Raw genomic sequence first — 111,330 nt, forward strand, 5'->3', positions numbered from 1 at the left:
GGCCGTCGACGACGTTCAATTCACACTGCTGTTGACCATCGCGCTGGTGGTCATGGTGATCTTCGTCTTCCTGCGCCGGGTGACGGCGACCATCATCCCGGCCGTGGCGGTGCCGATCTCACTGATCGCCACGCTCGGCGCGATGTTCCTGTTCGGCTTTTCCATCGACAACATCTCGCTGATGGGACTGACGCTGGCCGTCGGCCTCGTCGTCGACGATGCCATCGTCATGCTGGAAAACATCTTCCGCCATATGGAGGAGGATGGGCTGTCGGCCTTCGATGCGTCGCTCAAGGGTGCGCGCGAAATCGGCTTCACCATCATCTCGATCTCGATCTCGCTGGTGGCGGTGTTCATCCCCGTGCTTTTGATGGGCGGCGTCATCGGACGCATCTTCAACGAGTTCGCCGTCGTGGTCACGGTCGCCATCCTGGCGTCGATGTTCGTCTCGCTGACGCTGACCCCGATGCTGTGCTCGCGTTTGCTGTCGGTCACGAAGGCCGATCGCGACAAGCATGGCCCTGGCCATAAGCAGGACCTCGTCACACGCGGCTATGACCGAATCTTGAGCTTCTGCCTGCGGCATACCTTCCTGGTGTTCCTCGTGTTTGTCGGCACCGCGGCAGCGTCGGTGTGGCTGATCGAGGTCTCGCCGAAGGGTTTCTTCCCGCAGGAGGATATCGGTCAGATATCGGTGACCACCATCGCGCGCCAGGACATCTCGTTCGATGCCATGGCCAAGCTGCAAGGGCAGGTGGCCAGCGTCTTCTCGCATTCGCCCTATGTCGACCATGTGGCTTGGTCGGCGGGCAGCGGCAACAATGCGCTCAACCAGGGGCAGCTCTTCGTCCAGCTCAAGGGCAAGGACCAGCGTCCCGATATCGAGAAGGTGCTTTCGGATCTGCGCAAGCAACTGGCTGGCGTGGCGGGCATCGAGACCTACATGCAGCCGGTGCAGAACCTGAGGCTGGGTTCGCGCTCGTCGGCCAGCGCCTACCAGCTCGTGGTTCAGGGCCTCGATACCGGCCTGACCGATACATGGGCGCAAAAACTGAATGACGCGATGGCGGCAGACCATGCGACCTTCACCGACGTCACCAGTGACCTGCAGAACAACGCCCTGCAGGCATCGCTGGTCATTGATCGCGACAAGGCCGCCCAGCTCGGCATCGACACCGACACGCTGCGCTCCGCCCTCTATGGCGGGTTCGGCACCGACCAGGTTTCGACAATCTTCGGTTCGGCCGACAGCTACGAAGTCATCACCGAACTCGATCCCAAGATCGAGTGGTCGCCCGAGCGGATGCTCGCCATCCAGATGAGGACGGCGAGCGGCAGTCTGGTCCCACTTGGTGCCTTCGCCCGGGTCGATCGCACGGCAGGCGCCCTGACCGTCAACCAGCTCGGCCAGCTTCCGGCCGTGACCATCTCCTACAACCTGCCGCAGGGCGTGGCGCTGGGTGACAGCGTAACGCGCATCGACGCGCTCAAAGAGCAGATCGGCATGCCGACGGCGATCTCGACCACCTTTGCCGGCACCGCCAAGACCTTCCAGGACTCACTGGCCAACCAGGGCCTGCTGGTCGGCGGCGCGATCCTGACGATCTATATCGTGCTCGGCATTCTGTACGAGAGCTTCATCCATCCGCTCACAATCCTCACCGGCTTGCCGTCGGCTGTGCTAGGGGCGGTTGTTGCCTTGCGCTTCGCCGGGATGGACCTATCGGTGATCGCTGTGATCGGCATCCTGATGCTGATCGGCATCGTCAAGAAGAACGGCATCATGATGGTCGATGTCGCGCTCGAACTGCGACGAGAGGGCATGTCGGCCACCGAATCGATCCACAAGGCCTGCCTGATGCGTTTCAGGCCGATCATGATGACAACGCTGGCGGCGCTGATGGGCACATTCCCGATCGCGCTCGGCACCGGCGCCAGCGCCGAACTGCGCCAGCCGCTGGGCGTTGCCGTTGTCGGTGGTCTGCTGGCCTCGCAGGCGCTGACCCTGTTCGTCACGCCGGTGATCTATGTCTACATGGAGAATTTCTCGGGCTGGCTGGTCGGGCTCATGCCGAAGCGCAAGCCCGAGTTGCACGTGGTCGAAACGGTGGACCAGCCGTCGCTGTTCGACGCCAGCGACGACATGCAGGGCGAGCCGCAAAAGGCGGCCGCCGAATAGAAGTCGAGGTCGCGATAGGTCTGGCCCAAGCCGTCGTGCTTGCGGCGGCATGATCGGGAACGTATTTTGCGGTCATGTCACACGATCATGACCACGACAACGACCTCGATCCGTTTGCCGCACGTGTCCGCGCGCTGGAAACCATCCTGACGCGCAAGGGGCTGATCGATCCGGCCGCGATCGATGTCATCGTCGACACCTACGAGACCAGGATCGGCCCACGCAACGGTGCCAGGGTGGTGGCCAAGGCCTGGGCCGATCCGGCATTTGCCGACTGGCTGAAACGCGACGCGACGGCGGCGATCGAATCGCTGAGCTACACCGGCCGTCAGGGCGAGCACATGCAGGCGGTGTTCAACACCGAGGACACGCACAACCTCGTCGTCTGCACGCTGTGCTCCTGCTATCCGTGGTCGGTGCTCGGCCTGCCTCCGGTGTGGTACAAGGCGCCTCCTTATCGTTCGCGCGCGGTCATCGATCCGCGCGGTGTGCTGGAGGAGTTCGGGCTGACGCTGCCGGCGACCAAGAAAATCCGCGTCTGGGATTCGACCGCGGAACTGCGCTATCTCGTGGTGCCGATGCGGCCCGACGGCACCGAGGGCTGGAGCGAGGAGCGGCTGGCCGATCTGGTGAGCCGCGACGCGATGATCGGCACCGGACTGGCGAGGCTGCCGGCATGAACGGGCCGCAGGACCTCGGCGGGCAGATGGGGTTCGGACCGGTCGCACCCGAAAAGGACGAGCCGTATTTCCATGCCGCTTGGGAAAGGCGGGCGCTCGGTGTGACGCTGTGCGCCGGCGCCATGGGTGCCTGGAACATCGATGAAAGCCGGCATGCGCGGGAATCGCTGCATCCCGCCGACTACTATGCCTCCAGCTACTATCAGATCTGGATCAAGGCGCTGGAAGTGCTGCTCAAGCGCCACGGGTTCGTCACCGAGCGCGATCTCAAGGCAGGTACGGCAGTCGATCCGGCAGCGGCACCCAAGCGGGTGCTGAAGGCCGAAAACGTGCCTGGTGTGCTGGCCAAGGGCGGTCCTTGCGACCGGCCGATGGCGCAACCGGCTCGGTTCAAGGCCGGCGATCCCGTGCGGACCAAAAATTTCAGCCCGACCGGACACACGCGGCTGCCGCGTTATGCACGTGGCAAGCATGGAACGATCGAGGCCGTGCGCGATGGGTTCGTGTTCCCCGACAGCAACGCACATGGCCGGGGCGAGAATCCGCAATGGGTCTACACCGTTGTTTTCGACGGGGCGGAAATCTGGGGCGAGGGCGCCGACCCGACGCTGAGCGTGTCGATCGATGCCTGGGAGAGCTATCTTGAGCCGGCGTGAGGCAAACGAACTCGCCGCCGATTTGCCACCGGGCGTCGATGCGCCGGTCTTTGCCGAGCCATGGCAGGCCGAAGCGTTCGCCATGACGGTGGCGCTGCATGGCAAGGGCCTGTTTTCGTGGAGCGAATGGGCGCAGGCGCTATCGACCGAGGTGAAGAAGCCAGGTGCCGCGGCTGACGGCCACGACTATTACGAACATTGGCTGGCGGCACTCGAAGGCCTGCTTGCCTCCAAAGGTCTGGCAGCCAAGGCCGATGTCGACGCGATGGCCGAAGCCTGGGAGCGCGCAGCACATGCTACCCCGCACGGCAAGCCGATCCTTCTGGAGAACGACCCCAGCCCGACCATAGGTCGTGGCGGCCCGACCGGATAGGTTGTGGTGGCGCGGTATCTGTTCCCTTTACGTTCTTGTTCGCGCCTGATAGCCTGATGCGTCGGCGGCACTGGCGCGCCATCGACCCGTCGATGGTGGTGGCAGCTATCTTGTCTTTCCCTTGCGAATCCGGTCTCTCGCGCTGATGGAATTCTCTCCCCAACAGGACGAGGCGCTGCAAGCGGTTGCCCGCTGGCTGAAGACCGGAAAGCCGCAGCTGTTCCGGCTGTTCGGTTATGCCGGCACCGGCAAGACGACGCTGGCGCGCTATTTCGCCGAACATGTCGAGGGCCAGGTGCAGTTCGCCGCCTTCACCGGCAAGGCGGCGCAAGTGCTGCGCTCCAAGGGCGCGGTCAATGCCCGCACCATCCATTCGCTGATCTATCGACCGAAGGGCGAGGAATCGGTATCGGACGAGGTCACCGGCAAGACCTCGATGTCGCCGACCTTTTCGCTCAACCGGCAGAGCCCGATCTCGCGGGCGAAACTGGTCGTCATCGACGAATGCTCGATGGTCGACGAGCAGCTTGGCCGCGACCTGATGAGCTTCGGCACGCCGATCCTGGTGCTCGGCGACCCCGGCCAGCTGCCGCCGATCTCGGGTGGCGGCTTCTTCACCGACCACGAGCCGGATTTCCTGCTCACTGAAATCCACAGGCAGGCGCGCGACAACCCGATCCTGCGGCTGGCGCTCGATGTGCGCGAGGGCCGCGAATTCATGCGCGGCGACTACGGCACGGCGCAGGTGATCGGCAAGGAAGACGTCACCCAGGATCTGGTGCTGAAGGCCGACCAGGTGCTGGTCGGCACCAACCGCACGCGCCGGCGCTACAATCAGCGGCTGCGCGAGCTCAAAGGCTTCAATGCCGACTATCCGCAGGCCGGCGACAAGCTGGTCTGCCTGCGCAACGATCCGGCCAAGGGCCTGCTCAACGGCTCGCTGTGGAAGGTGATGACCTCGTCGCGCGAGACAGTGAAGCCCGGCATCAATTTGCTGGTTTCTCCCGAAGAAGACGATCCAGATCGCGGCGTCGCCAAGATCAAGCTGCTCAAGGCGGCCTTCGAGGATCCGGATGCCGACATCCCCTGGCAGCAGAAGAAGCGCTTCGACGATTTCGACTATGGCTACGCGCTGACCGTGCACAAGGCACAGGGCTCGCAATGGAACGAGATCGTGCTTTTCGATGAAAGCTGGGCCTTCAAGGAAACCCGCCAGCGCTGGCTCTATACTGCGATCACGCGGGCGGCCGAGCGGCTGACGATCGTCAGGTAGCAAGCACTCGCGCGGAAATGTCGTGTTTTAGCCACGACCCTGTTGCTGCCCGGTCGGCTGGACGCCGAGCCATTGCCAGGCCGCGGCTTCGTCCTCGGTCTCGAAATGCTTGAATTCGATTGACGGCGAATCGCGCAGGGCGTGTCGCGCGTCCGCGGTCCAGTCCGGCTCGCCGATTGCCGCGCAACGGCCAACATGTTCCATCGCATGGGCGGTGCCCTGCTTCAGGGTTTCTTCCGCGATATTGGCCCAGTCTACGCCATCGTGGTCGACAAGGCGCACCAGAACATCGATGCGTGGGTGAAGGGCATAGGCTGCCTCCATCAAGCCGAAAAGGTTTTCGCCATCGGCCGCCGAGATGTGCCCGACAACATCGATGGCGAGCAGGTCGTCACGGCTGGTCTCGATACGACGGATCGCCGGCACGGAATCGAGAAAATTCATGGCGCTTCCTTTCACGGACATCGTTCATCAGGCTTGGAACACTCGAAACCCCCTGTCTGTTCCCGCCAAAGGCATTATAGGTGGCGCGTCGAACGATTTCCGAGGCCGCCCTCCATGCCTGCAAAGCTCTCCGTCAACCTCAATGCCATCGCCATGCTGCGCAACCGGCGTGACCTGCCGTGGCCCAGCGTGACCGGGCTCGGCCGAATTGCACTCGCAGCCGGGGCGCATGGGCTGACGGTGCATCCGCGCCCAGACGAGCGGCACACAAGACACTCCGATCTGCCTGAGATCAGGTCGCTGATCGACGATGAGTTCCCGCACGCGGAATTCAACATCGAGGGCTATCCGACTGAGGATTTCCTTGTGCTTGTGGAAAATCATCAGCCGGAGCAAGTGACGCTGGTGCCGGACGATCCGGCGCAGGCGACATCGGACCACGGCTGGAATTTTGCCGCCGATGCCGCGTTCCTGACACCGATCGTCAAGCGTCTGAAGAAGGGGGGCTTCCGTGTGTCGCTGTTTTCCGACGCGGATTCCGTAGGCGTGACGGCGGCGCGTGACACCGGCGCCGACCGCATAGAGCTCTATACGGGTCCGTACGGCAGCTATCATTCCGATCCCGCCAGAGCGGCCAAGGAGCTGGAAAGACTGGGAAAAACCGCCGATGCCGCGCTTGCCGCCGGCCTTCAGGTCAATGCCGGGCATGATCTGGTGATCAGCAATCTGCCGGCACTGGCAAGGCGCATTCCCGCCTTGGCGGAGGTCTCGATCGGACATGGGTTGACAGCCGACGCGTTGGAGTATGGCATGGCCGGCACGGTGGGGCGATTTCTCAAGGCCTGCGGGTGGTAGCGATGGCAGCCTCGCAGGGCAAGCATGGCAGCCATCACGCGACGGCACTTGATATTGCATTGCAGCAAGCGTAGAGCACCGCGCGCTTATCGGAGTGTCGCCCATGGCCCTTGCCAATGCTGGTAGTGAGGCAGAACCCGTCGAACAATCGAGCCATTCAGAAGTCGAACAGCACAGCACCAAGGTTCTGATGCTGGGCGCGCTCGGCGTTGTCTATGGGGATATCGGCACCAGCCCGATCTACGCCTTTCGCGAGGCGCTGGTGGCGTCGTCGGGCGGAAATGTCGCCCAGCGTGGCGATATTCTCGGCGTTCTGTCGCTGATCATCTGGTCGCTGACGATCATCGTCACCATCAAATACATCATGTTCGTGCTGCGCGCCGACAACCGCGGCGAGGGCGGCGTGCTGTCGCTGATGGCTTTGGCGCGCGGCAGTTTCCCGAAGCGCTCGGCGCTGATGCTTGCCATCGGCATCGTCGGCGCCTCGCTGTTTTTCGGTGACGCTGTCATCACGCCTGCGATTTCGGTGCTGTCGGCGGTCGAGGGCATGAATGTCGTCACCCCCACCTTCCAGCCTTATGTGGTGCCGCTAACTCTGGTCATCCTCGCCATGGTGTTCGCGGTGCAGCGCTTTGGCACGGGCGGGGTGGGATTGGTGTTCGGCCCGGTGACCGCAGTATGGTTCCTGGCCATTGGCCTTTCCGGTCTCAACCACATCATCGCCGACCCGGAAATCCTGTGGGCTGTGAGCCCGCACTACATCGTCGCCTTTCTGATCAATTCGCCCGACGTCGCTTTCGTCACCATCGGCGCGATCTTCCTCGCCGTCACCGGCGCCGAAGCGCTCTATGCCGATCTCGGCCATTTCGGCCGCAAGCCGATTGTGCTCGCCTGGCTGGCGATCGTGTTTCCCTGCCTGTTGCTCAATTATGCCGGACAGGGCGCATTCGTGCTGGCGCAAAATGGCGTGGTCGGTCACCCGTTCTTTGAGATGAACGAGGGCTGGACGCTGATCCCGATGGTCGTGCTGGCAACGGCTGCGACGGTGATCGCCAGCCAGGCGGTCATCTCCGGCGCCTTTTCGCTGACCAGGCAGGCAGTGCAGCTCAACATGCTGCCGCGCCTGGAAATCCTGCACACATCGGAAAAGCAGTCCGGCCAGATCTACATGCCGCGCGTCAACCTCTTGCTGGCGTTGGTGGTGATGATGCTGGTGGTCGGCTTCGGCGAGTCCAGCAAGCTGGCGTCGGCCTATGGTATTTCGGTGACCGGCAACATGCTGGTGACGACGGTGCTGCTCTATGTCGTCATGACGCGGATCTGGAAATGGCAGCTGTGGCTGGCAGTCTCGCTGACGGCGCTGTTTGCCTTTATCGACGTCGGTTTCTTTGCCTCCAACATCGTCAAGGTGTTCGAGGGCGGCTGGGCTTCGCTGGCCGTGGCCTTCACAATCGTGCTGGCAATGTGGACCTGGGTCCGGGGCAGCCGCTATCTGTTCGACAAGACCCGCCGCAACGAGATCCCGCTCGATTTTCTCGCCGGCAACCTGTTGAAGAAGAAGCCGCAGCTGGTATCCGGCACCGCCGTGTTCCTGACCAGCGATCCCTTGAGTGCGCCGACCGCGCTGATGCACAGTCTGAAGCACTACAAGGTGCTGCACGAGCAGAACGTCATCCTTTCGGTGGTGACGGCGCCGCAGCCGGTGGTGCCCGACAGCGACCGGGTCAAGATGGAGACGGTCAACGAGCTGTTCATGCGGGTGACGCTGACCTTCGGCTATATGGAGCAGCCCAACATCCCGCGCGCGCTGGCGATCTGCCGCAAACAGGGCTGGAAGTTCGACATCATGACGACCTCGTTCTTCCTGTCGCGGCGTTCGCTCAAGGCGTCGCCCAATTCCGGCATGCCGGTGTGGCAGGATCGGTTGTTCATCGGCCTGGCGCGCACGGCGGCCGACGCGACCGAGTATTTCCAGATCCCGACCGGACGCGTGGTCGAGATCGGTACGCAGGTAGCCATTTGACGGTCTCTTGCCGATGACTGGCTGAGGAGGCGCAATGAGCGGCGAATGGGTGCTTGTTACCGGCGGCTCCGGCTTCCTCGGCGCGCATTGTATTCTCGAACTGCTGAAGGCCGGCTACCGCGTGCGCACCACCGTGCGCTCGGCCAAGCGCGAGGCCGACGTGCTCGCCATGCTCAAGGCTGGCGGCGCCGAGCCTGGCGGCACGCTCTCCTTCGCCGTGGCAGATCTCATGGCCGATGCCGGCTGGCCGGATGCGGTGGCCGGTTGCAATTATGTGCTTCATGTCGCCTCGCCATTTCCGCCCGGCGAGCCGAAACATGAAGACGACCTGATCATCCCGGCCCGCGAGGGTGCGCTACGGGTGTTGCGGGCGGCGCGGGATGCGAGCGTGAAGCGCGTCGTGCTGACCTCGTCCTTCGCGGCGATCGGCTATGGCAAGCCGCCGCCCGGCGGCCAGCCTTTCACCGAGGAGAACTGGACCGATCCGGCGGGCAAGGTCAGCGCCTATGTGAAATCGAAGACCCTGGCCGAACGTGCTGCCTGGGATTTCATTGCCGCGGAGGGTGGCAAACTGGAACTCGCCGTCGTCAATCCGGTCGGCATCTTCGGACCGGTTCTCGGGCCCGACCACTCGACTTCCACCGAATTTGTCCAGCGTATGCTGAACGGTGCCATGCCGGGGCTGCCGCGCCTGTCTTTCGGCGTTGTCGACGTGCGCGACGTGGCGGATCTGCATGTGCGTGCCATGACCAATCCTGCCGCCAGGGGCAAGCGATTCCTGGCGGTTGCCGGCGATTTCATGACCGTGCGGGAGATCGCGCAGACTTTGAAAATGCGGCTGGGCGATGCCGGGGCGCGCGTCTCGACGCGGGAGCTTCCCGATTGGCTGGTGCGGATCGTGGGCCTGTTCAACCCGGAAGCCGCACAGCTGGTGCCGGAACTGGGCAAGGTCAAGAATGCAACCAAGGCGAGGGCCGTGCGCCTGCTCGGCTGGGCACCGCGGTCGCGGGAAGATGCGCTGGTGGCCACCGGCGAAAGCCTGATCCGGCTCGGGCTGCTCAAAAAAGCGAAGTAGCAGCGCCGAAAGCCGGGAGTCCGGCTCTCGGCACCACTGACCGTCAGCCCGCCAGGGCAGCCTTGTTGGTCTCGAGGAACTGCTTGAGCGACACCGACTTGCGGCCGGAGAGTTTTTCCACGGCGTCCGTCACCATGCCAAGACCGCCGCCCCGCGTGGTGGCGTCGAAGGACACCAGAAGTTTGGCGAAGGGCTCAGGCAGGCCGGCTGCCTTCATGCCCTTGGTCAGAGCGTCGTCGGAAAGCTGCACGACCTGGATGGGCTTGCCGGTGACTTCGGTGACGAGCGCCGCGACCTCCGCGGTCGTATAGGCTTTGGGGCCGGTCAGGGTGTAGGTCGTGCTCTCGTTGGTGCCGGAGGCGAGCCCCGCGGCGATCGCCGCGGCGAGATCGTCGCGCGTACCATAGGAAATGCCGCCGTCGCCTGCCGACGTATACCATTGGCCCGATGCCAGGACTTGCGGCAACGCCATGAACAGGTTCTCGTCATACCAGTTGTTGCGGAAGATCGTATAGGGAATGCCACTCGCCTTGATCGCCTGTTCTGTGTCGTAGTGGTCGGGGGCGAAATGGACCGGTGACCCTGGTTCGGGATTGGGCATCGAGGTGTAGAGCAGGTGGACGACGCCTGCTTGCGTGGCCGCGGCGACGGCTGCGATCTGCTGCTCACGGCGCTTTCCCTGCACCTCGAGTTCGTTTGTCGAGATGATGAGCGCCCGGCCGGCGCCCGCGAAGGCCTTGGCAAGCGATGCCGGATCGTTGAAGTCGGCGGCCCTGACGACAACGCCGCGCGCCGCCAGGTCGGCAAGGTTGTCCGGCGTGCGGGTGGTGGCAATGATCTGCGCCGCTGGGACCTTGAAGGTGTCCAGCAGGTGGTTGATGACGCCGCGGCCGAGCTGGCCGGAAGCGCCGGTGACGAGAAGAGTTTTGCTCATGGTAATCCTGGCAAGGGTCAGAGGAGAGGGCATAGGTGGTCTCAAAAAGAGACCAGCACTAAAATAGGAATTGACCACTAGCCGTAAAGAAGGCAGTTTTTCGGGAGGTAGGCACAGCCAGGGAACCAGCCGTGGACAGCGCGATCGTCAATCTGAAATCCAAGCTCGAGATCTATAAATCCATGAGCAATGGCGGCAACATTGCCGATTGCCCGGTCCGCGACGTGATTCAGGGTCTCAGCGGCAAATGGAGTTCGCTGTTGATGGGAGCCCTTGCCGAGCAGCCGTACCGCTTCAGCGAGCTGCGGCGGCTGGTGCCCGACATTTCGCAGCGCATGCTGACCCAGACGCTCTACGAACTGCAGCGCGACGGCTATGTGCATCGCGAAGTGTTCCCGACCAAGCCGCCGAGCGTCGAATACAGCCTGACCGACCTCGGACGGTCGATGTTCGGCGCCTTGCACCAGCTGATCCTGTGGGCCGAGCTCAACCATGATGCGGTGCGCGACGCGCGCGCCGGTTTTGATGCCGCCCAAGGGTGAGCAGGACAAAGACCGTGGCTGCGGCTTGATTTAGTCCCCCCGCTGAAGGATTGTCCCGGCCAGTTCGGCTTTGAGGGCTTTGGCATTTCCTACGATATCGCGATTGCCGGGGCCGGCCCGGCCGGGCTGGCCATGGCGCTCTATCTCAAGCGCGCCGGGCATAGGGTCACCGTGTTCGAGCGCTTCGAGGAGCCGAAGCCGGTCGGTTCCGGGCTGATCCTGCAGCCAACCGGGCTGACTGTATTGGCTGATCTTGGTCTGCTCGACGGCATGCTGTCGCTGGGCAGCCGCATCGACCGCCTGCATGGCGCCGATGCCAGCACCGGCCGCACCGTGCTCGACGTTCGCTATGATGCCCAGCGCGGCCATCGTTTCGGGCTGGCGGTGCACCGGGCGGCCTTGTTCGGCGTGCTCTTTCGCGCTGTGCAGCGCGAGTCGATCGCCATCGAGACAGGTGTCGAGATCTCGACTCTGGAGGCCGGCGAACGGGCAACGCTGATCTGCGGCAGCGGGCGAAGGGCAGGGCCGTTCGATCTGGTCGTGGACGCCAGCGGCTCACGCTCGAAACTGCGGCAGTGCACGGGCGATGCAAGCGCGCCACGCCCGCTCACCTATGGCGCGTTCTGGGCGTCGCTGCGCTGGCGCGGCGACGGTTTCGACGAGCACGCGCTGCTGCAACGCTACGACAAGGCCAGCGTGATGATCGGCGTGCTGCCGATCGGCCGGCCGGAGCCGGGCGCTGAACAGATGGCCGCCTTCTTCTGGAGCCTGAAGCCGGCCGATGTCGAGCGCGTGCGGGCGGTGGGCCTCGATGCCTGGAAGGAGAGGGTGGTTCGGCTGTGGCCCGAATGCGAGGCATTCACCAGCCAGATCGGGGATTTCGACCAGCTCTCGCTGGCACGTTATGGCCACCACACGATGAAGCTGCCAGCCGGCCGGCGGCTGGCCATCATCGGCGACGCGGCGCATTCGACCAGCCCGCAGCTCGGGCAAGGGGCCAACATGGCGCTGCTCGATGCGGCGGCGCTCAGCCATGCGCTTGGGCGGACGCGGAGTGTCGAGGCGGCACTTGAGACCTATGCCAAGGCGCGGCGCTGGCATGTGCGGGTCTTCCAGGCGCTGTCGCTGGCATTCACACCGTTCTACCAGTCGGATTCCGTGGCGCTGCCCTTCATCCGCGACAGGCTGGTGGCGACAGTGGCAAAAATCCCGCCGGCGCCGCAGTTCCTTGCCTCGATGGTGGCCGGCACGGTGATCGATCCGTTCAGGCGGATCGGACTGACCGAAGCGCTGTGGCCGGATCGTTTCGGTGGATGAAGCTGGAAAGGTAGGATCCCTTCGCTTCCAGGAAAGCGTGCAGGCGCTGCGGGTAGTCCGGGGCGACGGCTTGGCTGATCGATGGGCGTGCATTCAGCGCCCTGCGCCAGGCGCGGACAAGCGGCTTGTCGTCAAGGATGCCGAAATCGCCGATCCGGTCGAATGTGTCCAGGTAGCGGAAGATCGGGCCGTAAACGGCATCGACAAGCGAGAAGCGTTCGCCGGTGAACCAGGGTCCGTTCCGTTCGGTGTCCGCCAGCTCCGCCTCGAGACGATCGAACATCGCCGACAGTGCGCCGGATTCGGCGAGGAAGCCGGCCTCAGTCTGGGCCGAATAGAACCGGCCGATGGCATTGAGTGTGGCCGAGCCGAACTCGATCCAGGCGCGATGCCGGGCGCGGGCATATGGGTCGATGGGGTGGAGGGGATTGGCTTGTGTCTCCTCGAGGAATTCGAGGATGACAGCGGATTCGAAGATCACCGTTTCCTCGCCGTGTCGCTGCACGCGCAGCAGCGGCACCTTGCCGAGCGGCGAGATCGCCTTGAACCAGTCCGGCTTGTCGGCGAAGTCGATGTCGACGCGCTCGAACGGCACGCCCTTTTCGGCCAGTGATATCGCGGCGCGCTGCACATAGGGGCAGAGAGGATGGCTGACGAGAATGAGCTTGTCGGTCATCTCACTCTCCCCCGACAAAGTTCAACGGGCCGTCCTCGACGCGCGTCGCAGATTTCGTGTTTCATGGGATCCGTCTTTCGAAGTTAATGCAGTTGCATCCATATAGATGCATATGCATCGATCGTCAAGCTTGATGCAACTGCATCTATTGCCTATGCTGGACCATGATTGAGAAAGCCATGCCTTCGCCCGAAGCCATCAAGGCCTGGGCCCGCCTGATGCGCGTTTCGCGCCAGCTGATCGATAGTGCCGAAGAGACGTTGAAGGCCGGTGGCCTGCCGCCTCTCGCCTGGTATGACGTGCTGCATGAACTCGCCGAGGCCGGTGAGGGCGGGCTGCGGCCGTTCCAGTTGATCGAGCGCACCCTGTTTGCGCAATACAACATCTCGCGGCTGCTGGCGCGGCTTGAGGCTGACGGGCTGGTGGAGAAGCTGCCGGTGGCCGATGACGGCCGCGGCCAGACCATCCGCATCACGGCCAGGGGCCGCGAGACGCGCCGCGACATGTGGGCTGTCTACGGACGGTCGATCACCGAACTGGTCGGCGACAAACTCTCTGCGGAGGAACTGACCATGGTGTCGGCACTGCTTGGCCGGCTGCGCCATCCGCCCATTGCGGACTGATGCCATTTGTGCCGAGAGCACGGCCTGGCAAGATCCGGCCAATGTCAGCCCAGATGGCTTCCCCAGAGAAAGGCCAGCGTCGCCAGCACGCCAAGGGCTACGCGAACGAGGTGCAGATTGCCCCATTTGACGATCAGGGACCTGGCTTGTGGATTGCCGGCGCCCGCGTCCATCGCCTCCAGCACCCTGTTGGTCGGCAACATGGCGATCAGTGTCCACGGCCAGGGCAGGATGATCAGCACCGCGCCAACCAGAAAGGCGAAACCACCAGTCTGCCACCAGGCAACGAGACCGAGAACGCAGGCGACAATGGCAATCGACGCCTGCATGGCGGCGCCGCGCTTGTAGGAAGGCTGCCATTCCTGCAGCAGCGCCTCGTCGTCGAGACCGAGCCGCGCCGGTTGCTCGGCGACACTGACGTAAACCGCGGCACCGGAGAATGCGGCGGCAACCGTCAAGGCAAGCAATCCGATCAGCATCTGTTTCCCCGCGCAAGCCGTCCCACACCGACGCCGTGCAGTAGAAATAGGGCTTGCAAGGCTCAGAACAATGCGCCATAAAAGCGGAGAACCGTAACGTACGGTACGGCTTGCCGGAATGACCGGCCGACCTTGCCTGCCGAGAGAAGAGCGTGTTGCACATCGTGCCAGAGATCGACACCAGCGAAGCGCTGACGGAGCGGCAGAAAGCCGTGCTCGACGCAGCGTTGCGGCTGCTGGTCGAGGAGGGCGATCAGCTAACCATGACCGCCGTCGCGCGCCGGGCGAGCTGTTCCAAGGAGACGCTCTACAAATGGTTCGGCGACCGCGACGGGCTGCTGACGGCAACGGTGCAGTGGCAGGCATCCAAGGTGCGGGTGGCGCAGGTCGATGGCAAGGGGCTCGATCTTGCCTCGCTGACCATAAGCCTCGAACGCTTCGCCTCGGACTGGCTGAAGGTGATTTCCAGCGACACTTCGATCGCGCTCAACCGCGTCGCGGTCGGCCATGCCGGTTCGGGCAAGGATGACCTTGGCGCCGTGGTGCTGGAGAACGGCCGCTTCGCCCTGGCCAAGCGGCTGAAGCCGGTGCTTGAGGCCGGCTTGCACGCCGGACTGCTCGATTTTTCGGACGCCGAAACGGCGTTCCGCACCTTTTTCGGGCTAGTCGCCCGCGACGTGCAGATTCGTCTGCTGCTTGGCGACCGGCTGGAATTGACTGATGCGGTGATCGGCGGCGATGCCGCGCGGGCGACGCAGCAGTTTCTCGCTCTTTTCGGAGCAACAACCGGCCGCAAGGCCTCTGATTCATAAAACGGGAAGGAAGACAAAATGCGTGTCTATTACGATCGCGATGCCGATCTCAACCTGATCAAGGGCAAGAAGGTCGCCATCATCGGCTATGGCAGCCAGGGCAGGGCGCATGCGCTCAACCTCAAGGATTCCGGCGTCAAGGACCTCGCCATCGGCCTCAAGGCCGGCTCGGCGACCGCCAAGAAGGTCGAGGCCGATGGGCTCAAGGTGATGAGCGTGGCGGACGCCGCCAAATGGGCCGACCTGATGATGATGGCGACGCCTGACGAACTGCAGGCCGACATCTACAAAAACGAGATCGCGCCGAACATCCGCGACGGTGCTGCAATCGCCTTCGCGCACGGCCTCAACGTGCATTTCGGCCTCATCGAGCCGAAGGCGTCGGTCGATGTCGTCATGATCGCGCCGAAGGGCCCCGGCCATACGGTGCGCGGCGAATACCAGAAGGGCGGCGGCGTGCCGTGCCTGGTCGCCGTCAACCAGGATGCGTCGGGCAATGCGCTCGACCTGGCGCTGTCCTACGCCTGCGGCGTCGGCGGCGGCCGTTCGGGCATCATCGAGACCAATTTCCGCGAGGAATGCGAGACCGACCTGTTCGGCGAGCAGGTCGTGCTGTGCGGCGGTCTGGTCGAACTGATCCGGGCTGGCTTCGAGACGCTGGTGGAAGCCGGTTACGCGCCTGAGATGGCCTATTTCGAGTGCCTGCACGAGGTCAAGCTGATCGTCGACCTGATCTATGAGGGCGGCATCGCCAACATGAACTACTCGATCTCGAACACCGCCGAATGGGGCGAATATGTCTCCGGCCCGCGCATCATCACCGCCGAGACCAAGGCCGAGATGAAGCGCGTTCTGAAAGACATCCAGACGGGCAAGTTCACCTCGGAGTGGATGCAGGAGTACCGCGCCGGCATGTCGCGCTTCAAGGGCATCCGCCGCAACAATGACAGCCACCAGATCGAGGAAGTCGGCGCCAAGCTGCGCGCGATGATGCCGTGGATTTCCAAGAACAAGCTGGTCGACAAGGCCAAGAACTGAACGAAAATCCACGTTCTTGCCTTTTGCGCGTCCTCGGGCTTCGCCCCGCGGGCGCGCAAAGGAATCTCCAGGAACAAGCTGGTCGACGAGGCCAAGAACTGGGGTCCGGACTCAGTCGTACTTCAATCTGGCTCACTGCGAGTTGGTGCAGTGAGCTTGTCGTGGCGATTCACCAGCACTGCTTGGGGCCGCCTCGGATAGAGACCTACGCGGGCACGAGCCCGTGGCGCAGCATGACCTCATTCGCTTTGGCCAGGTCCGGCCTGCCGGGGACATTGACCACCTCGGCAATCTCCTCGAAGTAGCGGCGCCCGATGGACCCCGGCGTCAGCACGGCCAAGGTCCGCGACACCCCGTCGTGCAGGTTCTCATGGTGGTGGACACTTCCGCGCGGAATGAAGATGGCATCGCCGGCACCGAGTTCCTGCTTTCGGCCATCAACGGTGATCGTCAAAATGCCCTCCAGCCCATACAGCGTTTCGTCCGCCTCCTGATGGTAGTGGGGCGCCGGTACGCGGGCGCGGGACGGGACAACGAATTCAAACACGGTTGCACCCTTGTCGGTGACCAGGAAGCGCAATTCCAGCTCACCGATCGTCAAGACGCTCTGAGTACCCGCTTCCATAGACATTCTCCTTGTTGTAAAGTGGTTTTACAGAATTTGTAAAAGGACTTTACAACGATGTCAACAGCCAGTCAGACGGCAGAGTTGCCGGAGCCCGACGGAGAGCTGCGCCCACCCTTCTTCGGGGCTCTCCTGCGCATCACCTGGCAGCACGTTCGCAACCAGATGCACGAGGCCATTCGTGACGCTGGCTTCACCGACTTTCAGGACGCTCACTTCGCGGTGTTCTCCTATCCCCTTCCGGATGGCGTAAGGCCGTCGGAACTGGCTCGCCAGAAACGCATGTCGAGGCAGGCGATCAACTACCTCCTCATCCAGCTCGAGGAGCTCGGCTATATCGAGCGGCGTGCTCCCGAGGGCAGCGACCGGCGCCTCATCTACGTGAGCGCGCGCGGGCGGCAGCTTGTCGAGACGATTTTCACCTGCCTGCGGCGATTGCATGCGGAATGGGCGGAGGAGATTGGTGAGGAGCGATTCAACAACTTCCTTGACGTGTTGAAGCAGCTGTCAGCGAGGGCGCAGCAGGATCACTCCAAAGATCCAGGCTAGGAGTCAGCCGAACGATCGCGGCGGCGTACTGACGACACTGTGCTCGCGGTTCCCGTGGACAAAAACGGCGCCGCGATGAGCGGCGCCGCATGGGTATTCGTTGATCAGCGCTGCTCATCAATAGGGCGAGTAGCACTGCTGACGCGGGCCGTTGTAGGGCTGGAACGTGTTGTCCCAGGCGCGATACGACCGGTACCTGTCATAGCACCACTGGACATGGGCGCTCGAAACCCGCTGCGTCCTGTAGGTGCGATAGTAGCGGCGCGGCGGCGCGTCGTAGTAATTGTAGTTGTTGTACATGCTGCCAATGCCAAGCCCAAGGCCGAGCCCCAGAAGGGCAGCCGCGCCATCATCGTAATAACGGCCGCCACGATAGTGATGGCGACCATGGCGCCAACGCCAGTTGTCTCCATCGTTCCAGTTTCCGCCGCCACCGTTCCAGTGTCCGTGGCCTCCGTTCCAGTTTCCGGACCGGCGCCATCTCCAGTTTCCGCCGTTGTTATTGCCGCCCGCCCAGCCGTCGCGGACCGCGGTCGGCGCTGCCGTGCTTGCGGGAATCGACAGGTCCGGCTGCATGATCGGGCCGGCGGTGGACGGCGCCGTGACGCCCGAGAGGATACCGAGCGCTATCAGCCCGGATTTGACCGTGGAAGAAAAGAGCGAGTTCATTGCACTCTCCAAGAGACACAGGCCCCACGCCTACTCCAGGGGCCTACTGTGGATGTTTGCATCTGAACGGCGGATGAACGGAAAGGTTCCGTCAACCATGGCGCGAGCGGCATCAGGACCCATCGGTCTCCGCTGGTGGTCCCACGACCTTGTTTTCTGCCGCGCTTGCGGGCAAAGGTCATGGCATGTCGCTGCGCCTCGCCACCTTCAATGTCGAGAACCTGATGAACAGGTTCGATTTTTCCGGCTATCGCAACCAGCTCAACGAGGATCGCACGCTGGCGCTGTTCGATATCCAGAGCGAAGCGGAATACAAGATGCTGGAGCAGGCCCGTGCCATCGCCCAGTCCGACGACACGCGCCAGCTGACGGCGCTGGCGATCGCCGCCACCCGCGCCGACATCATCTGCATGCAGGAGGTCGACAATATCGAAGCGCTGAAGGCCTTCGAATACGGCTATCTGTTCAAGATGGTGGGGCAGGGCTACCGGCAGAAATACACCACATCGGGCAATGATTCGCGCGGCATCGACGTCGCCGTGATGATGCGCAACGAAACCGCGCAGGGCCAGCCGATCGAATTCGTGCGCATGACCAGCCATGCCTACGTCACCTATGAACAGTTCGGGCTGCAGACGCCCGAACTGGCGGCGCTCGGCAACCAGGCCAATGAGCGCATCTTCCGGCGCGACTGCCTGGAAGTCGACATCACCGTGGGCGGCGTGCCGCTGACGCTTTATCTCGTGCACTTCAAGTCGATGGGCCCGCCGCGCAACGGGCTCGACGGGCGCGAAGCGACGATGCCGGTGCGCATCGCCGAGGCTCAAGCCGTGCGGCGGATCATCGAGGAGCGCTTCGGCAAGAACCACGCCGCCGACAAGCGCTGGGCGATCTGTGGTGACATGAATGATTACCGGCAGCGCGTGAAGATCGCCGGCGACGGGATCGACGGCTACCGCTTCGAAGTGGTCAACGAGAACCAGTCCTGCATCAACGTGCTGACAGAAGGCGGCTTCTGCGAAAACGTCGTCGAGCGGCGGCCGGAGATGAACCGCTGGAGTTTTTACCACACGCGTGGACCGGAAGAGCGGCATCTGTGCCAGCTCGACTACATCCTGTTGTCGAAGGGCCTCGCCGCCAGCAACGCGACGGCTGTTCCCGACATCATCCGCAACGGCCAGCCCTGGCGCACGATTTTTCCGCCCGGCCAGGAGGTCGACCGGTTTCCGCGCGCCGGCTGGGACCGGCCGAAGGCATCCGACCACTGCCCGGTGGCGATCACCCTGGACATGACCTGATACGCTATGAGTTTCGACCTGCCGCGCAATGTCATCCTGCCGGTCGATGCTATCGACGTTCGGCTCGATCCCGGTCCGCACCCCTTCGCGGTGGATAATGCGGAGGCGATCGCCGAGAACTGGCAGCGGGAGATAGCAGCCAAGCCGGCGCTGTTCGACGGCACGGTGGTGCTGCTGTCGCAACTCGCGTACCGTGACAGCCGTCTGGTCGGCCGCTGCCATGCGGTCAACTATTCCACCTTCATGCTCTGGCGTAAGCGGCGCGAGAATTCGGGCGCCGAGCATGCCTATGCCCATGCCATACTGGTGGCCGGCGACAATGCGCTGGTGGCGATCCGCATGGGTTCGCACACGGTCAATGCCGGGCGCGTCTATTTCGCTGCCGGCTCGTTCGAGCCCATTGATTTTCGCGACGGCCAGGTCGACGTCGATTTCAACATGATCCGCGAGGTGCGCGAGGAGACCGGTATAGATCTGTCGGACGCGCCACGCGGCAAGCGCTACCACGTCCTGTCGACGGCCAGTGGTACGGTGATGTTTCGGCGTTTTCACGAGACGGCGCCGGCCGACGAGATTGCCCGTCGGATCTCAGCGTTCGTTGCCACCGAGACCGACCCGGAGATCGAGGGGCCGGTCATCATCCGCCACGCCACGGACCTTCCGGACGGGCTGGCGTCGCACATGAAGCCGCTGGTCGAATGGCATTTTGCCGGGGTGCTTTAGAGCAATTCCAGGAAAAGGTTTACCGGGAAGGCGGGCAGCGCTTTCCCTGGGGAATTGCGTCAAAACAAAGAGATAGCGCGGTTCTGCGTTTCCGTGAAACGATGAACTAGCGGCGCGTCTTGTTCTGCGCCGCCTTGCGATCGTTGCTGGCGGCGACGAAGAACAAGATAAAGCCGAGACCCAGCAGGCCGCCCATCGCCATTCCCATGGTCTGGCCGACGACCGACTGGAAGTCGGCGGTGACGCGATCGGGATTGGCCATGCCGTAGCTGGCGAGATACCACCAGATGCCTGCAAGGACGGCCTCGATGATCACCATCGCCAGGATCAGTCGTGTCTTCTTGCTCATGCGTTATTCCCCCCGACCAGAGATATCTTGCCTTAGGGCCTGAGGATCGCCGAGTCGATCGAATCCGCATCGAAATGATGCCGATTTGGGTGTGAAGGCGGCCGGCAACGCAGCGCGCTCGGCCTTTTCTTGCATGCCGCCAATTCGTGTGTTAGATACTGAACCACATGGTTCAATATGCTCGAACCCGCTTGGATGCCTCGTTCGCCGCGCTCTCGGACGCCACCCGACGCGGCGTTCTGGAGCAGCTCGGACGTGCAGACGCTTCGATCACGGAGCTTGCCGAGAAGTTCCACATGACCCTTACGGGCATGAAGAAGCATGTCGGCGTCTTGGAGCAGGCGGGGCTCGTCACGACGGAGAAGGTCGGGCGCGTGCGGACCTGCAAGCTCGGCTTACGCGAACTGGAGGAAGAGGCGGCTTGGATCGAGAAGTACCGCCAGCTGTGGGACGCACGCTTCAACGAGTTGGACAAGATTGTCGAGGAACTGAAACGGAAGGAGTAAGCCGATGGACGAAAGAAGACATAGTGAGCCCACCCCCATGAACAACCGCACGACGATCGAACGGCAGTCCGAACGTGAGCTCGTCATTACGCGTACGTTCAATGGCCCGGCGCGCATCGTGTACGAGGCGTGGACCAAGCCCGAGCTGTTCATGCGGTGGTGGGCACCGAAATCGATGGGCGTTCCTCTGCTTTCCTGCGAGATGGATGTTCGTGTCGGAGGCGGGTACCGCGTTGCGTTTGGCCACGATGCCTCGAGCGCTATGGCATTCTTCGGCAAGTACATCGACGTGATACCTAACTCTCGCCTCGTCTGGACGAATGAGGAAAGTGAGGACGCCGCCGTGACCACGGTGACCTTCGAGGAAAAAGACGGCAAGACGCTGCTGGTGCTGCACGAACTCTATCCCTCGAAGGAAGCGCTCGACGAGGCCATCGCCGGGATGGAGGATGGGATGCCCGAGCAGTTCGAACAGCTGGACGAGCTTCTCGTCACCCTGGGCACGAACTTGGGAGGGTCATGAAGCCGTCGATCTCGCGGTTGGCCGCCTGAAATCTTCACGACGCGGAAGAAAACCCCCGGCGAGATCGCCGTGGGAAGCTGACCTGGGCTTACTCGTGCCGCAGCGCGTCGATCGGGTCGAGCCTGGCGCCGCGCAGCGCCGGGAAGAAGCCGAACACCATGCCGATCAGCGCCGAGAAACCGACGGCGAGCAGGATGACCGCCGGGCTTGGCGCGAACGGGATGGTCAGCGCCGCCGCGGCAAGGCCGGCCAGCGCCAGGCCAATCAGGATGCCGATGATGCCGCCAAGCAGCGACAGCACCGTCGCCTCGACCAGGAACTGGATGAGGATGTGCTTTTCATGCGCGCCGATGGCAAGCCGGATGCCGATCTCGCGCGTGCGCTCGGTGACCGAGACCAGCATGATGTTCATGATGCCGATGCCGCCGACCAGCAGGCTGACGCCTGCGACCGCGCCCAGCATGCCGGTCATGGTGGTGGTGGCGCTGGCCATGGCGTCGGCGATCTGGGTCATGTCGCGGATGGCGAAATCGCTCTCGCGGTCGGGGGTGATGCGGCGGGCATCGCGCAAGATGTCCTCGACGCGCGGCTGCAGTTCGCTGGTCGGCGTGGTGTCGTCGGCGGCGATGTAGATGTTGTCGATGTCGCGGTTGCCGGCGATGCGGCGCTGATAGGCATGCAGCGGCATCAACACGACATTGTCCTGGTCCTGGCCGAAGCCGGTATAGCCCTTGGGTTCGAGCAGGCCGATGATCTTGCAGGAGGTGCGGTTGACGCGGATGATCTCGCCCTCGGGGTCGCCGGCGCCGAAGAATTGCTGGCGCACCGTCTCACCGATCAGGCAGACGCCGGTGCCGGAGCGGGTCTCGGAATCGCTGAACGGGCGGCCGGACACCAGCTTCCAGTCGCGCGCATCGAGATAGGCGCTGTCGGTACCGGTGACCCCCGAGGTCAGGCTCTCGGTGCCGAAGATGACACGGACCTGTTTTTGCGAGGCCGGCGAAATGGCCCGCGCGCCGGTCAGGTGCGCGACCAGCGCCGCCAGGTCCTTTTCTGCGAGCGGGCGGACCACCTGGTCGAGACCGCCCGGGCCGCCGGGACCGGCCGGCCGGCCGGAACGGACGACCAGCAGGTTGCTGCCGAGCTTGGAGATGTCGGCCTTGACCTTTTCGGTGGTGCCGGAGCCGATGGTGAGCATGGCAATGACCGCGGCAACGCCGATGACGATGCCGAGCAATGTCAGGAACGAACGCAGCACGTTGCGGCGGATCGAGCGGAGCGAGAGGCGGACGGTTTCCCAGATCATGGTTAGGCCACCTCGAGATTCTTGGAATCGGAGGCGACGTGGCCGTCGAGGAAGCGAATGGTGCGCTCGGCATAGCCGGCGACGTCGACCTCATGGGTGACCATGGCGATGGTCAGGCCAAGCTCGGTGTTGAGCTGTGTCAGCAACTCCATGATCTCATGCGTGCGCGCGGTGTCGAGATTGCCCGTCGGCTCGTCGGCGACGAGCAGCGTCGGGCGGGTGACGATGGCGCGCGCGATCGCCACGCGCTGCTGCTGGCCGCCGGACAGCTCGGCCGGCGTGTGGTGCTCGCGGCCGACCAGGCCGACCTGGGACAACGCCTGCATGGCAAGGTCGCGTCGTTCGCGGGCGGCGACGCCGCGATAGATCAGCGGCAGTTCGACATTTTCCGCTGCCGTGGTGCGGGCCAAGAGATTGTAGCCCTGGAAAACGAAACCGACATAGAGGTTGCGCAGCATGGCGCGGCGGTTGCGGTCGAGCCGGCCGGCGTCGATGCCCATGAACGAATAGGTGCCGGCGGTCGGCGTGTCGAGGCAGCCGATGATGTTCATCGCCGTCGACTTGCCGGAGCCGGAAGGGCCCATGATGGCGACGAATTCGCCGCGCCGGATGGCAAGGTCGACGCCGGCCAGCGCGTGGACCCTGGCTTCGCCCTGGCCATAGCTCTTCCAGACCTTGTCGAAGGTGATGAGGTCAGCACCGGTAGCCACGGCCTCAGCTCCGCTGCTGCGACGCGGTGATGACCTCAGTGCCTTCCTTGAGGCCCGAGGTGATCTCGGTCAGCTCGCCATCGGTGGAGCCGATCCTGACATTGACCGGATGCGGCCGCCCATTCTCCAGCACATAGAGCGTGCGCGAGCCGTCGGTTGGCGCTGTCACGGCCTGGCGCTGGCGGTTGCCGCCGGGGCGACCCATGCGGCCGGTGAACAGATCGCTGAGGCTCCAGCCACGCGCTGCCTGCTGTGCCGGGCGATAACGGAAGGCGGTGGCAGGCACGGTGAGGACGTCCTTTGCCTGCCGGGTGACGACCGAAACGGTTGCGGTCATGCCGGGCCGCAGCAACAGCTCGTTGTTGTCGACCTCAAGCCGCGCATTGTAGGTGACGACGCCGTCGGTGGTGACCGAAGCATAGGAAATGTCGCGAATCGCGGCATCGAACGGCCGGTCGGGGAAGGCATCGACGGTGAAACGGGCATGCTGGCCGGTCTTGACCGCGCCGATGTCGGCCTCGTCGACCGCCGCCACCAGTTCCATGTTTCTGAGATCGGCGGCGATGATGAACAGCACCGGCGCCTGCAGCGAGGAGGCGACCGTCTGGCCGGGGTCGACCGAGCGCGTCAGCACGATGCCGTCGATCGGCGCATAGATGGTGCTGTTGGCAAGGTCGGTCTGCTGCGATTTCAGATCGGCATTGGCGATGGCGAGATTGGCCTCCGCGCTATCGAGTGCCGCCTTGGAGCGGTCGCGCGTCGCGGCTGCCGCCTCCAGCGACTGGTCGGTCGCCATGCCGCGCTTGGTCAGCGCGGCCGCGCGGACAAGCGCTTTTTCGTTCTCGGCGAGCGTTACCGTGGCGTCTTCGACATTGGCAGCCGCGCCCTTGGCGGACGCCTCGGCCCGTTCGATCTGCACCTGCAGCTTCGCGGTGTCGAGCGCTGCCAGCACGTCGCCCTTCTTGACCTGCTGGTTTTCCTCGACGGATACCGAACGGATGATGCCGGAGAGCTGGCTGGAAATGTCGACCTGCGTGAGCGGCTGCAGTGTGCCGGTCGCCGACACCTCGACGGTGAGATCGGCCTTGGCGGCCGGCACGGTGGTATAGTCAATCTTGGCGGGCGAGCCGGCGTACCACTGATAGGCGCCAAGCCCGGCGGCGAGCACGATCAATGTCAGCAGCGCATAGAGCCAGCCACGCCGGCGCGTCTTGTGCAGACCTTGCCTGTCGAGACCGAGCGCCGTCTCGATGGCGGAATCCGATTCCGTCTTTGGCAGATTGACAATCTGGTCCACGTCGGACCCCTATGATGCGCAATGTCCCTATCTGTGCACAGATCAGGCTTACTGGTTCAAATATCAAATTAAATTTCGCCCATGTTGGGATTGAGGCAGGAATGCAAACCCGGAATTACTTGCTTTACGACGTGTTCACGACCGAGCGACTGGCCGGCAACCAGCTGGCCGTGGTGTTGGATTGCAAAGGTCTGGACACGGCCGCGATGCAGGCCATCGCGCGTGAGTTCAACCTGTCGGAATCGGTCTTTGTGCTGCCGCCGGCCAATCCCAAGCACCGAAACCGCATTCGCATCTTTACGCCCGACTACGAAATGCCGTTCGCCGGCCACCCGACCGTCGGCTCGGCGATCGCGCTGGCTGAACTGGCGGGAGAGGGCGGCGCCGGCATCTTCGTGCTGGAAGAAAACATCGGTCCGGTGCGTTGCGCCGTCAGCAAGCACGATGGCAACACCTTCGCCGAGTTCGACCTGGCGAAGCTGCCGGAGCCGCTGAAGCTCGAGGCCGATCCGGAGGCGATCGGTGCGGCCCTTGGGCTGGCGCCGCATGAGATCGGCTTCGAGAATCACCGCGTCGCGTTCTGGTCGGCGGGTGTGCCCTATGTGACCATCCCGGTTGCCAATCTCGAAGCTGCGGGCCGAATCCGGTTGGACAACCAGGCTTGGTCCGAATTGGCGCCGCGCAAGAGCGAGTGGGCCTTTGCCAGCCCCTATGTCTACTGCCGCGAGACGGTGAACCACGAAAGTGCGTTCCATGTGCGCATGATCGTGCCGGGCACGCCGTCCTATGAAGACCCGGCGACCGGCTCAGCGGCGGCCGCCTTCGCCGGCGCCATCATGCATTTCGATGGCCCGACAGACGGTGTTTCGCAGCTGTGGATCGAGCAGGGGCTGGAGATGGGCCGGCCATCGCGCATCCGCCTCGAACTGACCGTGCAAGGCGGAAAACTGGCCTCGGCGCGCATCGGCGGCAACGCGGTCAAGGTGGCGGAAGGCAGACTGTTCGTCTGATCATCTGCGGCACTTCGAGCCTGTTCCATCTCGATAAAATCGGGATGGGGCTCTGTCTTTTTGTATGAGCATGATCTCTTCCGAAAACCGGATTCCACTTTTCGGGATCATGCTCCAGGCGATTTGTCGGGAAATGATTCCGGCAGGGCTGGACAGGACCGATGGTGGCGGCTATATGCCCGCCAACGCCGGTTTTTGCCGGCCGAGTGGGTGCGTAGCTCAGTTGGTAGAGCAGCTGACTCTTAATCAGCGGGTCCACAGTTCAATCCTGTGCGCACCCACCAAAATCTTCAAAGACTTGGTGGAAAGACCCTGAAAGTGGGATGTTTCGCTGCCGTTCGGTGGCGGCATTCAGTGGACGCTATTGGATAGTTGGTCGCAGATAGCTGAGGATCGCTCGCGTTATAGCGAGGACGCCGTCGACGTCTTCGAAGTTTGTCTTGCTTTTGCCAACGATCCATTCGAGTTCCGGGGCTTCCGGCAACCGAAGGGTACGATTTAGCGCCCAACCTGAGAGGAGACCAAGCCCAAAATATGTCGGCTCGTTTTCTCCATAATAAGGAAAGCGAAAATCTAACCAAATTGGCCCTCCATATCCAAGCTTGAAGGTCATTCTGATAGAAACCCTGTGGCCGAAACGATCTTCAATTACTCCATGAAAGCTGAGATCTCTGAGTGCGTAACCATGTGATGGCGTCGCCAATCCCATGGAGCTCCAGACCTTCCAAGTATGCGATTTCAATTCTTTGTAGTTCGGAAATTTGGTCTTTTCAGGCGTTAGACGGATCGGCGGATCATTGTAGCTGGTTTCTGCTCTCCACTCTTCTGCGGCGCGACGAAGATCTTCAAAAGTCCGGAGGATCGCCGGATTGATGGGATCGCCAGAGCGGACTGAGCTCCGCCACTCGGAAATCATGTCGCGCAGTTCTTCGATGGTATGGCCCGAGCGATCTGCCCAGTCCTGCGTCGCCAACATCCATGGTGAGTTGTATTTCAGTCCGGCAAAAGCTCCGATCCTGCGATCGAAATCTCTGATAATCAGCGCGAAAGTATCGCGAAGACCCTGTTTGGGATCGCCGAAAATTTGGGAGGGCTCGTTCATCGCGCGATCCGGGCGTTGCTAGCCTACTTCTCCGAAACGCCCGCCTCGGCAAAACTTGCCATGCGGGTGTGGCACTCCAGCGCGGAACGGACGATGTTGACGGCGAGGCAGGCGCCGGAACCTTCGCCAAGCCGCATGCCAAGATCGAGCAGCGGCGGCAGGCCGAGCGCTTCGAGCAAGCCACGATGGCCGGATTCGGCCGAGACATGGGCGGCGATGGTGTGGGCGAGGCCGGCCGGATGCAGCCTTGCCAGCGGTGCGGCGGCGGCGGTGCAGACGAAGCCGTCGAGCAGTACGGGTATGCCCAGATGGCGGGCGGCGAGCGTGGCGCCGAAGATGGCGGCGAGTTCGCGCCCACCGAGCGCGGCGGCAACTCCCAGCGGATCGCTAAGGGCGGCGGCGTGGCGCTTCAGGCCGGCCTCGATGGCGACCACCTTGCGCTTCAGGCCGGCGTCATCGACGCCGGTGCCCCGCCCGGTCCATTTTTCCGCACCGCCGCCGAACAGCGCTGCCGAAATGGCGGCTGCCGGCGTGGTGTTGCCGATGCCCATTTCGCCGAAACAGACCAGATCTAGGTCCTTCGTCACCGCGTCATAGCCGGCCGACACGGCAGCGAGAAACGCCTTGTCATCCATCGCCGGCCCTTGCGTGAAGTCGCCCGTGGGATGATCGAGATCGAGCGGGATGACATCGAGTTCGGCGCCGGCGATGCGGGCGAGCTGGTTGATGGCCGCGCCACCGCCGGCGAAATTCGCCACCATCTGTACCGTGACTTCCGAAGGATAGGCCGACACGCCTTGCGCGGTGACACCATGGTTGCCGGCGAAGACGAAGACCTTCACCCGATCAAGCCTTGGCATGTCTCGACCTTGCCAGCGCGCCAGCCATGCTGCGATTGTTTCCAACCGGCCGAGGCTGCCTTGCGGCTTGGTCAGCGTGTCCTGGCGGCGGGCGACCGCCTTTGCGGCGGCATCGCTGCCGGTGGGCAGGTCGACACAGGCGGCGCGCAGTTCATCTAGTGATTTGAAGGGCATGGGGGCAAAGTCTCCAAAGGGAATCAGGCCAAAGGGGAATCAGGAGAAAGCTACGGAAGCGACGAGCAGCACGGCGATTTCGCTCAGCTGCTGCAAGGCGCCGATCGTGTCGCCGGTCTGGCCATCGATCTGGTTGAGGCAAAGGGCGCGGAACGCCGCAAACAGGAGGCCAAGCAGGATGAGCGCGAAAACGGCGCCGCCGAGCCCGAGCAAGAGCAGCGCTATCGCGCCGAGCACGGCGCCGGCGATAGCCGTCTCGAACGAAACTGTGCCGGCGTCGACCGAGAGGCCGTCGGACCGGGCCGCGGGCAGCAGGTGCATGAAGGTGCCCAACACGCCGCGCGAGGCAGCGTGCGCGGCGATCAGGGCGAAGAGGGCCCGCGTGGGTTCGACGAATTCCGACAGCGCGCTCCAGCGGATCAGCAGCGACAGAGCCAGTGCCGCGGCACCGTAGGCGCCGATGCGGCTGTCGCGCATGATGTCGAGTTTGCGGCCGCGCGATTTGCCGCCGCCAAAGCCGTCGGCGACATCGGAAAGCCCGTCCTCATGCAGGCAGCCGGTCGTGAGCACGGTTGAAACAAGGGCAAGGGCTGCCGCCGGGCCCATGCCAAGGCCAAATCGTTCCGCCGTGGCAAAGACGATGGCGCCGATCAGGCCGACGACAAGACCGGCAACGGGTGCTGCCCAGATCGCTGCGGCCAGGCTGCGCCCGCGAAAATCGAAGACGGGCAGCGGCAGCCGGGTGAAGAAGACCAGGCAGAGCGCGATGTCGTCGAGGACCTGCCGGGGGGAAAGGGTCAAGTTCCGAAACTTCATGTCCTAGCCCCTCGCAATGGCGTGGAAGAAGGTGCCGCTGACATGGCCGCGCCGGTAACCCGAGGCGCCGATGGGATTGCCCTGGCCGTCGGCGAGGTCGGCCAGCGGCTCGTCATTGCCGGTCGCGATCATCTGCGCATAGTGGAATTCGTGGCCGCGGATCAGCGCGCCTTGCGCGCCCAATGGGCAATCGGCGCGCAGCCGCGCCTCGCGATAACCGAGATTCATCTTGCGTTTGGCAAAGCTGGTGGAATGGCCGAGCAGGCCGAGCATTCCGTGCGTTTCGCCCGACGCGTCCTCCAGCGCTTCGCCAAGCACCATGAAGCCACCGCACTCGCCATGGATGGGCTTCGTCGCGGCGAATCTTGCCATTCCCTCACGGAAATCTGCGGCGGCGGCAAGCCGGCCGGCGTGAAGCTCGGGATAGCCGCCGGGCAGCCAGCAGACGTCGCAGTCCTCGTCGGGTGCTTCGTCGGCGAGCGGCGAGAACGGGACGATCTCGGCGCCGGCCTTGCGCCAATAGGCCGCCACATGCGGATAGAGGAAGGTGAAAGCGGCATCTTCAGCCAGTGCAATGCGCTGGCCAGGTGGCGATAGCGCTTCGTCAAAGCCGCCGGGCGCCGGGGTGAGGGGGGTCGCCAAGGCCATGATGGCATCGAGATCGAGTGACTTTTCGGCCATGTCGGCCATCCGGTCGAGATGCGCCATCAGGTCGTCATATTCGCCGGCCTGGACGAGGCCGAGATGGCGCTCGGGTAGGTTCAGCGTCGGATCGCGCAGGATGGCGCCGACAACGGGCAGGCCGATCGCCTCGATGGCGTCGCCGGAGAGACGGCGGTGGCGCTCGCTGCCCAGCCGGTTGAGCACGACGCCGGCCATGCGCACATCCGGATCGTAGGTGGCAAACCCTTTGGCGACAGCGGCCGCCGTGGTCGACTGGCCGGAAACGTCAAGCACCAGCAGCACCGGCAAGCCGTAGAGGCGGGCGAGATCGGCCGCGGAGCCGGTGCGGCCGGGGGCCGCGGGAATACCGTCGAACAGCCCCATGGCGCTTTCGAGGATGACGAAATCGGTATCGTCGGCCGCTTGTCTGGCGAGCGCATTGAGCAGCGATGGTGGCATGGCCCAACTGTCGAGGTTGACGCCGGACAGGCCGGTGGCTGCGGTGTGGAAGCCGGGATCGATATAGTCGGGGCCGGATTTGGCGCCGCGCACTTTCAAGCCCCGCCGGGTGAGCGCTCGCAGGATACCGATGGTGACGCTGGTCTTGCCCGAGCCTGAGCGCGGCGCGCCGATGATGATCGCGCGGGCGCTCACAGTGCACCCGCCAGTGCCGCGCGCATGGCGACGATGCCGCCGACGACGATCAGCGCCGGCGCGGTCAGCCCGGCGGCGACCGCTTCCTCGGCAATGGTGGCGAGCGTGGCAACGACGATCTGCTCCTGCGGTGTCGTCGCGGCGACGATCACGGCCGCTGGTGTCGACGGCGCCAGGCCGCCGTCGAGCAGCGCGGCGGCGATGAGGGGCAAATTGGCCATGCCCATATAGACCACGACAGGCTGGCCGGTGCGCGCGATTGCTGCCCAGTCGATGTCGTCATCGGTGCCGGCGGCATGGCCGGTCGCCAGGATCACAGCCTTGTTGATGCCGCGCATGGTGGCCGGGATGCCGGTGGCTGCCAGCGCACTGAGCCCCGACGTCAGGCCGGGCAGGACGCGGAACGGGATGTTTTCCCGCGCCAGCGCCAAAGCTTCTTCGCCGCCACGGCCAAAGATATAGGGATCACCGCCCTTCAGCCTGACGACGCGGCGGCCTGCGCGCGCCAGTCGAACCAGCAGCGCGGTGATGTCGTCCTGCTTCATCGACGGTTTTCCGCCGCGCTTGCCGGCAAAGAACAGTTCGGCGCTTGCGGCGACGGCGACGACATCGGGGGAGACCAGCGCGTCGTAGACAACGGCATCCGCCTGGGCCAAAGCCGCCAGCACTTCCAGCGTCAGGCACCCAGGGTCGCCGGGGCCGGCGCCGGCCAGCCAGACGTGGCCCGGTGCAAGTGGGCGCGGCTTGAAGTTGAGCCGCGCAAGAGCTTGTTCGAGCGTGGCGTTCTCGCCCTTGTTCCTGGTGCTGCCGCTCACAATCCGTCCCGTCCGCGAAAACGCCGCTGGTAGTGGGCGTCGTACAATGAACTCTCGCCAAAATCTTCCGCCGCCAACGAACGGCCGACGAAGATGATCGCCGTGCGCTCCATCGGATCGGCCGCGAGCAACATTTCGATCGTTTCCAGCGTGCCGGTCAGCACGCGCTCGTCCGGCCATGAGGCGCGGAAGACGATCGCCACCGGGCAATCCCCGCCATAATGCGGCGTCAGCTCGGCAACGACGCGATCGATGGCGTGGATGGCAAGGTGAATGGCAAGCGTGGCGCCGGTGCGGCCGAAACCAGCCAGCGTTTCACCGGGCGGCATCTTGGACGCACGGCCGGAGACGCGGGTCAGCACCAGGCTTTGCGCGACTTCGGGAATGGTCAGCTCGCGGCGAAGTGCTGCGGCAGCCGCGGCGAAGGAGGGAACGCCCGGTGTCAGCGTGTAGGGAATGCCGTGCTTTTCCAGCCGCCGGATCTGTTCCGCAACGGCGCTCCATACCGACAGGTCGCCGGAATGCAGCCTGGCGACATCATGGCCGGCTTTGTGGGCATCGAGATATGCGGCCTCGATCTCGTCGAGCGACATCGGTGCAGTGTCGATCAGTTTTGTCCCCGGCGCGCAGTGCTGCAGCAATTCGGGCGCGACGATCGAACCGGCATGCAGGCAGACCGGGCAGCTTGCCAGTAGCCTGGCGCCACGCAGCGTGATGAGATCGGCGGCACCAGGACCTGCGCCGATGAAATGCACGGTCATGGCGCATCTCCGCTGATGGCGATGGCGCAGGTGACCGGGCCGAGTACCGTACGGGGGCCAAGCAGCCTGGCGCCCTTGCCGGCAACGGCAACGGCGGATGCTTCGGACACCGAAGGCGTGCCGGCCAGATCCTGCGAACGGCTGGAGAGGCTGATCGTGGCTGATGAGGCGGCCTCGACAGCTGCCGCATCGGCGACGATGACCGGAAGATTGAGCTGATGTCCGGCGGCGAAGATGGCCCTTTCGTCCCGCTTCAAGGGGGCGGTGGCCAACGCTGAAAGCGCCGTCATGGCCAGCCCATGCGTCTCCAGGGCGGTTTCTATCGCCGCGAGCACGTCTTCAACGCTCACGCCCTTTCGGCTGCCAATGCCCGCGACCATCATGGCTTCACCCAGCTCCATTGGGTGACCGGCATGGCCGGCCGCCAGGCCTGCATCGAGCCGACCGGCGATGCGCGGGATATGTTTATGCGGGTCAGGTCGCCGCCAAGCGAGATATGGCGGGCAAGAAGCAGGCCTTCCATCTCCAGCGTCACCGCATTGGCCACAAGACGACCGCCGGGGCGCAGGGCCTTGATGGCAGCGTTCAGCACGCCGGCATCGCTGCCGCCACCGCCGATGAAGATCGCATCCGGCGTGTCCAGCCCGGCAAGCGCCTTGGGCGCGCTGCCTTCCACCACGACAAGGCCGGGAACACCGCAGGCAGCGGCGTTGCGGCCAATGCGGGCGGCGCGGATCGGGTTGGTCTCGATGGCGATGGCACGCAGCGAGGAATGGGCGCGCATCCATTCGATGCTGACGGAGCCGGAGCCCGCGCCGATGTCCCACAGCAATTCGCCGCGCCTGGGCGCCAGCGCTGACAGGGTGATGGCGCGAATCTCGCGCTTGGTGATCTGGCCGTCATGGTCGAACAGATGATCGGCAAGCCCAACGGTGAGCGGCAGGACGCGCGCATCCGCACCGGGTTCAACTTCGATCGCCAGCACGTTGAGCGGATTGATGTTTTCGAGGCCGAAGGCATCGGCGCAGGCCGAGCGCAAAGTCTCCTTCGGCCCGCCCAAAGCTTCCAGAACCGTCAGCCGTGAGGCGCCGAAGTCGAGTTCGACGAGCAGGCGCGCGATTGCAGCGGGTGCCTCCGCGTCGGATGTCAGCGCCAGGATGCGTGCGTTCGGCTGCAGCAGCGGCCGGATCAGATCGAGCGGCCGGCCATGCAGTGACACGGTCTCGATATCCTGCAAAGCCCAGCCAAGGCGAGCGGCCGCCAGTGAAACGGCCGACGGTGCGGGAATGACATGCATCTCCGGCGCCTTCACCTTGCGGGCGAGGGTGGCGCCGACCCCGTGGAAGAACGGATCGCCGGAGGCGAGCACGCAGACGTTTCTACCGGCAAGTGCCAGCACATCGGTCATCTCGGCATCGAAGGGAACTGGCCAGGGACGTGGTTCACCCTTGGCGAAGGAGGCGACAAGCGCCAGATGCCGCTTGCCGCCGAATATGACTTCCGCCCTAGCGATCAGTCGCTTGGCCTCGTCGCCGAGACCCGCTAAACCGTCCTCGCCGATGCCGACGATGGAGAGCCATCTTGCGTTGAGCTTGGCGCCGCGCGGACCCTCAGCAGGCATGATGACCCACCGCATTCTGATCCTCGGCGGAACCACGCAAGCCCGGCAGCTGGCCGGAAAACTGGCGGCGCACGCTTCGGTCACGCTGTCGCTGGCCGGCCGTACCGAAAGCCCGGCTGCGCAAGGGGTGCCTGTGCGAACCGGAGGGTTTGGCGGCGCCGATGGACTGGCTGCCTATCTCCGGGAGACACGCATCGACCTTCTGATCGACGCCACGCATCCCTATGCTGCGCGGATCTCGGCCAATGCAGCGCAAGGCGCGCGCCTGGCCGGCGTGCCGATCATCGCCTTGCGACGCCCCGGCTGGGAGCCTGTCGAAGGCGACCGCTGGACGCAGGTCGATACGGTCGGCGACGCCGTGCACGCGCTCGGTCCCGCGCCGCGGCGCGTTTTCCTGGCGCTCGGCCGGCAAGAGATCGCCGCCTTCGAGGCGGCGCCCCAGCATCATTATCTCATTCGCAGCGTCGATCGGGTTGAGCCCAGACTGATGGTCCCGGATGCGAGCTATCTGCTGGCAAGGGGGCCATTCCCCGAGGCGGAAGAACGCGCGCTGCTCGAAAAGCATCGCATCGAAATCGTCGTGTCCAAGAACAGCGGCGGCGAGGCAACCTATGGCAAGATCGCGGCGGCACGGGCGCTTGGCATCGAGGTGGTCATGGTCCGCAGGCCCGCGCTGCCGGACGTCCCTTCGGCTGAAACCGTCGAAGCGCTGGCCGCCATTGTCAACCAATTTGGGGTCGATCATTTTCTCTGACCCGTGGACGAACGCGGTGTGTAGACCAGCGACTGCTTTTCGCCGCGCTTGATGATCCTGGTTTCCGGCGAGCCGATGATGATGCAGGTCGCCATGTCGGCCTTTTGCGCGTCGACATCGGCCAGCAGGAAGACTTCGATGCGCTCGTCCGGACGGCCGGCGGCGCGGCCGAAAATCACCGGCGTGGTGCCCGGCAGGATCGCGGTCAGGCATTCGAAAGCGCGGCCAAGCTGCCAGGGGCGCGCCTTGCTGATCGGATTGTAGAGCGCGATGACGAAGCCGGCACCGGCCGCCGCCAGCAGGCGCAACTCGATCAGTTCCCAAGGCTTCAGATTGTCGGACAGCGAGATGGCGCAGAAATCATGGCCGAGCGGCGCGCCGATGCGGGCTGCAACCGCGAGCATGGCGGTGATGCCGGGCACGACCGCGACATCGACCGCACGCCATTCAGCCGGGCCGGCCTCGATCGCCTCGCAGACGGCAGCCGCCATGGCGAAGACGCCGGGATCGCCACCCGAAACGACGGCCACGTCATGGCCTTCGGCGGCTTTGGTCAGGGCGTCCGTGGAGCGGGCGAGCTCCTCGCGGTTGTCGGAAGCAACGCGGGTCTGGTCCGGGCGCAACTCCAGCCGGTCGAGATAGGGCTTATAGCCGTAGAAAAACGCGGCCTGCGCCACGGCGCGGCTCGCCTCAGGCGTCACCTGATCGGCATTGCCGGGTCCGAGCCCGATGACGGTGAGGCGGCCGCTCATGCCTGTGCTCCCGAAACGCCGGGCCGGGCGGACCAGCCGGCGACCAGCACGATGGCGAAGTAGGGAGCCTTGTCGTCCTGTTTGTCAGCAAGCTTCATCGAGACGCTGCCGGCCATGGTGCCACGCTCAACATAGACGGCGCGCGCAAGCTTGCCGGTCGCCTCCAGCGCCCGCCTGATCTTGGGCAGGTTGCGGCCGACCTTCATGATGACGGCGGCGTCGGTATCCGCCAGCCGTCGGGTGAGCTCGAACTCGCTCATCGTGCCCGGCAACACCGTCAGCACATCGTCGCCCTGGACGATCGGCAGGCCAGTCGCCGACCAGCAGCCGGACATGGCGGTGACGCCGGGAATGACCTCGGTGGGGAAACGATGGGCGAGGCGCACATGCAGGTGCATGTAGGAGCCGTAGAACAGCGGGTCGCCCTCGGACAGCACGGCGACCATTTTGCCGGCCTGAAGATGCTCGGCGACTTTCTCGGCGGACTCCTCGTAAAAGCCGGTGATCTGCGACCGGTAGTCGTCGTGATCCTTGTCGATTTCCGTGGTGACGGGGTAGAGCAGCGGCAATTCCGTCATTCCCGGGCGGAACTGCGCTTCGACGATGGCGCGTGCATTGCTGTTGTTGCCGCGCTTGGCGAAATACGCCACGACATCGGCTTCAGCCAGGACGCGTGCAGCCTTCAGCGTCAACAGTTCGGGGTCGCCGGGACCGGTGCCGACGCCAACCAGACGACCTTTGGCCAGCGCGTTCACAGGCCCGGCCTCGCCAGGGCATTGAGTGCCGCGGCAGTCATGGCGCTGCCGCCAAGCCGGCCGCGCACGATGGCATAGGGCACGCCATAGGAATTCTCGGCCAGCGCATCCTTGGATTCTGCCGCACCGACGAAGCCAACCGGCATGCCGATGATGGCTGCCGGCTTAGGCCCGCCGTCACGCAGCTTTTCCAGCAAATAGAAGAGCGCGGTCGGCGCATTGCCGATGGCGACCACCGAACCGGCCAGGCGGTCGCCCCACAGGTCGATTGCGGCCGCCGAGCGGGTGTTGCCGATGTCCTTGGCGATGTCGTGTGTGCGCGGATCGCGAAGCGTGCAGATCACCTCATTGCTGGCCGGCAATCTGGCGCGGGTGACGCCATGCGAGACCATTTCCGCGTCGCAGAAGATCGGCGCACCCGCCGAAAGTGCGGTGCGCGCGGCGGCAACGAAATCCGTCGAGAAAACAAAATGGCTGGCAGCTTCGACCTGGCCGCAGGCATGGATCATGCGGATGGCGACATCGGCCTCGGCTTCGGAGAAGCGCGTGAGATCCGCCTCGGCGCGAATGATGGCGAAGGAGCGTTCGTAGATCGCCGTGCCGTCGTGGATGTAGTCGTAGGCGGCCATGCTCATTCCTGTCGGTAAGCTTCGGCGATGCCGGCCGCGCCAAGCCTTGTCAGGCAAGCTGCGGCGGTTTCGCCGGGAAGTCGTGCGCTGCGGATCACTGCCGCGACGCGGCTGATGCCGCGCGCGGCGTCATAGCCCGGCCTGTAGCCGGCAGGAAGGCCCTTTGCCGTCGCGTTCACGACAAGTCCGGCTCCGTTTTCGCCGCCGACCAGGGTAAGCGCTGCTTTGCCCGGATGGGCACAGCCTTTGGCGCAGCCGGAAACGTGCAGCGTGAAGTCGAGGATGTCGGCATTTTCAGCGGCAATCGTCTCGGCAATGTCGCGCGTGGCGATCCGGCCGGAAGCGCAAGCCGGCGTGCCGGGGCAAGCTGCGATACGCGTGCGAGGATCGGCTGGATCGGTGACGAAGCCAAGGGTGGCTGCGGCGTCTTGAAGGGGCCGGTTGGCGGTCGCCGGCTGGCCGAGGAAAAGCAAGGCACGGCCCGGCGTGAGGCGGATTTCGGTTGTGCCGAGGGCGAGGGCGCTCTGGGCGAGGCCGATGATCTTGTCCGCAGGCATGCTGCCATAGGGCAGGCCGATGCCGACGGCGATGGCGTCGCGGGTCAAAGGGAAAAGACCGATGGGTCGGCGATCCTTCGCGCCCCGCTCTGTCCCTCCGGCAACGACAGAGGGGGGCGCGAAGGAATGCCAACCGGCGAGAGATGTCAGCTGCCTCTCCGACAAATCCCTTGCATGAGCGTCACGGCCTTTTTCGGCAACCATCCTGAGCACGGCAACAGCAACATCGCGCGCCGCATCGTCGTCCGCCGTGGCGAGTGGCCTTGCATTCTGCCCATCACCCGCGACGGACACGCGCCACCGATTTCCCGTATCGGTGCGCGTTGCAACAAGCCGCACATCGGCCGTCACCGAATCCAGTCCAAGTTGTCCACCGCCGTCGACAATGACCGAAACCTTCGGCCCCAGCCGTTGCGTCAGTCCAGTCTCTTCAACCGCTGCCCTGATCCGCTCGGCCAGCGGCCGGGGATCGGCAATCTCTTGCGGATCGATGCCGGCCAGCGGTCCGGTCTCGACCGGCACGCCGGTGCGCACGGCGATGCCCAGCGCATCAACCTCCGTCGCCAGAAGAGCCGCGCTTTCGGGCGTCAGGCCGCGTATCTGCAAACTGCCGCGCGCTGTGACTTCCATGATGCCATTGCCGTACCGCAAGGCGGATTCGGCGAGTGCGATCAAAAGTTTCGGCGACAATCCTCCAGCCACCGGGTTGAGCCGCACCAGCAGGCCGTCTCCGGTCTGCATGGGGGCTGCCAGAGCGGGGCAGGCACCGCGACGCGAGAAGGCGTTCATGCCGCAACCCCAAGCGCTTCTGCCTCGGCAATCAGTGCGGCGAGATCGTCGTCGATTGAATTGCGCAGGGGATGCCAGAGCCCACGCAGGCGCGCCGACAGGAAGCGCTCGGCAATGACTTTGGCGGCGGCAGGGTTCTCGCGCAAGATGAAGGCGCGCACCAGGGGATCGCCGAGATAGGCATCATGTACCGCCTCGATCAGCGTGCCCGATATGGCGTGGGTGGTCTCGGCGAAGCCGACCAGCCGGTCGACCGTTTCGGCGAATTCGGAGGCGCCACGCGGGCCGTGGCGCATCTGGCCTGATATGAAGCGGGCATTGACGGCGCGGGCACGCACGACGCGGGCTACCGCCTCACCGATCGAACGCGGCTTTGGTTTCTGCGGATCTGTGGTGTCGAGCACGATGACATCGGCGTTCCGACCGAGCGCCGCAAGCGCGGCTGAAAAGCCGCCGATGAAGGCGACGTCGGCGGACCCTTCGAGAATGTCGCGGCCGGGGTCGTCACCGGTGTGGACGAGAAGATCGGCTTCGGCGATGCGGCCCTCGAAGGCGCCGGGCGCGGAGACACCTTCGCCCTCGACGCCGCCATAGGCATGCGAGGTGGCGTCGAGATAGGCGCGGCCGATCTCCTCGCGCGCCGCCCAATCACCGCTCGACAGCAAATCTTCAACGCCGGCGCCGTAGGTGCCGGGAGAGGTGCCGAAGATGCGTGGGCTGATCTTGCCATCCGCGCGGCTCCGAGCTGCGAGCGGGTTTTCCGAATCCTCCTCGTCGCGGGTGGCAACCGCGTTGGCGGCGGCATCGATCAGTGCGATCTGGGTCGGGAACATGTCGCGGAACAGGCCCGATATGCGCCAGGTAACATCGACGCGTGGCCGTCCGAGCGCGGCAGGCGGCATCACTTCTATGCCGGTGATGCGGCCGGTCGAGGTATCCCATTGCGGCCGGCAGCCCATCAGCGCCAGGCCCTGCGCGATTTCTTCGCCGCCGGTGCGCAGCGAAGCCGACCCCCAGAGATCGATAACCAGCGAACGCGGCCAGTCGCCATGCGACTGCATGTAGCCGCGCACGACTTCTTCCGCTGCAGCCCTGCCGAGATCATAGGCCGTCGGCGTCGGCATGGTGCGCGGATCCGACGTGAACAGGTTGCGGCCGGTGGGCAGAACATCGGAACGGCCACGTGCCGGCGCGCCGGCCGGGCCGGCCTTGACGTGACGGCCATCCAGTACCGCGAGCAGAGCCGTCTTCTCTGCGTCCGCGCTTTGACGGCGCATGGCGTCAGGCTCGTCCACGGGCGCGCGGCCATAGATGTGCAGCCCGTCCTTGATGGCGAAATCCTTGAGGTCGCAGAGCCAGGCGTCGATGCGGCGCAGCGCTTCGTCGGGCGCGTCGGTCCTGGCGACGCCGGCTTCAGAGGCGAGGCCGGTTTTCTGCGCGGTGTCGACGATCAGCTTGGCCAGACGATCGCGGCGGCGGTGGTCGAGCCCGTCGGCCTGGGCGTATTCGTCGACCAGCCGCTCGAGCCTGTGCTGGTCCTCGTCCAGACCGGCGCCGGCCAATGGCGGCGGCAAATGGCCAAGAGTCACGGCGGCGATGCGCCGTTTGGCTTGTGCCGCCTCGCCGGGATTAGAGACGATGAAGGGATAGATGACGGGCAGGGGACCGGTGACGATCTCGGGAAAGCAGTTTTCCGAGAGCGCAACCGTCTTGCCGGGCAGCCATTCCAGCGTGCCATGGGCGCCGACATGGATGAGAGCGTGGACGCCGAGTGACTTGCGCACCCACAGGCCGAAGGCGATCAGGGCATGGCGCGGCGGTAGTGTCGGGTCGTGATAGTCGGCGCGACGGTCCGCCGAGCGGCCGCGATCGGGGGCGAGCGCCACGGTGACGTTGCCGAAGGTGGCGGCGCGGAAGGGGAATTTTGCGGAGCTGGGTGCCTCGCGCAATCCGGTTTCGTCTTCCGCCTTCCCCCAAGCCGCTTCTACCGCAGCCATTGCAGCCCTTGGCAGTTCGGTCGAAAAGGAGAGATAGTCGCCAAGCTTCAGCACGTGGTTTGAACTTTCCAGCAAATCCAGCAGCTCACGAGGCGTTTGCGGAATCCCGTCAACCGCATACCCCTGTTCCTTGAGGTCGTGCAGCATGGCCAGCACGCTGGACGGCACGTCGAGGCCGACGGCATAGCCTGTGCGGCCGGGCGCACTGGGATAATCCGGGATCAGGATCGCCAGCTTGCGCTCGGCGCGGGGCGTTTCCTGCAGCTTGATGAAGGTCGCGACGCGGTCCGCGACTTGCGCGACGCGGTCGGGCTCCGGCCGGTTGGCGAAGGCGCGGTGACCAAGTGCGGGATCGACCTCGGTCTCGCCCTTGAAGGAAATCGCGCCGGCCAGGATGCGGCCGTCGAGCTCCGGCAGCACGACATGCATGGCGAGGTCGGCGGGCGCCAGCCCGCGCTGGTTGTTTTCCCAGATATCGTGGCGGGTGGTGGCGACGATGACCTGGAAGACAGGCACGCCGGCGCGGTCGAACAGGGTCTCAACACCGGGTTCGGCGCCGGACGCGAAGGCGGTCGCGGTGATGATGGCGGCAGGTTTGAGCGTGGTCAGTGCGGTTTCCACGAACGTCAGGGATGCCGGGTCCTTGAGGCTGGAGACGAAGATGGGGACCGGGTTGATGCCGCGCTGCCTGAGCGCTTCAAAAAGGGCGTCGATGGGCGCGACATCGGCGGCGAGCAGCATCGAGCGGTAGAACAGGATGGGGGTGACGGGGGCGTAGACGTGGGAAGGATCGCTACCGTTCCTGGACATCCGGACGACATCCAGGTCATCAACGACACCGCGCCCCGGCTCATAAAATCCCGCCTTCGGTACAGCCACCGGTGCTGTGACGGTGCTCTTGGCGCCAGCCAACCGCGCCAGCTTCTGCACCAGTGCGCTCATATTGGCCGGGCCGCCCTCGCGGAAATAGTCGAGCAGGCCGTCCAATTCCTCACGCGACAGCGTCGAGGCTTCGATCAGGCGCAGATCCTCGTCGCGGCATTCGCCGGGCAGCAGCGCCAGTTTTATGCCGCGTGCGCGGGCGGTCGAGGCAAGCTGGTCGCAGCCGTAGCGCCACCAGTCGTAGCCGCCGAGGATGCGCACGAGGATGATTTTGGCGTGGCGGGCGACGCTGTCGATCCAGAGATCGACGGACATGGGATGGCGCAGGTCGCGCAAGGCAGCCAGCCGCATCGAGGGCAAGCGGTCGGCATCGGTCTTCCATGCTGCCGCCAGCCCGGCGAGATCGCTGTCGGTGAAGGACAGGGCCACGATATCCGCCGGCGTCTGCCGCAGATCGACCGGCTCGGCGAGGTCGTCGAGCGAGGCGGAGGTCGTGGTGAGGATGTGCATCGCGGTCCGTGGTGTGCGTCAGCCGGCGAGTATACGCTCGATCGCCGGGCGGTTCAGCCCCTTCAGGCCGATGACGACGAGGCGCGAGCGGCGGTCGTCCTGCGCCGTCCAGGCGCGGTCGTAGTAATGATTGACGCGCGGTCCGACAGCCTGCAGCAAGAGCCGCATCGGCTTGCCGCCGACCTCGACAAAGCCTTTCACGCGCAGCACGTTTTCTTCCTCGGCGGCGGTAGCGACGCGTTTTGCCAGCTCATCTGGGTTGGCGATCGAGGCTATGTCGACAATAAAACTGTCGAAGTCGTCATGCTCGTGGTCGAGCTCGTCGTCGTGATGGGTCTTACGGTTTTCGATGTCATCCTCGACGGCAAGGCCAAGGCCGAGCAACACCGACGGATCGACCTTGCCCTGCGACGTCGGCACGATCTTCACGGCGCGAGCGATGTGCTCGTTGATGATGGCGTTGGCGCGGGCCGAGCCGGCGGCATCCATCAGGTCGCTCTTCGACAGGATGATCAGGTCGGCACAAGCGATCTGATCCTCGAACACTTCCTCGACCGGATCGTCGTGATCGAGTGTCGTGTCCTGCGCGCGCTGCGCCTGAAGTGCGTCCATGTCGTTGGCGACACGGCCTTCGGCCAGCGCCGGTCCATCGACGACGGCGATGACGCCATCGACCGTCACGCGGCTCTTCACCGTCGGCCACTGGAAAGCCTGGACCAGCGGTTTGGGCAGAGCGAGGCCGGAGGTCTCGATCAGGATGTGGTCGACCTTCGGCGTCAGCGACAGGATCTGGTCGAGCGCCGGCACGAAATCGTCGGCAACGGTGCAGCAGATGCAGCCATTGGCCAGTTCGACGATGTTTTCCTCGGGGCATGTGTCGATGCCGCAGCCCTTCAGGATCTCGCCGTCGATGCCGATGTCGCCGAACTCATTGACGATGATGGCGATCCGCTTGCCGCCGGCGTTTTCCAGGAGATGGCGGATCAGCGTCGTCTTGCCGGCGCCGAGGAAGCCGGTGACGACGGTGCAGGGAACGCGGGAGACGGAAGCGGTCATGATCAGTCCTTCAACAGGTCGAGGGGAGGGATGCGGGCGACGAGGCCACGCTTCAGGCTATCGGGGCGGCCACGCCAGGGAATGAGGCCGTCGGTCGAGGTGGCGAAGAGTTTTGCGCCAGAGACGAGGTCGGCGCCGCTGGTCGCGGTCAGGTCGCCGAAGACATAGCTCCAGCAGCCATCGCGCAGGATGGCGGCACTAAGGCGGCGCTTGCAATTGCCGAGACATTCGACTGTTCGGATGCGGATGTTTTCGTCCGATGCGGCGCGGCGCGTGTCCTCAGCCAGCAGTTCGCCGGCGCGGGGGTGGGCGTCGGAGCCGGTCTCGTCACGGCAGGAGGCGCAGACGATGACGGTGACGCCGGTCAAGGCATCATCGTTGCCGGACAAAATATCCGCTGTCTCAGCCGAAAAACTGCTGTCGCGTTCCAAATCAGGCTCCTTGCCCGGAAAACCCGCCAGGCGATCGGATACTTTGTGTCCTAGACGGCAGGTCTCCTGGCTCGCGGGTCATCGCCTTGGGTGCCGCCTTCCCGGGGTTATCCCAGTGGTTTTCGGCCCAGGCTCTTCGCTTACAGTTGCGGGGACAGCCGCGGATTTGAGATTTTTCATCCCGCACCGCATTCCCTCTTGGCTCCTCCCTTTGAAGAGAGGAGACCGTCTGGACCGGATTTAGGCTTGTGTATGCAGGCGTGTCAACGCGGGAGGGCGAGATCGCCAACCGCTGTGCTCAGAGCCGCAGGATTTTCTTACCCAGCTGCGCCCAACGGCTCAGCGTAACCGGTCTGTCTTCCGGTAACGCAAGGATGACCTGGCGCAGTGCCTGGTATCCATCGCCGTGGTGCCAATCCTGAGCAACGAGAAGCTCCTGGCCTTCCAGCCATGTTTCATTGTCCAGGAGAACTTCCTTGCCCATAAGTTCTCCGCCGTAGCTCGCCACGAAAATCCGGACGAAATGACTGCCGGGAGGAACACTAGCCGTGAACAGTTTTTCCAGCTGGGCATAGAATGCCGGATATGTCCGGTTAAGCGTACATTCCACCGCAGCCTGGTTGATGACAGGTCCGCCGTACACCTTCCAACTGGCATCATTGCGCTGCCAGAACTCGATTTCGGCTTGCATGTTCTCGCAAACATGGCCCGCAAGGCCCTCGATCAGAACGTGAAATACACCGATCAGGAACTTTCCGAACGCCTGGCCTATCGCTTGTTGTCGTGTGTCGCCCATTCCAACGAATGATTCGATGACTTGCTGAGTGTCCAGCAACGGCGAGAAGACGTAGATTTCGAGGACAAGCCTGTGAGACGTGTCTCCTTGCTCCCTGTCGAAAATCTCGGCCTCAAAGCGCAGGTCCTCCAGTTCAAGCCTGACATCGTGCTGCCCGCGGATGGCGCTGATACCATGCGCAATCAACGCTTCGTGAATCAGGTCGAGAACCTCTTGCGATGCCATTGCCAAACCTCGACCGACAAATCTACTCAAACGTCTGCGGCCGACGGCTGATGTCAAGAGCGCCCTTTGTTGTTGACTGATTCAGCAGCGCCAGGCCCAAATCGCCGGCCGGCGTCACTTCGATGCGCTCCAGGCCGAGCCACCCCTGCATCTGCTTCAGTTCCTCGAAGAGCTCGGCGGCGGTTTCTGGCGGCGCGCCGGGTTCGGCATAGGCGGCATGGACGCGCAGGACACTGGCGGGACGGTCGGCCTTGAGATCGACGCGCGCCACGATGCGGTCGCCGAGCAGGAACGGCAGCACGTAATAGCCGTATTGTCGCTTTTCGGCGGGGGTGTAGATCTCGATGCGGTAGCGGAAATTGAACAGGTTTTCGGTGCGCGTCCGCTCGAAGACGACCGGGTCGAAGGGCGCCAGCAAGGCACGAGCCTCGATCCGGCGTGGCAAACGGGCGTCCTTATGGAGGTAAGCCGGCTTGTCCCAACCTTCGACGCGCATGGGCAAAAGTTCGCCGGTCTCGACCAGTTCCTCGAGGCGGCCCTTCATATCGGCTGGAGAAAGGCGGAAATAGTCCCGCAGATCGCCTGATGTCGCGATGCCATGGGCGCGGGCTGAGATGCGCAGCAATTCACGATGCGCATCTTCTGGGGCAGGTGTGGGCAGAGCCAGAATCGCCTGCGGCAGCACGCGCTCCGGCAGATCGTAAAACCGTTCGAAACCGCGGCGGTGCGCGGTGGTGATGCGGCCGGCCCAGAACAGCCATTCGAAGGCATGCTTGGCATGGCTCCAGCCCCACCAGCCGCCCGAGCCTTTCTGGCCTTCCAGCGCCGAGGCGGCGATCGGACCCTGGTCGACGACGTGGCGATAGATCTCTTCGACATAGGCGGCGTGTTCACGGCCCCACTTGGCCAGCCCGCCATACATCTCGTCGCCGCGCTCGGCCCGCTGCATGCGCCAGCGCATCAGCGGGTATGTCTCGACCGGGAGATAAGAGGCTTCGTGGGCCCAGTATTCGAACACCGTGCGCTTGCGCGTCACGGCGGCGTTGTCGAGCAAAGCGAGCGGGTAGGGGCCGAGGCGCGAATAGAGCGGCATATAGTGAGCCCGCACCACGGCGCTGACGGAATCGATCTGCAAGAGGCCGGTGCGGGCGAGCACGCGGGCGAAGTGACGGCGGTCAGGCGTGCCGGTGGGGCGGGTGTCATTGAACCCCTGAGCCGCTAGCGCGATGCGGCGAGCCATGGCGAGCGAGATTTTTTCCTTCATGGGAGACGGGACTCTGATGATTTTCGAGCAAAAGGAGCCAGTGATTCCGCGTCATGCTAGCAGGGTTTTGGCGGGATCCATGTCAGGAGAGAAAAGTGGAGTAAAAAGTGAAGGAAATCAAACAGGAGCGGAACGGACCAGTTTCTCCCGATGTGCCGTCCAGCACCGTCTTTTGAACAAGGTTTGACTTGCTTCGCCGAAAGCGCTGCGCTAACCCTCGCCGCGTTGCAGCATAGGCACTTAAAACGGTTCAGCGGTTAAACTGTCACGCTTCCGCATTAGGGTTCGTTGCTGTAATCAGAGTGGATTGGCCGCCAACGGAAAGCTGCTGCATGACCGCACTTTTGAGTTCGTATCTGCCCATCGTCCTGTTCATCGGCGTGGCGCTGGTCGTCGGCCTGGCGTTGCTTGTGGCGCCGTTCCTGGTGGCCTACCGCAACCCCGACCCGGAAAAGCTTTCCGCCTACGAGTGCGGTTTCAACTCGTTCGACGACGCCCGCATGAAGTTCGACATCCGTTTCTACCTGGTGTCGATCCTGTTCATCATCTTCGATCTGGAAGTGGCCTTCCTGTTTCCGTGGGCTGTATCGTTCTCGAAGATCGGCATGCTCGGCTTCTGGTCGATGATGGTCTTCTTGGCGGTGCTGACCATCGGCTTTGCCTATGAATGGAAAAAAGGAGCGCTGGAATGGGATTGAACGACAGTTCCGGAACGCTCGTCGCGCCGAAGCCCAAGGGCCTGATCGATCCCAACACCGGCAGGCCGGTCGGGGCGGATGATCCTTTCTTCCTCGAGATCAACAACGAACTGGCGGACAAGGGCTTTCTCGTCACCTCGACGGAAGCGCTGATCACCTGGGCGCGCAGCGGTTCGTTGATGTTCATGACGTTCGGTCTCGCCTGCTGCGCGGTCGAGATGATCCACACCTCGATGCCGCGCTACGACTCGGAGCGGTTCGGTGTTGCGCCGCGCGCGTCTCCGCGCCAGTCCGACATCATGATCGTCGCCGGCACGCTGACCAACAAGATGGCGCCTGCGCTGCGCAAGGTCTACGACCAGATGCCGGAGCCGCGCTACGTCATCTCGATGGGCTCCTGCGCCAATGGCGGCGGCTACTACCACTATTCCTATTCGGTGGTGCGCGGCTGCGACCGCGTCGTGCCGGTCGACATCTATGTGCCCGGCTGTCCGCCGAGCGCCGAAGCGCTGCTTTACGGCATTCTTCTCCTACAGAAGAAGATCCGCCGCACCGGCACGATCGAGCGGTAATCACTATGGATGAAGCCAAGATTATCTACGGCAACCCTGAGCCTTGGCTGGGTTTGACGTTCAAGGCGTTAGAGCAGCGATTTGAGGAAACCGACTCTGGTTCGAGGTTTTATTCTTCCACGCTTTCAGCAGACTCAAAATTTGGCAATGCCGGTGTCGGTATCGACATCATGTTGAATGATTGGGAGGCCGAGCCGACGAGCGATCCACAAATAGTCTTTTATCATGGCGACGTGAGGCTGCGTTCGCTTGGAGATCGAACCAAGAACCTGATTTCTGAAATGTCGGCCAGGTTTTGCTCTGCGTCGTCAGGCCGGGGGGCAGTCACCGAAAAGTTGTTCGTCGAGTGCGTTGCCCTAAATGGTGACCCCGCAAATCTGCAAACCCGGCAGTTTGTCGGAAAGTTGTTTTTTGACGAACCGGGTGGTGACGATGAATGTCAAATTTTTTTGACCATTGACGCGGTTAAAGAGAGCGGTTGGTTTGGTGAAAAAGACGTGGAAGACTCGCGCAAGGTCCTAGGCTGGTTGGCGAGATTGTCATGACCGCATCCCTGAGCGAACTGTCGACCTATCTCGGCGAGAAGCTGAACGGCCGCGTGAATGACTCGGCGATCGCCTATGGCGAACTCACCGTCCATGTCGAGCCGCGCGATCTGGTCGAAGTGATGACCTTCCTGCGCGACGATGCGCGCTGCCAGTTCATCTCGATCATCGACGTCTGCGGTGCCGACTATCCGTCGCGGGCCAAGCGCTTCGACGTCGTCTATCACCTGTTGTCGCCGAAACAGAACGTGCGCATCCGCGTCAAGGTGCAGGCCGACGAAGAGACGATGGTGCCGTCGATCACCGGCGTCTATCCCGGTGCCGACTGGTTCGAGCGCGAGACCTATGATCTCTATGGCGTGCTGTTCTCCGGCCACCCGGATCTGCGCCGCCTGTTGACCGATTACGGTTTCGAAGGCCATCCGCTGCGCAAGGATTTCCCGCTGACCGGCTTCGTCGAGGTGCGCTACGACGACGAGGCCAAGCGTGTCATCTACGAGCCGGTCGAGCTCAAGCAGGAATTCCGCAATTTCGATTTTCTCTCGCCATGGGAAGGGACGGATTACGTCCTGCCGGGCGATGAAAAAGCCAAGACGAATTGAGGCGCCAGAATGGCTGAGACCTCCGTCCGCAATTTCAACATCAACTTTGGGCCTCAACACCCTGCAGCGCATGGTGTTTTGAGGTTGGTTCTCGAACTCGACGGCGAGGTTGTCGATCGCGTCGATCCGCATATCGGCCTGCTGCACCGCGGCACGGAAAAGCTGATCGAGGCCAAGACCTACCTGCAAGCCATCCCTTATCTCGACCGGCTCGATTATTGCGCGCCGATGAACCAGGAGCATGCCTTCGCACTGGCCGCCGAGCGCCTGCTCGGCATCGATGTGCCGAAGCGTGGCCAGCTGATCCGCGTGCTCTACTGCGAGATCGGGCGCATCATGTCGCACATCCTCAATGTGACGACGCAGGCGATGGATGTCGGCGCGCTGACGCCGCCGCTGTGGGGCTTCGTCGAGCGCGAAAAGCTCATGGTGTTCTATGAGCGCGCTTCCGGCTCGCGCATGCACGCGGCCTATTTCCGCCCTGGCGGCGTGCATCAGGATCTGCCGCAGAAGCTGGTCGAGGATATCGGCAAGTGGATCGATCCGTTCCTGAAGTCGATCGACGACCTCGATCAGTTGCTCACCGGCAATCGCATCTTCAAGCAGCGCAATGTCGACATCGGCACGGTCTCGCTGGCCGATGCCTGGGCCTGGGGCTTTTCGGGCGTGATGGTACGCGGCTCGGGCGCGCCCTGGGACCTGCGCAAGTCACAGCCCTATGAATGCTATTCGGAAATGGATTTCGACATTCCGATCGGCAAGAACGGCGACTGTTTCGATCGCTATCTGGTGCGCATGGAAGAAATGCGCCAGTCGGCGAAGATCATGCGCCAGTGCGTCGACCTTTTGCTCGGCAAGGAGAGCGCCGGCCCGGTGTCAAACCTCGACGGCAAGGTGGTGCCGCCGAAGCGTCAGGCAATGAAGCGCTCGATGGAAGCGCTGATCCATCACTTCAAGCTCTACACCGAGGGCTACCGTGTGCCGGCCGGCGAAGTCTATGCGGCGGTCGAAGCGCCGAAGGGCGAGTTCGGCGTCTATCTCGTCTCCGACGGCTCCAACAAACCCTACCGCTGCAAGCTGCGCGCGCCCGGTTTCGCGCATCTGCAGGCCATGGATTTCCTCTGCCGCGGCCACATGCTGGCCGACGTCACCGCCGTTCTCGGCTCCCTCGACATCGTGTTTGGTGAGGTCGATCGCTAAATGTCAGTTCGCCGTCTCGCAGAAGCCAGCGTCCAGCCAGCATCCTTCGCCTTCAACAGGGCGAACGCGGCCGCGGCGAAGCAATGGATCAAGAAATACCCCAAGGGCCGTGAACAGTCGGCGATCATTCCCTTGCTGATGATAGCTCAGGAGCAGGAGGGCTGGGTCACCAAGGCGGCGATCGAGACGATTTCCGACATGCTCGGCATGCCCCGTATCCGCGGGCTCGAGGTCGCCACCTTCTACACGCAATACCAGCTGAGCCCGGTCGGTACCCGCGCCCACATCCAGGTCTGCGGCACCACGCCCTGCATGCTGCGCGGCTCGGAAGCGCTGATGGATGTATGCCGCTCGAAGATCCATCACGACCAGTTCCACACCAATGCCAAGGGTACCTTGTCGTGGGAGGAGGTCGAATGCCTCGGCGCCTGCGTCAACGCGCCGATGGTGATGATCTTCAAGGACACGTTCGAGGATTTGACGCCGGAGCGGCTTGGCGAAATCATCGACCTCTTTGAGGCCGGCAAGGGCGCCTCGGTGACACCCGGGCCACAGGATGGCCGCACGGGGTCGGAGCCGATCACCGGGCTGACGACGCTAACCAGTGAAAAGGCCATTCTCAAGAGCACGCGCGACAAGGAAGCCAGGGCGGCGACCAAGGCCGCCCAGAATGCGGCGCCGGCTGCTGCGGCAGCCGCAACCGCGCCAGTCGCTCCGGCGACGCAGGCACCGGCCGCCCCTGTCGCGCCGTCCAATGCCGGCAAGCCGAAGACCGATGCGCCGGAAACCAGCCCGGCGTTGAAGACGCCTTCGGCCACCAAGGTCGCGCCGGCGGCGGAAAAGGCGGCGAGCGTCTCGGCGCCGTTGCATTCCGCGGCCAACGCCAACACAGCAGCACCGGAAGTCGAAAAAGTTTCCAAGCAGCGCAATGGTCCGAAGGCCAAGGCAGAGCCGGCAGCCGCCTTCAAGGCGCCGGAAGTCAAGGCGCCAGCCGCGAAGGCTGCCAAGCCGGACAAACCGTCGCTCGAGGACAAGAACCGTCCGGCCGGCATCGACAGGCCGGCGCTGGTCGACGACCTCAAGCTGATCTCCGGCGTTGGCCCCAAGATCGAGGGCGTCCTGCATTCGCTGGGCATCTTCACCTTTGCGCAGGTTGCGTCCTGGAAGAAGGCTGAGCGCGATTGGGTGGACGGTTATCTCGCTTTCCACGGCCGCATCGATCGCGACGACTGGGTCAAGCAGGCCAAGGCGCTCGCCAAGGGTGGCGTCGCCGAATACATCCGCGTCTTCGGCAAGAAGCCGGTCTGAGGGACGAAAAATGCTTCAGGACAAAGACCGCATCTTCAACAACATCTACGGCCTCTTCGACAAGTCGCTGGCCGGCGCGATGGCGCGTGGTGCCTGGGACAACACGCCCGGCATCATCGCCAAGGGACGCGAGTGGATCGTCAACGAAATGAAGGCCTCGGGCCTGCGCGGCCGCGGTGGCGCCGGCTTCCCGACGGGCCTGAAATGGTCGTTCATGCCCAAGCAGAGCGACGGACGTCCGAGCTATCTCGTCGTCAATGCCGACGAATCCGAACCTGGCACCTGCAAGGATCGCGACATCCTGCGTAATGACCCGCACACGCTGGTCGAGGGCTCACTGCTCGCCGGCTTCGCCATGGGTGCGGTTGCCGCCTACATCTACGTTCGCGGCGAGTTCATCCGCGAACGCGAGGCGCTGCAGCGCGCCATCGACGAGGCCTACGAAGCCAAGCTGATCGGCAAGAACAACACGTCCGGTTATGACTTCGACATCTACATGCACCACGGCGCCGGCGCCTATATCTGCGGCGAGGAGACGGCGCTGCTCGAAAGCCTCGAGGGCAAGAAGGGCCAGCCGCGGCTGAAGCCGCCATTCCCCGCCAATGTCGGCCTCTATGGCTGCCCGACCACGGTCAACAATGTCGAATCGATCGCCGTCGCGCCGACCATCCTGCGCCGCGGCGCCGCCTGGTTCTCGTCCTTCGGCCGGCCCAACAATGTCGGCACCAAGCTGTTTTGCATATCCGGCCACGTCAACAACCCGTGCACGGTCGAAGAGGCGATGTCGATCCCGTTCCGCGAGCTGATCGAGACGCATTGCGGCGGCATTCGCGGCGGCTGGGACAATCTCTTGGCGGTCATTCCGGGAGGCGCTTCGGTGCCACTGGTGCCGGCCGAACAGATCATCGACACGCCGATGGATTTCGACGCGTTGCGCGACCTCAAATCCGGTCTCGGCACGGCGGCTGTCATCGTCATGGACAAGTCGACCGACGTCGTGAAGGCGATCGCCCGGCTTTCCTACTTCTACAAGCACGAGAGCTGCGGCCAGTGCACGCCGTGCCGCGAAGGCACCGGCTGGATGTGGCGGGTGATGGAGCGGCTGGTGCGCGGCGAAGCGCAGAAGCGCGAGATCGACATGCTGCTCGACGTCACCAAGCAGGTCGAGGGCCACACGATCTGCGCATTGGGCGACGCGGCGGCATGGCCGATCCAGGGCCTGATGCGGCATTTCCGCGGCGAGGTGGAACGGCGCATCGACGAGTTTTCGCGCAATGCGCACCGGGCCGAGCCGGTGATGGTGGCGGCGGAATAGAGACTTTGTGACTGCGGGCGAAGCCCGAAGCGAAATACGGGCAAGTGCCCGATTTGAGACAACCGGGGCGGGGCGAACGAACAAACGACCAGGAGATATCTATGGCGCCGTATTCGACACCCTACTCATTGATGCCCAATTTGGACCAGCTCGAGAAGATGAACCAGGACCTGACCAGGATGATGCCGAAGGAGATGGCGAGTGCCGTCAACCTTCTCGCGCACCCCGTGGCCGGTGCGGCAGCGATGTCGGCGCTTGGCATCGGGCTCGTCAACCACGCCTTCGGCGTCTGGCTGGGCGCGCTTTCGGGGGCTACCGAGGCCTCGCAACGGCTGCTGCAGCCGATCGTCGATGATTTCGAGGCGCGCAGCGAGCGCTTTTCGGAAACGGAAAAGAACGCTTCCAAAGCCCGCGCGGCGACCAAGACCCTGATCGCCGAAGCGCAATCCTTCGCGCAGGATGTGACCGACATGGCTGCCAGGGAAGCCGCCGACACCGTGCCGGTGGTCGATGCGGGCCCGATAGCGGGCGCGGCTCCGGCCATGGTGATGCCGGAGGATTTCAGGCAGCCAAAGGCCATGGACAAGCCCGCGAATCCTTCCGACCTCAAGGCGATATCGGGCGTCGGCCCGAAGCTGGAGAGGGTTCTCAATGGCCTGGGCATCTGGACATATGCCCAGATCGCGGCATGGACGCCGGAAGAGGTTGCCTGGGTCGAAGACTATTTGTCGCTCACCGGCCGCATCGGCCGTGACGATTGGACTGCCCAGGCTGCGGCACTCGCCGTCGGGAAATGAATGAAATGCCGGCTGCGGTTTCGACCGCGCCCGGGACAAGAGATTGCGGGAAATCCGCAGGGGTTTGAGGCGAATGGCAAAGCTCAAGGTCGACGGGAAAGAGATCACTGTACCCGACCACTACACGCTGCTGCAGGCGGCGGAAGACGCTGGCGCGGAAGTGCCGCGCTTCTGCTTCCACGAGCGGCTGTCGATCGCCGGCAACTGCCGCATGTGCCTGATCGAGGTGAAGGGCGGACCGCCCAAGCCGCAGGCCTCCTGCGCCATGGGCGTGCGTGACCTGCGTCCCGGCCCGAACGGCGAGCCGCCGGAAATCTTCACCAACACGCCGATGGTCAAGAAAGCCCGCGAGGGCGTGATGGAATTCCTGCTGATCAACCATCCACTGGATTGCCCGATCTGCGACCAGGGCGGCGAATGCGACCTGCAGGACCAGGCGATGGCCTTCGGCGTCGATTCCTCGCGCTATCACGAGAACAAGCGCGCGGTCGAAGACAAGTATATCGGACCGCTGGTCAAGACAGTGATGAACCGCTGCATTCATTGCACGCGGTGCGTCCGCTTCACCACGGAAGTCGCCGGCATTTCCGAGCTTGGCCTGATCGGGCGTGGCGAAGACGCCGAGATCACCACCTATCTCGAACAGGCGATGACCTCGGAGCTGCAGGGCAATGTCATCGACCTTTGCCCGGTCGGCGCGTTGACCTCCAAGCCGTTCGCCTTCCAGGCGAGGCCGTGGGAGCTGACCAAGACCGAATCCATCGACGTTATGGACGCCGTGGGCTCGGCGATCCGCGTCGATAGCCGCGGCCGCGAAGTGATGCGCATCCTGCCGCGCGTCAACGAGCAGGTGAACGAGGAGTGGATCTCCGACAAGACCCGCTTCATCTGGGACGGCCTGCGCACGCAGCGCCTCGACCGCCCCTATGTGCGCAAGGACGGCAAGCTGGTTCCCGCGAGCTGGGCCGAGGCTTTTGCCGCGATCAAGGACGCTGTGTCGAAGGCGGCACCCGAGAAGATCGGCGCCATTTCAGGCGATCTCGCCGCGGTCGAGGAAATCTACGCGCTGAAGCTGTTGATGGCTTCGCTCGGCTCGAAGAACACCGACTGCCGTCAGGACGGTGCCGCACTCGATCCGGCGCTCGGCCGGGCGGGCTATATCTTCAATCCGACCATCGAGGGCATCGAGCAGGCCGACGCGGTGCTGATCATCGGCGCCAACCCGCGCTATGAAGCCTCGGTGCTCAACGCCCGCATCCGCAAGCGCTGGCGGATCGGCAATCTGCCGGTTGGCGTCATCGGCGATGTCGGCGACACGCGCTACGACTATGAACAGCTGGGCGTCGGACCGGACTCGCTGAAGGATCTGGCCGACGGCAACGGCAAGTTCTTCCAGACGCTGAAAAAGGCGACGCATCCACTGATCATTGTCGGCCAAGGCGCACTGGCGCGCGCCGATGGCGCGGCCGTGCTCGGCCAGGCAGCAAAGCTCGCCGCCGCCGTCAATGCCGCTAGGGCGGACTGGAACGGCTTTGCCGTGCTGCACAATGCGGCCGGCCGCGTCGGCGGCCTCGATCTCGGTTTCGTGCCGGGCGAGGGCGGCAAGAACGTCGCCGGCATGCTGGGCGAGATGGAGCTGCTGTTCCTGCTCGGCGCCGACGAGATCGACATGGGCAAGACCGGCGGCGCATTCGTCGTCTATATCGGCACGCATGGCGATCACGGCGCGCATCGCGCCAACGTCATCCTGCCGGCGGCAGCCTACACCGAAAAATCGGCCACTTATGTCAACACGGAAGGGCGCGTGCAGCAGACCAATCGCGCCGGCTTCGCGCCCGGCGATGCGCGCGAAGACTGGGCGATCCTGCGGGCGCTGTCGGATGTGCTGGGCAAGAAGCTGCCGTTCGATTCGCTGCCGCAGCTGCGTGCGAAGCTCTATGGCGAATACCCGCATCTGGCCCGCATCGATCAGGTCGCGGCCGGCAATGCCGAAGACATCGCCAAGGTGGCGAAGCTCGGCGGGCGGCTGAACAAGGGCACCTTCACCTCGCCGGTCAAGGATTTCTACCTGACCAACCCGATCGCGCGGGCATCGGCCGTGATGGCGGAATGCTCGGCGCTGGCCAAGAGCGGCTTCAAGCAGGCGGCGGAATAAGCATGGACACTTTCTTCTCCTTCTACGTGCTGCCGGCGCTGCTGATCCTTCTCAAGTCGGTCGTGCTGATCGTCGTGCTTTTGATCTTCGTCGCCTACATCCTCTACGCCGACCGCAAGATCTGGGCGGCGGTTCAGCTGCGCCGCGGTCCGAACGTCGTCGGCCCCTGGGGCACGCTGCAGGCCTTCGCCGATCTGTTGAAGTTCGTCTTCAAGGAACCGGTGATCCCGTCAGGCGCCAACAAGGGCGTGTTCCTTTTGGCGCCGCTGGTCTCGGCTGTGCTGGCGATCTCGGCCTGGGCGGTCATTCCGGTCAACCAGGGCTGGGCGATCGCCAACGTCAATGTCGGCATCCTCTATGTCTTCGCCATCTCCTCGCTCGAGGTCTACGGCGTGATCATGGGCGGCTGGGCGTCCAACTCGAAATATCCGTTCCTCGGCGCGCTGCGCTCGGCCGCGCAGATGGTGTCCTACGAAGTCTCGATCGGCTTCGTCATCGTCACCGTGCTTTTGTGCGCCGGTTCGCTCAACCTGTCCGACATCGTCTTGTCGCAGCAGGATGGGCTGGGTACGAAGCTCGGCCTGCCCAATACCTTCCTCGACTGGCACTGGCTGTCGCTGTTCCCGATGTTCGTCATCTTCTTCATCTCGGCGCTGGCCGAGACCAACCGCCCGCCCTTCGACCTGGTGGAAGCCGAATCGGAACTGGTCGCCGGTCACATGGTCGAATATTCATCGACGCCGTTCCTGCTGTTCTTCCTCGGTGAATATGTCGCCATCGTGCTGATGTGCGCGCTGGCCACCATCCTGTTCCTCGGCGGCTGGCTGCCGCCCTTCGACTTTGCGCCGTTCACCTGGGTGCCTGGCGTTATCTGGTTCGTGCTGAAAGTCTGCTTCGTGTTCTTCGGCATCTCCATGGTGAAGGCCTTCGTGCCGCGCTACCGCTACGACCAGCTGATGCGGCTCGGCTGGAAGGTGTTCCTTCCGATCTCGCTGTTCATGGTGGTCGCCACCGCCGCCTTCCTCAAGATCACGGGGTTTGCGTGATGTCCGTTTTGTCCCAAGCCGCAAAATCGCTGCTGCTGCAGGATTTCGTCAGCGCCTTCTTCCTGTCGATGCGCCAGTTCTTCGCGCCGAAGGAAACGATCAACTATCCGCACGAGAAGGGTCCGACCAGCCCGCGCTTCCGTGGCGAGCATGCGCTGCGCCGCTATCCCAATGGCGAGGAACGCTGCATCGCCTGCAAGCTGTGCGAGGCGATCTGCCCGGCGCAGGCCATCACCATCGAGGCCGGCCCGCGCCGCAATGACGGCACCCGCCGTACGGTGCGTTACGACATCGACATGGTGAAGTGCATCTATTGCGGCTTCTGCCAGGAAGCCTGCCCGGTCGACGCTATCGTCGAGGGGCCGAATTTCGAGTTCGCGACTGAGACGCGTGAGGAACTCTACTATGACAAGGACAAGCTCTTGGCGAATGGCGACCGATGGGAGCGCGAACTGGCGCGCAACATCTCGCTGGACTCACCGTACCGCTGATATTTGACGCATGGACGGGGCGAGGGGCCTCGTCTAAGGACAACGCGGCTTGGGAACCGGAGGCGGTACCAAGTCACAGAAGCGGACATGGCGAGAGCCGGTCCGGACAGGAACCCGGGGGAACCCCATGCTGAGTGGACTAGAGGCGGCCTTTTTCTACCTCTTCGCCTTTGTCGCGGTGGCGTCGGCGTTCATGGTCATTTCGTCGCGCAACCCCGTGCATTCGGTGCTGTTCCTGATCCTGACCTTCTTCAACGCCGCTGGCCTGTTCATGCTGACGGGCGCCGAGTTCCTGGCGATGATCCTGCTCGTCGTCTATGTCGGCGCGGTCATGGTGCTGTTCCTGTTCGTCGTCATGATGCTCGACGTCGACTTCGCCGAGATGAAGGAAGGCGCGCTGCAATATGCACCGATCGGCGCGCTGGTCGGGCTGATCCTGGCGGCTGAGCTGATCGTCGTGCTCGGTGGCTATACATTCGCGCCGCAGTTGGCCTCGACGGTGTCGAAACCGATCCCGGATCTCGCCACGCGGACCAACACGGCCGCACTCGGCGACATCCTCTACACCGACTACCTCTACTACTTCCAGATTTCGGGCCTCGTGCTGCTGGTCGCCATGATCGGCGCGATCGTGCTGACGCTGCGCCACAAGGAGGGGGTGAAGCGGCAGTCGATATCAGCCCAGGTCGGCCGCACCGCGGCGACCGGCATGGAAATCCGCAAGGTGAAGTCGGGCGAAGGAGTCTGAGATGGTCGTCGGCATCGCACATTATCTGACCGTATCGGCGATCCTGTTCACGCTGGGCGTGTTCGGCATCTTTTTGAACCGCAAGAACGTCATCGTCATCCTGATGTCGGTCGAACTCATCCTGCTTGCGGTCAACATCAATTTCGTCGCTTTCTCCGCCGCACTCGGCGACCTCGTCGGCCAGGTGTTCGCGCTGTTCGTGCTGACGGTCGCGGCGGCCGAGGCTGCCATCGGACTTGCCATTCTCGTCGTCTTCTTCCGCAACCGCGGCTCGATCGCGGTCGAAGACGTGAACATGATGAAGGGTTGACGGAACCACCATGTATCAGGCCATCGTCTTCCTTCCCCTGCTCGGCTTCCTGATCGTCGGCCTGTTCGGCACGTCGCTTGGCGCCAAGGCATCCGAATACATCACCTCAGGTTTCCTGGTGATCGCCGCGGTGCTGTCGTGGGTCGCCTTCTTCACCGTCGGCTTCGGCCATGGCGAGGTGTTCACCGTGCCGGTGCTGCGCTGGATCCAGTCGGGTGGATTGGAGGCGCCCTGGGCGCTGCGCATCGACACGCTGACGGTGGTGATGCTGGTGGTGGTCAACACGGTGTCGGCGCTGGTCCACGTCTATTCGATCGGCTACATGCACCACGATCCGAACCGGCCGCGCTTCTTCGCCTATCTCTCGCTGTTCACCTTCGCCATGCTGATGCTGGTGACGGCCGACAATCTGGTGCAGATGTTCTTCGGCTGGGAAGGGGTGGGCCTCGCCTCCTACCTGCTGATCGGATTCTGGTACAAGAAGCCGTCGGCCAACGCCGCCGCCATCAAGGCCTTCGTCGTCAACCGCGTCGGCGATTTCGGCTTCGCGCTCGGCATTTTCGGCGTCTTCGTGCTGTTCGGCTCCGTCAATCTCGGCACCATCTTCGCCAATGCGGCGACTTTCATTCCGGCTGAAGGCGCGCCGCAAGGTGCTGCCGTGCTGACCTTCCTCGGTTATGCACTGGACAAGCAGTCGGCCATGACGATCGTCTGCCTGCTCCTGTTCATGGGCGCCATGGGTAAGTCGGCGCAGGTGCCGCTGCACACCTGGCTGCCAGACGCCATGGAAGGCCCGACGCCGGTCTCGGCACTGATCCATGCCGCCACCATGGTGACCGCCGGCGTGTTCATGCTGGCGCGGCTGTCGCCGCTGTTCGAACTGTCGCATTCGGCGCTGACGGTCGTCACCTTCATCGGCGCCTTCACCGCCTTCTTCGCCGCGACCGTCGGTCTCGTCCAGAACGACATCAAGCGCGTCATCGCCTATTCGACCTGTTCGCAGCTCGGCTACATGTTCGTCGCGCTCGGCGTCGGCGCCTACGGTGCCGCGATCTTCCACCTGTTCACGCATGCTTTCTTCAAGGCGCTGCTGTTCCTCGGCTCGGGCTCGGTCATTCATGCCGTCTCCGACGAGCAGGACATGCGCAAGATGGGCGGCCTGAGGTCGCTGATCCCGTCCACCTACTGGATGATGGTGATCGGCACGCTGGCGCTGACCGGCGTCGGCATCCCGGTGACGGTCATCGGCACCGCCGGTTTCTTCTCCAAGGATGCCATCATCGAGAGCGCCTTTGCCAGCCACAATTCAGTCGCCGGCCTCGCCTTCGTGCTCCTGGTCATCGCCGCCTGTTTCACCTCCTTCTATTCCTGGCGGCTGATCTTCATGACCTTTCACGGCAAGCCACGGGCGAGCCATGAGGTGATGCACCACGTCCATGAATCGCCGCCAGTGATGCTGGTGCCGCTGTTCGTCCTGGCCGCCGGCGCGCTGTTTGCCGGCATCATCTTCCACGGCGCCTTCATCGGCGAGGGCTATGCCGAATTCTGGAAGGCGTCGCTGTTCACGCTACCGGACAACCACATCCTGCACGAGATCCACGAACTGCCGCTGTGGGTCGAGCTGTCGCCCTTCATCGCCATGCTGATCGGCTTCGCGCTGGCCTGGAAGTTCTACATCCGCTCGCCGGACATGCCGGTCAATCTGGCCGCCCATCATCGCGGGCTGTACGCCTTCCTGCTCAATAAGTGGTACTTCGACGAGCTTTACGACTTCCTGTTCGTGCGGCCCGCCAAGCGCCTCGGCCATTTCCTGTGGAAGACCGGCGACGGCACCATCATCGATGGCCTCGGCCCGGACGGTGTCTCGGCGCGAGTCGTCGATGTCACCAACCGCGTCGTCAAGCTGCAGACCGGCTACCTCTACCATTATGCCTTCGCCATGCTGATTGGCGTTGCCGCACTCGTCACCTGGATGATGCTCTGATGACCGCCTGGCCAATTCTCTCGCTGGTCACCTTCCTGCCACTGGTTGGTGTGCTGCTCATCCTGTTCATCAACGATGACAGTGAAAACGCGCGCCGAAACATCCGCGCCATCGCGCTGTTGACGACGACGTTCACGTTCATCATCTCGCTGTTCATCTGGACCGGCTTCGACAACTCGCAAGCCGGTTTCCAGTTTGTCGAGAAGGTTGCCTGGCTCGACTCCGGCATCTCCTACCATATGGGTGTCGACGGCATCTCGATGCTGTTCGTCATCCTGACGACCTTCCTGATGCCGCTTTGCATCCTGGCGTCGTGGGAAGCGATCGAGAAGCGCGTCAAGGCCTACATGATCGCCTTCCTGCTGCTCGAGACGCTGATGATCGGCGTGTTCTGCGCGCTGGATATCGTGCTGTTCTACGTCTTCTTCGAGGCTGGTCTGATCCCGATGTTCATCATCATCGGCGTCTGGGGCGGCAAGCGGCGCGTCTACGCCTCGTTCAAGTTCTTCCTCTATACGCTGGCCGGCTCGGTGCTGATGCTGCTCGCCATCATGGCGATGTTCTATCAGTCCGGCACGACAGACATTCCGACGCTTCTGACGCACAATTTCCCGGCCAACATGCAGACCTGGCTATGGCTCGCCTTCTTCGCCTCCTTCGCGGTGAAGATGCCGATGTGGCCGGTGCACACCTGGCTGCCCGACGCGCACGTCGAAGCGCCGACGGCAGGCTCGGTGATCCTGGCCGCAATCCTGCTTAAGATGGGTGGGTACGGCTTCCTGCGCTTCTCGCTGCCGATGTTCCCGCTGGCGTCGGAAATGTTCGCGCCGCTGGTGTTCACACTGTCGGTCGTCGCGATCATCTACACCTCGCTGGTGGCGCTGATGCAGGAGGACATGAAGAAGCTGATCGCCTATTCGTCGGTCGCCCATATGGGCTTCGTCACCATGGGCATCTTCGCCATGAACCAAGAAGGCGTGCAGGGCGCCATCTTCCAGATGCTCAGCCACGGCCTCGTATCCGGCGCGCTGTTCCTGTGTGTCGGCGTCATCTATGATCGCATGCACACGCGTGAGATCGCCGCCTATGGCGGCCTGGTCAACAACATGCCGAAATACGCCACGGTGTTCCTGATCTTCACCATGGCCAATGTCGGCCTGCCCGGCACCAGCGGTTTCGTCGGCGAGTTCCTGACCATGCTTGGCGTGTTCCGCGTCAACACCTGGGTGGCGTTCTTCGCTGCCACCGGCGTCATCCTGTCGGCGGCCTACGCGCTCTGGCTCTATCGTCGGGTGATCTTCGGCGCGCTGACCAAGGACAGCCTGAAGGGCCTGCTGGATCTGTCGCCGCGTGAGAAGGTGATCATCTACCCGCTGGTCGTGCTGGTCATCTTCTTCGGCGTCTATCCCGCGCCCGTCTTCGACGCGACGGCCGAATCGGTCAAGTCGCTCGTCACCAATGTCACTGCATCCATCGGCGCCGCGCAAACCGCGGCGGCGAACTGACCAGGGGTTTTGCGAACCATGACGCCGGACCTTCTCTCCAGCCTGTCGCTTTCGACGCCAGAGCTGATCCTTGCCATCGGTGCCCTGGCGCTGCTGATGGTTGGCGCCTATTCGCGTGCCAACACCGCCAACACCGTAACCGGCCTTGCCGTTGCCGTGCTGGTGATTGCTGGCGCCTGGCTGATCTTCCATACCGGACAGGGCAGCGCCTATGGCAACGCCTTCATCCAGGACTCCTTCGCCCGCTTCATGAAGGTGTTGGCGCTGACCGGCTCGGCGGTGACGCTGGTGATGTCGATGCGATTTGCCAAGGCGGAGCATTTCGACAAGTTCGAATATCCGGTGCTGGTGCTGCTCAGCACGCTCGGCATGATGCTGATGATCTCGGCCAACAGCATGATCGGGCTCTATCTCGGCCTTGAACTGCAATCCCTGGCGATCTATGTGCTGTGCGCGATCAACCGCGACAATCTGCGTTCGACCGAAGCCGGCCTCAAATATTTCGTCCTCGGCGCGCTGTCGTCGGGCATGCTGCTCTATGGCATCAGTCTGGTCTACGGTTACACCGGCAACACCGGCTTCCAGGAGATCGCTTCGGCGCTGGGCAGCGGCGAGCGCCAGCTCGGCCTGGTTTTCGGCCTCGTCTTCGTGCTGGCCGGCCTTGCCTTCAAGATCTCGGCGGTGCCGTTCCATATGTGGACGCCCGACGTCTACGAGGGCGCGCCGACGCCGGTGACGGCCTTCCTGGCGGCTGCACCCAAGATGGCGGCGATGGCGCTGATGGTGCGTGTCACCATGGGCGCGTTCAAGCCGATCGCCTCCGACTGGCAGCAGATCATCGTCTTCATCTCGATCGCCTCGATGGCGCTCGGCGCCTTCGCGGCGATCGGCCAGACCAACATCAAGCGACTGATGGCCTATTCGTCGATCGGCCACATGGGCTATGCGCTGGTCGGCCTTGCCGCCAACAGTCAGGCGGGCGTGCGTGGCGTTGCCATCTACATGCTGATCTATCTGGTGATGACGCTCGGCACCTTCGCCTTCATCCTCGCCATGCGGCGCAAGGAAGGCAATGTCGAACAGATCAGCGATCTGGCCGGCCTGTCGTCGACCAACCCGATCATGGCAACGATCCTGACCATCCTGATGTTCTCGCTGGCCGGCATTCCGCCGCTCGCCGGCTTCTGGGGGAAATGGTATGTCTTCCTCGCCGCCATCAACGCCAACCTCTACGCGCTGGCGATCATCGGCGTTCTGGCCTCGGTGGTGGGCGCCTATTACTATCTGCGCATCATCAAGATCATGTGGTTCGACGAGCCGGTCGGCGGCTTCGTGCCGATGGCGACGGAACTGCGCCTCGTGCTCGGCGTCAGTGGCGCCTTCGTGCTGTTCTATGTGCTGATCGGCGGGCCGATCGGCACCTATGCCGAAGCCGCCGCCAAGACATTCTTCTAGACGGCATGGCATTTCGGCTGGCTCCAACCTCGGCGTCGGAAGGGTTCCGGCTCGAGGCGCATGACAGCGTCGGTTCCACCAATGCGCTGGCGCTGGACCATGCCCGGGCAGGCGACCCGGGCAGACTGTGGGTCGTCTCCAAGAAGCAGGAAAGCGGGCGCGGACGGCGCGGTCGCGTCTGGGCGACGCCCGAGGGCAATCTGGCGGCGACACTGCTTGTCATGACCACTGCCGAGCTTCGCCTTGCCGCAACGCTTGGCTTCGTCGCCGGGCTGGCGCTAGCCGATGCACTCGACGCCGTGGTGCCGAAGGGTCGAATCGCCATCGGCCTCGATGGCGCAAGCGCCGGAAAAAGCCGTTTCGAACTGAAATGGCCGAACGACGTGCTTGCCTCCGACGCCAAGCTGGCCGGCATCCTGCTGGAATCGGCGATCCTGGACGGCGGCCGCTTCGCGGTGGCTGTCGGCATTGGCGTCAATGTTGTGGCTTATCCCGAGGATTTGCCTTATCCGGCAACATCATTGCGCGCACTGGGCGCGACATGCGATGCGGAAACGCTGTTTCTGGCGCTGTCGGATGCCTGGAGCGAGAATGCCCGGTTGTGGGACGAAGGGCGCGGACTTGCCGCCGTCAGGCGACGCTGGCTGGCACGCGCAGCGGGACTTGGCGGCGAGGTTGCTGTCAGAATTGACGGTAATGTGGTGCGTGGGGTGTTTGAAACCATTGACGAGGACTGCCGTTTTGTGATTCGCGACGATGAAGGTTCGGTTTTGACGATTGCCGCCGGCGACGTGCATTTTGGCGCAGTCGCGTCGGCCAGGGTCTAAGGGGCTTGGCCTGAGGGCCAGGAAGGGAAAAATCATGGCGAAAGCGGAAAACGCCGAACTCGTGTTCGTGCCGCTCGGCGGCGTTGGCGAGATCGGCATGAACTTCGCCCTCTACGGCTACGGCCCGCCCAGCGCGCGAGAGTGGATCGTCATCGATGTCGGCGTGACCTTCCCAGATGCCAGTCTGCCCGGGGTCGACCTGGTGTTGCCCGACACGCGCTTCATCGAGGAGAACCTCGCCAATCTGCGCGGCATCATCATCACGCATGCGCATGAAGACCATTACGGTGCGCTGCTCGACACCTGGCCGAAGCTGAAGGCGCCGGTGTGGATGACGCCGTTCAGCGCCGGTCTGCTGGAGGCCAAGCGGCAGGGCGAGCAGGGCGCGCCGAAGATACCGCTGACGATTTACCGGGCGGGCGAGAAATTCACCGTCGGTCCGTTCGAGATCGAGGCTATCCCGGTCGCACACTCGATCCCCGAGCCGATGTCGCTGGCGATCACCTCGCCAGCCGGCACCGTCATCCATACCGGTGACTGGAAGATCGATCCGGAACCGACGATCGGCCCGAAAACCGACGAGCCGCGTTTCCGCGCCTATGGCGACAAGGGCGTCTTGGCGCTGATCTGCGATTCGACCAATGCGCTGCGGGAAGGGGAGTCGCCCTCGGAAGTCGCCGTCGGCGAAGGACTGAAGGGCGTCATCCAGGCTGCCAAGGGCCGCGTCGCCGTCACCACTTTCTCCTCCAATGTCGGCCGCATCGTTTCCATTGCCAAGGCGGCGCGCGATGCAGGCCGCCAGTGCCTGGTGCTTGGCCGCTCGCTGAAGCGGGTCATCGATGTCGCCGATGAACTCGGCTACATGGACGGGCTGCCGGAGTTCATCGCCGAGGAGGATTTTGGCTTCATCCCGCGCGAAAACCTCGTCATCATCTGTACCGGCAGCCAGGGCGAGCCTTTGGCAGCCCTTGCCAAGCTGTCGCGCGAAGAGATGAAGTCGGTGTCGCTGACGGCCGGCGACACGGTGGTGTTTTCCTCGCGCACGATTCCCGGCAATGAGAAGGCGATCCTCGAGATCAAGAACCGCCTGATCGACCTCGGCATCAAGATCATCGAGGATGGCGATGCGCTGGTGCATGTCTCCGGCCACCCACGGCGCAGCGAATTGCGCAAGATGTACGAATGGGTGCGGCCGCAGATCGGCGTTCCCGTGCATGGCGAGGCAGCGCATCTGGTGGCGCAGGGGTCGCTGATGTCGACCTCCGGCATCGGCCAGGTGGCGCAGGTGCGCGACGGCGATATGCTGAGGCTTGCGCCCGGTCCTGCCACCATAATCGACCAGGTACCGTTCGGCCGCATCTACAAGGACGGCAACCTGATCGGGACCGATCAGGCGATGGGCATTCGCGACCGGCGCAAACTGTCCTTTGCCGGCCATGTCGCGGTCAATGTCGTGCTCGACGACAAATATGAGCTAGCCGGGGATCCCGATCTGGTCGCCATCGGCGTCGCCGAAGCCGATGCCGGCGGTGAGACGCTTGAGGATCTGATGATCGATGCGGCGGTCGGCGCGGTGGATTCGATCCCCCGTCAGCGCCGAAAGGATCTCGACCTGGTGCAAGAGGCGGTACGGCGCGCCGTGCGCGGCGCCGCCAACGAAGCCTGGGGCAAGAAACCGCTGGTAACTGTGTTCGTCACGCGGTGAGGGTGGCAGCCGTTCCCTAGACGTTCAACTGGTAGCTGACGGGAAGCCAGCGAACAGAACCGTCCACCGATTCGATGTAGCCCAGACCCGGAAATGGCATGTGATGGCCGGCGACCAGCAGACGTCGCTCTACGGCCATCTTGAGCAGTCGCTTGCGGGTTTCGACGGCTTGGTCCTTGTCGTCATCCAGATCAGCACGCCACTCCGGACGTTGGACGGACACGACATAATGCAGGAAGGCGTCCGACCAGATGAGCAATTGCTGGCCGTCGCTTTCGACGAGAAACGCCAGGAGGCCGGGGGAATGACCGGCCGCGTCGATGGCGGTAATCCCTGGCCCAACCTCATCTCCGGGCGCTATGAATGTCACCTGGTCTGTAAGGCTGCTGCAGATTCGTCTGAATAGATCACGGTTGGCCAACCTGGCCTCGCGCACTGCATTTCCCCCGGTCCAGAAGCTAAATTCCGCCGCGCCGAATACATAGCGTGCCCGCCGAAAAACGGGTTCGCCATTCTTCACGAGCCCTCCGATGTGATCCGGGTGCCCGTGGGTGATAATCACCACATCAATGTCACCCGGTCCGAGCCCAAGGTCCTGCAGGCATTCCAGGAGTGAACTGTCCGCGTCTCCGCATCCGGTGTCGAACAGGATCTTTTCGGAACCGGTGTCGATCAGCGTTGGGATGAAGCAGTGTTCGTAGCGATCCCGGTCGATGAAGTTCGAGACGGCGAGTTCATGCACTGCGGTTGGCGACTGTCCAGGTGCCAGGGCCGACGCAAGGTTGTCGCGAACATCGACGGCATCGAGCAAAGCGGCAACTTTGAAGGAGCCAAGGCTGAATGTGAAAACGCGTGGGCGAGCAGGGTGGGTGTCGAACATTGCCGTTTGTACTTCGCAGTTGTCGATCGGAATAGCCTGGGTCGTGATTTTGAAATCCCTCTGCTCGTTCGAGGGAGTTCGAAGACTGCTCATCAAAGTGCGACAGTGCGCGCCTCGTGAAAGGCTGTTGATATCAGTCGATTTGACGTATGACGCCAGCCATTGGACCCGGGAGGGAAAGCTCGGATATGCTCGGACGCCTGAACCATGTCGCGCTTGCGGTGCCGGACCTGAGTGCTGCCGTTGCCGCTTATGGCAACACGCTCGGTGCCGAAGTGACGGAGCCGCAGGCACTGCCGGAGCACGGCGTCACCGTGGTGTTCGTCAATGTCGGCAACACCAAGATCGAACTTCTGGAGCCGTTGGGCGAGGGCTCGCCGATCGCCGCCTTCCTGGAGAAGAACCCTTCCGGCGGCATGCACCACCTTTGCTATGAGGTCGACGACATCCTGGCCGCGCGCGATCGGCTCAAGGCTGCCGGCGCGCGGGTGCTGGGAGACGGCAACCCGAGGCTAGGCGCGCATGGCAAGCCGGTGCTGTTCCTGCATCCGAAGGATTTCTTCGGTACGCTGATCGAACTGGAGCAATCATGAGCTGGGTTTCGTTCACCGCACTATTCTTCGCCACCTGGTGGATCGTGCTGTTCGTCGTGCTGCCGTTCAGCGTCAGGACACAGGACGACGATCACAATGTCACGCTGGGCACGGTTCCAAGTGCGCCGCGCGGGCCGCATATGCTGCGCGCCGTCCTGCGCACCACCGTCGCCACGGCGGTTCTCATGGGCATTTTCTATGGCCTGACGAAAGGCTTGGGATATAGCCTCGACGAGGTCCCGCACATCATTCCGGAATTCAGCCAGACCCCAACGAAATAGACCGTTTTCAGGCCTGCGCTTCAGCGCATTCGAGTCGACACGATATCGCCTGAGGCCGTGGCGATTCTGGTCTTGCGCCGGCTGACGCAAGGTCAAGTGGTTTGTCAGTTTTTGGTGCTAACCAGATGTTTGCACAAAAAAAATGCAAGGCACAAGGCCTTGCAATTTAAACGCGTCCGATCTGTTTCCGGTTTCCGGCGGCAGCGAGTAACCGCGCCTAGATCGCATCCTCCCAAGACTTTGACCGCGTAGGAGAGCAGATTTTTCTCTACCCTCTCGGTTATCGGGGCACACTAGCCTAAGGCGAATGAAAATGTCACGAAGAATTTTGCCTCGAAACAGGCATTCTCGTGCTGCACTGCACAATAGTGTGGCAGGCTTTGCTTGGGAAACGACCAGTAAGACGCCGCGGCACTGCGGCGCCTTGGAGCGCCGCGCGTCCGCGGGACGCACAATGGGGCTCCAACAGTTTCGCCCCCATGCATCGTGCCTTTCCAAAACCCGGTTTCCGATTTTCGGGCCGATGCGTCCGGGTTTCCATTCCGCCATGAAATGGCTATGAAGCCGGGGCAAGCAGCCTGTGTCGCGCCGATTCCCGCGCGGCCATCCTCACTCACGGACCAGTCCATGCGTTTGTCGCGCTATTTCCTGCCTATCCTCAAAGAAAACCCGCGCGAGGCCGAAATCGTCTCGCACCGGCTGATGCTGCGCGCCGGCATGATCCGCCAGCAGGGGCAGGGCAGTTTTTCGTGGCTGCCACTCGGCAAGCGGGTGCTGGACAAGGTTTGCCGCATCATCCGCGAGGAGCAGAATCGCGCCGGTGCGCTGGAAATCCTGATGCCGACCATCCAGTCGGCGGATCTGTGGCGCGAAAGCGGCCGCTATGACGATTACGGCAAGGAGATGCTGCGCATCAAGGACCGGCAGGACCGCGACATGCTCTATGGTCCGACCAACGAGGAAGTCGTCACCGAGATCGTCCGCGCCTATGTGAAGTCCTACAAGGATCTGCCGCTCAATCTCTACCACATCCAGTGGAAGTTCCGCGACGAAGTGCGGCCGCGTTTCGGCGTCATGCGTTCGCGCGAATTCCTGATGAAGGACGCCTATTCCTTCGACCTCGACTTCGAGGGTGCAAAGGCGGCCTACAACAGGATGTTCGTGTCCTACCTCCGGACCTTCACCCGCATGGGTCTGCAAGCGATTCCGATGCGGGCCGACACCGGACCGATCGGCGGCGATCTCAGCCATGAATTCATCATCCTTGCCGATACCGGCGAGAGCCAGGTCTACTGCCATCGCGACTATCTTTCGCTCGATGTGCCCGGCGAGAAGACCGACTTCGCCAACGACGCCGAGATCGGCGACATCGTCAAGACATGGACGACGCCTTACGCCGCCACCGACGAGATGCATGACGAAGCGGCGTGGGAGAAGATCGGCGACACCGACAAGGTTTCGGCGCGCGGCATCGAGGTCGGCCACATCTTCCATTTCGGCGACAAATACTCCAAGCCGATGGGCGCCAAGGTGACCGGGCCTGACGGCAAGGATCATTTCGTCTCCGGCGGCTCCTACGGCATCGGCCCGTCGCGCCTGGTCGCGGCGATCATCGAGGCCAGCCATGACGACAACGGTATCATCTGGCCGGAAGCGGTGGCGCCGTTCGACATCGGACTGATCAACATGAAGGCGGGCGACGCCGAGTGCGACCGCGTCTGCGACGAGTTGCATGCCGCATTCGTCGCCGCCGGCAAGGATGTGCTTTACGACGACACCGACCAGCGGCCGGGTGGCAAGTTCGCCACCGCCGATCTGATTGGCCTGCCTTGGCAGGTCATCGTCGGGCCGCGCGGCGTGGCTAGCGGCGAAATCGAGATCAAGAATCGCAAGACCGGCGAGCGCGAGACGCTGCCGATCGCCGCTGCGAAAAAACGCTTCGGTGTCGCCGCATGAGCGACGTGGCGGCGGCAAGAACGGTGGGCGCCGGACCCTTTTCCATCTTCGAGCGCATGGTTGCCTGGCGCTACCTGCGCTCGCGGCGCAAGGAGACGGTGATCTCGGTGATCGCTTCGATCTCCTTCCTCGGCATCATGCTGGGGGTCGCCACGCTGATCGTGGTGATGGCAGTGATGAACGGCTTCCGGGCGGAGCTGTTGACGCGCATTCTCGGCGTCAACGGCCATCTGATCGTGCAGCCGCTCGATTCGCCGCTTGAGGACTATGCGCAGGTCGCCGGCCGAATCAACGGCGTGCCCGGCGTCAAATACGCCATCCCGCTGATCGACGGCCAGGTGCTGGCGCAGGGCAATGTCGGCGGCGGAACCGGCGCGCTGGTGCGCGGCATCCGCGGCGAGGATCTCGGCAAGATCGCCATCGTCTCCAGCAACGTCAAGCAGGGCTCGCTCGCCGATTTCGACACTGGCGAGGGCGTCGCCATCGGCAAGCGCATGGCCGAGAACCTCGGCCTGGCGCTCGGCGATACCATCACCTTGATTTCGCCCGACGGCGATGTGACGCCGCTCGGTACGACGCCGCGCATGAAGGGCTACAAGATCGCAGCGATCTTCGAGGTCGGCATGTCGGAATATGACAGTTCCATCGTCTACATGCCGTTTTCGGAGGCGCAGCTCTATTTCAACATGGACGGCCGGGCGCAGACGATCGAGATCTATGTCGACAATCCCGACGACGTCGACGCGCTGAAGCCGAAGGTGGAGGATGCCGCGCAGCGGCCGATCGACCTCGTCGACTGGCGCCAGCGCAACGAGACCTTCTTTTCCGCCCTGCAGGTCGAGCGCAACGTCATGTTCATGATCCTGACGCTGATCGTGCTGGTGGCGGCGCTGAACATCATTTCGGGCCTGATCATGCTGGTGAAGGACAAGGGGCATGACATCGCCATCCTGCGCACCATGGGGGCGTCGCGTGGCGCCATCCTGCGCATCTTCCTGATGACGGGGGCGGCGATCGGCGTGACCGGCACGATCGCCGGCGTGCTGCTCGGCGTGTTGATCTGCACCAACATCGAATCCATCCGCCAGTTCTTTTCCTGGATGACCGGCAAGGTTCTGTTCAACCCGGAGCTCTATTTCCTCAGCCAGCTGCCGGCGAAGATGGATCCGCGCGAGACGACCTATGTCATCCTGATGGCGCTCGGGTTGTCCTTCCTGGCAACGGTGTTTCCGGCGTGGCGAGCCGCCCGGCTCGATCCCGTCGAAGCCTTGAGGTATGAATGATGGCCGAGGCCATTATCGAGCTGAAGAGCGTCGAGCGGCACTACGTCCAGGGGCCGCGCAAGCTCACCATTCTCAACGGCGCCGATTTCTCGCTGAAGCGCGGCGAGATGGTGGCGCTGGTGGCGCCGTCAGGCACCGGCAAGTCGACGCTGCTGCACACTGCCGGCCTGCTGGAACGTCCCGACGCCGGCGACGTCATCCTGGCCGGCCGTGCCTGCGGGCGGCTCTCCGATGACGAGCGCACGGCGATCCGCCGCAACGATGTCGGCTTCGTCTATCAGTTCCATCACCTGCTGCCGGAATTCTCGGCGCTGGAAAACATCATGATGCCGCAGCTGATCAAGGGGCTGAGCCGCAAGGAGGCGTCCGAGCGCGCCGCACAGCTGCTCGACTACATGCAGATCGGCAAGCGCGCGTCGCACCGTCCGTCCGAGCTTTCCGGCGGCGAGCAGCAGCGAGTCGCCATTGCCCGTGCGGTTGCCAATGCGCCGTTGGTGCTGCTGGCCGACGAGCCGACCGGCAATCTCGACCCGGTCACCGCCTCCTATGTGTTCGAGGCACTGGCGGCGCTGGTCAAGCAATCGGGCCTCGCGGCGCTGATCGCCACCCACAATCACGAACTGGCATCGCGCATGGACCGGCGCGTCACACTGGCCGATGGCAAAGTGGTGCCGCTCGGCTCGGGCTGACCTCAACCTGGACAGGACCTGGCGGGCTCGCGGACAGCCCGCCTTCAGAGCGTGATTCCATTCGGTTGGCCCATCGCACGCTCCTCAACCTTTTCTTAACCCTGCCGATCTGATCGCCCGGAAATTCGGGATACAGCCGGATTCCGATCGTTGACATTCGAACAAAATTAGAACAAATTGCGAACATATCAACAACAGGAGAGAGTTATGACCGATCTGGTTCAGGATGTCATCTCGCTGGTTTGCATGAGCACTTTTCTCATTTCCATGGCGATCTGGATCGGAGCCATGTGAATTGGCGTTGAGGACGTGGCGCGAACGCAAGCGTCCCTCGGGCGCGCCACTCCTCACCTTAACCCTCTCCCCGTGAGGAACGGGGAGAGGGGGCTTCGACCTTGGCGCCATGCCTCCATTGCGGCGCTGATGCGGATGGCTCGCAATCGGGAAGCGGTTCCGCCGTTAAGCCTTTCTTGCCGCCGCGACGTTAGGGTGTGCCTTCCAGGACAGGGAGCAGCGTCGCGTGTCGCCCATCGTCACGGTCATCCTCGTGGCCAGCAATCTCGGACTGATCTTTCTCTTGATGACCGTGCCGCTTGGTTTGCGCACGATCAGGCTCAGCCGCGTGGTAGCGATGGACCGGCAGCGCCTCTGGCAGGCGCTGTGGCCGCTCGGCAGTGACGCCGGCTGGTCCGGTGAGATTCTTTCGGCAGAGGCGCTGGACGCGGAGGGCATGGCCCGCATCATGCTGTCCTGGGAAGGACGCGACGGCAAGCCGATCGAGCGCAAGTCGCAGTTTGATGACGTTGTCGAGGGCAACCGGTTCTCGATGCGGGTTATCGAAGATACCGCGCTCGACACCTCGTTCTGGAAGGATTTCCGCGAGACCACCGAGCTCGTTTCCGAAGGCAGCGGCACGCGGGTCACGCTTGGCCAGACCGATCGCTATCGCGGCTTAGCCTTCCTGGTGTTTCGCTATTTCGCCATGCGCCGTGAACTCTCCAAGCTGCAGCGCTGGGCAAGGACCGGGCAGTATCGCAAGGGCGGCTGGTTCGAGCATCCGCTCAGCCAGGTCGGCTTCGCCGCGCTGTCGGCATTGATCCTGTGGCCGTTCTTCGGTCTTCATCTCGGCGGGCTTGCGCTGGCCGCGATCCTGACATCGGTGGTGGCCCTGCACGAGCTCGGACACATGGCGGCGTTTCGCCTGATGGGTCACAGCAAGGCGCGGATGATCTTCATCCCGCTGCTCGGCGGCATCGCCATTGGCGGGCGGCCATATGACAGCCGTTTCGAAGTGGCCTTCGTGGCGTTGATGGGCGCCGGCTTCTCTGCCTTCATGGTGCCGGTTGTCATCGCCGCCAGCACCTTTGCCGGGGCGGAGGGACATCGGCTTGCGGCGACGCTGCTGGCGGCGCTGGCGGGCTTTGCTGCCCTGTTCAACATCGCCAATCTGGTGCCGGTCTGGAAGTTCGATGGCGGCCAGGTGCTGCGCCAGATCTGCCCGGGGCCGATCGTGCTGGCGGTGGCCTCGTTCTCTCTGCTTTCGGCCTTCCTTGCGCTTGGCCGGCAGGCCGGCTTTTCCCCCGGCTTTCTGCTCGCGGCGGGCGCGGTCTTTTCAATCCTCAGCCTGCTGACGATGAGCAGCGGGGTCAAGCCGCGGCACGAACTGAAGCCAATCCGCACCGTCGACCGTCTCGTCATCGCCGGCGCGCTGCTGGCGGTGTTCGCCATCCATGGCTATGGCGTCTTGTGGGCGTCTGCGCAGCTTATTTGAGCTTGTCCGGATCAGAAAGCTTCAACCGGCTTTGCGGGCGGCCTCGACAGGCAAAGCCGTGGCAGGACCGAACACGTCCTCGAAGGCGGATTTCAGGGCCAGGTCGAGGTCTGCCATCGTAATGGGAAGGCCGAGATCGACGAGGCTGGTGACGCCGTGGTCTTGCACGCCGCACGGCACGATGCCCCCGAAATGGTCGAGATCCGGTTCGACATTGATGGCGATGCCGTGAAAGCTCACCCAGCGCCGCAGGCGGATACCTATTGCGGCGATCTTGTCTTCGGCCGGTGAGCCATCCGGCAGGGAAGGGCGATCCGGCCGCACCACCCATACGCCGACCCGGTCCTCGCGGCGCTCGCCCTGCACGTTGAAGGCGGCGAGCGTGCCGATGATCCATTGTTCGAGCGCGGCGACAAAGGCGCGGACATCCTCGCGCCGCCGCTTCAGGTCGAGCATCACATAGGCGACCCGCTGACCCGGCCCATGATAGGTGTATTCGCCGCCGCGTCCTGCCGAAAACACCGGGAAGCGGTTGGCGTCGATCAGGTCCTCGCTGCGGGCGCTGGTGCCGGCCGTGTAGAGCGGCGGATGTTCGACCAGCCAGACCATCTCGCCGGCGGCGCCGCTTCGGATCGCCTCGGCCCGCGTTTCCATGAAGGCCAGCGCATCGGGATAGGCGGTGAGGCCGGGCTCGATGCGCCATTCGACCGGTGCTGAACCGGGGAGCGGCAGGAACGACGTGGCAATCTGGCTGCGTTCTGGCATGGCTTTTCGTTTTTTCGTTTATGCATGTCGTGATCCCAAAACCGCCTTGCACTTTCGGGCGACATGCATTTGCCTTCCATATGGCGATATCAGGCCGAAACGTCCAGTTCCGGCCCAGCATTCCAATCCTGTGGAGCGTTGTGCCAATCGGTGGAGATTATTGCGTTCCGCGCACTTGTTTCGCCGGAAACGATTTGCTACACGCCGCGAGCCGGTCGGTTCCGGCTCCTACCACGTGCGGTCGTGGCGGAATTGGTAGACGCGCAGCGTTGAGGTCGCTGTGGGGCAACCCGTGGAAGTTCGAGTCTTCTCGACCGCACCAAAATTTCCTTGACAGATTGCTTCTGGCGAGCCGGGTCGGCAAGCGACGGCACGTCGCGGTCACAAGGCTTCCCGAGGATCGAAACGGCAGCGGCGGCGCGTCATTCAGACCCGCCGCCGCTTCGTTTTTCAGTTGCCCCGGAAAGCCGGCGTGATCGTGGCAATCAGGCGGCCTCTTCATCCGGGCCAGAATATCGGCCACGACTTCCCCGAAGGAGGATGGCGTCGGTACGATGACATCTTTCAGGATTTCGACCTTTTCCTGCGCCGACTCGTAGGTCGCTCGGCAAAAGCCGGACCTATCCCGTCCAGCCAAGGCCGGCCGAGATGCAATTGATCGACACAAGCAGAGCGTCGGTCGCCCGCTTTTGATCCGCCGTGCCGGTATTTGCCCGAACTTCACGCAGCAGATCGACCTGCAGTCGGTGAATGTCATCCATCTGTCGCCGCAGACTGTCGAAACGCCGCTTGAACATCGGAAAGCGCGCGGAAAGATCGCCTCCCGTGAGGTCACCAATCAGGCGTCGCGTCAACTCGTATTCGGCGGCGATGCGGGCGTAGATTCGTCGGGCCGCGTCGCCGTCGGACACCAGGCGGGCGTAGAGCCCCGCGATCTCCATGTCGGACTGGTAAAGCGTCTTCTCGGCCTCGTCGACGATCAAGCGGAAGAAGCGCGAGTGCTCGAACATGCGAGCCAGAAGTTCGCGCCCGGCCTCGCCGCGCACAGCGACGAAAGAGCTAAGCGCGCTGCCGATGCCATACCAGCCGGTCAACAGATGACGGTTCTGGCTCCAGGCGAACACCCATGGAATGGCGCGCAGGTCAGCAATGCCGCTGGCGCCGAAACGACGCTCCGGCCGTGAGCCCATTTTCAGGAGCGCCAGCTCCGCGACCGGGCTTGCCTGGTTGAAATAATCGAGGAAACCGGGCTCGGCCATCAATCTGGCGTAGGAAGCCTGCGACATGCCAGCCAGCGCTTCCAGCGCTTCGTCGAACTCCGGCGTTTCCTTCGGCTCGACATCGCCGGGCGATCCGACACCGTGGGCCAGCACGCCAGCGGCGAGAACCTCGAGTTGGTTGAGGCCGGTGCCGCGATTGGCGAATTTCGACGATACGACCTCGCCCTGCTCCGTCACCCGCATGGTTCCGGTGACAGTGCCTTCCGGTTGTGCGGCGATCGCCCGGCCGGTCGGCGCGCCGCCACGGCTGACGGAGCCGCCGCGACCGTGAAAGAAACTGATCCTGACGTTGTTCTTGCGCCCGACCGCAGCGAGGCGCTTTTGCGCTTTTGCCAGTTCCCAATTGGAAGCCAGGAAACCTCCGTCCTTGTTGGAATCTGAATAGCCAAGCATGATTTCCTGGCGCGCGCCGAAGTCCCGCACCGTCCGCCTCACCAGTGAAACGCCGAGCAATCCATTGAGGATGCCCGGTGCGGCCTGTAGATCGGTGATGGTCTCGAACAACGGCACGATCCGCAGCCTGATTGTGCCGCCGCCAGCGGGCGCGGTTGAAAGTCCGCAATATTGCGCCAGCAGATAGACCGCGAGCAGATCGTCGGCCGAGCGGGTCATGCTGAGAACGAAAGAGCCGACTGCGTCAGCATCCGAGCTGGAGATGTGATCGCGGATAACGGAGAATGTCGAAAGCAGTTCACCTGCTTCAGGCGAGAGCCGGCCTGCGTCGATCTCCAGCCGCTCGCCCTGGCTGATGGCTGTGCGAATGCGCGCCGACCATTGCGGCGTGCCGGCTGCGACCGGATCGGCGGGATTTGCCAGCGCAAACAGCTCGGCCAGCACCCGGTTGACGACCGTGGAGTTCTGCCGGATGTCGAGCGAGACCGTACGGAAACCGAAGCTTCCGACTTGCCAAAGCAGAGGCTGGATGAAACGCCTGGCTACCGCGCGCCCTCCGATCGCTTCGAGAACGGAAGATAGCCCATTCAGATCAGCACGAAACGCCTCTGCCGAGAGATATGCCGCCGGACCGCCGTCTCGCGTGGCCTCCAGCCGGGCAAACAAAGCCGAAGCGAACTGGCGAAGCGGTTCGTCGGGATTGCGGGCGGCGATCACGTGCGCCAGTCCGGTTTTTTCAAGGGCCGTTTGCAGCACTGGCTTGAAGCTGGCCGGCAGGTCGATGACGTTGGAGCTGGCGCTGAGCACCGTCACCAGCCGCTGCACCTGCGTCAGATACCAGCCTATGGCGGTGTTGCGGTATTCGGCCATGGCATGGGCGGTGACTGCGGCAGTCACATTTGGATTGCCATCGCGGTCGCCGCCGATCCACGAGGCATAGCGCATGAATGAGGGAATTCTGATCGGCTCTCCCGGATAGTGACGCTCGAAGGCGTCCTGAAGCTTGCCATAGAGTTGCGGCGTTGCCTCGAAGATGACTTCGCGAAAGAAATGCAGGCCCCAGGCGATTTCGCCCTCGACCGTCGGCCGCTCCAGCCGCAGCTCGCCCGTCATCCACAGAAGCTCGATCTCGCTTTCCAGATCGGTGACCAACAGGGAGCGTTCGCGCGGCGCCCAGCGCGGCTGGTCGAGCTCGGTCAGCTTGCGATAGATGCGGCGGTGGATCTCCAGCACCGTGACGCGTTTGGCCTCCGTCGGGTGCGCGGTCATGGTCGGGCCGACGCAAAGCTCATCGAGCGTCGCCTGGACTTCCGGCGCCGAGTGGCCGTTCGCCGCCATCTGCGCGATCACGCTGGCGAAGGACCCGGGCACTTCGTCGACACCCGCGCCTTGTTCGAGTTCGCGGCGTGCCCGCATGGCAAGCAGCTCGTCTGCTATCGTCAGCAACTGGAACCATACGCCGCTCGCCTGAAGCGCCGGGATGCGCTGCTCCGCGGCGAGGGAGACGAGCGACCTGCGTCCGGCCAGAACGGCGGCGATCTCGGGCTCACGCGCGCTTGCGACCTGAAGCAGCAAGCGCAACAAAAGGCTGCGCTCGTCCTCACGAAAGTTGATGCGTCTGCTCTGTTCCAAACCCGTTTCCTGCTTCGTCGCGCCGATGCCGCTGTAACCGCCCTCTGAATCGAGGGCGGCGCCTGCTGTCAGGCGACCCGGTCGGGCACCGGGCGACCCTCGAAGAAGGCGGTCAGGTTCTCCACCACCTTCATGCCCATTGCCACCCGCGTTTCCTCGGTCGCACTCCCGAGATGGGGCAACAGCACTACGTTCTCCAACTGCTTCAGCGTCTCCGGAACGGTCGGCTCGTCGGCAAAGACGTCGAGACCCGCCCCAGCGATCTCGCGCCTTTCCAGTGCACCGATCAGGGCATCCTGGTCGACGACGTCGCCGCGCGCCGTGTTGATCAGGAACGCGTCGCTTTTCATCGACCGCAAGCTTCGAGCATTGATGAGATGGCGGTTTTCCGCGCCGCCCGGACAGTGCAGCGACACGAAATCGGATGCTGCGAGCACATCTTCCAAAGTTGGCATCTGGACCGCGCCCATGGCGCGCGTCTCGTCGTCATCGACCGGGGACCGATTGAAGAACACGATCTTCATCCCGAAGCCGAAATGCGCGCGCCTGGCTGTCGCCTTGCCGATGCGCCCCATTCCGACAATACCCAAGGTTTTGCCCGACACCTTCGCGCCGGCCATATGGGTTGGCGACCAGCCCCGCCACTCTCCGGCCCGCACCTGCCGCTCGCCCTCACCAGTCCGACGCGCGACAGCCAACAGCAAGCTGAGGGCGAGGTCGGCGGTGCAATCGGTCAGCACGCCCGGGGTGTTGGTCACCACGATGCGGGCGGCGTTCTTAGGAAACACCGCAACAGGTACGCGGTCGCTGACCGTTGCCAGGATCGCGTCAAAATGCGCGAATGCCGATGTCATTGCGGCAGGGCTCAGCGGCGTATCGCTGGCGTTGAGCGTCGTGTCGAAGCGCTCGGCGAGGATCGCTTCAACGGGGGCCGGCCATCTCCGGGTGACAATCAAACGCGGTTTCATCGAATTTCCTGCCGATCGATGGGCCGCGATGCATCCGCCAACCCGAAACAGACTGCACATTTTGCGCTATGCGCCCTTCGCCCGGTCGGCCATCACGCCGCCTTCTTCATCCCGGCCAAAGTATCGGCCACGACCTCACCGAAGGACGATGGCGTCGGCACGATGACGACGCCGGCCTCTTTCAGGATTTCGACCTTTTCCTGCGCCGACTCGCCGAAGGCCGAGATGATGGCGCCGGCATGGCCCATGCGCCGGCCCTTCGGCGCGGAAAGCCCGGCGATGTAGGCGATCAGCGGCTTGCGCATGTTGTCGCGTGCCCAGATCGCGGCTTCCGCCTCCTGCGGTCCGCCGATCTCGCCGATCATGACCACGGCATCGGTTTCGTCGTCCTGTTCGAACAGCTTCAGCATGTCCTTGAAGGACGAGCCGTTGATCGGATCGCCGCCGATGCCGACGCTGGTGGAGACACCGATGCCAAGCGCCTTCATCTGCGAGGCGGCCTCATAGCCGAGCGTGCCCGAGCGGCCGACGATGCCGACGCGGCCGGGGAGATAAATGCTGCCCGGCATGATGCCCATCAGTGCCTGTCCGGGCGTGATCACGCCGGCGCAGTTCGGCCCGATCAGCCGCATGCGGTCCTCGAAACGGTAGCGAAGCATGTAGCGCTTCACCTGCATCATATCCTGCGAGGGGATGCCGTCGGTGATGCAGACGCAAAGCTTTATGCCGGCATCGGCGGCTTCCATGATCGAGTCGGCGGCGAAAGGCGGCGGCACGAAGACGATGCTGGCTTCAGCGCGGGTTTCGCGAACGGCGCCCTTGACGGTGTTGAAGACCGGCAGGCCGAGATGCTTCTGGCCGCCCTTGCCGGGCGTCACGCCGCCGACGAGCTTGGTGCCGTAGCGCTTCATGTCTTCGGCATGGAAGCTGCCGATCTTGCCGGTGAAGCCCTGGACGATGACCCGCGTGCCGCGGTTGAGCAGGATTGCCATATTTTTCAGCTCCCTCAGCTTGCTTTTTTGAGCGTTGCCGAACGCCAGGCGGCGACGGCTTTTTCGGCGGCTTCCGCCAGCGTTTCAGCGACGATCACCGCCTCGCCGGAATCGGCCAGGATGCGGCGCCCTTCCTCGACCTTGGTGCCGGCAAGCCGCACCACCAGGGGAACGTTGACCCCGACTTCGCGGATCGCCTTGACGACGCCCTCGGCGACCCAGTCGCAACGGTTGATGCCGGCAAAGATATTGACCAGGATGGTCTCGACATTCTTGTCGCCGAGCACGGCGCGGAACGATTTCGCGACCCGCTCGGGCGAGGCGCCGCCGCCAATGTCGAGGAAGTTGGCCGGCTCGCCGCCGGCGATCTTGATCATGTCCATCGTCGCCATGGCGAGGCCGGCGCCGTTGATGATGCAGCCGATGTTGCCGTCGAGGCCGACATAGGAGAGGCCGCGGTCGCTGGCGAAGGTTTCGCGCGGGTCTTCCTGGCTCTTGTCGCGCAGTTCGGAGATTTCCGGCCGCCGGAACAAAGCGTTCTCGTCGAACGACATCTTGGCGTCGAGCGCGACGAGGTTGCCGTCGCGGGTCACCACCAGAGGATTGATCTCCAGCATCGACGCGTCGTAGTCGCGGAACACCTGGTAGCAACTGAAGATGGTTTCGGTTGCCTTGCCGATCAGGTTCTGATCCAGGCCGAGCCCGAAGGCGATTTCCCGCGCCTGGAAGCGCTGCATGCCGACTCCCGGATCGACCGTGGTCCGGATGATGGAATCCGGCGCCCGCTCGACGATGTCCTCGATCTCCATGCCGCCGGCGGCCGACGCCACGATCATGACGCGCTCCTCTTTGCGGTCGAGAACGAAGCCGACATAGAGCTCCTGCGCGATGTCGACGGCCTCCTCGAGATAGAGCCGCGATATCAGCTTGCCGCGCGGGCCGGTCTGCTGGGTCACCAGCTTGCGGCCGAGCATTGCTTCGGCCGCATTGGAAATCTCCTCGTCATTGGCGCAGAGCTTGATGCCGCCGGCCTTGCCGCGGGCACCGGAATGAACCTGCGCCTTGAGCACCCACTGGCCGCCGCCGATCTCACGCGCCCGATAGGTTGCCTGCTCGGGGCTGTAGGCGAGGCCGCCGCGCGGAACATGAATCCCGTGGCGGGCAAGCAGTTCCTTGGCCTGGTATTCGTGAATGTCCATCTCGTCCTCCCAAAAACCTTCAGTGCGCGGCGGCGTGCGGCTGTTCTTGACTATCAAATTGGCCGGCGCGTTCGATGGCTTCGTTGACCACCAGCACATTGCGCGCCATGCGTTCCGACGCCGCGTCGATCATTTTGCCGTCGAGCGCCGCGGCGCCCTTTCCGAGCGCCTCCGCTTCCTTGAGCACTTCCAGGATGCGCCTGGCGCGGACGACTTCCTTTTCCGGCGGCGAGAACACGCTGTTGGCTAGCGCGATCTGCGAGGGGTGGATCGCCCATTTGCCTTCGATGCCAAGTGCCGCCGCGCGCCTTGCCGCCGCCGTGTAGCCCTCAGGGTCCGAGAAATCGCCGAACGGCCCGTCGATGGCGCGCAGGCCGTAGGCCCTGCAGGCAACCGTCATCCGCGACAGGGCGAAATGCCACTGGTCGCCTGGGTAGTCGGGATTGAGGCCGCCGATGTTGACGGTGCGCGCCTTGTTGCTGGCAGCATAGTCGGCGACACCGAAATGCATCGCTTCCAGGCGGCCGGGCGTAGCGGCGATCGCCTCGACATTGGCCATGCCGAGCGCCGTCTCGATGAGGGCTTCGAGGCCGACGCGGGTCTTGTAGCCCTTGGCCATCTCGATCTGGTTGATCATGGCCTCGACCATATAGAGGTCGGCCGGAACGCCGACTTTCGGCACCAGGATGGTGTCCAGCCGGTCGCCGGCCTGTTCCATCACGTCAACCACGTCGCGGTACATGTAGTGCGTGTCGAGGCCGTTGATGCGCACCGAAACGGTCTTGCCCTTGGCGCGCCAGTCGATGTCGTTGAGCGCCTGGATGATGTTCTTGCGGGCGCGTTCCTTGTCCGGCGGCGCCACCGCGTCCTCGATGTCGAGGAAGACGAAGTCGGCGGCGCTGTTCGCCGCCTTATCGATCATCTCGGGACTGGAGCCGGGAACCGCGAGTTCGCTTCGCTGCAGCCGGAGTTTTTTCAAATGGTTGATCGTGTGGCTCATGATCGCGTTCTCCTCACGCCGCCTCGGCGACAGGTACCCCAGCCGAGGCACGGAAGTGCTGGATGGCGGCGCCGACGCCCGAGCCCGGCGCCAGCCGGACGCCGCAATCGAGCAGCGCCATTTCCGCCGCCGACAGCGAGGCGAGCACCATCACCTCGTTCAGCCAGCCGAGATGGCCGATGCGGAAGACCTTGCCGAACACCTTGTTGAGACCACCTCCGAGCGAGGTCCGGTACGTCTGGTAGGCGCGCTTGACGACGTCGGCGCTGTCGATGCCTTCCGGCACCAGAATGGCGCTGACGGTGTCGGAGTGCCATTTCGGCGCCTTCGCGCAGAGCTTCAGGCCCCAGGCGTCGACCGCCTTGCGCACCCCTTCCGCGAGGCGATGGTGGCGGACGAAGATGTTGTCGAGCCCTTCCTCGGCGATCAGATCGAGCGAGGCGCGCAGGCCGCGCAGCAGTTGCGTCGCAGGCGTATAGGGGAAATAACCGGCGTCGTTGGCGCGGATCATGTCCTCGAACGAGAAGAAGCAGCGCCGGTGGGTCGCTACCCTGGAAGCGACGAGCGCCTTCTTGCTGACCGAGAGGAAGCCGAGGCCGGCCGGCAGCATGAAGCCTTTTTGCGAGCCGCTGACGGCGCAGTCGACACCCCATTCCTCCTGACGGAAGTCGATCGAGCCAATCGACGACACGCCGTCGACAAAGAGAAGGGCAGGATGGTTCGCCGCGTCGAGTATGGCGCGGCAGCCGGCGACATCGCTGGTGACGCCGGTCGCGGTCTCGTTCTGTGTGCAGAAGACTGCCTTGATGCTGTGTGCCTTGTCCGCCTTCAGTCTTTCCGCGTAGAGGTCGAGCGGCACGCCGGTTCCCCACTCGCAGTCGATCACGTCGACCTCGAAGCCGAGGCGCTCGGCCATGTCGACCCACAGATGCGAGAACTGTCCGAAGCGCGACATCAGCACGCGATCACCAGGGCTGAGCACGTTGGTCATCGCCGCCTCCCAGGCGCCGGTCCCCGACGACGGGTAGATGAAGACGCGGCCGGTCTCGTTCTTGAAGACTTTCTTGATGTCCTCGAACAGCGGCAGCGTGAAATCGGGGAACGATGCGGCGCGCATATCCTCCATCGGGAGGTTCATCGCTTGCCGGACCTGCTCCGGAATGTTGGTGGGTCCTGGAATAAAAAGGTGGGTGAACCCAGCCATGCGCGAAACTCCTCCGAAGTTAGAGATTTGTGGAGGGAGTGTCGTCTCGACGGCGAGGTGCAACAACACCTTGGTGGGTAAGTTCTCGCCGCGCGCGGGTGGGACGAGCCTACCCACCAGGCCTACCCGGTCGACCTACCCGATAGGCAGCCTGGGACTGCGACGCTTTTCGCTCGAATAGAGCGCGACGGCCATCGCCCGGTTGCGGACGTCAAGCTTGTCGTAGAGATTCTTGAGGTGGTATTTCACCGTATTCTCGGAAATTCCGGTGCGCGTCGCGATCTGAAGGTTGGTCCAGCCGTCGGAAAGCACCGCCAGCAGTTCGCGCTCGCGAACCGTGAGCTGCGCCAAGGGCGTGTCGTTGACCTTGTTGATGTCGATATAGGGGATGCAGATGCGACCGTGCGCGACCGCCAGGATCGTCTCGAAGATGATATGCGGGTCGTCGAACTGGAAGCAGTAGCCTTGAGCACCAAGCCGCACGCACTGCTTCAAGATGCCGATGTCGTGGTCATTGGAGAACACCGTAATGCGCATATCGAGCTTGCGGCTCTGGACCTCGGCCAGAACATCCGCGCCGTCCATGTCGGCGAGCCTCCAGCCGATGACCGCGACATCGAACTTGGTCTTTACCGCCAGATCCAGGAGTTGCTTGCCGCTCTGCACGGCGCTCAGCAATTCGAAGCGTCCGTCGCATTCCAGCATTTCGCGCAGCGCCGATATGACAAGCGGATTGCGCTCGGCGACAACGACGCGAACGCGTTGCTGTCCTGATGTGGCCTCTTTTGTTGTCGCCGACCTTGCGCTCAAGGGCTTCCGTTCTGGACCGGTTGCGGACATGGGCGGATCCGGCTGATATCCGGACCCTGTGCCATGACAATCGCCGCAACCGGACAAGGGTGCTCTTTCCCCAGCGACATGCGCTGTCGCGCCACCTGAACCGATATCCCGTTGGTTTTGACAGGGCAGGCATTGTCAGACTGGGCATGGCAATGCCGTCTTTCCCGTGAAGAAAGCCAGGTAGGAGCGCGCGCATTTCATTTGATATTCCGTGCGTTAGAGCGGCAAATTGCCAAATCGATTCATGCTGCCGCGCTATCTCTGGAATGAGCGTCGGATTTTCCCAAAAACCGGTTTCCACTTTTGGGGCCGATGCTCTAGACCTGAGACGCACCTTTTCCGGGATTGCGATGGCGGGAGGCGCCGGTGGAAGGCCAGGACGAACGGACGACCGGCGCCAGGGCCGCTGACGACGCCCACGCCGACATCTATGGCGAGGACGGCGCCGTCCTTTCGTCCTTCCTTGCCCAGATCGGTGCTGCGATCGCCGACCGCGACACGCTCACGCTCAAGCATGAAGTCGACCACCTGCACCAGTCGGAGCTCGGCGACCTGCTCGAGGCGCTGCACCCCGAACAGCGCCGCGTGCTGGTTGAGTTGTTGGGCGCCGACTTCGACTTTTCTTCGCTGACCGAGGTCGACGAGGCGATCCGTATGGAGATCGTCGACAATCTGCCCAATGCGCAGATCGCCCAGGCGGTGCAGGAACTCGATTCCGACGACGCGGTCTACATTCTCGAAGACCTTGAAAAGGAAGACCAGGACGAGATCCTGTCGCAGCTGCCGTTCACCGAACGGATCAGGCTGCGCCGCTCGCTCGACTATCCGGAAGAGACGGCCGGGCGGCGCATGCAGACCGAGTTCGTCGCGGTGCCGCCGTTCTGGACGATCGGCCAGACCATCGACTACATGCGCGAGGACAAGAACCTGCCTGAGCGCTTCAGTCAGATCTTCGTCATCGATCCGACCTTCAAGCTGCTCGGCGCCATCGACCTCGACCAGATCCTGCGCACCAGGCGCGCGGTCAAGGTCGGGGAGGTCATGCATGAGACGCGACACGCCATTCCCGCCACCATGGACCAGGAAGAGGCGGCGCGGGAATTCGAGCAGTACGACCTTTTGTCGGCCGCCGTCGTCGACGAGAACGAGCGGCTGGTCGGCGTGCTGACCATCGATGATGTCGTCGACGTTATCCAACAGGAGGCCGAAGAAGATCTGATGCGCATGGGCGGTGTCGGCGACGAAGAGCTGTCCGACAGTGTCTTTTCCACCTCGCGCTCGCGCGTTCCCTGGCTGTTGATCAATCTGCTGACCGCATTCCTGGCGGCGTCGGTGATCAGCCTGTTCGACCGCACGATCGAGCATATCGTGGCGCTCGCGGTGCTGATGCCGATCGTGGCCGGCATGGGCGGCAATGCCGGCTCACAGACGATGACTGTCACCGTGCGGGCGCTGGCGACCAAGGATATCGACATCTACAATGCCGGCCGCATCATTCGCCGCGAGATGGGCGTGGGCTTCATCAACGGCATCGTCTTTGCCATCCTGATCGGCATCGTCGCTGCGATCTGGTTCCACGACAACAATCTGGGCGGCATCATCGCGGCGGCGATGATCATCAACATGTTCGCGGCCGCCTTGGCCGGTATCCTGATCCCGCTGCTCCTCGACCGTTTCAAGATCGATCCGGCGGTCGCTTCGGCGGTCTTCGTCACCACGGTCACCGATGTCGTCGGCTTCTTTGCCTTTCTCGGCATTGCCACTTGGTGGTTCGGGGTGCCGTGAAAGGCGCCCTCGATTGACTTTTACGTAAATGCCGTGCGAGGCTTGCGCGGGGCGCCGTGTTGATTCCGGCATGGGTTTGGTTCGGGACAGAAGGCGACGCCGCATGGCAATCGCCCGGGGTTCCGGCGAGTGGGAGTGACAATGCGGGAATATTATTCGATCACCGAGCTGACCCGCGAATTCGATGTGTCGACGCGGACGCTGCGCTTCTATGAGGACGAGGGATTGGTGCAGCCGGTGCGGCGCGGCCGCACGCGGCTGTTTCGCCCGTCCGACCGTCACCTCATTCGCCAGATCATGCGGGGAAAAAGGCTCGGCTTCTCGATCAACGAGATCCGCGAAATCATCCAGATGTACAAGGAGCCGCCCGGCGAGGTCGGTCAACTCAAGCTGATGATCAAGCGCATCGAGGAAAAGCGCGAGGATCTCAGGCAGAAGCGCCGCGACCTCGAAGAGACGCTGGCCGAACTCGACCAGGCTGAGGAATCCTGTGTCGAGCGGTTGGTCGAGCTCGGCGTCAATACGTAACGCATGCTTAAATCCAGCGCCGCACTCTTTTGGCGTAGTCCCTGTATTTCTTGCCGAATTTCGCTGCCAGCACCTTTTCCTCGCCCTCGATGGCGACCTTTTGCGTGGCATAAGCCGCGATGAATGCCAGCGGCAGGAACCATGCGATCCCGGAGACAAAGGCGACGCCGATCAACAGCAGCGTGTTGGCCAGATACATCGGATTGCGAGTGATGCCGAAAGGACCTGTGGTGACCAGATGATCGGGCACCGCGTTGGGGTTAAGTGTTGTCTTGGCCCGGATCATGGTGCGGATGGCGGTGAACCAGAGTGCCGCGACGCCGAACAGGGCCACCCAGCCGGCGGCGAACAGGATATCGCCTAAGAGGTCACCGATCCAGGGCAAGGGATAAAGCAGGCCGAGTGCGATACTGATGGCGATGGCGGCGATGTAGATTAGCGGCGGCCACGGTATGAGCCCTGCCTTCGGCTGGTTCTCGGTCATTTGACCCCTTCCTCCGTCATCTTGTCGTCGGTCTTGGCGGTGCACATGCCGGCGAGATCGGATATATGCGCCTTCCATTCGGCAGTCTGGTCGTTGTTGTAGAGCCGATCAAGTGAGGCTTCACCCTCGAGCGTATCGAGCATGCAGACACAGTAGCTCGAACAGAATTCGGTGTCGCGCGACTGCTCGCAAGACAACTGGCACGTCTTCAGGAAGTTCACCTGCGGGGTTTCGACCTTGGCCGGCATCACTTGTGCGAACAGCCACACACAGCCGATCAGCAGTGGCTGATGGATCAGGTAGAAGGCCAGGCTGTGGCGGCCGATGAAGACCAGCGGGTTGGCCCAGCGACCGGGTGCCAATTCGGCAAGCCGGGCAAGCAGGCCCGAAGCGGCGGCGAGTTTCGTCACCGCGATGCCTGCAAGTACGGCGCCGAACCACGGAAACAGCGGCACATAATCGTTGGATCGCGGATTGATCGCCGAGAGGCCGATCCACCACAGCCAGGGATGGTCGAAGGCCTCGAAGCGCAGATAGACGGGCGCGGCGATGACCAGCGCTGCCACAAGCAACGTCAGCAGCGCCGGTGGCCGCAGGAACAGCAGGCCGAGCAAGCTGGCCACTGCGATCTCGTGCAATATGCCGAAGAAAATGAAACCGTCCGGGGTGGCGATGCGTGTGGCGACCGAAATCGCGATCGCCGCTCCAGCGACCATGGCGAAACGCTTCCAGAAGCCGTTCCAGCGGATTTTTCGGCCATGGGCGAGGTACAGGCTGACGCCGACCAGGAACAGGAAGGTCGATGCGATGCAACGCGCGTAGATCTTCCACCAGCCGAAGGCGGTGAGGCCGGGATCGGTGTAGCCGAAGAATTCCAGATCCCAGGTGAAATGGTAGCTCGCCATGGCGATGAGCGCGATGCCGCGCACGATGTCGATGGCGACGATGCGCTTCGGTCGATCCTGAACGGGTGCGGTCGGTGTGTGGATGCTCATGGTCTCGTATTCTGATTCAGCCCCGCACGACGACTATCACGGTTGCCCGGGACAAAAGAAGGCCGGACGCTTCGGCAGATGCTGGATCAGGCGCCGCTTTAGGCCAGTGCCGGAAAGCCTTTGGCCGACTTCGCTTTTTGCCGGATAGGCGTCGGTTTCCTCTTATTGGCGCCGGGATCACCACGGCAGATTTGGCCCGGTGATTCTGCTTTGGGGAAGCAATGTCCACCCATGTGCGCCATCCGATCTGGCTACCGGCCCTCAAGGCCGCGGATGCGCGCACCTTCGCGTCGCTCTATGCGGTTGAATCCTTCGCCCGGGCCACGGTGTCGAGCGTCATCCCGATCCAGGCCTACGAGATCCTCCACAACGAGCAGATCGTCTCGATCCTCTACACCATCGTGGCGATGCTCGGCCTGTCGGTGACGCTGTTCATGCCGATGCTGATCCGCCGCTTTGCCCGGCGCTGGGTCTACACGGCAGGCGCCTGCCTGCTGGCCATCGGCTCGCTGTTCTTCGTCACCCACACGCTTGCCGGGCAACTGGCCGGCATGCTGTGCCGGGTGATGGGCGCCAGCGCGCTGTCGATCACGCTTAACCTCTACATCATGGACCACATCCGCAAGACCGACTTCATGCAGGCCGAATCGCTGCGCATGGCGTGGTCGATGTTCGCCTGGACCGGCGGACCGACGCTCGGCATCTTCCTCTACACGCGCTTCGGCATCTATGCCGCGCATGGCGCGGTGGCGGTGTTCGCGATGGCCTTGCTGGTGCTGTTCTGGACCTACCGGCTGGGCGACAACCCGTCGATCCGCCCGGGCAAGTCGCGGCCGGCCAATCCGCTCGCCAATATCGGTCGCTTTGTCGCCCAGCCCAGGTTGCGGCTGGCCTGGCTGATTGCCTTCGGTCGCTCCTGTTTCTGGACGACGTTCTTCGTCTACGGGCCGCTGTTCATGGTCATCACCGGCGAGGGCAAGTTGGCCGGCGGCCTTTTGGTTTCGGCCGGCAATGCGCTGCTGTTCATGGCCATCTTCTGGGGCAAGGCGGGAAAGCGCTTTGGTGGCCGGCGGACCATGACATTTGCCTATTTCGCCATGTCGGCCATGCTGCTGGCGGCGGGTGCGGTCGGCGAAACCGTGCCGCTGCTCACCGGTGCCTTCCTGCTCTGCGGCGCTTTCTTCAGCATTGCGCTCGACGCTCTGGGCTCGACCGCGTTCATGCGCTCGGTGCGATCTTATGAAAGGTCGCAGATGGCGGCGGTCTACCGCACCTATCTCGACTTTTCCGAACTGACGCCGCCGCTGGTCTATTCGGTCGTGCTGGCGTTCTTCGGGCTGGGCTCGGTGTTCGTCATGCTCGGCCTGCTGGCGGCGATCTGCGGCTTCGTGACCTGGCGGTATCTGCCGAAATCGCTGTGATCTTCAAGGCTTGGAGGGCACGGCTGCGTGCCGCTCGCGGACCCAGTTGTGGAAGCGGTGCAGATCATATTCCTCGGGCATCAGCACACCGGCTTCGTGGCGCGTCGAGCGCAGGCCTTTCTGGTTGACCTCGCAGATCGCCGCATCCTCCTCCAGCACCTGTTTGCCGAAGGCGACGATGTTGTCGATATCGGCTGCATCAAGTGCTTCGGGCACAAACAGCCATTCGGCGACAAGCTCGGTCTGCTCGGGGCCGAGCGGCACCAGCCGTACGGTCCTGACATAGTCGACATGCCCTACGACGAACATCGACGGCAGGTTGGTGGCGTAGGTCTGGCCGGCGGCGCGCTCGGCAGGTGTCAGGCCGGCAAAGACCGGCCCGTGCGCCTGGCCGTCGCGCGACCAGGTCTCGGCGCCGGCGCGCAGGCCGCCGGAAAACTCCGGTGCGTCATTATCGGCGTGGCGAGCCCAATCGGGATCGTCGTGCCGGTCCATCAGGCCGCGGCCATAGATCGGCACCAGCCGCGACAGATCCTTGTGGACGCCCGGACAATGCAGGCACTCGTTGAAGTTTTCCCAAAAGATCTTCCAGTTGCAGTTCATCACCTTGCGCAACGCATGGCCGGTCACCAGCGTTTCCAGCGGCCAGTTGGCGAGACCGCCGGACGCCGGATCGAAGGAGGATTCCGCCGAGCCGGCGGCGTCTTCGGAGAGATTGACGAAGACAAAACCGCGCCACACCGAGAGTGCCACGCGATAAAGCGGGTGATCGGCCTTGTCGAAACCGTCCGGCAGCGATTTCGACGGAACGCGCACGAGATCGCCGCGCAGCGAATAGGACCAGGCGTGATAGGGGCAGGTGATCAGCCGCGCCTTCAGCCGGCCTTCGCTCTCCTGGCAAAGCTGCGAACCGCGATGGCGGCAAGTGTTGTGGAAGGCGCGCAGTTCGCCGGTCTCGTCACGCAGCACGACGATTTCCTGCGTGCCGACGCGAAAGGTGCGGAAGCAAAGCGGCTGCGCAAGGTCTGCCTCGCGGCAGACGAGCAGCCAGCTTCTGTACCAAATGGCGTCGAGGTCGCGCTGATAGGCATCGATGTCCCAATAGGCGGAGGACGGCAGCGTCGGTTCGGCCCGCGTCAAGCCGTTGTAGGGATCGCGGTCGCTGGCAATGGGCTGCATGGCTGGCTTCCTCTAGAGTTGCTAGCCGACACCCGGCCACGGGAATTGTCAATTGTTGGGCCCGTGCCCGATTTGTGCACTTTCGGCGACAATGCATTCTTGCATCATGCATGTCGTGATCCCAAAACCGCTCCGCACTTTCGGCGACATGCATTGTCGGAATTTGGTTTGCCGGTCGCGGCGATTTTCCCTATAGTCGCGCTGTCGTCGGTTCCGTTTGGAGCCAAGAGGGAATGCGGTGCGGGCGAATGTCTTGCCCAACGCCGTGGCTGCCCCCGCAACTGTGTGCGGTAGTCCTCTCCATATGCCACTGAAGGTTTTCTTCGGGAAGGTGGGGAAGGGCGCTGATCCGCGAGCCAGGAGACCTGCCGGCGACAGGAAACTGACTTCTATGCCCTCGGGTGGAGGGCGAAAGGACAAGACATGACTACCGCTTCCGTCTCCCTCGGCGCCTCCGTCTCCTCGCAGTCGCGCTTCATGCAGCTTGCGCTCGTGGCGCTGCTTGGCATCTTCGTTGTCGGTTTTGTCGGCTTCTCGCATATCGATGCGGTCCACAATGCGGCTCACGACTATCGCCATTCGATGGCGTTTCCCTGCCACTGACGAGGATTTGACATCATGAACCTGTTTCGCAACGTCGTGTTCATCGCGGCGATCGCAGGGCTCGTGGCTGGCGTCGTTCTCGCCTGCATGCAGGCCTTTGCCACCGTGCCGCTGATCCTCAAGGCGGAAGTCTACGAGCAGGCCGGCGGCGGCCATCACCATGACCATGCCGCTCCGGCCGCAACGGATACCAATGCCATGAGCACAGCCGCCCCGGCGGGGAACGCCATGAGCTCTGCCGCCCCGGCGCCGGCGGAAGCAGTCGCTCCGGCAGCGGAAGACGAAGGCTGGGCACCGGCCGACGGTTTCGAGCGTTTCGCCTTCAGCGTGGTTGCCAATATCGTCACTGGCCTCGGTTTCGCACTGATCCTGGTCGCGGTTTCCGAATTCGCCGGCGGCATCGGCAACTGGCGCCAGGGGGTGTTCTGGGGCCTGGCCGGCTTTGCCGTGTTCACGCTGGCGCCCGGCCTCGGCCTGCCGCCGGAATTGCCGGCGATGCCGGCTGCCGATCTCACGCAGCGCCAGATCTGGTGGTGGGCAACCGTGGCGGCGACCGCGGCGGGTATCGGCCTGATCGCGTTCCGCAAGTCGCTGCCGCTTGTGATCCTGGCCGTGTTGCTGATCATTGCGCCGCATATTGTCGGCGCACCGCAGCCCGACAGTTTCGAGACCCCGATCCCGGAGGGTCTGCATCATCAGTTTGTGGTGGCGGTGACGGTGACCAATCTGGTGTTCTGGCTGGTTCTCGGCGCGGTCGTCGGCGTGGTGCGCGGCCGCTTCACCGGTACCGCGACCAGCCTGCGCGACAGCTTTGCCTGATCGCAGCAAGCTGACCTTCATCATCGGTGGTGCGCGCTCCGGCAAGAGCGCGCATGCCGAAACCCTGGCGACGACCTTGCCGCCGCCGTGGGCCTATATCGCCACGGCGCAAGCCTATGATGACGAGATGCGTGAGCGCATCGCGTTGCACCGCTCGCGGCGCGGTGAAGGGTGGACGACCATCGACGCACCGCTCGATCTCGCAGGCGCGCTTGAGGCCCTGCCGGACAATCAGCCGGTGCTTGTCGACTGCCTGACACTGTGGCTGACCAATCATATGCTGGCCGAACACGACCTCGATCTGGAATACCGTCGGCTGGCTGAAGTGCTGTCGCGGCCGCGCGGGTCCTGGTTCGTGGTATCCAATGAAGTCGGCCAAGGCATCGTGCCGGACAACGCACTGGCGCGCCGCTTTCGCGATGCCGCCGGCCGGCTCAACCAGCAGGTGGCCGCTGTCGCCGATACGGTGCTGCTGATGGTGGCGGGGCTGCCACTCAAGGTGAAATGAGATGACCGATACCGACGACAAGCCCATCGAAGACCGGGACGAGGAACGCCACCGCGCCAAGATGGCCAAGCGCAAGGCGGTGCAGGACGCCGAGGTGGCGAGCAAGACGGTCGAGAAGGGGCTGCTGATCGTCAACACCGGGCCGGGCAAGGGCAAGACCACCGCCGCCTTCGGCCTGGCGCTGCGGATGCTCGGCTACGGCAAGCGTGTCGGCGTCGTCCAGTTCATCAAGGGCAAGTGGCACACCGGCGAGAAAGATGCCTTCGCCGCCTTTGGCGACCGCGTCGTCTGGCACGCGATGGGCGAGGGGTTCACCTGGGAGACACAGGATCTGAAGCGCGACATTGCCGCGGCCGAAGCCGCATGGGCCAAAGTGCTCGAGCTGATGGCCGATCGGTCGATCAGCCTGCTGGTGCTCGACGAACTGAACATCGCGCTGCGCTACGATTATCTCGAACTCGACAAAGTGGTTGCCGCGCTGAAAGCACGACGGGAGGGCCTGCATATCGTGGTCACCGGCCGCAACGCCAAACCGGCATTGGTTGAGGCGGCCGATCTTGTCACCGAAATGGGCGTGACCAAGCACCATTTTTCCGCGGGCGTGAAAGCGCAGCAGGGGATCGAGTTCTGAACGGCGCCTCGATGCGTCACACCACAATGACGACGACCGAGACCAAACCGAACAGCGCGATCAGCAGATAGTCGGCGACGCGGTAGAGTTTCAGCGCCTGCCTTATGTCGATGCTGTCGGCTTCGCGCCGGCCGCCTTCGCCCATGAAGACGTCGTCGACCAGCACGCCGCCGTAGCTGCGTGGTCCGGCGAGCGCCAGGCCGAGCGCGCCGGCCATCGCCGCTTCCGGCCAGCCGGCATTGGGCGAGCGGTGTTTTGTCGCGTCGCGCCACACCGCGTGCCAGGCATTTTTCGCATCTGCGCCTTTGACCAGGAATGCAGCCAGCACGATCAGCAGCGCCGTCAGCCGCGATGCCGGCAGGTTGATCCAATCGTCGAAGCGCGCCGCCGCCCAGCCGAAGGCCTCGTGGCGCGGGGTGCGGTGGCCGATCATCGAATCGGCGGTGTTGGCGGCCTTGTAAGCGGCGCCGCCGGCAAGTCCGCCGACGCCGGTCCAGAAGGTGGGGGCAACGATGCCGTCAGAAAAATTTTCGGCCAGGCTCTCGATCGCCGCGCGGCAGACACCGGCCGTGTCCAGCGTTTCCGGATCGCGGCCGACGATTCGCGAGACGGCAACACGGCCCAGAGCGAGGCCACCGGTGTCGAGTGAGTCCGCCACAGCCTCGACATGCTCGTAAAGGCTCTTCTGCGACAGAAGCGATGTCGCCAAGAGAGCGGCAATGATCAATCCCATGGGAATGAACCAGAGCAGGACCTGCACGCCGAGCCCGATCGCCGCCGGCACCAGCACGATGACCAGCAGCGCCTGAGCACCGCGCTTGCGACGCAGTGCGTCGGGATCAGTGGCGCGGTTGAGCCTGCGTTCGAGAAAGGATATCAGCCTGCCGAACCACGTCACCGGATGGCCGATGGCGCGAAACAGCCAGTCCGGATAGCCCAGGACGAATTCGACGGCCAATGACAGGAAAGCGATCAGGACTGACATGAAGCTTCTTGATGGGGCGGCGGTGGACCATGGTGGAAGTCTAGGTCGGGCGAGGGTGCTTTTCCCCAACGCACCTCAGCCTTTCGTCGACCTCTCGACCGGTATCAATCCGCACTCCTACCCGCTTTTCGACCTGCCCGCCACCATCCTGTCGCGGTTGCCGGAAGCCGGGCGCGCCCGCGAGCTGGTCGAGGTCGCGGCGCGCGCCTATGGCGCGCCTTCGCCAGCCAATGTGGCGGCGGCACCCGGCACGCAGATCCTGTTGCCGCGCGTCGCATCGCTGATCGCGCCTGGCAAGGCGCTGGTGCTGGGGCCGACCTACGCCGAACATGCGCGGGCAGCGGCGATCGCGCGACATGAGGTGGCGGAGGTCGGCGATTTCGAGGTGTTGGCAAAAGCCGACCTTGCCATCGTCGTCAATCCGAACAATCCGGATGGGCGCATCATCGAGCGCGACCGGCTGCTGGCGCTGGCTGCAGGGATGCGCGCCAAGGGCGGGCTGCTGGTAGTCGACGAGGCGTTCATGGACGTCGGCCCACGCCAACACAGCCTCGCCGGCGATGTCGGCCAGGGCGGCATCGTGGTGCTGCGGTCGTTCGGCAAGTTCTTTGGCCTGGCCGGGCTGCGGCTCGGTTTTGTGCTTTCCGATGCAGCGACGGTCGACCGGGTGGACACGCAATTCGGACCATGGGCCGTCGCTGGCCCGGCGCTGGAGTACGGCATCCGCGCGCTTGCCGATATCGGCTGGCAGGACGCGATGCGGGCATCCCTTGCGGATGCATCGGCGCGGCTCGATGGGCTGTTCGGCCGCTTCGGCGCTCCTGTCGCGGGCGGCACCACATTGTTCCGTTACCTTCGCATGCCCGATGCCGCCGATCTGTTTTCCGCGCTTGGCGAGCGCGGCATCCTGCTTCGCCATTTCACCGACCGCCCGGGTGTCCTGCGGGCCGGCCTGCCGGGGAGTCGGGAGGAATGGCAGCGGCTCGAATCCGCTCTTGCCGAATGGGCGTCGCGGCGCGAGGATCAATCGAAGGGTTCTAAACAATGATCCATGTCTGCTCGCTGGCAAAGGTCGAGGAAACGGTTGCGAGGACCGGCGCCGACCGCATGCTGTCGCTGCTCGCCGCCGGCACGGAGGTGGTCCGCCCGGCTTCGATCGCCCCGGAAAACCATCTGCATCTGGTCATGCACGACATCGCGGTGGCGCAGGACGGGATGACCATGCCGGGCGAGGAGCATGTCCGCAGCCTGCTCGATTTCGCGCGCCGGTGGGACCGGGCAAAGCCGATGGTCGTGCATTGCTATGCCGGCATCAGCCGCTCGACCGCTTCGGCCTATATCATCGTCGCCGCACTGGCGCCGAAACGCGACGAAGCCGAACTGGCGCGGACGCTGCGGGCGCTGTCGCCATCAGCGACACCCAATCCTCGACTCATTGCGGTGGCCGATGTGTTGCTCGACCGCAACGGCCGCATGATCGAGGCGATCGAGGGGATCGGGCGCGGCGCCGACGCTTTCGAGGGAACACCTTTTGCACTGACGATCGACAATTAAAACCAGCTACTTCAGCCAGTCGGCGAGCTTCGCCTTGCGCACATCGCGCAGCAGCTCGATGAAACCGTCGGCCTGATGTTCGGCGGTCAGCCGGCCTTTCTCGGCCGTCGCGATGCTGGCGCCGCCGACCACGCCATTCGGATTGAGGTCGCTGGCAATCCAGGCAAAGGCATGGGTGCCGGTGTGGCGCAGCAGCGAAAATTCCTTTTCGGCCTTCGCGACATTGGAAACGAAAGTGTCGGCCTTGCCCATATCGACCAGATCCGGCCGGAAATGCAGCATCAGCGACGTCTCGACATCGCCGCCATGGATGCCGTGGCGGTCCTCAAGTTCGGTGTACATGCCGGCCGGGCGGCCGAAGCGCTGCCAGCTGGTCTTCACTGCCAGCATGTTTTCGCGCACGCGCAGTTCGCGCGTGACGATGCCCATGATCTCTTCGTTACCGCCATGCGAATTGACGACGACCAGCTTGCGCACGCCGGCGCGCGCGATCGACAGGCCAAGTTCGGTCCAGGCCTCGACCAGCGTCGTTGCCGGCAGGGTGAGGGTGCCCGGTGCGTGAAGATGTTCGTTCGATTTGCCTACCGCCTGCACCGGCAGGATGCGGATGTCGAGATCGTCGGGCAGGCGGGCAATCACCGTGTCGAGCATGCCGTTCATGATCGAGGTGTCGGTCGAAACCGGCAGATGCGGGCCATGCTGCTCGATCGCCGCCAGCGGCAGCACGGCGACCGTCGCCTCCGGATCGATCGAGGCGTATTCGGTTGTGCGGTAGTCGCCCCACCACACGCGCTTCTTCGCAACAGTCATGTCATGCCTCTTCGATGATTAGGCCAGACCTAGCGCGGCAAGGGCGGCCTGTCGATCACCCAGCCGCGATGGCCTCGACCTCGACCTTGAATTCGGGCCGCGCGAAACCGGAGACGATCATCAGTGTCGAGGCCGGCGCCGGGCTGGAAAACAGCCGGTCGCGGACATCCATATACGGCCGCAGGTGCGCGCGGTCGGTGACATAGGTGTTGATGCGGACGATGTCCTGCAGACCGAGCCCGGCCTCGCCGAGTACCGCGGCGATGTTGCGGAAGCAAAGCTCGGCCTGCGCGCCGGCGTCTTCCGGTATCTGGTCGTCCGCCGTGATGGCGACCTGGCCCGAGCACAGTACCAGCCGCTTGCCGGCTGGCACCTCGACACCATGGCTGTAGCGGGCAAAGGGTGGCTTGATCGACTTGGGGGTGAGGAACTTGAACATGGCAATCTCCGGTTTGCAGGTAGCCTAGGACCGGATGCACTGTCCCTTCAAGATGGCGGTGCATGTCGCCGGGGCGATTGTGGACAGGCGTTCAAAAAATAGGCACGATGCCTCCGGTGCAGCACGACCCGTCCGGCTTTCGCAGATGGCTGTGGTGCAAGCGGGCGGCCCCGGTGCAAGGCGCCGGTGGCATGTGTCTTGCTTCTTGAATCTTTGGTGTCGAGCCTGGCGCGTGGCGCGCCGGAGCAAACAAAAGGTGGTGTCGATGTACGGAAAACAGAAGATCTCGGTGGCGGTGCTAGCCCTGCTGGCGGCCAGCACGCTGGGCGCCGCGGCGAATGAAAAAGTCACCTTCGGCACCAACTGGTTGGCCGAGCCGGAACATGGCGGATATTATCAGGCAGTGGCTGACGGCACCTACGCCGCCTGCGGCCTCGACGTCACCATCATGCAGGGCGGTCCGCAGGTCAGCGGCCGGCCGATGCTGCTGGCCGGCAAGATCGATTTCTACATGGGCGGCAATCTGCTGTCGGCTTTCGACGCCGTCCAGCAAGGCATTCCGATGCGCGTGGTGGCGGCGGATTTCCAGAAGGACCCGCAGGTCATGATGTCCCACCCCGGCGAGGGGCTCGACAAATGGGAAGATCTGAAGAACGCCGACCAGTACATATTGGGCGACGAGGGTGTGCAGACCTTCTTCCAGTGGATGGTCATCGAACTCGGCTTCGACGCCGCCAAACGCGCGCCCTACACCTACAACACCGCTCCCTTCCTCGCCAACAAGAAGTCGATCCAGCAGGGCTATGTCACGTCAGAACCGTTCGCGGTCAAGAAGGAAGGCGGCTTCGTACCGAACCAGTTCCTGCTTGCCGACTATGGCTGGGACACCTACTCGACGACGATCGAGGTGATGCAGGACACGATCGACAAGAAGCCGGAGGTAGTCCAGTGCTTCGTCGATGGCTCGGCCAAGGGCTGGTACAAATATCTGTACGGCGACAACAAGGCTGCCAACGACATGATCAAGAAAGACAATCCCGACATGAGCGACGAGCAGATCGCGTTCTCGATCGAGCAGATGAAGAAGTTCGGCCTTGCCGATTCAGGCGACACGGAGAAGCTCGGCATCGGCGCCATGACCGACGCGCGCATTCAGAGTTTTTACGATAAAATGGTCAAAGCCAAGGTCACGCCAGCCGGTATCGACATCAAGAAGGCCTACACTCTGACCTTCGTCAACAAGGGCGTCGGGCTCGACCTGAAGAAATAGTCCGGTTCCGGCATGATGCAGGAGAATGTGGCGCAAGCGCCGGCGAGCGCGTCGGATGTCGCTCCGACATTGCTGGCGCTGCGTGGCGTTGGCAAGGTCTTTTCCAACGGCGTGACAGCGCTCAGCGATGTCGATCTGACGATCCGGGAAGGCGATTTCCTCAGCCTGCTCGGACCGTCAGGTTGCGGCAAGTCGACGGCGCTGCGGCTGATCGCCGGCCTGTCGACGCCGACCTCCGGCGTGCTCGACTGGCGCGGTGGCGGCTCGCTTGACCGCTCGAACATCGGCTTCGTGTTCCAGGAGCCGACACTGCTGCCCTGGGCCAGCGTCTTCGACAATGTCTGGCTGCCGCTCAGGCTGAAAGGGGTTTCCCGTGCCAAGGCGGCACCGGCGGTGACGGAAATGCTGGCGCGGGTTCACCTGACCGGCTTCGAAGACGCGGTGCCGCGCGAACTGTCGGGCGGCATGAAGATGCGTGTCTCGATCGCGCGCGCGATGGTGACCAAGCCGCGCGTGCTGTTGATGGACGAACCGTTCGCCGCGCTCGACGAGATCACCCGCTTCAAGCTCAACAATGACCTTCTGGAGCTGTGGCAGGACGAGCGCTTCACCGTCGTCTTCGTCACCCACAGCGTCTTCGAAAGCGTGTTTCTCTCCAACCGCGTCGTCGTCATGGCGGCGCGGCCGGGCAGGGTGTTCGACGAACTCGCGATCGAGGCGGCCTATCCGCGCGACGAGGCGTTTCGCACCTCGCCCGACTACGCGGCACTTTGCCGGCAAGCTTCCGATGTGCTGGTCAAGGCCATCAATTCAACGGCGGGCGTGCATCATGACGGCCATTGACGAGGGCGTCCTCAAACTCGACCCCGAGGAAGCGCGCCGCGTGCGCCAGGAGCGGCTCGAGCGGGTCGGCCGCTGGGTGTTGCCACTGGCGATCATGATCCTGGCGATCTGGCTGTGGGATCGCATCTGCGTGTGGAACGAAATCCCGCAATACATCCTGCCGCGCCCCGGCGTCGTGCTGTTCACACTCTACAACGATGCCGGCCTGCTGTTCTCCTCGCTGCTGGTGACCTTGCGCATCACCTTCCTCAGCCTGCTTCTCGCTGTTGTCGGCGGGGTCGGGTTGGCGGTGCTGTTCGCGCAATCGAAATGGGTCGAGATGTCGTTCTTCCCGTTCGCCATCGTGCTGCAGGTGACGCCGATCGTGGCGATCTTTCCGCTGATCAACATCTATGTCGACAACCAGACGACCAAGCTTCTGCTGTGTGCCTGGATCGTCGCCTTCTTTCCGATCCTGTCCAACACCACGCTCGGCCTCAACTCCGTCGACCGCAATCTGCGCGATATGTTCAAGCTCAACGGCGCGACGCGCTGGCAACAGTTGCGGTATCTGCGACTACCGGCGGCAATGCCGTATTTCCTCGGCGGGTTGAAGATCGCCGGCGGCCTGTCACTGATCGGCGCCGTGGTGGCCGAGTTCGTCGCCGGCACGACCGGCCAGTCGTCTGGGCTTGCCTCGCGCATCATCGAGGCCGGCTACCGGCTCAATGCGCCGCGACTGTTCGCGGCGCTGTTCCTGATCTCGCTCACCGGCATCCTGATCTTCCTTGTGCTGTCGCTGATTTCGCATCTCATTCTAAGGCGCTGGCACGAAAGCGCGCTGAAGCAGGAGCGCTAGTTTCTTGGTACCGAACACAGGTTCATACCGCCTCACCAACGCCCGACTGCACGCGTCCCTGACGCTCGGCCTTGTCGCAACCGTCGACAGCGATGGCTTTGCGCTTGCCGACATCGCCGTCGCTGACGGAAAAATCGCAGGCATTGCCGCACATGGCCGTACAGCAGTCGCGGTGAACGCAGTCGACCTCGGCGGACGTATCATCCTGCCGTGTTTCGTCGACTGCCACACTCACATCGACAAGGGTCATATCTGGCCGCGAAAACCCAATCCCGACGGCACCTTCATGGGAGCGCTAAATGCCACCGGTGCCGACCGCGCCGCCCGCTGGAGCGCCGAGGACGTGGCGCGGCGCATGGATTTCTCGCTGCGCTCGGCCTACGCGCATGGCACCAGGGCGCTGCGAACCCATCTCGACAGCGTCGCGCCGCAGGAGGAAATCTCCTGGCCCGTGTTCGAGACGATGCGTGAGACATGGCGCGGCCGGATCGAATTGCAGGGCGCATGCCTGATCGGCATCGAGGGCGTGCGCGACAGGAAATGGTTCGACAGGCTGGCAAAAAGGGTTGCCGCGGCCAAGGGTGTGCTTGGTGTCGTCACCTATATGGTGCCGGATCTGGAAGAGCTGCTCGACCACGTCTTCGGGCAGGCGATCAAGCATGGCATCGATCTCGATTTCCATGCCGACGAGACGGATGACATCGCCGCGATCTCGCTGAAGAAGATCGCCGAGGCGGCACTCTGGAACAGTTTCGAGGGCAACATCCTCGTCGGCCATTGCTGTTCCCTGGCGCGCCAGCCGGACCTCGAGGTGCTCGACACGTTGGACAAGGTGGCGAAGGCCGGGCTCGCAATCGTGTCGCTGCCGATGTGCAACCTCTATCTGCAGGATCGGCGGGCTGACCACACCACGCCGCGCTGGCGCGGCGTGACGCTGCTGCACGAAATGAAGGCCAGGGGCATTCCGGTGGCGGTTGCTTCCGACAACACGCGTGATCCTTTCTATGCCTATGGCGATCTCGACATGCTGGAGGTCTACCGCATGGCGACGCGCATCCTGCATTTCGATCATCCTGTCGCCGATTGGCCGCAAGCGGTCACCGCGACACCGGCCAAGGTGATGCGGCTCGACGGTTTCGGCACGCTTGCTGCTGGCGGCGATGCCGACTTCATCGTGTTCAAGGGCCGGAACTGGACGGAATTGCTGTCGCGGCCCGAATCGGATCGCATCGTCGTGCGCGCCGGGCGCGCGATCGACCGGCAGCTGCCCGACTATGCCGAACTCGACGGACTGATGGTGGAATGATGGACGTTTCGGCACTCAAACGCGATCTCGATGGGCTGAAGCTCGACGACAATCCAGCCATCGTCCAGCAGAAGAGCCGCGACTTCTATTGGTACAGCCCGGTGCTGAAGCAGCAGCTCGATCATGTCACCGGCGACCTGATCGTCACGCCGAAGAACGAGGCCGAACTGATCCGCGTGCTTGCCGCCTGTCACCGACATGGCGTGCCGGTGACGCCGCGTGGCAGTGGCACCGGCAATTACGGCCAGGCGATGCCGCTTTCGGGCGGCGTAGTGCTCAACCTTGCCGAGATGAACGAGATCAAGTCGATCGCGCCGGGTCGTGTGGTGACCGGCCCGGGCGCAGTTCTGGCCGACATCGACAAGGCAACGCGGGCGCATTCGGGACAGGAACTCCGGTTGTCGCCGTCGACCTACAACACCGCCTCGATCGGTGGCTTCATCGCCGGGGGTTCGGGCGGCGTCGGCTCGATCAATTTCGGCGGCCTGCGCGATTTCGGCAATGTCCTGCGGCTGCGCGTGGTGACCATGGAGGCCGAGCCGAAAGCGCTCGAACTCACCGGCGAGGATCTCCACAAGGTAACCCACGCCTATGGCACCAACGGCATCATCACTGAAGTCGAGATGCCGCTGACCGCAGCTTACGACTGGGTCGATGTCATCGTCGGCTTCGACGTCTTCATGGACGCGGCCCGCTATGGCAATGCGCTGGCTTGCCAGGACGGCATCCTTACCAAACTGATCACGCCGATCGTGGCTCCCGTGCCGCAGCTCTATTTCAAGCGGCACCAGAAGTTCCTAAGCGATGGGCTAAGCATCTGTGTCGTCATGGTGGCGCAGCATGGGCTAGACGCCTTCCTTGCGTTCACCCGCCGTGCCGGTGGCGAGGTGATCTTCAATGCCGCCACAGCAAGGCCGGAGGATAAGAAGGGCCTGCCGCCGGCCTATGAGCTGGCCTGGAACCACACCACGCTCAGGGCGCTGCGCGTCGACCCCTCGATCACCTATCTGCAATCGCTCTATCCCTTTCCCAATCAGCTGGCGCTGGTCGAGAAGATGGATGCGATGTTCCCCGGCGAGGTGTTCTCGCATCTCGAATTCGTTCGGCTGGACGGCAACATCACCTGCTTCGGCCTGCCGCTGGTCAAGTTCACCACCGAAGCGCGGCTCGACGAAATCGTGCGCCTGCATGAGGAAAATGGCTGCCCGATCTTCAACCCGCACCGCTACACTCTGGAAGAGGGCGGCATGAAGCAGACCGACGCGGTGCAGCTTGCCTTCAAGCGCGAGACCGATCCGCAAGGCCTGCTAAACCCCGGCAAGATGATCGCTTGGGAAAACCCGGATTACGACTACCGTTCGGGCCGGACCTTCCTGTTCAAGGGGCTGCAAAAGGCAGGCTGATGAACATCCTCGTTCTCCATGCTCATCCGGTCGAGGCCAGCTTCAACGCCGGCCTGCACCGGATGATCGTCGAGCGGCTGACGGCAGCGGGCCATACGGTCGATGATTGCGATCTCTACGCCGAGGATTTCGATCCGCGGCTGACGCGCCAGGAACGGCTGGACTATCACAATCAGCGCGGCCCCGCCGACACGGTGGCGCCTTATGTCGAGCGCCTGCTGCGGGCCGATGCGCTGGTGCTTTCCTATCCTGTCTGGAACTACGGCTTTCCGGCGATCCTGAAGGGCTTCTTCGATCGCGTCTTCCTACCTGGCGTGTCGTTCAAGCTGGTCAATGGCAAGGTGCAGCCATCGCTGCACAACATAGTCAAGGTCGCGGCGGTCACCACCTATGGCGGCAGCCGGTTCCGCGCCATGCTGATGGGCGACCCGCCACGCAAGCTGATCAAGCGCATGCTGCGCGCCACGGTAAAGCCGGGCGCGCCGGTGAGCTATCTCGCGCACTATGCGATGAACCTGTCGACCATCGAGACGCGCAAGGCGTTCATGGTCAAGGTCGCGGCCAGCATGGACGCCTTCTGATGCGCGCGCTGGTGGTCTACTGCCATCCGGTGCCGGAGAGTTTTTGCGCTTCGATCCGCGACACTGCCGTGGAAGTGCTGAAGGCGAGGGGCTGGGAGGTGCGGCTGCTCGATCTCTATGCCGAGAAATTCGATCCGGTGATGGGCTGCGACGAGCGGCGTTCCTACAATGACCAGGCGCCGCAGGATCCGGCGCTGAAGCCGCATTTCGAGCTGCTCAACTGGGCCGAAGCGATCCTGTTCGTCTATCCGACCTGGTGGTACGGGCTGCCGGCGATGCTGAAAGGCTGGCTCGACCGGGTGTGGGCGACAGACGTCGCCTTCAGGCTGCCGGCGGGCAAGGGGCGGATCAAGTCGCTGATGACGCATGTGACCAAGGTCGGTGTCATCACCACCTGCGGCGCGCCGACCTGGTGGAGTGTCGTCGTCGGCCAGCCCGGACGCAAGACCCTGCTGCGCGGCATGCGGGCGCTGTGCGCGACGCGCTGCCGGACCTTCTTTCTCGCGCACTATCTGATGGATGCCTCGACGCCGCGGACGCGGGCCGCGTTTCTGGCGAAAGTGCGGGCGAAGCTGGAGCGGTTTTGACGGATTAGCGTCCTTCTCCCCGTTTCATGGGGAGAAGGGTAAGGCGCTACATCTTCACACGCTCCGACTTCGGATCATACATCGGCTTCAGCGACGCTTCCGCGGCAAAACGTTCGCCGGCGATCTCGATCTCGTAGGATGAGGCCAGCACATCCGCTTCGCTTTCGCCCTGGCACGGTACGTAGCCCAGCCCGACGGCGGCGCCGAGATGATGGCCGTAATTGCCGGAGGTGATCGGGCCGACGATCTTGCCGTCGCGCAGGATCGCTTCGTTGTGGAACAGCAGCGGTTGCGAGTCCTTCAGCCGGAACTGGACCAGCCGGCGCTTCAATCCGGTCTCCTTCTTGCGCAGGATCGCATCGCGACCGATGAAATCGCCCTTGGCCGTCTTCACGGCAAAGCCAAGGCCTGCTTCCAGCACATTGTCCTCATCGGTGATGTCGTGGCCGAAATGCCGGAAGGCTTTTTCGATGCGGCAGGAATCCAGCGTGTGCAGGCCGCAGAGCTTCAAGCCGACATCCGCGCCAGCCTCGTCGATCGCCTCGAAGACATGGGCTGCCTGGTCGGTCGAGACATAGAGCTCCCAGCCGAGTTCGCCGACATAGGTGACGCGGTGGGCGCGGGCCAGGCCCATACCGATTTCGATCTCCTGGAAAGTCCCGAACGGGTTGGCTTCGTTGGAGAAATCGTTCGGGCTGACCTTCTGGATCAGCTTTCGCGAGTCCGGTCCCATCAGGCAGAGCACGGCTTCGGCCGCAGTCACGTCAGTGATGACCACGAAATCGTCTACTAGATGCTTGCGCAGCCAGGCGAGGTCGCGCTGCAAAGTCGCGCCAGGGACGACGAGGAAAAACGCCGTCTCGGAGAGCCGCGACACGGTGAGGTCGCTCTCGATGCCGCCGCGCTGGTTGAGCATTTGGGTGTAGACGATCTTGCCCGGTGCCACATCCATGTCGTTGGCGCAGAGTTTCTGCAGAAAGGCACAGGCGTCGCGGCCCTCGACGCGGATCTTGCCGAACGAGGTCATGTCGAACAGGCCGACCTTGTTCCTGACCGCCAGATGTTCCTCGCGCTGGTTGTCGAACCAGTTCTGGCGCTTCCATGAATAGCGGTATTCGCGCTCCTGTCCCTCACGCGCGAACCAGTTGGCGCGCTCCCAGCCGGCGACTTCGCCGAACACGGCGCCGCGTGCCTTGAGATGTTCATGCAGCGGCGAGCGGCGCACATTGCGCGACGTTGCCATCTGCCGGTAGGGGAAATGATCGGCGTAGAGCAAGCCGAGCGTTTCGGAGACGCGCTCCTTGAGATAGCGGCGGTTCTTCTGGAACGGCTGGGCGCGGCGGATGTCGACTTCCCACAGGTCGAACGGCGCTTCGCCATCGTTGATCCACTGTGCCAGCGCCATGCCGGCGCCGCCGGACGAGACAATGCCGATCGAATTGTAGCCTGTCGCCATCCAGTAGCCGGACAGCTCCGGCGCTTCACCGAGATAGTAGCGGTCGTCGGGCGTAAAACTCTCGGGGCCGTTGAAGAAGGTGTGGATGCCGGCGGTCGCCAGCATCGGCATGCGGTTGACGCCCATTTCGAGGATCGGCTCGAAATGCTCCATGTCCTCGGGCAACTGGTCGAAGCAGAAATCCTCGCGAATGCCGTCCATGCCCCAGGGTTTGGCCACCGGCTCGAAGGCGCCGAGCATCATCTTGCCGGCGTCTTCCTTGTAGTAGGCGCATTCGTCGGGAACGCGCAGCACCGGCAGGCGGGTAAGGCCGGGGATAGGCTCGGTGACGAGATAGAAATGCTCGCAGGCGTGCAGCGGGATGGTAACGCCGTTCTGGGCGCCGAGTTCACGTGCCCACATGCCGGCGCAGTTGACGACGATGTCGGCCTCAATGGTGCCTTGCTCCTGGCCTTGCGCCCACGACACGCCGGTGACGCGACCGGCCTTGGCATGGACCTTGGTGACCTTCACATTCTCGACGATGGTGGCACCGCGCTGACGCGCGCCCTTGGCCAGAGCCATGGCGATGTTGGCGGGATCGCACTGGCCGTCGAGCGGCAGGTGCACGGCGCCGACGACGTCGGAGATATTGAGATGCGGGTACATCTCCTTGACTTCCTTGGGTGAAATCTCGCGGACATCGACATCGAAGGCGCGGGCAAGCGACGCCTGCCGGTAGATCTCGTGCTTGCGCTCCTCGGTCAGCGCCACGGTGATCGAGCCAACCTGGCGCATGCCGGTGCCGACCTCGGTCTCGGCTTCCAGTTTGACGTAGAGGTCGGCGGAGTATTTCGCCAGCCGCGTCATGTTCTGTGAACCGCGCAACTGGCCGATCAGGCCGGCGGCATGCCAGGTCGTACCCGACGTCAGCTGCTTGCGTTCCAGCAGCACGATGTCGGTCCAGCCGAGCTTGGCCAGATGGTAAGCAACCGAACAGCCGGAGACGCCCCCGCCAATGATGACGGCTCTTGCCTTGGTGGGGATGGCCTTGGCGGTCATGCGGCCTCGCGGCGATAGCTGGAAGCAAAACGGCGCAGCCGAAGCGCTGCTTCTTGCAGCACGGGCTCCGGCTGGCAGAGGCTGATGCGAATGTGACCGGCGGCGGCCTCGCCGAAGCTGGAGCCGGGCATCACGCCAACCCTTTCCTTGTCGAGCAAGGCCCACGCGAATTTCTCGTCGTCGGGTTCGACCGCTGATATGTCGAGCATGACGTACATACCGCCCTCGGAACCGCGCACGGTCACATCGTTCATGCCACGCACGGCGTCGAGCAGGACGGTGCGGCGCGCGGCGTAGCGCTCGGCGATCTCCTTGACGCCATAACGGTTCTCGAGCGCCTCGGCGCAGGCAATCGAGATGAAGGCCGGCAAGCCATAGGTCGTCACCAGATTGAGATTGATCAGCAGCGAGATCATCTCGCTGGGGCCTGTCAGCCAACCCATGCGCCAGCCGGTCATGCCGTGGCTCTTCGACATGGAATTGATGACCAGTGTGCGCTCGGCCATGCCGGGCAGCGAGCGCGGCGAGACGTGCTCGCCGCCGCCCAGTGTCCAGTAGACCTCGTCCGACAGCAGCCAGAGGCCATGTTCCCTGCAGACCTCAGCCAGTTGCTCCAGCCGCTCGCGCGAATAGACCGCACCGGTCGGGTTGTTCGGTGTGTTGATCAGAATGGCGCGCGTGTTCGGTCGAAGTGCCGCGCGGATCATGTCAGCGTGCGGCTGGAAGCCATCCTCGGCCGGCGTCTCGACCACGGTGAAACTGGCACCGGCGGCGCTGAACGTGTTGGGATAGGTGGCGTAGTATGGCGCCACCACGATGGCATGGTCGCCCTGGTCGAGCACAGCTTGCACGGCCGCGTAGAGTGCGGCCTGGCCGCCCGGCGTGGCGATGACCTGATCCGGCGTGGTCTCAATGCCGGTGCAGGCGCTCGAGGCTGCCGCCATTGCCTTGCGCAGGCGCGGCAGGCCGGGAAGCGGGGTGTAGTGGTGGTTGCTGCCGCGAACCGCTGCCACGCAGGCTTCGATCGTTTCCGAAGGCGTATCGAAATCATGGTCGCCGACCGACAGCATGATGATGTCTTCGCCAGCCGCCTTGCGGGCCCAGGCGGCCGAATGGACTTCCCAGCCGTCCTTGCCCGAAGGCACGATGCCGGAAATGCGCGACGATGGTCTAGGCATGTATACCTCCAGAAATTTCATAGCCGGCGTGTCCGAGCCGGTCGCGCAACGCGGCGATGTGCGGCGGTCCGACTTCGCAGCAGCCGCCGACGATGTCCGCGCCGCCCTCGACCCAGCCAATCGCTTGGTCGGCATAGGCGTCTGGACCGAGGTCGTGGCGAGCATGCAGCACATCGACGGTGCCGCCGTGCTTGAGCGCTTCGGTGGAGGTGAAGCCATTGGCATAGGCGCCGACCGGGCCGCCGAGTTCGATCAGTTCAGGCAAAGCCGCGGCGATCGCTTCCGGCCGGCAGCAGTTGAGCAGTCGCGCGGCGACTGTCAGGCCGTCGAGCGCGCTTGCCGCGGCGGCTATTGTCTCGCCACTGCGCAGGCGTGGCTTGCCGTGATCGGCCAGTGTCCACGATACCCATATGGGTTTGCCGCTTTCCGATGCCGCTGTGACCGCCGCGCGCGCTTCCTCGGCCGACGCCATGGTCTCGCACAGGAACAGGTCGACGCCATCAGCCTGCTCGGCAACGATGCGGCGATAGATGTCGAGCGTATCCTGATATGAAATGGTCAGCGCGGGCGCGTAGCTGCCGAAAAGCGGTGACAGGCAGCCGGCGATCGCTGCATCGCCGGCCTGGTCGCGGGCCTGCTTGGCCAATTCGATGCCGCGCTTCTGCAAAGGCTTGAAGAGGTCTTCCGCGCCCTCTCGCGCCAGGCGTTCGGGGGTCGCCGAATAGGTGTTGATGGTGATGACGCGGGCGCCGGCACGGATGAATTCCGCGTGCAGGTCGCGCACCAGATCCGGCTCGTCGATCAGCACCCTGGCCGACCATAGCGGCGTCGGCTCGGATTTGCTGCGGCGGACCAGTTCCTGACCCATGCCGCCATCCGTCAGGATGATTTTCTTCATGCGCGCAACCTCTCGTTCTTCGGATCCCACAAAGGCTCGTCCTTCTGCACAACCGCCTGAAAACGGTCACCGAAGATTTCGACCTCGATCGTCGTGCCCGGTTCCGCCAGATCGGCGCGCAGCATGCCGAGCGCGATCGATTTGTCGATGCGATGACCCCAGCCGCCTGATGTGGTCTCGCCGACGATCTTGCCGTCGTGCCAGAGTGTGGAAACAGAAGGGGCGTCGCAGCCACCGGGGTTCTCGACGACCAGAGTGACGAAGCGCTTCTTCACGCCCTGCTGCTTCTCCTTCAGCAGGGCCGCTTTGCCGCGGAAGTCGGGCTTGTCCCATTTGACGAAGCGCTCCAGTCCGCCCTGGAGGATCGAATAGTCGGTCGACAGGTCGCCTTTCCAGGTGCGGTAGCCTTTTTCGAGCCTGAGCGAATCCAGCGCATACATGCCGAATGGCTTAAGACCATGCTGCTGTCCTGCCGCGCAGATGGCGTCAAAGATGGCGGCGGTGTCGTCGACCCGGGTGTGGATTTCCCAGCCGAGCTCGCCGGCGAAGGAAACGCGAATAAGCTTCGCCCATCGGCCGGCGATCTTGGTCTCCTGATGCGTCAGCCATGGCAGAGTGAGGTCGGCGTCACAGACATCGGCGAGGATTTTTCGCGAGTTGGGGCCGGCCAGGATCTGGGTGGAGAATTCCTCGGTCCGATCGATCAGCTTGAACGGTGCGTCCTTGGGCATGCGCGACTTCAGCCACTCGAAATCATGCCATTGCGCAACCGCCGCGGTGATCAGCGTCATCAGATTCTCGTCGTGACGCACGACAGACATTTCGGTGACGATGCGGCCCTTGTCGTCGGCGAAATAGACGAGGCCGATGCGGCCGGGCTTCGGCACCAGTCCGGTGACCTGCAGGCTCAGCCATTCGGCGGCGCCCGGACCTTCAAGGTTGAAGCGCGAGAAGCCCGGCAGGTCGAGGATGCCGGCCGCGTCGCGGACGGCCAGACATTCCTCGTGGACGCGATGATGCCACGGTCCCTCGCGACGGAAGGTCAGGGTCGCTTCCTCGGAGATGTCGTCGCCGTCTTTCGCGTACCAGGTGGCGCGCTCCCAGCCATTGTAGGCATCGAAACGGGCCCCAAACGCCTTGATGCGATCATGGATCGGCGACAGCTTGCGGTCGCGGCCTTCCGGCCAGGCATGGCGCGGGAACTGGATGGCGTATTCGTTGCCGTAGATCTCCATGCCCTTGGCGACGCAGTAGTCCGGCGCCGCGGCGAAGGAGGTGAAGCGGCGCGGATCGCACGACCACATGTCCCATTCGGTCTGGCCCCGCGTCACCCATTCAGCCAGCACCTTGCCGGCGCCACCGCCCTGGGCGATGCCGAAGGTGAAGACGCAAGCCTCGAAAGCGTTGGGAACGCCAGGCATCGGGCCGATCAGCGGATTGCCGTCCGGCGTGTAGGGGATCGGCCCGTTGATGACCTTGGACAGGCCGGCCGTGCCCAGTATCGGCACGCGGGCGACGGCATCGGCCAGATAATGTTCCAGCCGGTCGAGATCGTCGGGGAACAACTGGAAGGAAAAGTCCTCCGGCATCGGGTCGTTGTGGGTCGCCCAGTGCGCGCGGCAATTGCGCTCATAGGGGCCAAGATTCATGCCGTTCTTTTCCTGGCGCAGATAGTAGGAGGTGTCGACGTCGCGCAGCAGCGGCAGTTTTTTGCCCTGTTCCTTTGACCATGCCGCCAGCTCGGGGATTTCCTCGAACAAGATGTACTGATGGCTCATCACCATCATCGGCACCTCGCGGCCGAACATCTTGCCGACTTCGGCGGCGCGGTAGCCGGCGGCATTGACGACGATCTCGCAGCGGATTTCGCCTTGCGCAGTCTCGACCACCCACTCGTCGTTCTCGCGGCGCACGCCGGTGACCGGGCAGAAGCGGATGATCCTGGCGCCCATGTCGCGCGCGCCCTTGGCCAGCGCCTGGGTGAGCTGCGCCGGATCGATATCGCCGTCGCTCGGGTCGTAGAGCGCGCCCTTCAACTCATGCGTCTCGATGAAGGGGTAGCGGCGCTTGATCTCGTCGACGCCGATCACGTCGATGTCCATACCCTGATAGCGGCCCATGCCCTTGGCACGCTGGAACTCCTGCATGCGCTCGTTCGTATGGGCAAGCCGCAGCGAACCGGTGACGTGGTAGTTCATGGGATAGTCGACCGCTTCGGCCAGCCCGCGGTAAAGCTCGGTCGAATAGCGCTGCATGTTCATCAGCGACCAGGACGAAGAGAAGGTCGGCACATTGCCGGCGGCATGCCAGGTCGAGCCGGAGGTCAACTCGTTCTTTTCCAAAAGCACGCAGTCGGTCCAGCCCGCCTTGGCCAGATGATAGAGCGAGGACGTGCCGACGGCACCACCTCCGATGATCACCACGCGTGCCGTGCTCGGCAAACCGGCCATGTTCTTCTCCCCAACAAACCTAAGGCGCGTTGCGCTCGTTATCCCACCGCACACTTTTGGGCGACATGCATTCAATAGACCGGTGGCGAAACCACCCAGATGACAACCGCCGGCTCGGTACCCGGATTGCGCCAGCGGTAGGGCCTGCCTTCGAAGCGAAAGGAGTCGCCTTCGCCAAGCCGGTGCCAGACGCCTGATATCTCGATGTCGAACAGTCCGGATGCGACGTATCCGGCCTCCTCGGTTGGCCGGCGCGCCTCGGTTTTCAGTTCCGCGCCCGGCGCGAAGACCGAACGCACCATCTCGAAGCTACCGCCGAGATCGGGCGACAGAAGCTCCTCCACCAGGCCGGATTCGCTTGTGCCAAGCGTACGGCGCCTGCCGGCGCGCACAACCACGCCGCGCTCGCTTTCGACTGGCACATCATGGCTGAAGAACAGGCTGATCGGCACGCCGAACAGTTCGGCGAAAGCTCTGAGGTCGCTGAGCGATGGTGTCGAGAGGCCACGTTCGACCTGGCTGACCCAGCCGACCGAACGGCCAAGTTTCAGGGCGATTTCCGCGAGCGTCAGCCCACGCGTCTTGCGCAACGCCCTGATATCGCTGGCCAGCACACGTTCGTCAGGTCCCTGCCATGTTCTTGCGGTAGGTGAAGGCAAAACGGCCACTTCATGAAAAGTTCCAGTCAAATTTCATGAGAAAACAAGCTCGTGAAAAAATCAAGCAGATTTTCACCAATGCTCAAGATTCGCTTGCGCGATTTTGGCGGTTCATGCAAAGGCTCGGCCGCGAGCGGCGAGTGGGGACGTCCGATCGAGACAAAGGGTAAGGCACGGCCCATGCTGGAGAACAAGGCTCGAATCGTGGATGACGCCGAGATCGTCGACGAGGCGATTCTGTCGCGTCGCTCGGTGCGCGCATTCCTGCCCGACATGGTCGATGACGACACCATCCGCGCCATTCTGGCGGTTGCGGCGCGCGCTCCGTCCGGGACAAACATGCAGCCATGGAAGGTCTACGTCACCAAGGGCGAGACCAAGCAGCAGATCACCGATGCCATTCTCAACTCCGGCATCCGCGCCGAAAAGGCCGACTGGGACGAGTACCGCTACTATCCGACCCAGTTCTTCGAACCCTATCTGACCCGCCGCCGCGCCAACGGCTTCGGCCTCTATGGCGCGCTCGGCATCGGCCGCCGGGAGGTCGACAAGATGCGCGCCCAGCACGACCGCAACTTCGTCTTCTTCGACGCGCCGGTCGGCATGATCTTCACCATCGACCGCCGGCTCAACCAGGGCTCATGGATCGACTACGGCATGTTCCTGCAGAACATCATGGTCGCGGCGCGGGGCAGGGGCCTGCACACCTGCCCGCAGGCGGCGTTCGCGCCCTATCACCGGCAGATCAGGCCGGTGCTCAACATTCCAGACGAGGAAATCGTCGTCTGCGGCATGGCGCTCGGCCTTGAGGACATTTCCAAGCCCGAAAATGCCTTCCGCACCGACCGCGTACCGCTGGAAGACTGGGTGACGTTCAGCGAGTGAAGCGGCCCGCTGGCGGCTGGCCGTCACCTGTGCATGTCGTTATCCCAAACCGCTGCTCACTTTTGGGCGACATGCACTATTCGGTATTCACCTGCATGCCGTGGCCGCTGACATGGGCGCCGTCCTGCGGCGTCAGCTTGAGATAGGCGAGCAGGGCGCAGAGCGTGATGACGCCCTCGATGACGAACAGGATCCGGAAATCGTCGGCGACGGCCGGGCCGCCCCCGGCCAGACACGACAGTGCTGCAGCGGCGAGGCCGACGCTGATCGCCACCGCCAGCTGCCACAGGATGTAATAGAGCGCGCTGAAGCGGGCGAGCTGCTCTGGTGCGATGTCGGAATAGGCGAGGTTGCCGGTCGACGCCCATTGCGCCGAGCGGAAGATGCCGAAGATGAAGATGTAGGCAAGCACGATCCAGACCGGCGTGGTCGCCTGCATCAAGGCGAAGCCGGCGACCATGGCGGCGACGATCGGCGTGTTGTAGACCAGCACGCGGCGGAAGCCGAACCGGTTGAGGACGCGCGGCATGAAGAACCGCATCGCGACCGAGCCGACCGCGGCAACGAAGGTCAGCGATCCCGCCTGCACCGCGCTCATGCCGAAGCCGAGCTGGAACATCAACGGCAGCAGGAAGACGACCGAGCTGAGGCCGATCGTGTCCAGCCCGCCGCCGGTCAGGAACGAGATGCGGAAGGTGCGGATGCGCAAGAGCTTGAGATCGAGCAGCGGATTGCGCACGCGCAGGCAGTAAAATGAGGCGACGGTCAGGATGACTAGCGCCAGCGCCAGTTCACCGGCGATGACGCCGCCGGCCGCGTCCTTGGCGGCCAGCGAATCCATGCCGAAGACCAGCAGGACCATGCCGCTGCCGACCAGCAGAAAGCCTGGAAAATCGAACGGCGTGCGCACCGGCTTGGTGACTGTCGGAAACAGCGAGGCGGCGAGAAAGGCCGCCGCCAGCGCGAACGGCACGTTGATAAAGAAGATCCAGCGCCAGGAAATGTAGGTGGTCAGCGCGCCGCCGACGAGCGGGCCGACCAGCGGCCCGGACTGGCCGGCAAGCGAGATATACATGTTGATCTTCAGCGTGCGGCTGCGCGGAAAGGTCTGCAGGATGACGACCTGGCCGAGCGTGCCCATCAGCGCGCCGCCGAACCCTTGCAGCGCGCGTGCGCCGACCAGCATCCAGATGTTGTCGGACAGCCCGCACAGCGCCGATGCGGTGGCGAACACCAGCAAGGCAAAGCAATAGACATTGCGCAGGCCGAAGCGGTCGGCGGCCCAGCCGCCAAGCGGCATCGAGATGATCAGGCTGGCGACATAGACGGTGATCAGGAGGCCGAGCTGGCTGGGCGGGCGGGCGAGGCTTTCGCCGATACCGGGCAGGGCCGTCACCACGACATTCTGGTCGAGGCTGGTCATGAAGACACCGCAGGCGACCGTCAGCGGCAGCAAGAGCATGGCTCTGGCCGACACATCGGCGCGATCGGTGGCGCCGGCGGATATTTCTGCGGTCATGGGGATGTTCGAACCAAACGAATGTGCCGAGTCTGAGACGGGGTTTTCATACCCCTTGGGCCGGTCTGGCGGCCACGTTTCCCATCATGGCCGCCTGCGGCGCGATTCTCTAGCGGCAGAACCGGCTGGCCTTGATGCCAGCAGCAACGGTGCGGCCATCCGGCCGCGCCGCCTACTGCACCTCGTAGCCGACTTCTTCGCTGGCATGGCAGAGCGCCTTCCAGAACGAGCGCGCGAATGAGCGAAAGACATAGAGGTCGAACTGATCGGCGCCGGTGC

The 111,330-nt window shown here is 63.6% G+C and carries 110 protein-coding genes, 2 tRNA genes, 1 pseudogene and 2 riboswitches (2 of these 115 only partly in view); of the genes and pseudogenes, 63 read left to right on the plus strand and 50 right to left on the minus strand.

The genetic code is table 11. The features are described 5' to 3' along the window. The 5 genes from AC1D10_RS19715 to AC1D10_RS19735 form a co-directional block, all read left to right on the plus strand. Positions 1–2,179, plus strand: partial view of an efflux RND transporter permease subunit gene (locus tag AC1D10_RS19715; RefSeq protein WP_477274739.1) — the 3' portion only. The gene continues 983 nt to the left of window position 1, outside the view; 2,179 of the gene's 3,162 nt are visible here — the last part of the coding sequence; its start codon lies beyond the left edge, outside the window; the stop codon is at positions 2,177–2,179. Positions 2,180–2,253: 74 nt separating this feature from the next. Beyond that, positions 2,254–2,859, plus strand: coding sequence for a nitrile hydratase subunit alpha (gene nthA / locus AC1D10_RS19720; protein ID WP_477274741.1), 606 nt, complete (start codon positions 2,254–2,256; stop codon positions 2,857–2,859). Then, positions 2,856–3,515, plus strand: coding sequence for a nitrile hydratase subunit beta (gene nthB / locus AC1D10_RS19725; protein WP_477274743.1), 660 nt, complete (start codon positions 2,856–2,858; stop codon positions 3,513–3,515). Before nthA ends, nthB begins: the two co-directional genes overlap by 4 nt. Next, positions 3,502–3,888 carry a nitrile hydratase accessory protein gene (locus tag AC1D10_RS19730; protein WP_477274745.1) on the plus strand — a complete coding sequence of 129 codons (387 nt, stop codon included), beginning with the start codon at positions 3,502–3,504 and terminating at the stop codon, positions 3,886–3,888. The genes nthB and AC1D10_RS19730 overlap by 14 nt, the downstream gene beginning before the upstream one ends. A gap of 145 nt (positions 3,889–4,033) precedes the next feature. After that, positions 4,034–5,161, plus strand: a complete 1,128-nt coding sequence (locus AC1D10_RS19735) for an ATP-dependent DNA helicase (protein WP_477274747.1) — start codon at positions 4,034–4,036, stop codon at positions 5,159–5,161. Positions 5,162–5,188: 27 nt separating this feature from the next. On the opposite strand, the gene AC1D10_RS19740 is transcribed toward AC1D10_RS19735, so the two are convergent. Beyond that, entirely contained in the window at positions 5,189–5,605 is a 417-nt protein-coding gene (locus AC1D10_RS19740; protein WP_477274749.1) for a SpoIIAA family protein, read from the minus strand. A gap of 114 nt (positions 5,606–5,719) precedes the next feature. On the opposite strand from AC1D10_RS19740, the gene AC1D10_RS19745 reads away from it, so the two are divergent. The 3 genes from AC1D10_RS19745 (at position 5,720) to AC1D10_RS19755 (ending at position 9,558) form a co-directional block, all read left to right on the plus strand. Then, positions 5,720–6,460 carry a pyridoxine 5'-phosphate synthase gene (locus AC1D10_RS19745; protein WP_477274751.1) on the plus strand — a complete coding sequence of 247 codons (741 nt, stop codon included), beginning with the start codon at positions 5,720–5,722 and terminating at the stop codon, positions 6,458–6,460. A gap of 103 nt (positions 6,461–6,563) precedes the next feature. Further along, positions 6,564–8,483, plus strand: coding sequence for a potassium transporter Kup (locus tag AC1D10_RS19750; RefSeq protein ID WP_477274753.1), 1,920 nt, complete (start codon positions 6,564–6,566; stop codon positions 8,481–8,483). 34 nt (positions 8,484–8,517) lie between these two features. Continuing rightward, a complete protein-coding gene (locus AC1D10_RS19755) occupies positions 8,518–9,558 on the plus strand; it encodes an SDR family oxidoreductase (protein WP_477274755.1) in 1,041 nt (346 codons plus the stop codon). Positions 9,559–9,601: 43 nt separating this feature from the next. Here the strand turns inward: AC1D10_RS19755 and AC1D10_RS19760 are convergent, their stop codons facing one another. Further along, positions 9,602–10,492, minus strand: coding sequence for an SDR family oxidoreductase (locus AC1D10_RS19760; RefSeq protein ID WP_477274757.1), 891 nt, complete (start codon positions 10,490–10,492; stop codon positions 9,602–9,604). A gap of 131 nt (positions 10,493–10,623) precedes the next feature. Here AC1D10_RS19760 and AC1D10_RS19765 point away from each other — a divergent pair, with 131 nt between their 5' ends. Next, complete coding sequence (locus AC1D10_RS19765; protein WP_477274759.1) at positions 10,624–11,034, plus strand: winged helix-turn-helix transcriptional regulator; 411 nt, start codon at positions 10,624–10,626, stop codon at positions 11,032–11,034. 132 nt (positions 11,035–11,166) lie between these two features. Next, positions 11,167–12,351 (plus strand): FAD-dependent oxidoreductase, encoded by a 1,185-nt coding sequence (locus AC1D10_RS19770; RefSeq protein ID WP_477274761.1) that lies wholly within the window; start codon positions 11,167–11,169, stop codon positions 12,349–12,351. Here the strand turns inward: AC1D10_RS19770 and AC1D10_RS19775 are convergent. Then, positions 12,299–13,027: a glutathione S-transferase family protein gene (locus AC1D10_RS19775; protein ID WP_477274763.1), complete on the minus strand. Its 729-nt coding sequence runs from the start codon at positions 13,025–13,027 to the stop codon at positions 12,299–12,301. The genes AC1D10_RS19770 and AC1D10_RS19775 overlap by 53 nt on opposite strands. A gap of 164 nt (positions 13,028–13,191) precedes the next feature. On the opposite strand from AC1D10_RS19775, the gene AC1D10_RS19780 reads away from it, so the two are divergent. Beyond that, on the plus strand, positions 13,192–13,650 hold the full coding sequence (locus AC1D10_RS19780) for a MarR family winged helix-turn-helix transcriptional regulator (RefSeq protein WP_477274765.1): 459 nt from the start codon (positions 13,192–13,194) through the stop codon (positions 13,648–13,650). A gap of 44 nt (positions 13,651–13,694) precedes the next feature. Here AC1D10_RS19780 and AC1D10_RS19785 read toward each other — a convergent pair whose 3' ends face one another. After that, the gene (locus AC1D10_RS19785; RefSeq protein WP_477274767.1) at positions 13,695–14,129 is read right to left on the minus strand and encodes an anthrone oxygenase family protein; all 435 of its coding nucleotides are present in this window, start codon (positions 14,127–14,129) and stop codon (positions 13,695–13,697) included. A 152-nt stretch (positions 14,130–14,281) separates the two neighbouring features. Between AC1D10_RS19785 and AC1D10_RS19790 the strand changes: the two genes are divergently transcribed. Together AC1D10_RS19790 and ilvC are read left to right on the plus strand one after the other, a co-directional pair. After that, positions 14,282–14,941 (plus strand): TetR/AcrR family transcriptional regulator, encoded by a 660-nt coding sequence (locus AC1D10_RS19790; RefSeq protein ID WP_477274769.1) that lies wholly within the window; start codon positions 14,282–14,284, stop codon positions 14,939–14,941. 18 nt (positions 14,942–14,959) lie between these two features. Then, positions 14,960–15,979, plus strand: coding sequence for a ketol-acid reductoisomerase (gene ilvC, locus AC1D10_RS19795; RefSeq protein ID WP_477274771.1), 1,020 nt, complete (start codon positions 14,960–14,962; stop codon positions 15,977–15,979). Positions 15,980–16,184: 205 nt separating this feature from the next. On the opposite strand, the gene AC1D10_RS19800 is transcribed toward ilvC, so the two are convergent. After that, positions 16,185–16,604 (minus strand): cupin domain-containing protein, encoded by a 420-nt coding sequence (locus tag AC1D10_RS19800; RefSeq protein ID WP_477274773.1) that lies wholly within the window; start codon positions 16,602–16,604, stop codon positions 16,185–16,187. A 57-nt stretch (positions 16,605–16,661) separates the two neighbouring features. Here AC1D10_RS19800 and AC1D10_RS19805 point away from each other — a divergent pair, with 57 nt between their 5' ends. After that, the gene (locus AC1D10_RS19805) at positions 16,662–17,153 is read left to right on the plus strand and encodes a MarR family winged helix-turn-helix transcriptional regulator (RefSeq protein WP_477274775.1); all 492 of its coding nucleotides are present in this window, start codon (positions 16,662–16,664) and stop codon (positions 17,151–17,153) included. A 117-nt stretch (positions 17,154–17,270) separates the two neighbouring features. Here AC1D10_RS19805 and AC1D10_RS19810 read toward each other — a convergent pair whose 3' ends face one another. Then, entirely contained in the window at positions 17,271–17,822 is a 552-nt protein-coding gene (locus AC1D10_RS19810) for a BA14K family protein (RefSeq protein WP_477274777.1), read from the minus strand. Between the two features lie 185 nt (positions 17,823–18,007). Between AC1D10_RS19810 and AC1D10_RS19815 the strand changes: the two genes are divergently transcribed. Together AC1D10_RS19815 and AC1D10_RS19820 are read left to right on the plus strand one after the other, a co-directional pair. Then, entirely contained in the window at positions 18,008–19,120 is a 1,113-nt protein-coding gene (locus tag AC1D10_RS19815) for an endonuclease/exonuclease/phosphatase family protein (protein ID WP_477274779.1), read from the plus strand. 6 nt (positions 19,121–19,126) lie between these two features. After that, positions 19,127–19,843 carry an NUDIX hydrolase gene (locus AC1D10_RS19820; RefSeq protein ID WP_477274781.1) on the plus strand — a complete coding sequence of 239 codons (717 nt, stop codon included), beginning with the start codon at positions 19,127–19,129 and terminating at the stop codon, positions 19,841–19,843. A gap of 106 nt (positions 19,844–19,949) precedes the next feature. Here the strand turns inward: AC1D10_RS19820 and AC1D10_RS19825 are convergent, their stop codons facing one another. Next, entirely contained in the window at positions 19,950–20,192 is a 243-nt protein-coding gene (locus AC1D10_RS19825) for a hypothetical protein (RefSeq protein WP_379096214.1), read from the minus strand. 167 nt (positions 20,193–20,359) lie between these two features. Between AC1D10_RS19825 and AC1D10_RS19830 the strand changes: the two genes are divergently transcribed. Together AC1D10_RS19830 and AC1D10_RS19835 are read left to right on the plus strand one after the other, a co-directional pair. Then, positions 20,360–20,698 carry an ArsR/SmtB family transcription factor gene (locus tag AC1D10_RS19830; RefSeq protein ID WP_477274783.1) on the plus strand — a complete coding sequence of 113 codons (339 nt, stop codon included), beginning with the start codon at positions 20,360–20,362 and terminating at the stop codon, positions 20,696–20,698. A gap of 37 nt (positions 20,699–20,735) precedes the next feature. Then, positions 20,736–21,221: an SRPBCC family protein gene (locus AC1D10_RS19835; protein ID WP_477274785.1), complete on the plus strand. Its 486-nt coding sequence runs from the start codon at positions 20,736–20,738 to the stop codon at positions 21,219–21,221. 88 nt (positions 21,222–21,309) lie between these two features. Here AC1D10_RS19835 and AC1D10_RS19840 read toward each other — a convergent pair whose 3' ends face one another. Genes AC1D10_RS19840 through AC1D10_RS19850 form a run of 3 tightly spaced genes read right to left on the minus strand, consistent with a single transcriptional unit; the run spans position 21,310 to position 24,534 of the window. Beyond that, positions 21,310–22,527 (minus strand): ABC transporter permease, encoded by a 1,218-nt coding sequence (locus tag AC1D10_RS19840; protein ID WP_477274787.1) that lies wholly within the window; start codon positions 22,525–22,527, stop codon positions 21,310–21,312. A 2-nt stretch (positions 22,528–22,529) separates the two neighbouring features. After that, the gene (locus AC1D10_RS19845) at positions 22,530–23,237 is read right to left on the minus strand and encodes an ABC transporter ATP-binding protein (RefSeq protein ID WP_477274789.1); all 708 of its coding nucleotides are present in this window, start codon (positions 23,235–23,237) and stop codon (positions 22,530–22,532) included. Positions 23,238–23,241: 4 nt separating this feature from the next. Beyond that, positions 23,242–24,534 carry an efflux RND transporter periplasmic adaptor subunit gene (locus AC1D10_RS19850; protein ID WP_477274791.1) on the minus strand — a complete coding sequence of 431 codons (1,293 nt, stop codon included), beginning with the start codon at positions 24,532–24,534 and terminating at the stop codon, positions 23,242–23,244. A 101-nt stretch (positions 24,535–24,635) separates the two neighbouring features. Between AC1D10_RS19850 and AC1D10_RS19855 the strand changes: the two genes are divergently transcribed. Together AC1D10_RS19855 and AC1D10_RS19860 are read left to right on the plus strand one after the other, a co-directional pair. Beyond that, the gene (locus AC1D10_RS19855) at positions 24,636–25,544 is read left to right on the plus strand and encodes a PhzF family phenazine biosynthesis protein (RefSeq protein WP_477274793.1); all 909 of its coding nucleotides are present in this window, start codon (positions 24,636–24,638) and stop codon (positions 25,542–25,544) included. A 208-nt stretch (positions 25,545–25,752) separates the two neighbouring features. Further along, positions 25,753–25,828 (plus strand) — tRNA-Lys (locus AC1D10_RS19860). A gap of 77 nt (positions 25,829–25,905) precedes the next feature. Here the strand turns inward: AC1D10_RS19860 and AC1D10_RS19865 are convergent. Genes AC1D10_RS19865 through cbiE form a run of 8 tightly spaced genes read right to left on the minus strand, consistent with a single transcriptional unit; the run spans position 25,906 to position 33,010 of the window. After that, positions 25,906–26,646: a hypothetical protein gene (locus AC1D10_RS19865; RefSeq protein ID WP_477274795.1), complete on the minus strand. Its 741-nt coding sequence runs from the start codon at positions 26,644–26,646 to the stop codon at positions 25,906–25,908. 23 nt (positions 26,647–26,669) lie between these two features. Then, complete coding sequence (gene cobT / locus AC1D10_RS19870; protein WP_477274797.1) at positions 26,670–27,680, minus strand: nicotinate-nucleotide--dimethylbenzimidazole phosphoribosyltransferase; 1,011 nt, start codon at positions 27,678–27,680, stop codon at positions 26,670–26,672. A gap of 39 nt (positions 27,681–27,719) precedes the next feature. After that, positions 27,720–28,496 (minus strand): adenosylcobinamide-GDP ribazoletransferase, encoded by a 777-nt coding sequence (locus AC1D10_RS19875; protein ID WP_477274799.1) that lies wholly within the window; start codon positions 28,494–28,496, stop codon positions 27,720–27,722. A gap of 3 nt (positions 28,497–28,499) precedes the next feature. Then, entirely contained in the window at positions 28,500–29,813 is a 1,314-nt protein-coding gene (locus AC1D10_RS19880; RefSeq protein WP_477274801.1) for a cobyrinate a,c-diamide synthase, read from the minus strand. Then, positions 29,810–30,628, minus strand: a complete 819-nt coding sequence (gene cobA / locus AC1D10_RS19885; RefSeq protein WP_477274803.1) for a uroporphyrinogen-III C-methyltransferase — start codon at positions 30,626–30,628, stop codon at positions 29,810–29,812. Before cobA ends, AC1D10_RS19880 begins: the two co-directional genes overlap by 4 nt. Further along, positions 30,625–31,389 (minus strand): precorrin-4 C(11)-methyltransferase, encoded by a 765-nt coding sequence (cobM, locus tag AC1D10_RS19890; RefSeq protein WP_477274805.1) that lies wholly within the window; start codon positions 31,387–31,389, stop codon positions 30,625–30,627. The genes cobA and cobM overlap by 4 nt, the downstream gene beginning before the upstream one ends. After that, positions 31,386–31,772 (minus strand): cobalamin biosynthesis protein, encoded by a 387-nt coding sequence (locus AC1D10_RS19895; protein ID WP_477274807.1) that lies wholly within the window; start codon positions 31,770–31,772, stop codon positions 31,386–31,388. The genes cobM and AC1D10_RS19895 overlap by 4 nt, the downstream gene beginning before the upstream one ends. Then, positions 31,769–33,010, minus strand: a complete 1,242-nt coding sequence (cbiE, locus tag AC1D10_RS19900; RefSeq protein ID WP_477274809.1) for a precorrin-6y C5,15-methyltransferase (decarboxylating) subunit CbiE — start codon at positions 33,008–33,010, stop codon at positions 31,769–31,771. The genes AC1D10_RS19895 and cbiE overlap by 4 nt, the downstream gene beginning before the upstream one ends. A gap of 1 nt (position 33,011) precedes the next feature. Between cbiE and AC1D10_RS19905 the strand changes: the two genes are divergently transcribed. Beyond that, positions 33,012–33,764 carry a cobalt-precorrin-6A reductase gene (locus AC1D10_RS19905; RefSeq protein ID WP_477274811.1) on the plus strand — a complete coding sequence of 251 codons (753 nt, stop codon included), beginning with the start codon at positions 33,012–33,014 and terminating at the stop codon, positions 33,762–33,764. Here AC1D10_RS19905 and AC1D10_RS19910 read toward each other — a convergent pair. From AC1D10_RS19910 to AC1D10_RS19950, 9 genes are all read right to left on the minus strand, one after another. Continuing rightward, positions 33,752–34,516: a precorrin-3B C(17)-methyltransferase gene (locus AC1D10_RS19910; protein ID WP_477274813.1), complete on the minus strand. Its 765-nt coding sequence runs from the start codon at positions 34,514–34,516 to the stop codon at positions 33,752–33,754. The two genes, AC1D10_RS19905 and AC1D10_RS19910, sit on opposite strands and share 13 nt — an antisense overlap. Then, positions 34,513–35,271, minus strand: a complete 759-nt coding sequence (locus AC1D10_RS19915) for a precorrin-2 C(20)-methyltransferase (protein WP_477274815.1) — start codon at positions 35,269–35,271, stop codon at positions 34,513–34,515. The genes AC1D10_RS19910 and AC1D10_RS19915 overlap by 4 nt, the downstream gene beginning before the upstream one ends. Next, on the minus strand, positions 35,268–35,900 hold the full coding sequence (locus tag AC1D10_RS19920) for a precorrin-8X methylmutase (RefSeq protein ID WP_477274817.1): 633 nt from the start codon (positions 35,898–35,900) through the stop codon (positions 35,268–35,270). Before AC1D10_RS19920 ends, AC1D10_RS19915 begins: the two co-directional genes overlap by 4 nt. 2 nt (positions 35,901–35,902) lie before the next feature. Next, positions 35,903–37,246, minus strand: a complete 1,344-nt coding sequence (gene cobG, locus AC1D10_RS19925) for a precorrin-3B synthase (RefSeq protein ID WP_477274820.1) — start codon at positions 37,244–37,246, stop codon at positions 35,903–35,905. After that, positions 37,243–40,635, minus strand: a complete 3,393-nt coding sequence (gene cobN, locus AC1D10_RS19930) for a cobaltochelatase subunit CobN (RefSeq protein WP_477274822.1) — start codon at positions 40,633–40,635, stop codon at positions 37,243–37,245. The genes cobG and cobN overlap by 4 nt, the downstream gene beginning before the upstream one ends. An 18-nt stretch (positions 40,636–40,653) precedes the next feature. Beyond that, complete coding sequence (gene cobW, locus AC1D10_RS19935; RefSeq protein ID WP_477274824.1) at positions 40,654–41,691, minus strand: cobalamin biosynthesis protein CobW; 1,038 nt, start codon at positions 41,689–41,691, stop codon at positions 40,654–40,656. A 2-nt stretch (positions 41,692–41,693) separates the two neighbouring features. Next, a complete protein-coding gene (locus AC1D10_RS19940) occupies positions 41,694–42,122 on the minus strand; it encodes a DUF1636 family protein (protein ID WP_477274826.1) in 429 nt (142 codons plus the stop codon). Positions 42,123–42,161: 39 nt separating this feature from the next. After that, positions 42,162–42,367, minus strand: a riboswitch (cobalamin riboswitch). A 53-nt stretch (positions 42,368–42,420) separates the two neighbouring features. After that, entirely contained in the window at positions 42,421–43,143 is a 723-nt protein-coding gene (locus tag AC1D10_RS19945) for a DUF6348 family protein (protein WP_477274828.1), read from the minus strand. Positions 43,144–43,165: 22 nt separating this feature from the next. After that, positions 43,166–44,407: a winged helix-turn-helix domain-containing protein gene (locus AC1D10_RS19950; protein ID WP_477274830.1), complete on the minus strand. Its 1,242-nt coding sequence runs from the start codon at positions 44,405–44,407 to the stop codon at positions 43,166–43,168. Between the two features lie 332 nt (positions 44,408–44,739). Here AC1D10_RS19950 and AC1D10_RS19955 point away from each other — a divergent pair, with 332 nt between their 5' ends. From AC1D10_RS19955 to AC1D10_RS20040, 18 genes are all read left to right on the plus strand, one after another. Next, on the plus strand, positions 44,740–45,105 hold the full coding sequence (locus tag AC1D10_RS19955) for an NADH-quinone oxidoreductase subunit A (RefSeq protein WP_477274832.1): 366 nt from the start codon (positions 44,740–44,742) through the stop codon (positions 45,103–45,105). Beyond that, a complete protein-coding gene (locus tag AC1D10_RS19960; protein WP_379096282.1) occupies positions 45,096–45,677 on the plus strand; it encodes a NuoB/complex I 20 kDa subunit family protein in 582 nt (193 codons plus the stop codon). Before AC1D10_RS19955 ends, AC1D10_RS19960 begins: the two co-directional genes overlap by 10 nt. Before the next feature lie 5 nt (positions 45,678–45,682). Continuing rightward, positions 45,683–46,222 (plus strand): hypothetical protein, encoded by a 540-nt coding sequence (locus tag AC1D10_RS19965; RefSeq protein ID WP_477274834.1) that lies wholly within the window; start codon positions 45,683–45,685, stop codon positions 46,220–46,222. Beyond that, on the plus strand, positions 46,219–46,824 hold the full coding sequence (locus AC1D10_RS19970) for an NADH-quinone oxidoreductase subunit C (RefSeq protein WP_477274836.1): 606 nt from the start codon (positions 46,219–46,221) through the stop codon (positions 46,822–46,824). The genes AC1D10_RS19965 and AC1D10_RS19970 overlap by 4 nt, the downstream gene beginning before the upstream one ends. 9 nt (positions 46,825–46,833) lie before the next feature. Further along, positions 46,834–48,024 (plus strand): NADH-quinone oxidoreductase subunit D, encoded by a 1,191-nt coding sequence (locus AC1D10_RS19975; RefSeq protein WP_477274838.1) that lies wholly within the window; start codon positions 46,834–46,836, stop codon positions 48,022–48,024. Beyond that, positions 48,025–49,332 carry an NADH-quinone oxidoreductase subunit E gene (locus tag AC1D10_RS19980; protein WP_477274840.1) on the plus strand — a complete coding sequence of 436 codons (1,308 nt, stop codon included), beginning with the start codon at positions 48,025–48,027 and terminating at the stop codon, positions 49,330–49,332. Positions 49,333–49,342: 10 nt separating this feature from the next. Beyond that, positions 49,343–50,647: an NADH-quinone oxidoreductase subunit NuoF gene (gene nuoF, locus AC1D10_RS19985; protein ID WP_477274842.1), complete on the plus strand. Its 1,305-nt coding sequence runs from the start codon at positions 49,343–49,345 to the stop codon at positions 50,645–50,647. Positions 50,648–50,748: 101 nt separating this feature from the next. Next, complete coding sequence (locus AC1D10_RS19990; RefSeq protein ID WP_477274844.1) at positions 50,749–51,444, plus strand: NADH-ubiquinone dehydrogenase; 696 nt, start codon at positions 50,749–50,751, stop codon at positions 51,442–51,444. Positions 51,445–51,517: 73 nt separating this feature from the next. Beyond that, complete coding sequence (gene nuoG, locus AC1D10_RS19995) at positions 51,518–53,599, plus strand: NADH-quinone oxidoreductase subunit NuoG (RefSeq protein ID WP_477274846.1); 2,082 nt, start codon at positions 51,518–51,520, stop codon at positions 53,597–53,599. A gap of 2 nt (positions 53,600–53,601) precedes the next feature. Continuing rightward, positions 53,602–54,645 carry an NADH-quinone oxidoreductase subunit NuoH gene (gene nuoH, locus AC1D10_RS20000; RefSeq protein ID WP_095087231.1) on the plus strand — a complete coding sequence of 348 codons (1,044 nt, stop codon included), beginning with the start codon at positions 53,602–53,604 and terminating at the stop codon, positions 54,643–54,645. Next, complete coding sequence (gene nuoI / locus AC1D10_RS20005) at positions 54,645–55,136, plus strand: NADH-quinone oxidoreductase subunit NuoI (RefSeq protein ID WP_477274848.1); 492 nt, start codon at positions 54,645–54,647, stop codon at positions 55,134–55,136. The genes nuoH and nuoI overlap by 1 nt, the downstream gene beginning before the upstream one ends. A gap of 127 nt (positions 55,137–55,263) precedes the next feature. Then, the gene (locus AC1D10_RS20010; RefSeq protein WP_477274850.1) at positions 55,264–55,884 is read left to right on the plus strand and encodes an NADH-quinone oxidoreductase subunit J; all 621 of its coding nucleotides are present in this window, start codon (positions 55,264–55,266) and stop codon (positions 55,882–55,884) included. A 1-nt stretch (position 55,885) separates the two neighbouring features. Continuing rightward, entirely contained in the window at positions 55,886–56,194 is a 309-nt protein-coding gene (nuoK, locus tag AC1D10_RS20015) for an NADH-quinone oxidoreductase subunit NuoK (RefSeq protein ID WP_019858930.1), read from the plus strand. A gap of 10 nt (positions 56,195–56,204) precedes the next feature. Next, complete coding sequence (gene nuoL / locus AC1D10_RS20020; protein WP_477274852.1) at positions 56,205–58,178, plus strand: NADH-quinone oxidoreductase subunit L; 1,974 nt, start codon at positions 56,205–56,207, stop codon at positions 58,176–58,178. Then, a complete protein-coding gene (locus AC1D10_RS20025) occupies positions 58,178–59,683 on the plus strand; it encodes an NADH-quinone oxidoreductase subunit M (RefSeq protein WP_477274854.1) in 1,506 nt (501 codons plus the stop codon). The genes nuoL and AC1D10_RS20025 overlap by 1 nt, the downstream gene beginning before the upstream one ends. An 18-nt stretch (positions 59,684–59,701) precedes the next feature. Beyond that, positions 59,702–61,138 carry an NADH-quinone oxidoreductase subunit NuoN gene (gene nuoN / locus AC1D10_RS20030; RefSeq protein ID WP_477274856.1) on the plus strand — a complete coding sequence of 479 codons (1,437 nt, stop codon included), beginning with the start codon at positions 59,702–59,704 and terminating at the stop codon, positions 61,136–61,138. A gap of 5 nt (positions 61,139–61,143) precedes the next feature. Next, a complete protein-coding gene (locus AC1D10_RS20035; protein ID WP_477274858.1) occupies positions 61,144–61,965 on the plus strand; it encodes a biotin--[acetyl-CoA-carboxylase] ligase in 822 nt (273 codons plus the stop codon). A gap of 34 nt (positions 61,966–61,999) precedes the next feature. Then, a complete protein-coding gene (locus tag AC1D10_RS20040; RefSeq protein ID WP_477274860.1) occupies positions 62,000–63,670 on the plus strand; it encodes a ribonuclease J in 1,671 nt (556 codons plus the stop codon). 16 nt (positions 63,671–63,686) lie between these two features. Here the strand turns inward: AC1D10_RS20040 and AC1D10_RS20045 are convergent, their stop codons facing one another. After that, positions 63,687–64,550: an MBL fold metallo-hydrolase gene (locus AC1D10_RS20045; RefSeq protein ID WP_477274862.1), complete on the minus strand. Its 864-nt coding sequence runs from the start codon at positions 64,548–64,550 to the stop codon at positions 63,687–63,689. Positions 64,551–64,738: 188 nt separating this feature from the next. Here AC1D10_RS20045 and mce point away from each other — a divergent pair, with 188 nt between their 5' ends. The 6 genes from mce to AC1D10_RS20075 all read left to right on the plus strand — a co-directional run bounded on the left by mce (position 64,739) and on the right by AC1D10_RS20075 (position 71,123). Then, positions 64,739–65,143: a methylmalonyl-CoA epimerase gene (gene mce / locus AC1D10_RS20050; protein WP_477274864.1), complete on the plus strand. Its 405-nt coding sequence runs from the start codon at positions 64,739–64,741 to the stop codon at positions 65,141–65,143. Beyond that, positions 65,140–65,424, plus strand: coding sequence for a DUF1467 family protein (locus AC1D10_RS20055; protein ID WP_477274866.1), 285 nt, complete (start codon positions 65,140–65,142; stop codon positions 65,422–65,424). Before mce ends, AC1D10_RS20055 begins: the two co-directional genes overlap by 4 nt. 627 nt (positions 65,425–66,051) lie before the next feature. Continuing rightward, positions 66,052–67,380: a proline--tRNA ligase gene (proS, locus tag AC1D10_RS20060; protein ID WP_477274868.1), complete on the plus strand. Its 1,329-nt coding sequence runs from the start codon at positions 66,052–66,054 to the stop codon at positions 67,378–67,380. Further along, entirely contained in the window at positions 67,377–68,663 is a 1,287-nt protein-coding gene (locus AC1D10_RS20065; RefSeq protein ID WP_477274870.1) for a lipoprotein-releasing ABC transporter permease subunit, read from the plus strand. Before proS ends, AC1D10_RS20065 begins: the two co-directional genes overlap by 4 nt. Further along, on the plus strand, positions 68,660–69,352 hold the full coding sequence (locus AC1D10_RS20070; protein WP_184873474.1) for an ABC transporter ATP-binding protein: 693 nt from the start codon (positions 68,660–68,662) through the stop codon (positions 69,350–69,352). Before AC1D10_RS20065 ends, AC1D10_RS20070 begins: the two co-directional genes overlap by 4 nt. Positions 69,353–69,872: 520 nt before the next feature. Then, positions 69,873–71,123 (plus strand): site-2 protease family protein, encoded by a 1,251-nt coding sequence (locus AC1D10_RS20075; protein WP_477274872.1) that lies wholly within the window; start codon positions 69,873–69,875, stop codon positions 71,121–71,123. A 21-nt stretch (positions 71,124–71,144) separates the two neighbouring features. On the opposite strand, the gene lipB is transcribed toward AC1D10_RS20075, so the two are convergent. After that, positions 71,145–71,888, minus strand: a complete 744-nt coding sequence (lipB, locus tag AC1D10_RS20080; protein WP_477274874.1) for a lipoyl(octanoyl) transferase LipB — start codon at positions 71,886–71,888, stop codon at positions 71,145–71,147. A gap of 237 nt (positions 71,889–72,125) precedes the next feature. On the opposite strand from lipB, the gene AC1D10_RS20085 reads away from it, so the two are divergent. Then, positions 72,126–72,210 (plus strand) — tRNA-Leu (locus AC1D10_RS20085). Between the two features lie 171 nt (positions 72,211–72,381). Here the strand turns inward: AC1D10_RS20085 and AC1D10_RS20090 are convergent. From AC1D10_RS20090 to AC1D10_RS20125, 8 genes and pseudogenes are all read right to left on the minus strand, one after another. Next, positions 72,382–72,483: pseudogene (locus tag AC1D10_RS20090) on the minus strand (succinate--CoA ligase subunit alpha); the annotation flags it as partial. A 25-nt stretch (positions 72,484–72,508) separates the two neighbouring features. Then, a complete protein-coding gene (locus tag AC1D10_RS20095; RefSeq protein WP_477274876.1) occupies positions 72,509–75,193 on the minus strand; it encodes a phosphoenolpyruvate carboxylase in 2,685 nt (894 codons plus the stop codon). A 68-nt stretch (positions 75,194–75,261) separates the two neighbouring features. After that, on the minus strand, positions 75,262–76,161 hold the full coding sequence (locus AC1D10_RS20100; RefSeq protein ID WP_477274878.1) for a 2-hydroxyacid dehydrogenase: 900 nt from the start codon (positions 76,159–76,161) through the stop codon (positions 75,262–75,264). A gap of 92 nt (positions 76,162–76,253) precedes the next feature. Next, on the minus strand, positions 76,254–77,153 hold the full coding sequence (sucD, locus tag AC1D10_RS20105) for a succinate--CoA ligase subunit alpha (protein WP_184873479.1): 900 nt from the start codon (positions 77,151–77,153) through the stop codon (positions 76,254–76,256). Positions 77,154–77,167: 14 nt separating this feature from the next. After that, a complete protein-coding gene (locus AC1D10_RS20110) occupies positions 77,168–78,352 on the minus strand; it encodes a malate--CoA ligase subunit beta (protein WP_477274880.1) in 1,185 nt (394 codons plus the stop codon). A gap of 19 nt (positions 78,353–78,371) precedes the next feature. After that, a complete protein-coding gene (locus AC1D10_RS20115) occupies positions 78,372–79,352 on the minus strand; it encodes an HpcH/HpaI aldolase/citrate lyase family protein (RefSeq protein WP_477274882.1) in 981 nt (326 codons plus the stop codon). 13 nt (positions 79,353–79,365) lie between these two features. Further along, a complete protein-coding gene (locus AC1D10_RS20120; protein WP_477274884.1) occupies positions 79,366–80,556 on the minus strand; it encodes an aminotransferase class V-fold PLP-dependent enzyme in 1,191 nt (396 codons plus the stop codon). A gap of 135 nt (positions 80,557–80,691) precedes the next feature. Further along, positions 80,692–81,366: a LuxR C-terminal-related transcriptional regulator gene (locus AC1D10_RS20125; RefSeq protein ID WP_477274886.1), complete on the minus strand. Its 675-nt coding sequence runs from the start codon at positions 81,364–81,366 to the stop codon at positions 80,692–80,694. A gap of 396 nt (positions 81,367–81,762) precedes the next feature. Here AC1D10_RS20125 and mgtE point away from each other — a divergent pair, with 396 nt between their 5' ends. Both mgtE and AC1D10_RS20135 read left to right on the plus strand, forming a co-directional pair. Continuing rightward, positions 81,763–83,181: a magnesium transporter gene (mgtE, locus tag AC1D10_RS20130; protein WP_379096359.1), complete on the plus strand. Its 1,419-nt coding sequence runs from the start codon at positions 81,763–81,765 to the stop codon at positions 83,179–83,181. A gap of 141 nt (positions 83,182–83,322) precedes the next feature. Next, positions 83,323–83,709, plus strand: a complete 387-nt coding sequence (locus AC1D10_RS20135) for a MerR family transcriptional regulator (protein ID WP_006203215.1) — start codon at positions 83,323–83,325, stop codon at positions 83,707–83,709. Between the two features lie 7 nt (positions 83,710–83,716). On the opposite strand, the gene AC1D10_RS20140 is transcribed toward AC1D10_RS20135, so the two are convergent. Both AC1D10_RS20140 and AC1D10_RS20145 read right to left on the minus strand, forming a co-directional pair. Beyond that, on the minus strand, positions 83,717–84,193 hold the full coding sequence (locus AC1D10_RS20140) for a methyltransferase family protein (RefSeq protein ID WP_379096379.1): 477 nt from the start codon (positions 84,191–84,193) through the stop codon (positions 83,717–83,719). Continuing rightward, positions 84,190–85,188, minus strand: a complete 999-nt coding sequence (locus AC1D10_RS20145; RefSeq protein WP_477274889.1) for a heparan-alpha-glucosaminide N-acetyltransferase — start codon at positions 85,186–85,188, stop codon at positions 84,190–84,192. The genes AC1D10_RS20140 and AC1D10_RS20145 overlap by 4 nt, the downstream gene beginning before the upstream one ends. Positions 85,189–85,409: 221 nt before the next feature. Here AC1D10_RS20145 and AC1D10_RS20150 point away from each other — a divergent pair, with 221 nt between their 5' ends. Further along, positions 85,410–86,609: an MFS transporter gene (locus tag AC1D10_RS20150; protein ID WP_477274891.1), complete on the plus strand. Its 1,200-nt coding sequence runs from the start codon at positions 85,410–85,412 to the stop codon at positions 86,607–86,609. A 3-nt stretch (positions 86,610–86,612) separates the two neighbouring features. Here the strand turns inward: AC1D10_RS20150 and AC1D10_RS20155 are convergent, their stop codons facing one another. Further along, the gene (locus AC1D10_RS20155) at positions 86,613–87,788 is read right to left on the minus strand and encodes an aromatic ring-hydroxylating oxygenase subunit alpha (protein WP_477274893.1); all 1,176 of its coding nucleotides are present in this window, start codon (positions 87,786–87,788) and stop codon (positions 86,613–86,615) included. Between the two features lie 191 nt (positions 87,789–87,979). Further along, positions 87,980–88,175: riboswitch (cobalamin riboswitch) on the plus strand. Between the two features lie 36 nt (positions 88,176–88,211). Between AC1D10_RS20155 and AC1D10_RS20160 the strand changes: the two genes are divergently transcribed. From AC1D10_RS20160 to cobO, 4 genes are read left to right on the plus strand one after another with little or no spacing between them, the layout of a single operon-like run. Then, positions 88,212–88,391 carry a CbtB domain-containing protein gene (locus AC1D10_RS20160; RefSeq protein WP_095087280.1) on the plus strand — a complete coding sequence of 60 codons (180 nt, stop codon included), beginning with the start codon at positions 88,212–88,214 and terminating at the stop codon, positions 88,389–88,391. Between the two features lie 15 nt (positions 88,392–88,406). After that, positions 88,407–89,210, plus strand: a complete 804-nt coding sequence (locus AC1D10_RS20165; RefSeq protein WP_477274896.1) for a CbtA family protein — start codon at positions 88,407–88,409, stop codon at positions 89,208–89,210. Then, positions 89,203–89,718 (plus strand): bifunctional adenosylcobinamide kinase/adenosylcobinamide-phosphate guanylyltransferase, encoded by a 516-nt coding sequence (gene cobU, locus AC1D10_RS20170; protein ID WP_477274898.1) that lies wholly within the window; start codon positions 89,203–89,205, stop codon positions 89,716–89,718. The genes AC1D10_RS20165 and cobU overlap by 8 nt, the downstream gene beginning before the upstream one ends. Position 89,719: 1 nt before the next feature. Then, a complete protein-coding gene (gene cobO / locus AC1D10_RS20175; protein WP_477274900.1) occupies positions 89,720–90,349 on the plus strand; it encodes a cob(I)yrinic acid a,c-diamide adenosyltransferase in 630 nt (209 codons plus the stop codon). Positions 90,350–90,365: 16 nt separating this feature from the next. On the opposite strand, the gene cbiB is transcribed toward cobO, so the two are convergent. After that, positions 90,366–91,334, minus strand: coding sequence for an adenosylcobinamide-phosphate synthase CbiB (gene cbiB / locus AC1D10_RS20180; RefSeq protein ID WP_477274902.1), 969 nt, complete (start codon positions 91,332–91,334; stop codon positions 90,366–90,368). On the opposite strand from cbiB, the gene cobD reads away from it, so the two are divergent. Together cobD and AC1D10_RS20190 are read left to right on the plus strand one after the other, a co-directional pair. Beyond that, on the plus strand, positions 91,333–92,382 hold the full coding sequence (cobD, locus tag AC1D10_RS20185) for a threonine-phosphate decarboxylase CobD (protein ID WP_477274904.1): 1,050 nt from the start codon (positions 91,333–91,335) through the stop codon (positions 92,380–92,382). The genes cbiB and cobD overlap by 2 nt on opposite strands. Next, positions 92,379–92,888 carry a tyrosine phosphatase family protein gene (locus AC1D10_RS20190; protein WP_477274906.1) on the plus strand — a complete coding sequence of 170 codons (510 nt, stop codon included), beginning with the start codon at positions 92,379–92,381 and terminating at the stop codon, positions 92,886–92,888. The genes cobD and AC1D10_RS20190 overlap by 4 nt, the downstream gene beginning before the upstream one ends. A gap of 6 nt (positions 92,889–92,894) precedes the next feature. Here AC1D10_RS20190 and AC1D10_RS20195 read toward each other — a convergent pair whose 3' ends face one another. Both AC1D10_RS20195 and AC1D10_RS20200 read right to left on the minus strand, forming a co-directional pair. Further along, on the minus strand, positions 92,895–93,698 hold the full coding sequence (locus AC1D10_RS20195) for a creatininase family protein (protein WP_477274908.1): 804 nt from the start codon (positions 93,696–93,698) through the stop codon (positions 92,895–92,897). 55 nt (positions 93,699–93,753) lie between these two features. Next, entirely contained in the window at positions 93,754–94,137 is a 384-nt protein-coding gene (locus tag AC1D10_RS20200) for a RidA family protein (RefSeq protein WP_477274910.1), read from the minus strand. Positions 94,138–94,402: 265 nt separating this feature from the next. On the opposite strand from AC1D10_RS20200, the gene AC1D10_RS20205 reads away from it, so the two are divergent. From AC1D10_RS20205 to AC1D10_RS20235, 7 genes are read left to right on the plus strand one after another with little or no spacing between them, the layout of a single operon-like run. Further along, positions 94,403–95,407 (plus strand): ABC transporter substrate-binding protein, encoded by a 1,005-nt coding sequence (locus tag AC1D10_RS20205; protein WP_477274912.1) that lies wholly within the window; start codon positions 94,403–94,405, stop codon positions 95,405–95,407. A 12-nt stretch (positions 95,408–95,419) separates the two neighbouring features. Further along, on the plus strand, positions 95,420–96,250 hold the full coding sequence (locus AC1D10_RS20210) for an ABC transporter ATP-binding protein (protein WP_477274914.1): 831 nt from the start codon (positions 95,420–95,422) through the stop codon (positions 96,248–96,250). Beyond that, positions 96,237–97,088 (plus strand): ABC transporter permease, encoded by an 852-nt coding sequence (locus AC1D10_RS20215; RefSeq protein WP_477274916.1) that lies wholly within the window; start codon positions 96,237–96,239, stop codon positions 97,086–97,088. The genes AC1D10_RS20210 and AC1D10_RS20215 overlap by 14 nt, the downstream gene beginning before the upstream one ends. Before the next feature lie 4 nt (positions 97,089–97,092). After that, on the plus strand, positions 97,093–98,394 hold the full coding sequence (locus AC1D10_RS20220; protein ID WP_477274918.1) for a cytosine deaminase: 1,302 nt from the start codon (positions 97,093–97,095) through the stop codon (positions 98,392–98,394). After that, the gene (locus tag AC1D10_RS20225; protein WP_477275013.1) at positions 98,394–99,797 is read left to right on the plus strand and encodes an FAD-binding oxidoreductase; all 1,404 of its coding nucleotides are present in this window, start codon (positions 98,394–98,396) and stop codon (positions 99,795–99,797) included. The genes AC1D10_RS20220 and AC1D10_RS20225 overlap by 1 nt, the downstream gene beginning before the upstream one ends. Next, positions 99,797–100,378 (plus strand): NAD(P)H-dependent oxidoreductase, encoded by a 582-nt coding sequence (locus AC1D10_RS20230; RefSeq protein WP_477274920.1) that lies wholly within the window; start codon positions 99,797–99,799, stop codon positions 100,376–100,378. Before AC1D10_RS20225 ends, AC1D10_RS20230 begins: the two co-directional genes overlap by 1 nt. Then, positions 100,378–100,965 (plus strand): NAD(P)H-dependent oxidoreductase, encoded by a 588-nt coding sequence (locus AC1D10_RS20235; protein WP_477274922.1) that lies wholly within the window; start codon positions 100,378–100,380, stop codon positions 100,963–100,965. Before AC1D10_RS20230 ends, AC1D10_RS20235 begins: the two co-directional genes overlap by 1 nt. Positions 100,966–101,011: 46 nt before the next feature. Here the strand turns inward: AC1D10_RS20235 and AC1D10_RS20240 are convergent, their stop codons facing one another. From AC1D10_RS20240 to AC1D10_RS20260, 5 genes are all read right to left on the minus strand, one after another. Next, the gene (locus AC1D10_RS20240) at positions 101,012–103,462 is read right to left on the minus strand and encodes a GcvT family protein (protein ID WP_477274924.1); all 2,451 of its coding nucleotides are present in this window, start codon (positions 103,460–103,462) and stop codon (positions 101,012–101,014) included. Then, the gene (locus AC1D10_RS20245; protein WP_477274926.1) at positions 103,459–104,640 is read right to left on the minus strand and encodes a pyridoxal phosphate-dependent aminotransferase; all 1,182 of its coding nucleotides are present in this window, start codon (positions 104,638–104,640) and stop codon (positions 103,459–103,461) included. Before AC1D10_RS20245 ends, AC1D10_RS20240 begins: the two co-directional genes overlap by 4 nt. Further along, positions 104,633–105,538 (minus strand): homocysteine S-methyltransferase family protein, encoded by a 906-nt coding sequence (locus tag AC1D10_RS20250; RefSeq protein ID WP_477274928.1) that lies wholly within the window; start codon positions 105,536–105,538, stop codon positions 104,633–104,635. Before AC1D10_RS20250 ends, AC1D10_RS20245 begins: the two co-directional genes overlap by 8 nt. Beyond that, positions 105,535–107,988 carry a GcvT family protein gene (locus AC1D10_RS20255; protein WP_477274930.1) on the minus strand — a complete coding sequence of 818 codons (2,454 nt, stop codon included), beginning with the start codon at positions 107,986–107,988 and terminating at the stop codon, positions 105,535–105,537. The genes AC1D10_RS20250 and AC1D10_RS20255 overlap by 4 nt, the downstream gene beginning before the upstream one ends. A gap of 71 nt (positions 107,989–108,059) precedes the next feature. Then, positions 108,060–108,602 (minus strand): helix-turn-helix domain-containing protein, encoded by a 543-nt coding sequence (locus AC1D10_RS20260; RefSeq protein ID WP_477274932.1) that lies wholly within the window; start codon positions 108,600–108,602, stop codon positions 108,060–108,062. A gap of 225 nt (positions 108,603–108,827) precedes the next feature. Here AC1D10_RS20260 and AC1D10_RS20265 point away from each other — a divergent pair, with 225 nt between their 5' ends. Next, positions 108,828–109,532, plus strand: coding sequence for a nitroreductase (locus AC1D10_RS20265; RefSeq protein WP_477274934.1), 705 nt, complete (start codon positions 108,828–108,830; stop codon positions 109,530–109,532). Positions 109,533–109,608: 76 nt separating this feature from the next. Here AC1D10_RS20265 and AC1D10_RS20270 read toward each other — a convergent pair whose 3' ends face one another. After that, positions 109,609–111,051 carry an MFS transporter gene (locus AC1D10_RS20270; RefSeq protein WP_477274935.1) on the minus strand — a complete coding sequence of 481 codons (1,443 nt, stop codon included), beginning with the start codon at positions 111,049–111,051 and terminating at the stop codon, positions 109,609–109,611. 172 nt (positions 111,052–111,223) lie between these two features. After that, on the minus strand, positions 111,224–111,330 hold the final stretch of the coding sequence (locus AC1D10_RS20275) for a sarcosine oxidase subunit gamma (protein ID WP_477274937.1). Its footprint extends 481 nt past the window's final position; 107 of the gene's 588 nt are visible here — the last part of the coding sequence; its start codon lies beyond the right edge, outside the window — the gene reads right to left on this strand; the stop codon is at positions 111,224–111,226.

It is taken from the genome of Mesorhizobium sp. P2_A8, assembly GCF_056404935.1.

Coding starts and splice junctions, on each gene's coding strand:
- nthA (WP_477274741.1), top strand. CDS start 2,254: ATGTCACACGATCATGACCACGACAACGACCTCGATCCGTTTGCCGCA.
- nthB (WP_477274743.1), top strand. CDS start 2,856: ATGAACGGGCCGCAGGACCTCGGCGGGCAGATGGGGTTCGGACCGGTC.
- AC1D10_RS19735 (WP_477274747.1), top strand. CDS start 4,034: ATGGAATTCTCTCCCCAACAGGACGAGGCGCTGCAAGCGGTTGCCCGC.
- AC1D10_RS19740 (WP_477274749.1), bottom strand. CDS start 5,605: ATGAATTTTCTCGATTCCGTGCCGGCGATCCGTCGTATCGAGACCAGC.
- AC1D10_RS19745 (WP_477274751.1), top strand. CDS start 5,720: ATGCCTGCAAAGCTCTCCGTCAACCTCAATGCCATCGCCATGCTGCGC.
- AC1D10_RS19750 (WP_477274753.1), top strand. CDS start 6,564: ATGGCCCTTGCCAATGCTGGTAGTGAGGCAGAACCCGTCGAACAATCG.
- AC1D10_RS19755 (WP_477274755.1), top strand. CDS start 8,518: ATGAGCGGCGAATGGGTGCTTGTTACCGGCGGCTCCGGCTTCCTCGGC.
- AC1D10_RS19760 (WP_477274757.1), bottom strand. CDS start 10,492: ATGAGCAAAACTCTTCTCGTCACCGGCGCTTCCGGCCAGCTCGGCCGC.
- AC1D10_RS19770 (WP_477274761.1), top strand. CDS start 11,167: ATGGCGCTCTATCTCAAGCGCGCCGGGCATAGGGTCACCGTGTTCGAG.
- AC1D10_RS19775 (WP_477274763.1), bottom strand. CDS start 13,027: ATGACCGACAAGCTCATTCTCGTCAGCCATCCTCTCTGCCCCTATGTG.
- AC1D10_RS19780 (WP_477274765.1), top strand. CDS start 13,192: ATGATTGAGAAAGCCATGCCTTCGCCCGAAGCCATCAAGGCCTGGGCC.
- AC1D10_RS19785 (WP_477274767.1), bottom strand. CDS start 14,129: ATGCTGATCGGATTGCTTGCCTTGACGGTTGCCGCCGCATTCTCCGGT.
- ilvC (WP_477274771.1), top strand. CDS start 14,960: ATGCGTGTCTATTACGATCGCGATGCCGATCTCAACCTGATCAAGGGC.
- AC1D10_RS19800 (WP_477274773.1), bottom strand. CDS start 16,604: ATGGAAGCGGGTACTCAGAGCGTCTTGACGATCGGTGAGCTGGAATTG.
- AC1D10_RS19805 (WP_477274775.1), top strand. CDS start 16,662: ATGTCAACAGCCAGTCAGACGGCAGAGTTGCCGGAGCCCGACGGAGAG.
- AC1D10_RS19810 (WP_477274777.1), bottom strand. CDS start 17,822: ATGAACTCGCTCTTTTCTTCCACGGTCAAATCCGGGCTGATAGCGCTC.
- AC1D10_RS19815 (WP_477274779.1), top strand. CDS start 18,008: ATGTCGCTGCGCCTCGCCACCTTCAATGTCGAGAACCTGATGAACAGG.
- AC1D10_RS19820 (WP_477274781.1), top strand. CDS start 19,127: ATGAGTTTCGACCTGCCGCGCAATGTCATCCTGCCGGTCGATGCTATC.
- AC1D10_RS19825 (WP_379096214.1), bottom strand. CDS start 20,192: ATGAGCAAGAAGACACGACTGATCCTGGCGATGGTGATCATCGAGGCC.
- AC1D10_RS19830 (WP_477274783.1), top strand. CDS start 20,360: ATGGTTCAATATGCTCGAACCCGCTTGGATGCCTCGTTCGCCGCGCTC.
- AC1D10_RS19835 (WP_477274785.1), top strand. CDS start 20,736: ATGAACAACCGCACGACGATCGAACGGCAGTCCGAACGTGAGCTCGTC.
- AC1D10_RS19840 (WP_477274787.1), bottom strand. CDS start 22,527: ATGATCTGGGAAACCGTCCGCCTCTCGCTCCGCTCGATCCGCCGCAAC.
- AC1D10_RS19855 (WP_477274793.1), top strand. CDS start 24,636: ATGCAAACCCGGAATTACTTGCTTTACGACGTGTTCACGACCGAGCGA.
- AC1D10_RS19865 (WP_477274795.1), bottom strand. CDS start 26,646: ATGAACGAGCCCTCCCAAATTTTCGGCGATCCCAAACAGGGTCTTCGC.
- cobT (WP_477274797.1), bottom strand. CDS start 27,680: ATGCCCTTCAAATCACTAGATGAACTGCGCGCCGCCTGTGTCGACCTG.
- AC1D10_RS19875 (WP_477274799.1), bottom strand. CDS start 28,496: ATGAAGTTTCGGAACTTGACCCTTTCCCCCCGGCAGGTCCTCGACGAC.
- cobM (WP_477274805.1), bottom strand. CDS start 31,389: ATGACCGTGCATTTCATCGGCGCAGGTCCTGGTGCCGCCGATCTCATC.
- AC1D10_RS19895 (WP_477274807.1), bottom strand. CDS start 31,772: ATGATGGTCGCGGGCATTGGCAGCCGAAAGGGCGTGAGCGTTGAAGAC.
- cbiE (WP_477274809.1), bottom strand. CDS start 33,010: ATGCCTGCTGAGGGTCCGCGCGGCGCCAAGCTCAACGCAAGATGGCTC.
- AC1D10_RS19905 (WP_477274811.1), top strand. CDS start 33,012: ATGACCCACCGCATTCTGATCCTCGGCGGAACCACGCAAGCCCGGCAG.
- AC1D10_RS19910 (WP_477274813.1), bottom strand. CDS start 34,516: ATGAGCGGCCGCCTCACCGTCATCGGGCTCGGACCCGGCAATGCCGAT.
- AC1D10_RS19920 (WP_477274817.1), bottom strand. CDS start 35,900: ATGGCCGCCTACGACTACATCCACGACGGCACGGCGATCTACGAACGC.
- cobG (WP_477274820.1), bottom strand. CDS start 37,246: ATGAACGCCTTCTCGCGTCGCGGTGCCTGCCCCGCTCTGGCAGCCCCC.
- cobN (WP_477274822.1), bottom strand. CDS start 40,635: ATGCACATCCTCACCACGACCTCCGCCTCGCTCGACGACCTCGCCGAG.
- cobW (WP_477274824.1), bottom strand. CDS start 41,691: ATGACCGCTTCCGTCTCCCGCGTTCCCTGCACCGTCGTCACCGGCTTC.
- AC1D10_RS19945 (WP_477274828.1), bottom strand. CDS start 43,143: ATGGCATCGCAAGAGGTTCTCGACCTGATTCACGAAGCGTTGATTGCG.
- AC1D10_RS19950 (WP_477274830.1), bottom strand. CDS start 44,407: ATGAAGGAAAAAATCTCGCTCGCCATGGCTCGCCGCATCGCGCTAGCG.
- AC1D10_RS19955 (WP_477274832.1), top strand. CDS start 44,740: ATGACCGCACTTTTGAGTTCGTATCTGCCCATCGTCCTGTTCATCGGC.
- AC1D10_RS19960 (WP_379096282.1), top strand. CDS start 45,096: ATGGGATTGAACGACAGTTCCGGAACGCTCGTCGCGCCGAAGCCCAAG.
- AC1D10_RS19965 (WP_477274834.1), top strand. CDS start 45,683: ATGGATGAAGCCAAGATTATCTACGGCAACCCTGAGCCTTGGCTGGGT.
- AC1D10_RS19970 (WP_477274836.1), top strand. CDS start 46,219: ATGACCGCATCCCTGAGCGAACTGTCGACCTATCTCGGCGAGAAGCTG.
- AC1D10_RS19975 (WP_477274838.1), top strand. CDS start 46,834: ATGGCTGAGACCTCCGTCCGCAATTTCAACATCAACTTTGGGCCTCAA.
- AC1D10_RS19980 (WP_477274840.1), top strand. CDS start 48,025: ATGTCAGTTCGCCGTCTCGCAGAAGCCAGCGTCCAGCCAGCATCCTTC.
- nuoF (WP_477274842.1), top strand. CDS start 49,343: ATGCTTCAGGACAAAGACCGCATCTTCAACAACATCTACGGCCTCTTC.
- AC1D10_RS19990 (WP_477274844.1), top strand. CDS start 50,749: ATGGCGCCGTATTCGACACCCTACTCATTGATGCCCAATTTGGACCAG.
- nuoG (WP_477274846.1), top strand. CDS start 51,518: ATGGCAAAGCTCAAGGTCGACGGGAAAGAGATCACTGTACCCGACCAC.
- nuoH (WP_095087231.1), top strand. CDS start 53,602: ATGGACACTTTCTTCTCCTTCTACGTGCTGCCGGCGCTGCTGATCCTT.
- nuoI (WP_477274848.1), top strand. CDS start 54,645: ATGTCCGTTTTGTCCCAAGCCGCAAAATCGCTGCTGCTGCAGGATTTC.
- AC1D10_RS20010 (WP_477274850.1), top strand. CDS start 55,264: ATGCTGAGTGGACTAGAGGCGGCCTTTTTCTACCTCTTCGCCTTTGTC.
- nuoK (WP_019858930.1), top strand. CDS start 55,886: ATGGTCGTCGGCATCGCACATTATCTGACCGTATCGGCGATCCTGTTC.
- nuoL (WP_477274852.1), top strand. CDS start 56,205: ATGTATCAGGCCATCGTCTTCCTTCCCCTGCTCGGCTTCCTGATCGTC.
- AC1D10_RS20025 (WP_477274854.1), top strand. CDS start 58,178: ATGACCGCCTGGCCAATTCTCTCGCTGGTCACCTTCCTGCCACTGGTT.
- nuoN (WP_477274856.1), top strand. CDS start 59,702: ATGACGCCGGACCTTCTCTCCAGCCTGTCGCTTTCGACGCCAGAGCTG.
- AC1D10_RS20035 (WP_477274858.1), top strand. CDS start 61,144: ATGGCATTTCGGCTGGCTCCAACCTCGGCGTCGGAAGGGTTCCGGCTC.
- AC1D10_RS20040 (WP_477274860.1), top strand. CDS start 62,000: ATGGCGAAAGCGGAAAACGCCGAACTCGTGTTCGTGCCGCTCGGCGGC.
- AC1D10_RS20045 (WP_477274862.1), bottom strand. CDS start 64,550: ATGTTCGACACCCACCCTGCTCGCCCACGCGTTTTCACATTCAGCCTT.
- mce (WP_477274864.1), top strand. CDS start 64,739: ATGCTCGGACGCCTGAACCATGTCGCGCTTGCGGTGCCGGACCTGAGT.
- AC1D10_RS20055 (WP_477274866.1), top strand. CDS start 65,140: ATGAGCTGGGTTTCGTTCACCGCACTATTCTTCGCCACCTGGTGGATC.
- proS (WP_477274868.1), top strand. CDS start 66,052: ATGCGTTTGTCGCGCTATTTCCTGCCTATCCTCAAAGAAAACCCGCGC.
- AC1D10_RS20065 (WP_477274870.1), top strand. CDS start 67,377: ATGAGCGACGTGGCGGCGGCAAGAACGGTGGGCGCCGGACCCTTTTCC.
- AC1D10_RS20070 (WP_184873474.1), top strand. CDS start 68,660: ATGATGGCCGAGGCCATTATCGAGCTGAAGAGCGTCGAGCGGCACTAC.
- lipB (WP_477274874.1), bottom strand. CDS start 71,888: ATGCCAGAACGCAGCCAGATTGCCACGTCGTTCCTGCCGCTCCCCGGT.
- AC1D10_RS20100 (WP_477274878.1), bottom strand. CDS start 76,161: ATGAAACCGCGTTTGATTGTCACCCGGAGATGGCCGGCCCCCGTTGAA.
- sucD (WP_184873479.1), bottom strand. CDS start 77,153: ATGGCAATCCTGCTCAACCGCGGCACGCGGGTCATCGTCCAGGGCTTC.
- AC1D10_RS20110 (WP_477274880.1), bottom strand. CDS start 78,352: ATGGACATTCACGAATACCAGGCCAAGGAACTGCTTGCCCGCCACGGG.
- AC1D10_RS20115 (WP_477274882.1), bottom strand. CDS start 79,352: ATGAGCCACACGATCAACCATTTGAAAAAACTCCGGCTGCAGCGAAGC.
- AC1D10_RS20120 (WP_477274884.1), bottom strand. CDS start 80,556: ATGGCTGGGTTCACCCACCTTTTTATTCCAGGACCCACCAACATTCCG.
- AC1D10_RS20135 (WP_006203215.1), top strand. CDS start 83,323: ATGCGGGAATATTATTCGATCACCGAGCTGACCCGCGAATTCGATGTG.
- AC1D10_RS20140 (WP_379096379.1), bottom strand. CDS start 84,193: ATGACCGAGAACCAGCCGAAGGCAGGGCTCATACCGTGGCCGCCGCTA.
- AC1D10_RS20145 (WP_477274889.1), bottom strand. CDS start 85,188: ATGAGCATCCACACACCGACCGCACCCGTTCAGGATCGACCGAAGCGC.
- AC1D10_RS20150 (WP_477274891.1), top strand. CDS start 85,410: ATGTCCACCCATGTGCGCCATCCGATCTGGCTACCGGCCCTCAAGGCC.
- AC1D10_RS20155 (WP_477274893.1), bottom strand. CDS start 87,788: ATGCAGCCCATTGCCAGCGACCGCGATCCCTACAACGGCTTGACGCGG.
- AC1D10_RS20160 (WP_095087280.1), top strand. CDS start 88,212: ATGACTACCGCTTCCGTCTCCCTCGGCGCCTCCGTCTCCTCGCAGTCG.
- AC1D10_RS20165 (WP_477274896.1), top strand. CDS start 88,407: ATGAACCTGTTTCGCAACGTCGTGTTCATCGCGGCGATCGCAGGGCTC.
- cobO (WP_477274900.1), top strand. CDS start 89,720: ATGACCGATACCGACGACAAGCCCATCGAAGACCGGGACGAGGAACGC.
- cobD (WP_477274904.1), top strand. CDS start 91,333: ATGAAGCTTCTTGATGGGGCGGCGGTGGACCATGGTGGAAGTCTAGGT.
- cbiB (WP_477274902.1), bottom strand. CDS start 91,334: ATGTCAGTCCTGATCGCTTTCCTGTCATTGGCCGTCGAATTCGTCCTG.
- AC1D10_RS20190 (WP_477274906.1), top strand. CDS start 92,379: ATGATCCATGTCTGCTCGCTGGCAAAGGTCGAGGAAACGGTTGCGAGG.
- AC1D10_RS20195 (WP_477274908.1), bottom strand. CDS start 93,698: ATGACTGTTGCGAAGAAGCGCGTGTGGTGGGGCGACTACCGCACAACC.
- AC1D10_RS20200 (WP_477274910.1), bottom strand. CDS start 94,137: ATGTTCAAGTTCCTCACCCCCAAGTCGATCAAGCCACCCTTTGCCCGC.
- AC1D10_RS20205 (WP_477274912.1), top strand. CDS start 94,403: ATGTACGGAAAACAGAAGATCTCGGTGGCGGTGCTAGCCCTGCTGGCG.
- AC1D10_RS20210 (WP_477274914.1), top strand. CDS start 95,420: ATGATGCAGGAGAATGTGGCGCAAGCGCCGGCGAGCGCGTCGGATGTC.
- AC1D10_RS20215 (WP_477274916.1), top strand. CDS start 96,237: ATGACGGCCATTGACGAGGGCGTCCTCAAACTCGACCCCGAGGAAGCG.
- AC1D10_RS20225 (WP_477275013.1), top strand. CDS start 98,394: ATGGACGTTTCGGCACTCAAACGCGATCTCGATGGGCTGAAGCTCGAC.
- AC1D10_RS20230 (WP_477274920.1), top strand. CDS start 99,797: ATGAACATCCTCGTTCTCCATGCTCATCCGGTCGAGGCCAGCTTCAAC.
- AC1D10_RS20235 (WP_477274922.1), top strand. CDS start 100,378: ATGCGCGCGCTGGTGGTCTACTGCCATCCGGTGCCGGAGAGTTTTTGC.
- AC1D10_RS20240 (WP_477274924.1), bottom strand. CDS start 103,462: ATGACCGCCAAGGCCATCCCCACCAAGGCAAGAGCCGTCATCATTGGC.
- AC1D10_RS20245 (WP_477274926.1), bottom strand. CDS start 104,640: ATGCCTAGACCATCGTCGCGCATTTCCGGCATCGTGCCTTCGGGCAAG.
- AC1D10_RS20250 (WP_477274928.1), bottom strand. CDS start 105,538: ATGAAGAAAATCATCCTGACGGATGGCGGCATGGGTCAGGAACTGGTC.
- AC1D10_RS20255 (WP_477274930.1), bottom strand. CDS start 107,988: ATGGCCGGTTTGCCGAGCACGGCACGCGTGGTGATCATCGGAGGTGGT.
- AC1D10_RS20265 (WP_477274934.1), top strand. CDS start 108,828: ATGCTGGAGAACAAGGCTCGAATCGTGGATGACGCCGAGATCGTCGAC.
- AC1D10_RS20270 (WP_477274935.1), bottom strand. CDS start 111,051: ATGACCGCAGAAATATCCGCCGGCGCCACCGATCGCGCCGATGTGTCG.